The sequence below is a fragment of the Stenotrophomonas sp. KH_029 genome, from assembly GCF_057839765.1.
In genome coordinates this window covers 2,351,438-2,462,906 of sequence record NZ_CM174498.1, presented here as the reverse complement: position 1 = coordinate 2,462,906, position 111,469 = coordinate 2,351,438, and the positions used below count along the sequence as shown (strand labels likewise).

Annotated in this window: 101 protein-coding genes, 9 tRNA genes and 1 pseudogene (2 of these 111 cut by a window edge); 59 read left to right on the top strand and 52 right to left on the bottom strand. The window is 68.1% G+C overall.

The window, feature by feature from the left end; all coding sequences use genetic code 11:
* The 3 genes from AC3ITM_RS11150 to AC3ITM_RS11140 form a co-directional block, all read left to right on the top strand.
* Positions 1-656 carry the 3' portion of an SDR family NAD(P)-dependent oxidoreductase gene (locus tag AC3ITM_RS11150; RefSeq protein ID WP_489265007.1) on the top strand. It extends 208 nt beyond the left edge of the window, so only the last 656 of its 864 coding nucleotides appear in the window; its start codon lies beyond the left edge, outside the window; its stop codon occupies positions 654-656.
* A 418-nt stretch (positions 657-1,074) separates the two neighbouring features.
* Positions 1,075-3,267 carry a PAS domain S-box protein gene (locus AC3ITM_RS11145; RefSeq protein WP_489270090.1) on the top strand — a complete coding sequence of 731 codons (2,193 nt, stop codon included), beginning with the start codon at positions 1,075-1,077 and terminating at the stop codon, positions 3,265-3,267.
* Between the two features lie 288 nt (positions 3,268-3,555).
* The gene (locus AC3ITM_RS11140) at positions 3,556-5,418 is read left to right on the top strand and encodes a methyl-accepting chemotaxis protein (protein ID WP_489270089.1); all 1,863 of its coding nucleotides are present in this window, start codon (positions 3,556-3,558) and stop codon (positions 5,416-5,418) included.
* Positions 5,419-5,546: 128 nt separating this feature from the next.
* Here the strand turns inward: AC3ITM_RS11140 and AC3ITM_RS11135 are convergent, their stop codons facing one another.
* The 3 genes from AC3ITM_RS11135 to AC3ITM_RS11125 form a co-directional block, all read right to left on the bottom strand.
* Positions 5,547-6,047 carry a PaaI family thioesterase gene (locus AC3ITM_RS11135; RefSeq protein WP_489265005.1) on the bottom strand — a complete coding sequence of 167 codons (501 nt, stop codon included), beginning with the start codon at positions 6,045-6,047 and terminating at the stop codon, positions 5,547-5,549.
* Positions 6,048-6,096: 49 nt separating this feature from the next.
* Positions 6,097-6,537: a hypothetical protein gene (locus AC3ITM_RS11130; RefSeq protein ID WP_489265003.1), complete on the bottom strand. Its 441-nt coding sequence runs from the start codon at positions 6,535-6,537 to the stop codon at positions 6,097-6,099.
* Positions 6,538-6,780: 243 nt separating this feature from the next.
* Positions 6,781-6,867: transfer RNA gene (locus AC3ITM_RS11125), tRNA-Leu, on the bottom strand.
* A 126-nt stretch (positions 6,868-6,993) separates the two neighbouring features.
* On the opposite strand from AC3ITM_RS11125, the gene AC3ITM_RS11120 reads away from it, so the two are divergent.
* Positions 6,994-7,374, top strand: coding sequence for a response regulator (locus tag AC3ITM_RS11120; protein ID WP_489265002.1), 381 nt, complete (start codon positions 6,994-6,996; stop codon positions 7,372-7,374).
* Positions 7,375-7,464: 90 nt separating this feature from the next.
* Positions 7,465-7,881: a GNAT family N-acetyltransferase gene (locus AC3ITM_RS11115; RefSeq protein ID WP_489265000.1), complete on the top strand. Its 417-nt coding sequence runs from the start codon at positions 7,465-7,467 to the stop codon at positions 7,879-7,881.
* 116 nt (positions 7,882-7,997) lie between these two features.
* Here the strand turns inward: AC3ITM_RS11115 and AC3ITM_RS11110 are convergent.
* From AC3ITM_RS11110 to AC3ITM_RS11075, 8 genes are all read right to left on the bottom strand, one after another.
* Positions 7,998-8,073 (bottom strand) — tRNA-Glu (locus tag AC3ITM_RS11110).
* A 48-nt stretch (positions 8,074-8,121) separates the two neighbouring features.
* Positions 8,122-8,197, bottom strand: a tRNA-Ala gene (locus AC3ITM_RS11105).
* Between the two features lie 185 nt (positions 8,198-8,382).
* Positions 8,383-8,458: transfer RNA gene (locus tag AC3ITM_RS11100), tRNA-Glu, on the bottom strand.
* Positions 8,459-8,506: 48 nt separating this feature from the next.
* Positions 8,507-8,582, bottom strand: a tRNA-Ala gene (locus tag AC3ITM_RS11095).
* Between the two features lie 118 nt (positions 8,583-8,700).
* Positions 8,701-8,776 (bottom strand) — tRNA-Glu (locus AC3ITM_RS11090).
* Between the two features lie 51 nt (positions 8,777-8,827).
* A tRNA-Ala gene (locus AC3ITM_RS11085) sits at positions 8,828-8,903 on the bottom strand.
* Between the two features lie 133 nt (positions 8,904-9,036).
* A tRNA-Glu gene (locus AC3ITM_RS11080) sits at positions 9,037-9,112 on the bottom strand.
* 53 nt (positions 9,113-9,165) lie between these two features.
* Positions 9,166-9,241: transfer RNA gene (locus tag AC3ITM_RS11075), tRNA-Ala, on the bottom strand.
* A 353-nt stretch (positions 9,242-9,594) separates the two neighbouring features.
* On the opposite strand from AC3ITM_RS11075, the gene AC3ITM_RS11070 reads away from it, so the two are divergent.
* From AC3ITM_RS11070 to map, 10 genes are all read left to right on the top strand, one after another.
* Complete coding sequence (locus tag AC3ITM_RS11070; protein ID WP_489264998.1) at positions 9,595-10,665, top strand: GlxA family transcriptional regulator; 1,071 nt, start codon at positions 9,595-9,597, stop codon at positions 10,663-10,665.
* 221 nt (positions 10,666-10,886) lie between these two features.
* Positions 10,887-11,690: a TlpA family protein disulfide reductase gene (locus AC3ITM_RS11065; RefSeq protein ID WP_489264996.1), complete on the top strand. Its 804-nt coding sequence runs from the start codon at positions 10,887-10,889 to the stop codon at positions 11,688-11,690.
* 36 nt (positions 11,691-11,726) lie between these two features.
* Positions 11,727-12,533: a thiol:disulfide interchange protein DsbG gene (dsbG, locus tag AC3ITM_RS11060; protein ID WP_489264994.1), complete on the top strand. Its 807-nt coding sequence runs from the start codon at positions 11,727-11,729 to the stop codon at positions 12,531-12,533.
* A 468-nt stretch (positions 12,534-13,001) separates the two neighbouring features.
* Positions 13,002-14,453 carry a DcaP family trimeric outer membrane transporter gene (locus tag AC3ITM_RS11055; protein ID WP_489264993.1) on the top strand — a complete coding sequence of 484 codons (1,452 nt, stop codon included), beginning with the start codon at positions 13,002-13,004 and terminating at the stop codon, positions 14,451-14,453.
* 51 nt (positions 14,454-14,504) lie between these two features.
* Complete coding sequence (gene adiC / locus AC3ITM_RS11050; RefSeq protein WP_489264991.1) at positions 14,505-15,854, top strand: arginine/agmatine antiporter; 1,350 nt, start codon at positions 14,505-14,507, stop codon at positions 15,852-15,854.
* 21 nt (positions 15,855-15,875) lie between these two features.
* Positions 15,876-18,122, top strand: coding sequence for an Orn/Lys/Arg family decarboxylase (locus AC3ITM_RS11045; protein ID WP_489264990.1), 2,247 nt, complete (start codon positions 15,876-15,878; stop codon positions 18,120-18,122).
* Positions 18,123-18,149: 27 nt separating this feature from the next.
* On the top strand, positions 18,150-19,052 hold the full coding sequence (locus AC3ITM_RS11040; protein WP_489264989.1) for a cation diffusion facilitator family transporter: 903 nt from the start codon (positions 18,150-18,152) through the stop codon (positions 19,050-19,052).
* Positions 19,053-19,164: 112 nt separating this feature from the next.
* Positions 19,165-19,596 (top strand): RidA family protein, encoded by a 432-nt coding sequence (locus AC3ITM_RS11035; RefSeq protein WP_489264987.1) that lies wholly within the window; start codon positions 19,165-19,167, stop codon positions 19,594-19,596.
* Between the two features lie 77 nt (positions 19,597-19,673).
* Positions 19,674-19,886, top strand: coding sequence for a ParD-like family protein (locus AC3ITM_RS11030; RefSeq protein WP_489264985.1), 213 nt, complete (start codon positions 19,674-19,676; stop codon positions 19,884-19,886).
* Positions 19,883-20,650 (top strand): type I methionyl aminopeptidase, encoded by a 768-nt coding sequence (gene map, locus AC3ITM_RS11025; RefSeq protein ID WP_489264983.1) that lies wholly within the window; start codon positions 19,883-19,885, stop codon positions 20,648-20,650. The genes AC3ITM_RS11030 and map overlap by 4 nt, the downstream gene beginning before the upstream one ends.
* A 26-nt stretch (positions 20,651-20,676) precedes the next feature.
* Here map and AC3ITM_RS11020 read toward each other — a convergent pair whose 3' ends face one another.
* Positions 20,677-21,462, bottom strand: a complete 786-nt coding sequence (locus AC3ITM_RS11020) for a LytR/AlgR family response regulator transcription factor (RefSeq protein ID WP_489264981.1) — start codon at positions 21,460-21,462, stop codon at positions 20,677-20,679.
* Entirely contained in the window at positions 21,459-22,583 is a 1,125-nt protein-coding gene (locus tag AC3ITM_RS11015; RefSeq protein WP_489264979.1) for a sensor histidine kinase, read from the bottom strand. The genes AC3ITM_RS11020 and AC3ITM_RS11015 overlap by 4 nt, the downstream gene beginning before the upstream one ends.
* A 219-nt stretch (positions 22,584-22,802) precedes the next feature.
* Between AC3ITM_RS11015 and AC3ITM_RS11010 the strand changes: the two genes are divergently transcribed.
* Complete coding sequence (locus tag AC3ITM_RS11010; RefSeq protein WP_489264977.1) at positions 22,803-23,198, top strand: hypothetical protein; 396 nt, start codon at positions 22,803-22,805, stop codon at positions 23,196-23,198.
* A 35-nt stretch (positions 23,199-23,233) separates the two neighbouring features.
* On the opposite strand, the gene gstA is transcribed toward AC3ITM_RS11010, so the two are convergent.
* Positions 23,234-23,878 carry a glutathione transferase GstA gene (gene gstA, locus AC3ITM_RS11005; RefSeq protein ID WP_489264975.1) on the bottom strand — a complete coding sequence of 215 codons (645 nt, stop codon included), beginning with the start codon at positions 23,876-23,878 and terminating at the stop codon, positions 23,234-23,236.
* Between the two features lie 129 nt (positions 23,879-24,007).
* On the opposite strand from gstA, the gene AC3ITM_RS11000 reads away from it, so the two are divergent.
* The 3 genes from AC3ITM_RS11000 (at position 24,008) to AC3ITM_RS10990 (ending at position 25,557) form a co-directional block, all read left to right on the top strand.
* Positions 24,008-24,241, top strand: a complete 234-nt coding sequence (locus AC3ITM_RS11000) for a winged helix-turn-helix transcriptional regulator (protein ID WP_489264974.1) — start codon at positions 24,008-24,010, stop codon at positions 24,239-24,241.
* A 59-nt stretch (positions 24,242-24,300) separates the two neighbouring features.
* Positions 24,301-25,424, top strand: a protein-coding gene (locus tag AC3ITM_RS10995; RefSeq protein ID WP_489264972.1) for an IS3 family transposase whose coding sequence is annotated in 2 segments (ribosomal slippage) — positions 24,301-24,553 and positions 24,553-25,424 — 1,125 coding nt in all. Because the reading frame shifts where the segments join, the coding sequence is not laid out codon by codon here.
* Positions 25,348-25,557, top strand: coding sequence for a winged helix-turn-helix transcriptional regulator (locus AC3ITM_RS10990; RefSeq protein ID WP_489264970.1), 210 nt, complete (start codon positions 25,348-25,350; stop codon positions 25,555-25,557). Before AC3ITM_RS10995 ends, AC3ITM_RS10990 begins: the two co-directional genes overlap by 77 nt.
* A 33-nt stretch (positions 25,558-25,590) precedes the next feature.
* On the opposite strand, the gene AC3ITM_RS10985 is transcribed toward AC3ITM_RS10990, so the two are convergent.
* Positions 25,591-25,965: a hypothetical protein gene (locus tag AC3ITM_RS10985; protein ID WP_489264968.1), complete on the bottom strand. Its 375-nt coding sequence runs from the start codon at positions 25,963-25,965 to the stop codon at positions 25,591-25,593.
* Between the two features lie 27 nt (positions 25,966-25,992).
* Positions 25,993-26,919 (bottom strand): LysR family transcriptional regulator, encoded by a 927-nt coding sequence (locus AC3ITM_RS10980; RefSeq protein ID WP_489264966.1) that lies wholly within the window; start codon positions 26,917-26,919, stop codon positions 25,993-25,995.
* A gap of 127 nt (positions 26,920-27,046) precedes the next feature.
* Here AC3ITM_RS10980 and AC3ITM_RS10975 point away from each other — a divergent pair, with 127 nt between their 5' ends.
* The 3 genes from AC3ITM_RS10975 to AC3ITM_RS10965 all read left to right on the top strand — a co-directional run bounded on the left by AC3ITM_RS10975 (position 27,047) and on the right by AC3ITM_RS10965 (position 31,292).
* Positions 27,047-27,448, top strand: a complete 402-nt coding sequence (locus AC3ITM_RS10975) for a RidA family protein (RefSeq protein ID WP_228885476.1) — start codon at positions 27,047-27,049, stop codon at positions 27,446-27,448.
* Positions 27,449-27,695: 247 nt separating this feature from the next.
* Positions 27,696-29,876 (top strand): hypothetical protein, encoded by a 2,181-nt coding sequence (locus AC3ITM_RS10970; protein WP_489264964.1) that lies wholly within the window; start codon positions 27,696-27,698, stop codon positions 29,874-29,876.
* A 504-nt stretch (positions 29,877-30,380) separates the two neighbouring features.
* On the top strand, positions 30,381-31,292 hold the full coding sequence (locus AC3ITM_RS10965) for a LysR substrate-binding domain-containing protein (protein ID WP_489264962.1): 912 nt from the start codon (positions 30,381-30,383) through the stop codon (positions 31,290-31,292).
* A 137-nt stretch (positions 31,293-31,429) separates the two neighbouring features.
* Here AC3ITM_RS10965 and AC3ITM_RS10960 read toward each other — a convergent pair.
* The 7 genes and pseudogenes from AC3ITM_RS10960 to imuA form a co-directional block, all read right to left on the bottom strand.
* Positions 31,430-31,651 (bottom strand): annotated as a pseudogene (locus AC3ITM_RS10960) (hypothetical protein); the annotation flags it as partial.
* Between the two features lie 11 nt (positions 31,652-31,662).
* A complete protein-coding gene (locus AC3ITM_RS10955) occupies positions 31,663-32,076 on the bottom strand; it encodes a hypothetical protein (RefSeq protein WP_489264960.1) in 414 nt (137 codons plus the stop codon).
* 172 nt (positions 32,077-32,248) lie between these two features.
* Positions 32,249-33,028: a YggS family pyridoxal phosphate-dependent enzyme gene (locus tag AC3ITM_RS10950; RefSeq protein ID WP_489264958.1), complete on the bottom strand. Its 780-nt coding sequence runs from the start codon at positions 33,026-33,028 to the stop codon at positions 32,249-32,251.
* 93 nt (positions 33,029-33,121) lie between these two features.
* Positions 33,122-33,637, bottom strand: a complete 516-nt coding sequence (locus tag AC3ITM_RS10945) for a hypothetical protein (RefSeq protein ID WP_489264957.1) — start codon at positions 33,635-33,637, stop codon at positions 33,122-33,124.
* A gap of 585 nt (positions 33,638-34,222) precedes the next feature.
* On the bottom strand, positions 34,223-37,324 hold the full coding sequence (locus AC3ITM_RS10940; RefSeq protein ID WP_489264955.1) for an error-prone DNA polymerase: 3,102 nt from the start codon (positions 37,322-37,324) through the stop codon (positions 34,223-34,225).
* Complete coding sequence (locus AC3ITM_RS10935; protein WP_489264953.1) at positions 37,321-38,736, bottom strand: Y-family DNA polymerase; 1,416 nt, start codon at positions 38,734-38,736, stop codon at positions 37,321-37,323. Before AC3ITM_RS10935 ends, AC3ITM_RS10940 begins: the two co-directional genes overlap by 4 nt.
* A gap of 6 nt (positions 38,737-38,742) precedes the next feature.
* Positions 38,743-39,360 (bottom strand): translesion DNA synthesis-associated protein ImuA, encoded by a 618-nt coding sequence (imuA, locus tag AC3ITM_RS10930; RefSeq protein WP_489270088.1) that lies wholly within the window; start codon positions 39,358-39,360, stop codon positions 38,743-38,745.
* A 248-nt stretch (positions 39,361-39,608) separates the two neighbouring features.
* On the opposite strand from imuA, the gene AC3ITM_RS10925 reads away from it, so the two are divergent.
* Positions 39,609-40,499: a sterol desaturase family protein gene (locus tag AC3ITM_RS10925; RefSeq protein ID WP_489264952.1), complete on the top strand. Its 891-nt coding sequence runs from the start codon at positions 39,609-39,611 to the stop codon at positions 40,497-40,499.
* Here the strand turns inward: AC3ITM_RS10925 and AC3ITM_RS10920 are convergent.
* A complete protein-coding gene (locus AC3ITM_RS10920) occupies positions 40,418-41,173 on the bottom strand; it encodes a helix-turn-helix transcriptional regulator (protein WP_489264950.1) in 756 nt (251 codons plus the stop codon). The genes AC3ITM_RS10925 and AC3ITM_RS10920 overlap by 82 nt on opposite strands.
* Before the next feature lie 712 nt (positions 41,174-41,885).
* Entirely contained in the window at positions 41,886-43,055 is a 1,170-nt protein-coding gene (locus AC3ITM_RS10915; protein ID WP_489264949.1) for an MFS transporter, read from the bottom strand.
* A gap of 74 nt (positions 43,056-43,129) precedes the next feature.
* Between AC3ITM_RS10915 and AC3ITM_RS10910 the strand changes: the two genes are divergently transcribed.
* Together AC3ITM_RS10910 and AC3ITM_RS10905 are read left to right on the top strand one after the other, a co-directional pair.
* Positions 43,130-43,573 carry a winged helix-turn-helix transcriptional regulator gene (locus AC3ITM_RS10910; protein WP_489264947.1) on the top strand — a complete coding sequence of 148 codons (444 nt, stop codon included), beginning with the start codon at positions 43,130-43,132 and terminating at the stop codon, positions 43,571-43,573.
* 271 nt (positions 43,574-43,844) lie between these two features.
* A complete protein-coding gene (locus tag AC3ITM_RS10905) occupies positions 43,845-46,664 on the top strand; it encodes a beta-glucosidase (RefSeq protein ID WP_489264945.1) in 2,820 nt (939 codons plus the stop codon).
* A 118-nt stretch (positions 46,665-46,782) separates the two neighbouring features.
* On the opposite strand, the gene AC3ITM_RS10900 is transcribed toward AC3ITM_RS10905, so the two are convergent.
* The gene (locus AC3ITM_RS10900; protein WP_489264944.1) at positions 46,783-47,679 is read right to left on the bottom strand and encodes a LysR family transcriptional regulator; all 897 of its coding nucleotides are present in this window, start codon (positions 47,677-47,679) and stop codon (positions 46,783-46,785) included.
* 107 nt (positions 47,680-47,786) lie between these two features.
* Here AC3ITM_RS10900 and AC3ITM_RS10895 point away from each other — a divergent pair, with 107 nt between their 5' ends.
* From AC3ITM_RS10895 to lldD, 7 genes are all read left to right on the top strand, one after another.
* Positions 47,787-49,145 carry an MFS transporter gene (locus AC3ITM_RS10895; RefSeq protein ID WP_489264942.1) on the top strand — a complete coding sequence of 453 codons (1,359 nt, stop codon included), beginning with the start codon at positions 47,787-47,789 and terminating at the stop codon, positions 49,143-49,145.
* Positions 49,142-49,564, top strand: coding sequence for a DUF4440 domain-containing protein (locus tag AC3ITM_RS10890; RefSeq protein ID WP_489264940.1), 423 nt, complete (start codon positions 49,142-49,144; stop codon positions 49,562-49,564). The genes AC3ITM_RS10895 and AC3ITM_RS10890 overlap by 4 nt, the downstream gene beginning before the upstream one ends.
* 104 nt (positions 49,565-49,668) lie before the next feature.
* Positions 49,669-51,564: a CocE/NonD family hydrolase gene (locus AC3ITM_RS10885; RefSeq protein WP_489264938.1), complete on the top strand. Its 1,896-nt coding sequence runs from the start codon at positions 49,669-49,671 to the stop codon at positions 51,562-51,564.
* Positions 51,565-51,760: 196 nt separating this feature from the next.
* The gene (locus AC3ITM_RS10880) at positions 51,761-52,519 is read left to right on the top strand and encodes an SDR family NAD(P)-dependent oxidoreductase (protein WP_489264936.1); all 759 of its coding nucleotides are present in this window, start codon (positions 51,761-51,763) and stop codon (positions 52,517-52,519) included.
* A gap of 160 nt (positions 52,520-52,679) precedes the next feature.
* Entirely contained in the window at positions 52,680-53,138 is a 459-nt protein-coding gene (locus AC3ITM_RS10875; RefSeq protein WP_489270087.1) for an MgtC/SapB family protein, read from the top strand.
* A complete protein-coding gene (locus tag AC3ITM_RS10870) occupies positions 53,135-53,575 on the top strand; it encodes a VOC family protein (protein WP_489264934.1) in 441 nt (146 codons plus the stop codon). Before AC3ITM_RS10875 ends, AC3ITM_RS10870 begins: the two co-directional genes overlap by 4 nt.
* 122 nt (positions 53,576-53,697) lie before the next feature.
* Positions 53,698-54,855, top strand: coding sequence for an FMN-dependent L-lactate dehydrogenase LldD (gene lldD / locus AC3ITM_RS10865; RefSeq protein ID WP_489264933.1), 1,158 nt, complete (start codon positions 53,698-53,700; stop codon positions 54,853-54,855).
* A gap of 764 nt (positions 54,856-55,619) precedes the next feature.
* Here the strand turns inward: lldD and AC3ITM_RS10860 are convergent.
* A complete protein-coding gene (locus tag AC3ITM_RS10860; protein ID WP_489264932.1) occupies positions 55,620-55,937 on the bottom strand; it encodes a hypothetical protein in 318 nt (105 codons plus the stop codon).
* A 105-nt stretch (positions 55,938-56,042) separates the two neighbouring features.
* Here AC3ITM_RS10860 and AC3ITM_RS10855 point away from each other — a divergent pair, with 105 nt between their 5' ends.
* The 5 genes from AC3ITM_RS10855 to AC3ITM_RS10835 all read left to right on the top strand — a co-directional run bounded on the left by AC3ITM_RS10855 (position 56,043) and on the right by AC3ITM_RS10835 (position 59,955).
* Positions 56,043-56,537 carry a DUF1543 domain-containing protein gene (locus AC3ITM_RS10855; RefSeq protein WP_489264930.1) on the top strand — a complete coding sequence of 165 codons (495 nt, stop codon included), beginning with the start codon at positions 56,043-56,045 and terminating at the stop codon, positions 56,535-56,537.
* A gap of 118 nt (positions 56,538-56,655) precedes the next feature.
* On the top strand, positions 56,656-57,282 hold the full coding sequence (locus AC3ITM_RS10850; protein ID WP_489264929.1) for a decarboxylase: 627 nt from the start codon (positions 56,656-56,658) through the stop codon (positions 57,280-57,282).
* Between the two features lie 12 nt (positions 57,283-57,294).
* Positions 57,295-58,080, top strand: a complete 786-nt coding sequence (locus AC3ITM_RS10845; RefSeq protein WP_489264928.1) for a CDP-diacylglycerol diphosphatase — start codon at positions 57,295-57,297, stop codon at positions 58,078-58,080.
* Between the two features lie 67 nt (positions 58,081-58,147).
* Positions 58,148-59,038 carry a hypothetical protein gene (locus tag AC3ITM_RS10840; RefSeq protein ID WP_489264926.1) on the top strand — a complete coding sequence of 297 codons (891 nt, stop codon included), beginning with the start codon at positions 58,148-58,150 and terminating at the stop codon, positions 59,036-59,038.
* 143 nt (positions 59,039-59,181) lie between these two features.
* Positions 59,182-59,955 (top strand): SapC family protein, encoded by a 774-nt coding sequence (locus tag AC3ITM_RS10835; RefSeq protein WP_489264924.1) that lies wholly within the window; start codon positions 59,182-59,184, stop codon positions 59,953-59,955.
* Between the two features lie 110 nt (positions 59,956-60,065).
* On the opposite strand, the gene AC3ITM_RS10830 is transcribed toward AC3ITM_RS10835, so the two are convergent.
* From AC3ITM_RS10830 to AC3ITM_RS10820, 3 genes are all read right to left on the bottom strand, one after another.
* Entirely contained in the window at positions 60,066-61,067 is a 1,002-nt protein-coding gene (locus AC3ITM_RS10830; RefSeq protein ID WP_489264922.1) for an NADP-dependent oxidoreductase, read from the bottom strand.
* A gap of 112 nt (positions 61,068-61,179) precedes the next feature.
* Positions 61,180-62,016 (bottom strand): SDR family NAD(P)-dependent oxidoreductase, encoded by an 837-nt coding sequence (locus AC3ITM_RS10825; protein WP_489264921.1) that lies wholly within the window; start codon positions 62,014-62,016, stop codon positions 61,180-61,182.
* A 9-nt stretch (positions 62,017-62,025) separates the two neighbouring features.
* Complete coding sequence (locus AC3ITM_RS10820; protein ID WP_489270086.1) at positions 62,026-63,120, bottom strand: alkene reductase; 1,095 nt, start codon at positions 63,118-63,120, stop codon at positions 62,026-62,028.
* Positions 63,121-63,324: 204 nt separating this feature from the next.
* On the opposite strand from AC3ITM_RS10820, the gene AC3ITM_RS10815 reads away from it, so the two are divergent.
* Positions 63,325-63,909: a TetR/AcrR family transcriptional regulator gene (locus AC3ITM_RS10815; protein WP_489264919.1), complete on the top strand. Its 585-nt coding sequence runs from the start codon at positions 63,325-63,327 to the stop codon at positions 63,907-63,909.
* A 225-nt stretch (positions 63,910-64,134) separates the two neighbouring features.
* Here AC3ITM_RS10815 and AC3ITM_RS10810 read toward each other — a convergent pair whose 3' ends face one another.
* A complete protein-coding gene (locus AC3ITM_RS10810; protein WP_489264918.1) occupies positions 64,135-64,716 on the bottom strand; it encodes an NADPH-dependent FMN reductase in 582 nt (193 codons plus the stop codon).
* A gap of 251 nt (positions 64,717-64,967) precedes the next feature.
* On the opposite strand from AC3ITM_RS10810, the gene AC3ITM_RS10805 reads away from it, so the two are divergent.
* The 3 genes from AC3ITM_RS10805 (at position 64,968) to AC3ITM_RS10795 (ending at position 68,841) form a co-directional block, all read left to right on the top strand.
* Positions 64,968-67,697, top strand: coding sequence for a TonB-dependent receptor plug domain-containing protein (locus AC3ITM_RS10805; RefSeq protein ID WP_489264917.1), 2,730 nt, complete (start codon positions 64,968-64,970; stop codon positions 67,695-67,697).
* Positions 67,698-67,758: 61 nt separating this feature from the next.
* Positions 67,759-68,250, top strand: a complete 492-nt coding sequence (locus AC3ITM_RS10800) for a GNAT family N-acetyltransferase (RefSeq protein ID WP_489264915.1) — start codon at positions 67,759-67,761, stop codon at positions 68,248-68,250.
* Between the two features lie 129 nt (positions 68,251-68,379).
* A complete protein-coding gene (locus AC3ITM_RS10795; RefSeq protein ID WP_489264913.1) occupies positions 68,380-68,841 on the top strand; it encodes a hypothetical protein in 462 nt (153 codons plus the stop codon).
* 105 nt (positions 68,842-68,946) lie between these two features.
* Here AC3ITM_RS10795 and AC3ITM_RS10790 read toward each other — a convergent pair whose 3' ends face one another.
* The 14 genes from AC3ITM_RS10790 to AC3ITM_RS10725 form a co-directional block, all read right to left on the bottom strand.
* Positions 68,947-69,813 (bottom strand): pirin family protein, encoded by an 867-nt coding sequence (locus tag AC3ITM_RS10790; protein ID WP_489264912.1) that lies wholly within the window; start codon positions 69,811-69,813, stop codon positions 68,947-68,949.
* Positions 69,814-70,066: 253 nt separating this feature from the next.
* Positions 70,067-70,783: a DUF2968 domain-containing protein gene (locus AC3ITM_RS10785; protein ID WP_489270085.1), complete on the bottom strand. Its 717-nt coding sequence runs from the start codon at positions 70,781-70,783 to the stop codon at positions 70,067-70,069.
* 121 nt (positions 70,784-70,904) lie between these two features.
* The gene (locus AC3ITM_RS10780) at positions 70,905-73,007 is read right to left on the bottom strand and encodes a TadG family pilus assembly protein (protein WP_489264910.1); all 2,103 of its coding nucleotides are present in this window, start codon (positions 73,005-73,007) and stop codon (positions 70,905-70,907) included.
* 67 nt (positions 73,008-73,074) lie between these two features.
* Positions 73,075-73,518, bottom strand: a complete 444-nt coding sequence (locus tag AC3ITM_RS10775) for a DUF3613 domain-containing protein (RefSeq protein ID WP_489264908.1) — start codon at positions 73,516-73,518, stop codon at positions 73,075-73,077.
* Entirely contained in the window at positions 73,515-74,444 is a 930-nt protein-coding gene (locus AC3ITM_RS10770) for a tetratricopeptide repeat protein (protein ID WP_489264906.1), read from the bottom strand. The genes AC3ITM_RS10775 and AC3ITM_RS10770 overlap by 4 nt, the downstream gene beginning before the upstream one ends.
* A gap of 8 nt (positions 74,445-74,452) precedes the next feature.
* A complete protein-coding gene (locus tag AC3ITM_RS10765; RefSeq protein ID WP_489264905.1) occupies positions 74,453-75,400 on the bottom strand; it encodes a type II secretion system F family protein in 948 nt (315 codons plus the stop codon).
* On the bottom strand, positions 75,397-76,347 hold the full coding sequence (locus AC3ITM_RS10760) for a type II secretion system F family protein (protein ID WP_489264904.1): 951 nt from the start codon (positions 76,345-76,347) through the stop codon (positions 75,397-75,399). The genes AC3ITM_RS10765 and AC3ITM_RS10760 overlap by 4 nt, the downstream gene beginning before the upstream one ends.
* Before the next feature lie 2 nt (positions 76,348-76,349).
* Complete coding sequence (locus tag AC3ITM_RS10755) at positions 76,350-77,699, bottom strand: TadA family conjugal transfer-associated ATPase (RefSeq protein WP_489264903.1); 1,350 nt, start codon at positions 77,697-77,699, stop codon at positions 76,350-76,352.
* Positions 77,684-78,967, bottom strand: a complete 1,284-nt coding sequence (locus tag AC3ITM_RS10750; protein ID WP_489264901.1) for a CpaE/TadZ family protein — start codon at positions 78,965-78,967, stop codon at positions 77,684-77,686. Before AC3ITM_RS10750 ends, AC3ITM_RS10755 begins: the two co-directional genes overlap by 16 nt.
* A 25-nt stretch (positions 78,968-78,992) precedes the next feature.
* Positions 78,993-80,372 (bottom strand): type II and III secretion system protein family protein, encoded by a 1,380-nt coding sequence (locus AC3ITM_RS10745; protein WP_489264899.1) that lies wholly within the window; start codon positions 80,370-80,372, stop codon positions 78,993-78,995.
* A gap of 19 nt (positions 80,373-80,391) precedes the next feature.
* The gene (gene cpaB, locus AC3ITM_RS10740) at positions 80,392-81,414 is read right to left on the bottom strand and encodes a Flp pilus assembly protein CpaB (protein WP_489264897.1); all 1,023 of its coding nucleotides are present in this window, start codon (positions 81,412-81,414) and stop codon (positions 80,392-80,394) included.
* 32 nt (positions 81,415-81,446) lie between these two features.
* A complete protein-coding gene (locus AC3ITM_RS10735; RefSeq protein ID WP_489264895.1) occupies positions 81,447-81,938 on the bottom strand; it encodes a TadE/TadG family type IV pilus assembly protein in 492 nt (163 codons plus the stop codon).
* Positions 81,935-82,480: an A24 family peptidase gene (locus tag AC3ITM_RS10730; protein ID WP_489264894.1), complete on the bottom strand. Its 546-nt coding sequence runs from the start codon at positions 82,478-82,480 to the stop codon at positions 81,935-81,937. Before AC3ITM_RS10730 ends, AC3ITM_RS10735 begins: the two co-directional genes overlap by 4 nt.
* A 133-nt stretch (positions 82,481-82,613) precedes the next feature.
* The gene (locus AC3ITM_RS10725) at positions 82,614-82,793 is read right to left on the bottom strand and encodes a Flp family type IVb pilin (protein WP_228885520.1); all 180 of its coding nucleotides are present in this window, start codon (positions 82,791-82,793) and stop codon (positions 82,614-82,616) included.
* Positions 82,794-83,570: 777 nt separating this feature from the next.
* On the opposite strand from AC3ITM_RS10725, the gene AC3ITM_RS10720 reads away from it, so the two are divergent.
* The 3 genes from AC3ITM_RS10720 to AC3ITM_RS10710 all read left to right on the top strand — a co-directional run bounded on the left by AC3ITM_RS10720 (position 83,571) and on the right by AC3ITM_RS10710 (position 90,394).
* On the top strand, positions 83,571-84,557 hold the full coding sequence (locus AC3ITM_RS10720) for a helix-turn-helix domain-containing protein (RefSeq protein WP_489264892.1): 987 nt from the start codon (positions 83,571-83,573) through the stop codon (positions 84,555-84,557).
* 491 nt (positions 84,558-85,048) lie between these two features.
* Entirely contained in the window at positions 85,049-89,437 is a 4,389-nt protein-coding gene (locus AC3ITM_RS10715) for a YadA-like family protein (RefSeq protein WP_489264891.1), read from the top strand.
* A gap of 96 nt (positions 89,438-89,533) precedes the next feature.
* The gene (locus tag AC3ITM_RS10710) at positions 89,534-90,394 is read left to right on the top strand and encodes an OmpA family protein (protein ID WP_489264889.1); all 861 of its coding nucleotides are present in this window, start codon (positions 89,534-89,536) and stop codon (positions 90,392-90,394) included.
* A 234-nt stretch (positions 90,395-90,628) separates the two neighbouring features.
* Here AC3ITM_RS10710 and AC3ITM_RS10705 read toward each other — a convergent pair whose 3' ends face one another.
* Positions 90,629-91,024, bottom strand: coding sequence for an OsmC family protein (locus tag AC3ITM_RS10705; RefSeq protein ID WP_489264887.1), 396 nt, complete (start codon positions 91,022-91,024; stop codon positions 90,629-90,631).
* Between the two features lie 322 nt (positions 91,025-91,346).
* Here AC3ITM_RS10705 and AC3ITM_RS10700 point away from each other — a divergent pair, with 322 nt between their 5' ends.
* The 6 genes from AC3ITM_RS10700 to AC3ITM_RS10675 all read left to right on the top strand — a co-directional run bounded on the left by AC3ITM_RS10700 (position 91,347) and on the right by AC3ITM_RS10675 (position 98,025).
* Positions 91,347-94,016, top strand: a complete 2,670-nt coding sequence (locus tag AC3ITM_RS10700) for a TonB-dependent receptor plug domain-containing protein (protein ID WP_489264886.1) — start codon at positions 91,347-91,349, stop codon at positions 94,014-94,016.
* Positions 94,016-95,212, top strand: coding sequence for a pyridoxal phosphate-dependent aminotransferase (locus AC3ITM_RS10695; protein WP_489264884.1), 1,197 nt, complete (start codon positions 94,016-94,018; stop codon positions 95,210-95,212). The genes AC3ITM_RS10700 and AC3ITM_RS10695 overlap by 1 nt, the downstream gene beginning before the upstream one ends.
* 72 nt (positions 95,213-95,284) lie before the next feature.
* Positions 95,285-95,494 (top strand): hypothetical protein, encoded by a 210-nt coding sequence (locus AC3ITM_RS10690; protein WP_489264882.1) that lies wholly within the window; start codon positions 95,285-95,287, stop codon positions 95,492-95,494.
* Between the two features lie 147 nt (positions 95,495-95,641).
* Positions 95,642-96,178 carry a hypothetical protein gene (locus tag AC3ITM_RS10685; protein ID WP_489264880.1) on the top strand — a complete coding sequence of 179 codons (537 nt, stop codon included), beginning with the start codon at positions 95,642-95,644 and terminating at the stop codon, positions 96,176-96,178.
* 114 nt (positions 96,179-96,292) lie between these two features.
* Positions 96,293-96,709, top strand: coding sequence for a hypothetical protein (locus AC3ITM_RS10680; protein ID WP_489264879.1), 417 nt, complete (start codon positions 96,293-96,295; stop codon positions 96,707-96,709).
* The gene (locus tag AC3ITM_RS10675) at positions 96,706-98,025 is read left to right on the top strand and encodes a PQQ-dependent sugar dehydrogenase (protein ID WP_489264878.1); all 1,320 of its coding nucleotides are present in this window, start codon (positions 96,706-96,708) and stop codon (positions 98,023-98,025) included. Before AC3ITM_RS10680 ends, AC3ITM_RS10675 begins: the two co-directional genes overlap by 4 nt.
* A 39-nt stretch (positions 98,026-98,064) precedes the next feature.
* Here the strand turns inward: AC3ITM_RS10675 and AC3ITM_RS10670 are convergent, their stop codons facing one another.
* Positions 98,065-98,976, bottom strand: a complete 912-nt coding sequence (locus AC3ITM_RS10670) for a tyrosine-protein phosphatase (protein ID WP_489264876.1) — start codon at positions 98,974-98,976, stop codon at positions 98,065-98,067.
* A 15-nt stretch (positions 98,977-98,991) separates the two neighbouring features.
* Positions 98,992-101,268, bottom strand: coding sequence for a TonB-dependent receptor (locus AC3ITM_RS10665; protein ID WP_489264875.1), 2,277 nt, complete (start codon positions 101,266-101,268; stop codon positions 98,992-98,994).
* A 128-nt stretch (positions 101,269-101,396) separates the two neighbouring features.
* Between AC3ITM_RS10665 and AC3ITM_RS10660 the strand changes: the two genes are divergently transcribed.
* Positions 101,397-102,044 carry a TetR/AcrR family transcriptional regulator gene (locus tag AC3ITM_RS10660; protein ID WP_489264873.1) on the top strand — a complete coding sequence of 216 codons (648 nt, stop codon included), beginning with the start codon at positions 101,397-101,399 and terminating at the stop codon, positions 102,042-102,044.
* Positions 102,045-102,130: 86 nt separating this feature from the next.
* Here the strand turns inward: AC3ITM_RS10660 and AC3ITM_RS10655 are convergent, their stop codons facing one another.
* Together AC3ITM_RS10655 and AC3ITM_RS10650 are read right to left on the bottom strand one after the other, a co-directional pair.
* Positions 102,131-102,610, bottom strand: coding sequence for a lysozyme inhibitor LprI family protein (locus tag AC3ITM_RS10655; RefSeq protein WP_489264871.1), 480 nt, complete (start codon positions 102,608-102,610; stop codon positions 102,131-102,133).
* Positions 102,611-102,849: 239 nt separating this feature from the next.
* Positions 102,850-103,536 carry a type 1 glutamine amidotransferase domain-containing protein gene (locus AC3ITM_RS10650; RefSeq protein WP_489264869.1) on the bottom strand — a complete coding sequence of 229 codons (687 nt, stop codon included), beginning with the start codon at positions 103,534-103,536 and terminating at the stop codon, positions 102,850-102,852.
* Positions 103,537-103,662: 126 nt separating this feature from the next.
* Here AC3ITM_RS10650 and AC3ITM_RS10645 point away from each other — a divergent pair, with 126 nt between their 5' ends.
* Positions 103,663-103,932 (top strand): hypothetical protein, encoded by a 270-nt coding sequence (locus AC3ITM_RS10645; protein ID WP_489264867.1) that lies wholly within the window; start codon positions 103,663-103,665, stop codon positions 103,930-103,932.
* A gap of 19 nt (positions 103,933-103,951) precedes the next feature.
* On the opposite strand, the gene AC3ITM_RS10640 is transcribed toward AC3ITM_RS10645, so the two are convergent.
* On the bottom strand, positions 103,952-105,319 hold the full coding sequence (locus AC3ITM_RS10640) for an aminotransferase-like domain-containing protein (RefSeq protein ID WP_489264866.1): 1,368 nt from the start codon (positions 105,317-105,319) through the stop codon (positions 103,952-103,954).
* A 190-nt stretch (positions 105,320-105,509) separates the two neighbouring features.
* Between AC3ITM_RS10640 and cyoA the strand changes: the two genes are divergently transcribed.
* From cyoA to AC3ITM_RS10610, 6 genes are read left to right on the top strand one after another with little or no spacing between them, the layout of a single operon-like run.
* Positions 105,510-106,484 (top strand): ubiquinol oxidase subunit II, encoded by a 975-nt coding sequence (gene cyoA, locus AC3ITM_RS10635; protein WP_489264865.1) that lies wholly within the window; start codon positions 105,510-105,512, stop codon positions 106,482-106,484.
* Positions 106,485-106,486: 2 nt separating this feature from the next.
* A complete protein-coding gene (gene cyoB / locus AC3ITM_RS10630; RefSeq protein WP_489264863.1) occupies positions 106,487-108,466 on the top strand; it encodes a cytochrome o ubiquinol oxidase subunit I in 1,980 nt (659 codons plus the stop codon).
* A complete protein-coding gene (cyoC, locus tag AC3ITM_RS10625) occupies positions 108,463-109,101 on the top strand; it encodes a cytochrome o ubiquinol oxidase subunit III (RefSeq protein WP_489264861.1) in 639 nt (212 codons plus the stop codon). Before cyoB ends, cyoC begins: the two co-directional genes overlap by 4 nt.
* Complete coding sequence (gene cyoD, locus AC3ITM_RS10620; protein WP_489264859.1) at positions 109,098-109,439, top strand: cytochrome o ubiquinol oxidase subunit IV; 342 nt, start codon at positions 109,098-109,100, stop codon at positions 109,437-109,439. The genes cyoC and cyoD overlap by 4 nt, the downstream gene beginning before the upstream one ends.
* Positions 109,436-109,909, top strand: coding sequence for a copper chaperone PCu(A)C (locus tag AC3ITM_RS10615; RefSeq protein ID WP_489264857.1), 474 nt, complete (start codon positions 109,436-109,438; stop codon positions 109,907-109,909). Before cyoD ends, AC3ITM_RS10615 begins: the two co-directional genes overlap by 4 nt.
* The gene (locus AC3ITM_RS10610) at positions 109,906-110,472 is read left to right on the top strand and encodes an SCO family protein (RefSeq protein ID WP_489264855.1); all 567 of its coding nucleotides are present in this window, start codon (positions 109,906-109,908) and stop codon (positions 110,470-110,472) included. Before AC3ITM_RS10615 ends, AC3ITM_RS10610 begins: the two co-directional genes overlap by 4 nt.
* Before the next feature lie 38 nt (positions 110,473-110,510).
* On the opposite strand, the gene AC3ITM_RS10605 is transcribed toward AC3ITM_RS10610, so the two are convergent.
* A complete protein-coding gene (locus AC3ITM_RS10605) occupies positions 110,511-111,350 on the bottom strand; it encodes a class I SAM-dependent methyltransferase (RefSeq protein ID WP_489264854.1) in 840 nt (279 codons plus the stop codon).
* 78 nt (positions 111,351-111,428) lie between these two features.
* Between AC3ITM_RS10605 and AC3ITM_RS10600 the strand changes: the two genes are divergently transcribed.
* Positions 111,429-111,469: the 5' portion of a helix-turn-helix domain-containing protein gene (locus AC3ITM_RS10600; protein ID WP_228885544.1), read on the top strand. Its footprint extends 361 nt past the window's final position; 41 of the gene's 402 nt are visible here — the first part of the coding sequence; the start codon lies at positions 111,429-111,431; its stop codon lies beyond the right edge, outside the window.

Below are 111,469 nucleotides of genomic sequence, written 5' to 3'. Positions count from 1 at the left end.
TGGCAGCCGCAGCGGCGACGATCAAGGACGCGGTTCCGGGTATCGACGTCCTTGTCAACAACGCCGGCATGCATGCTTTCAGCCAACGCGTGACCGAAGACGGCTTCGCTGAAATGCTGTCGGTCAATTACCTGGCGCCCTGGCTGTTGACCCACGCGCTGGCACCGGTCCTGGCCAGATCAGCGGACGCACGTGTCGTGACGGTGGCCTCGGAGGCAGCCCGTCAGGCTGAGACCATCGATCCGGCCCTGGATCTGGTTGATACAGGCGCGTTCTCCCGACGCCGATCGATGCAGCTTTACGGAAAAACCAAGCTGATGAACATCATGTTCTCACTCGAGCTTGCGCGGCGATTCGAAGGCACCAACCTCACCTCGAACTGCCTCGACCCCGGTTTCAACGCAACCGGCCTGGGACGCGAACTGCCGTTTTCCACCGCACTGCTTCGATTGCTGACGCTGCTGGGCATAGGCGACCCGGCGCAGGGCGCCGATATCGTGGTGCGGGCGACCACCTCGGCTGAATTCACCGCAAAGACAGGAATGTACTTCTCCAGGCGTGGCCAACCCATTGACGACCTGGGTCAGGCGCACAGCCCACGGGCGTTGGAAGAACTGTGGCAGGCCACGGCCGCTGCACTTGCCCGGTTCCTTTAGCGTCAGGGGCTCGAGGTCCGGCTCCGACGAGCGTGCCGGGGCGTTGCCGGTCGGTGTCCCGATTGGGCCCAGTGGATCCTCGCTCCAGGCTATGTCCCGGCGAGCCTTGCGCGGTTGTGGACAAGTCGTGTCAAGGACGATGGAGTGCGGGCGCCCATGATCCCCCGCAGCGCCGCAACCCGCTGATTTTCCTGGATAAGGGGGCTATCAGCAGGGGGCTGCCCTAGGCGCGTGCCCGGCGGCACTTCTGGTTTGCCCCGGCTTTGATCACACTGCTCCTTCAGTGTCTCCAGGCAGGGCAGCGGCGGGGAGCCCAAATGACCATCGAGCAACCAGTACCGTGCCGCCCGAACGGGCAGGGCAGGGCGCCAGCGGGCGCGGCGCGCTGCCGCCTGGCCGCCTGGGCGTGGCCGCGCGCATGAGCGACGCCATCCACAACCGGTCTGTCGAAGCGGCATTGCAGGAAGCCGTCGCGCAGCGCCGCCGGCTGGAAATGATCATCGAAGGCACCGCGGCCGGCACCTGGGAATGGAACATCCAGCGCGGGCAGATGCGGGTCAATGAACGCTGGGCGCAGATCGTGGGCTATACCCGCGACGAGCTGGCCCCGATCACCCCGGAGACGTTTTTCCGGCTGGTCCATCCCGACGACCTGGCCGGCTCCAACGCGCGCCTGACCGACCACCTGGAAGGGCGCTCGGCGCATTACGACAGCCTGTGCCGGATGCGGCACAAGCGCGGCCACTGGATCTGGGTGCAGGACCGCGGCCGGGTCTACGAATGGGACGCGCAGGGGCGCCCGCTGTGGATGGCCGGCGCGCATTCCGATGTGAGCGACCTGCAGAACGCGCGCCAGGACGCGGCCGACATGCGCCAGCGCCTGCAGGCGGTGGTGGATGCCTCCGACGAAGTGGCGGTGATCGCCACCGATGTCGATGGTGTGATCAATCTGTTCAACAGCGGCGCGCAGAAGTTGCTGGGCTACAGCGCCGAGGAGGTGATCGGGCGGATCAATCCGGGCCTGTTCCATGACCCGGAGGAAATGCACGCCTACCTGCAGCCGCTGGCCGATGCGACCGGGCGCCTGCCGACGGTGTTCGAGGCATTGACCGCCCATGCCGCGCAGGGCACCTGGTCGCGCCAGTGGACCTACGTGCGCAAGGACGGTGGGCGCCGCCAGGTGCGCCTGTCGATCAGCCCGCTGGACAGTGCCGGCGGGCAGCGTTTTGGCTATGTCGGCATGGCGGTGGACATCACCCCGCTGCTGGAAATGCGCGAGCAGGCCTACCTGGCCGCGAACAAATTCGCCGGGGCGTTCTCCTCGGCGGCGCTGGGCATGGCGCTGGTGTCGCTGGAAGGGCGCTGGCTGGACGTCAACGACGCGCTGTGCGGCATCCTCGGCTATTCCCGCGCCGAACTGCTGGAGATCGACTTCCAGACCCTCACCCACGCCGATGACCTGGACACCGACCTGGCCCTGGTCGCCGACCTGCTGGCCGGCCGCCGCGACCATTACCACATGGACAAGCGCTACCGGGGCAAGTCCGGCAATACCGTCTGGGGGCGCTTGTCGGTATCGCTGGTGCGCGCCGAAAACGGCGCGCCGCTGCACTTCGTGTCGCAGATCCAGGACGTCACCGCGCAGCGCCAGAGTGGCCAGCAGCTGCGCGAATCGGAGCAGCGCACCCGGGTGACTCTGGATGCGGTGGCCGACATGGTGTTGACCCTGGACCTGCAGGGCGTGATCCAGTACGCCAATGCCGCCGCCACCCAAGCGCTGGCGGGCGAGGGCGCCGCGCCGCTGACCGGTGGGCAGGTCCAGGATGTGATCGAGCTGACCACCGAGTACGCGCCGCGCTCGCCGCTGGATATGGCGGTGTTGCTGGACCCGGACAGCAATGCGGTGGACCTGCACTCGGACCTGCTGTTGTCGATGGGCGCGCAGTTGCTGCCGGTGGACCTGACCCGGGCCTGGCTGCGTGGCGAGGACGGGCAGCACAGCGGTGCGGTATGGGTGATCCGTGACGCCACCCAGCAGCGCGCCCGCCAGCGCGAAGCCCGCCACCTGGCCGAGGTCGACCCGCTGACCGAGTTGAGCAACCGGCGTGGTTTCGAGGCGCATCTGCAGCAGGCGATCATCCGGGTGGCGCGGACCGGGCAGTCGGCCTCGCTGATGTTCATCGACCTGGACAACTTCAAGCCGATCAACGACAGCCACGGCCACCTGGCCGGCGATGCGATGCTGTGGGCGGTGGCCAACCTGCTGCGCCATGGCGTGCGCGATTCGGACATCGTCTCGCGCCTGGGCGGCGATGAGTTCGCCGTGATCCTGGCCGGCTGCTCGCTCAAGCGCGCGCGCCGGATTGCCACCGACCTGCTCGAATCGGTACGCACCCTGAGCATTCCCTGGGGCCTGCAGCGGCTGGGCGTGGGCGCCAGCATCGGCATCGCCGCGATCGGCGGCGGCATGAGCGTGGACGATGCGGTCGCCGCAGCCGATGCCCTGTGCTACCAGGCCAAGGGGCTGGGCAAGAACAACGTGCAGGTGGAAGTACTTGGTGTGGAAGGGCTGGAGCCGCCCGACGGCGGCGAGCCGGGCGAGGTCGCGTAGATCGGCCACCGCGGCCGGGCTGCAAGGAAAATACCCCTAAAGCGCTACAGCGCGCTGCCGATACCAGTTATGGAGCCCGCCATCAGTCCGGCTCCGCGCTGACCGGGTCGCACGCCGTGCGATGGCCCCGGGCCAGATGTCTTTGCAACATCGCGTCTGCATCAGGCAGTACCGCAGTTGTACAAGCCGCTCACGCGATGCCCATGTGCGTCGCGCACATCCCATGCCAGAGACACCGCGGGCAGGCTGCCCGATGCATTCCATCCATCAGGGAACGAGGATCAGATGATGCTTACTTCAGGCACGCACACGCATGTGCAGCAACAGTCTCCCCACGCCGCGCCCTGGTCGCCGTGGCGCGCCCTGGCCGCAGCGTTCGTCTCCCGCCGCCAGGCCCATGGCGCCGCCGGCATGGCTGCCCAGCGCCGGCAGGCCGAGCTGGAAGCCCAGGTCGCCGCGCTGCACCGGGTGCAGGCAGTGATCGAATTCGACCTGGACGGCACCATCGTGCAGGCCAACGACAACTTCCTGCAGGCGCTGGGCTATGGCCTGGATGAAATCCAGGGCCGGCACCATGCCATGTTCGTCGAACCGGCGCATGCGCAGAGCATGGAATACCGCGATTTCTGGGCCAAGCTGGGGCGGGGCGAGTACGATGCCGGCCAGTACAGGCGGCTCGGCAAGGGTGGGCGCGAGATCTGGATCCAGGCTTCCTACAACCCGGTGCTGGACAGCCAGGGGCGCCCGTACAAGGTGGTCAAGTTCGCCACCGACATCACCGCCCAGATGCTGCAGGCCGCCGACTTTTCCGGGCAGCTGGCCGCCATCAACACCTCGCAGGCGGTGATCGAGTTCGGCCTGGATGGGCGCATCCTGGCGGCCAACGACAACTTCCTGGCTGCGGTGGGCTATACGCTGGAGGAAGTGCGCGGCCAGCACCATGCCCTGTTCGTCGAACCGGAGTACCGCCAGAGCGCGGAATACCGGCAGTTCTGGGAAAAACTCGGGCGCGGCGAATATGACGCCGGCCAGTACCGGCGGTTGGGCAAGGGCGGGCGCGAGGTGTGGATCCAGGCCTCCTACAACCCGATCTTCGACATGAACGGCCGGCCCTTCAAGGTCGTCAAGTACGCTACCGATATCACCGCCCAGGTGCGCGACAACCAGGCGATGCAGCTGGCGGTGGCGCAGACCCGCGACGTGGTGGCCGCCGCCCAGGGTGGCGATCTGACCGGGCATATCGGCACGGCGGACAAGACCGGCCCGGTGGCCGAACTGTGCGAGGGGATCAATGCGCTGGTCGAGGCGATGGCCACCATCGTCGCCCAGATCAAGTCGGCCGCCGACACCATCGCGGTGGGCGCCAGCGAGATCGCCGAAGGCAATAGCGACCTGTCGGTGCGCACCGAACAGCAGGCCGCCTCGCTGGAGGAAACCGCCGTGTCGATGAAGGGGTTGACCGCCACCGTGCAGCGCACCGCCGCCAATGCGCAGCAGGCCAGCCAGCTGGCCAGTGGCGCGGTCGATGTGGCCGCGCAGGGCGGGCAGGTGGTGCACGAAGTGGTGTCGACCATGGCGCTGATCAACGCCTCCTCGCGGCGCATCGTCGACATCATCGGGGTGATCGACGGCATCGCCTTCCAGACCAATATCCTGGCCCTCAACGCGGCGGTGGAAGCGGCGCGTGCCGGCGATCACGGGCGTGGCTTTGCGGTGGTCGCCTCGGAGATCCGTTCGCTGTCGCAGCGCTCGGCCGGCGCGGCCAAAGAGATCAAGCAGCTGATCGACGACTCGGTGGAGAAGGTCGGCACCGGTACCGGCCAGGTCGAGAGCGCCGGCCGCACCATGGATGAGATCGTGGTCAACGTAAAGCGGGTCAGCGCGCTGGTCAGCGAGATCAGCAGCGTGGCCCAGCAGCAGAGCGAGAGCATTCTGCAGATCAACCAGGCCGTGGACCATATCGACCAGGGCACCCAGCAGAATGCGGCGCTGGTCGAGGAAGCCTCGGCGGCGGCGCGCAGCATGGAAGCGCAGGCCAGCCAGCTGCTGCAGACGGTGGCCGCGTTCCGGATCGATGCCGGGGCCGCTGCTTCCCGTCGTGCCGCCCATCCGCATGCCCCTGCCGGGCTGCCGGTACTGCGGCTGGTCTGAGCCGCAGGCCGAAGCTGCAGGCGTAGCCGGCCGGATCCCTCGATCCGGCCGGTTGAAGGGCGCAACGGCAGCCTGCGATCCGCGTTGCCCCGCAGCGCCGGTTGGTCGGGTCGGCGCGCGATGCCCGGCTAGGCCGGGCGAGCGGCGCGCAGTCGGCGGGCGACCATGTGCCGGGCCAGGCCGCGTGGAATGGCCAGGCCTTTCCAGCGCAGGTTGCCCACGCGGAAGGTGGCCGTGGCCCGGGCCAGTACCTTGCCCGATTCGTCGCTCAGCCAGCCGGAAGTGAAGGCGATGCTGCCCTTGCTGTGTTCGATCTGGCCGCAGCCCAGGATCCGCCCGGGAACGGCGGCGTTGACGAAGCTGGTCTTGGACTCGATGGTGACCGCGATGCGGTCCGGGGGAAGTCCGGCGTAGATCGCCGGGCCCATGCAATCGTCGAGCATGGCCGAGAGCAGGCCGCCCTGGATATTGCCCACCGGGTTGGTCAGGGCGTGGTTTGCATCGAAGGCGACATGGATTCTTCGCGCGGCCTCGTCATAGTCGAGGAATTTCCAGCCCAGCAGGGTGGCTGCAGGCGAGGTGGGAAGTTCGCCACTGACAACTTTCCAGAATATCGCGTCGCGGACCATGGTCTTGTTCCCGTAGCCGGAGGGTGGGGGGATGCCTCAACTGGCGTTGCTACTGCGCATGCAGGATGGAAACAACAGCGAATGCGAACCCGGCCAGGCCCAGTGCCACGACCACGGCACCGGCCACCACCGGCGTGGGTGCGCCGGTCCGCCTGCGGACGTGCCGTGCCACCGCGACCGGCGGCACCATCGCGGCCAGGCAGAACGCCTGGAACGCAAGCAGGTGGGGGAGCTGCAGGCTGGAGGAGAACAACAGGTACAGCAGCAGCAAGCCGGCACCGGCCAGGGCCAGCCAGGCCGCTCCGGTCACCCGGATCAATGCCATCAACAGTAGCTGGACGGGCGGGTCGATACCCTCCCAGTCACGGCCCACGGCGATGCGGTGATAGGGCATGAAGTCGGATCGTCTGAGATAGGCCGCCCCGAACACGGCGACCACCGCAAACGCCAACGCATAACAAGCCAAGGCCAGCCAAGCGAACGCAGTCATGGCAGATCCAGTCGTTGCAGCGGGAAGACGTGCTGTGGGTGGGGCTGCTTTACACCGCAGGGCCACGCGAGGCGATCGATCGCCCGTGGTTGATTCAGGCTAGGAGCCGCACCGTGAAGACATCGTCCGCATTGGCCCTGGGAAATGTGATGCACTTCCAGGAAGTAGCAGGGCAAAGCCGGTATCTGGCGGGCAGAAACGAAAACGCCCTGCATCGTTGCCGGTGCAGGGCGCTTGATTCCATGGTGCCGAAGGTGGGACTCGAACCCACACGCTTTTAAGGGCGGCGGATTTTGAGTCCGCTGCGTCTACCGATTCCGCCACTTCGGCTGGCTGGCCGCGTAGTGTATACAAGTTGGCGCGATCTGTGCAGACCTGAACGCTTCATCCGTGCAGATTTCCTCATCTGGCCGGAACGCTATAATCACCGTGCTGAACCATACAGGGAGCCGGGGGATGGACGTGTTGCGGGATCTGCGGGTGCTGGTGGTCGAAAACGACGAGATGAGCGCGGCCCTGCTGCAGATGCAGTTGGTGCAGTCCGGCGCTGTCGTTGTCGGCCTGGCCGCGTCGGTATCCGAATCGCTGCGTCTGCTGGGCGAAACCCAGCCGCAGGTGGCGTTGCTGGATTATCGCCTGGCCAACCACGAAACCAGTGAGCCGGTTGCCGCTGCGCTGGCCGCGCGCGGGATACCGTTCGTGCTGGCCACCGGCATGGCGCCGGACCATCTGCCTGCGGCATTCGGTTCGGGCGTGCTGTTGAGCAAGCCGTACCTGACCGCCGAGTTGAACGCCGCATTGGCCCGCGCGCTGGCCCGCGATTCGGTCGCCAGCTGAGCGCTGGCAGAGCGGTACCCGGCCGCATCGTCGCAGCCGATGAGAAGTCCCTGCGGCATGCTGGCACTCCCTTCAGTTCCGAGCCCTGTCATGTCCCTGCCTGCTGGCCTGCAGTGTTTTCCCCATCCGCCCGGCGTGGCCGAATACCGCGCGCTGCGGGTGTCGGCCGGATTGAGTCCGAAGTCGCTTGAAGCGGCTACCGTCGGCCTGCCGCACACGGTGTTCGGGGTCAGCATCCGCCAGGGCGAGCGCCTGTTGGCGATGGGCCGGATCGTTGGCGACCGCGGCTGTTTCCTGCAGGTGGTGGATATCGCGGTGGAGCCGGACTGGCAGGGCCGCGGCCTGGGCAAGGCGGTGATGCAGCAACTGGACGCCTGGCTGCAGGCGCATGCGGTGGGCGCCTATGTGAGCCTGATCGCCGATGGCCAGGCGCATCGGCTGTATGCGCAGTTCGGATTCGAGCAGACCGCGCCGAAGTCGGTGGGGATGGCCAAGGTGGTGGGGTAGGCGCCGACCGTTGGTCGGTGCTTGCGACGCCGGAAGAGGCGTACCGACCAACGGTTGGTACCTACCGGGCATGCAAACAAAAACCCCCGGCATTGCCGGGGGTTTTTGTTTGTAGCTGGCGTCCCCACGGGGATTCGAACCCCGGTCGCCACCGTGAAAGGGTGATGTCCTAGGCCTCTAGACGATGGGGACGCGTTGAACCTGATTTGTCTTCCATCGGACGGCCTGTGTCCGGAGAAGTGGTGGAGCCAGGCGGGATCGAACCGCCGACCTCCTGCATGCCATGCAGGCGCTCTCCCAGCTGAGCTATGGCCCCACGTTGATGCTGCGAGCCGCCTATCATAGCGGTGTTTATGCGGGATGGGAAGATTTTTCTTCATCCGGGCAAGGGTCCGGTGTCATCCGCCCGCATTCCCGTCCGCAAGCACCGACCAACGGTCGGCGCCTACCGGGGCATACAAACAAAAACCCCCGGCATTGCCGGGGGCTTTTGTCTGTAGCTGGCGTCCCCACGGGGATTCGAACCCCGGTCGCCACCGTGAAAGGGTGATGTCCTAGGCCTCTAGACGATGGGGACGCGTTGAACCTGATTTGTCTTCCATCGGACGGCCTGTGTCCGGAGAAGTGGTGGAGCCAGGCGGGATCGAACCGCCGACCTCCTGCATGCCATGCAGGCGCTCTCCCAGCTGAGCTATGGCCCCACGTTGTAGCGCAAGCCGCCTAGTATATCTGCCTGTTCACGTTTGTGGAAGACCACACCGAACCAGGCCGAAGGCGGTGACTTGAGACCCTGTCACCGGGCCTGTCGTCGTTGATGAGTGGCGTCCCCACGGGGATTCGAACCCCGGTCGCCACCGTGAAAGGGTGATGTCCTAGGCCTCTAGACGATGGGGACGCATGAAGTTCATCAATTTTTTCAGCAATCCCGACGGCCTAATGTCCGGATTGGTGGAGCCAGGCGGGATCGAACCGCCGACCTCCTGCATGCCATGCAGGCGCTCTCCCAGCTGAGCTATGGCCCCACGATGCTGGAGGCGGAATTCTACGCGGCCGTGAAGGATTCGCCAAGTCTTTTGTGTGACATCGCGACGAAAATCCGCTGGTTTTCCGCAAACAAAAAGCCCCGGCCGAGGCCAGGGCTGTTTGCGTTGCAATTGGCGTCCCCACGGGGATTCGAACCCCGGTCGCCACCGTGAAAGGGTGATGTCCTAGGCCTCTAGACGATGGGGACGCACGAAACTTCAAATGTTGTCACTGCACTTTCAATCGGCCTAATGATTGAAGTGGTGGAGCCAGGCGGGATCGAACCGCCGACCTCCTGCATGCCATGCAGGCGCTCTCCCAGCTGAGCTATGGCCCCACGTCGTGAGGAGCGGAATCATAGCGATGGCGTTTTGGATTGGCAAGCAAAAATTGCAGGTATTTCTGCATCCATCGCACGCGCTGCGCGTACGCGGTGTGGTTCACGCACCTGGCAGCTCCGGCCCATCGGAACGGCGCCCGGCTTGAAGAATGGCCGTGCCGGGTAGCCCTGATGTCCGGCCGGGCGTCAGGGTTGCTGAAGGCAACCCGTCCGATGTCGCTTGCGGGCCGACAAATACAACAAGTTTCATAGATACCGCCCACGCGCCTCCGTACGCTCGTTCCACTACACGGCAAACCCTGTCACCACGTGGTTCTGCCGGTTCCGGATGCAGTCTGAGGAGCTTGGCCATGGATCTACCCTTTACCCCTTTGTCGGCCGTCCAGAAGTCGGCCTCACCGACCCTGATGGAAGTAGCGGTGCTGGAGTATCCCGGCAGCCTGCGCGCTGCAGCGCCGGTGCTGTCCGAGCTGGCCCAGCGTTGCAACCGTACCGCCGCGGCCGGCAAACGCTCCGGCGCGCGCATGCTGGTGACCCGCTGGATCCTGTCCTCGCGTGGGCAGGGCATGCATCGGGTGGCCGGTGCCGAGCTGTTCGGCGACGCGCCGCCGGCGATCATCGTGGTGCCCGGCAATGAGCCGAGCTGGCCGCTGGGCCCGGCCGAAGAACGCATGCAGGCCTGGCTGCGCGACTGCCATGACAGCGGCAGCGTGCTGGCCGGCTGCGACGAAGGTGCCTTGCTGATGGCCGGCAGCGGCGTGCTGGCCGGGCGCACGGTGAGCCTGCCGGACCTGGTGCGTTGCCCGTCGCTGGCCTCAGTGGTGCCCAGCTGGATTCCAGGCGAGCGGGCGCTGGTCGATGACGGCGACCTGCTTACCGCCTCCGGCCCGGATGCCTGGAAGTACCTGAGCCTGCGCCTGCTGGCCCGGGTCTACGGGCAGAGCGTGATGAGCGCGGCGATCCAGCAACTGCAGCTGGTGATTCCGCGGACGGTGCAGGAAGACCTGGAACGCTTCAGCCCCAATTTCGCCCACGGCGACCGCTGCATCCTGAAAGCGCAGCGGTGGCTGCACACCATCGCCGCGCGCGGCGTGACCCTGCCGGACATCTGCGAGTCGGCCGGGCTGGAGCCGCGCACGCTGCAGCGGCGTTTCCTCAAGGCGACCGGGCTGCGCCCGATCGAGTACTGCCAGCGGCTGCGCATCGCCAAGGCACAGTTGCTGCTGCAGGCCGGCGGGCAGGTGGACGAAGTGTCGTGGACGGTGGGCTATTCCGACCAGAGCGCCTTCCGCCGCCTGTTCCTGCGCATCGTCGGGGCGACCCCGGCGCGTTACCGCCGGCAGATCTTCGCCCAGCGCCGCGAACGCGCACGGACCAGCACGGTCCGCGCCGAGGCCGAGGCGATGCGTTCGGCGGCTTGAGTCGGCCGCGTCTGCGCGGTTGCAATCGCTGAAACGGGTGCCTGCAAGGGCACCCGTTTTTGTTTGCGGCGTGTGCCCTGGCAAATGGGGGAACCTGCGTGCCGCTGTCGCATGTGCGACTGCGGCTTGCCCGATCGGTGGCCGGCTGGGACCATGCAGCGGGGCCGATGCAATACAGGCTGCGTGCGCGGCAAGCGGGCGCGTGCAGCGGAGAAGGATGGATGATCAGTAGTGTTGGCCCGGTACCGCTGGGTGTGGTGTGGGTGTTGCTGGGCTGGTTGGTGGCCACTGGCGTGGCGCGATGGCGGCAGCCGGCCGTGCAGGCCGGCGTGCCCAAGGCGGGCTCGCTGTTGCTGGACATGCTGTTGCTGGGCCTGCTCGGCGGGCGCCTGGGCTTTGTGAGCGCCCATTGGCGCGACTATGTCGACAGCCCCTGGGCGCTGCTGCAGCTGGGCGACGGCGGTTTCCTGCTGTGGACCGCGCTGCTGGCCGGCCTGGGCTGGGGCGCCTGGCGTCTTCATCGCTGGCCGAGCCTGCGGCGCCCGGTCTGGACCGGCGCGCTGGCCGGGCTGCTGTGCTGGGCGGGGCTGACCCTGGGGGCGGCCTATCTGCAACAGTCGCGCATCGCACTGCCCGCGCTCAGCCTGCAGACCCTGCAGGGGCAACCGGTGTTGCTGTCGGCGACCGACGGCAAGCCGGCCGTGGTCAATCTGTGGGCCAGCTGGTGTGGCCCCTGCCGGCGTGAGATGCCGATGTTCGCCCGCGCGCAGCAGCGTCACGCCGACGTGCGTTTCCTGTTCGTCAACCAGGGCGAAAGCGCCGAGGAGGTGCAGCAGTTCCTGAGCGCGCAGGGCCTAGCGTTGGAGCATGTGCTGCTCGATGCCGACAGCGCCACGTCCACCCGGCTGCAGGTCCACGCGTATCCGACTACCCTGTTCTTCGATTCGCAGGGGCGGCTGCAGGCCTTGCATCTGGGGGAACTCAGTGCGGCCGGCCTGCAGGCCCGCCTTGACCGGCTGCGCTGAGCGCGCGGCCTTACCCGTTTGCCGATAGGAGTTGCCATGTTGTTGAAATCCTCGTCCGTGCTGGCCACCGCGCTGCTGTTGGGCCTGGCCGGTTGCAGTCAGGCGCAGTCGCCCAAGGCGCCGGCGGCGGCCGCCGCCAAGGGAGGCGAACGCCCGGCCGTGCTCAAGGGCATCGAAAAGCAGGGCTTTGAAGTCATCGGCGAGTTCGACGCGCCCGGCGGGCTGCGTGGCTTTGCCGGCGTGGTCGGCGGCCAGCAGCCGGCCGCCGCTTACGTGACGCCCGATGGCGAGCACGTGCTTGTGGGCAGCCTGTTCAATGCGCAGGGCGAGGATGTGGGCGCAGCACCGCTGGAGAAGCTGGTGGCCAAGCCGATGTCCGAGCGGACCTGGGCCAGGCTCGATGCCAGCGCCTGGGTGCGCGACGGCCGCGCCGATGCCCCGCGCGTGGTCTATACCTTCAGCGATGCCAACTGCCCGTACTGCCATCGGTTCTGGGAAGCGGCCCGGCCATGGGTGGACAGCGGCAAGGTGCAGCTGCGCCACATCCTGGTCGGGGTGATCCGCGAGGACAGCCCGGCCAAGGCCGCCGCGATCCTGACCGCGCCCAATCCCAGCGCGGCACTGCTGGAAAACGAACACGCCTTCGACAAGGGCGGCATCAAGCCGGCGGCCAAGCTCAGCCCGGAGATCGCCAACAAGCTCAATGCCAACCAGGAGCTGATGATCGAAATGGGCTTCCAGGGCACGCCGGGCATCCTGTTCAAGGATGACAAGGGCGCCGTCCAGCGTCGTGCGGGCATGCCGCAGGGCCAGGACATGGACCTGGTGATGGGCCCGCGCTGATCGCCAGCGCCGGTTGAAACGCCGCGCGCCGGTGCAAGGCCGGCGCGTGGCGCGTGGGCGGATCTGCCACCGTCCGCCACGCGTGGCACAGTGCCCACGCGTTGCCGTTGATCTGGATCAAGGACGCCACCGCAGCGCGCACTAGCCTGTGCGCATGCTCTCGACACCCATTCCCTATCGCCGTAACGGCGCTGTGCCGCCGTCGCAACGGTTCGTGCACTTCTCGACGCACTCGCCGGCGCATTGCTGCTCAAGGCGTGGGCGTGCCTGTGCGATGGGGTGCGCCATCGTGGATGAGGAGGGAATCCCACGCGGGCATGCAGGCGGCAGGCGGGTAGCCGTTGATCCGGCACGCGCCACGGCGGCCGCTGCACGTCTGCAATGCAGTACCCGGTGGCCGCTCGCCGAGGCGCACGCAGGTGCGCCGACCGTGACCGGACGGGCCATCTGCGGTTCATGGAGGACGTGATGCGCCTGGCTGTGTTGACGTTTGCCTGTGCGATGGCCCTGCCGGCCGCGCCGGCCTGCGCACAGGATTCTGCCGACGCGTTGCGGCAGGAAATCGGCGCGCTGCGGCAGACCCTGGCGGCGATGGAAAAACGCCTGGATGCGCTCGAAACCGGCGCGCCCGTGCTGGCGCAGCAGGGCGCCGGCGCAACGCCGTTGAACCCACCGACGGCCACCACTGCAGCGGTCGGCCGTGCCCCTGCTGCACCACCTCTGGCCGAGCCTGCGCAGGTGCCGGGCATGGGCCTGGCGATCCTGCCGCAACGCGACTCGGTGTCCGACCCGTCGTCGGCGGCTTCGCGCCCGGACAGCGCTTCGGGCCCCACCGACCCGGAGCTGAAAGGCTTCCTGGCCATTCCCAATACCGACACGCTGATCCGCATCGGTGGCTACGCCAAGCTCGATGCGATCGCCGATATGCGCGCCGCCGGCGACCCTGAGCAGTTCATTCCGTCCTCGATGCCGGTCGGCAGCGCCCACCGCGATGCGTCCAATTTCAACATGCATGCCAAGCAGACCCGCTTCAGCTTCGAGGCGCGCCGGCCGACCACGCATGGCAATCTGCGCTTCTACCTGGAGAACGATTTCTTCGGCAGCAGCGACAGCTACCAGTTCCGTCTGCGCCATGCCTATGGCCAGCTCGGCAATACCTATGCCGGCTATGGCTATTCCAGCTTCATGGATGCCGACAGCCTGCCCGACACCCTGGATTTTGCCGGCCCCGGCGCGGCCGGGTACCTGCTGGTGGCCGGCATCCACCACAGTTTCGCGCTTGGCAAGGGCAATACCTTGACCCTCGCCGCCGAAGACCCGCAGACCCAGTTGCACGCACCGGCCGCCGGGGTCAGCGCGACGGAGCAGTTGCCCGATATCAGCCTGACCGCGCGCATGGAGCGCGACTGGGGCCACCTGCAGGCAGGCGCGGTGGCGCGCAGCCTGGGCTACGACGGCGCTGACGGCCGCGACCGGCGGCGGCTGGGCGGGGGCGTGCAGTTGAGCGGTTCGGCCGCGGTCGGCGAGCAGGACCTGCTGTTGTTCGGGGCGTTGGGCGGCAAGGGCATTGCCCGTTACACCGCCGACCTGACCGGCTCGGGCATGGATGCGGTGGTGGACGCCGATGGGCGGTTGCAGGCGTTGTCGCTGTATGGCGGTTTCGTCGGCTACACCCACTACTGGACGCCGCTGTGGCGCTCCAATCTGATCTACGGCCAGCTCGACGGTGAACGCAACGATGCGCTGGCCGGCGATGCGTTCCGGCGCAGCCGCTACGGCGTATTCAACCTGCTGTGGAGCCCGGCGCCGTCCTGGACGATGGGCATGGAGCTGCTCTACGGGCAGCTGCAACAGCAAGACGGACAACGCGGCGACACGATGCGGCTGCAGGGCAGCCTGCAATACAACTTCATCAAGTAACTCCCACCGCCCGGCGCGACCGGGTTCGAGCCTGGCAAAGGAGCAAGCGTCATGGCAAAAGCGAAGAAAATCGGGGTGGTCGGCGCCACCTTCCTGGTGGCCGGCAACATGATGGGGTCGGGCGTGTTCCTGCTGCCATCGAGCCTGGCCAAGATCGGCACCGCCTCGATCTGGGGCTGGCTGATCACCACCGCCGGCGCGCTGCTGCTGGCCTTCGTGTTCGCCAAGCTGGGCAAGCTGGCGCCCATGGCCGGTGGCCCCTACGCCTACGCGCGCGACTGGTTCGGCCCGTACATGGGCTTCCAGACCAATACCATCTACTGGTTCGCCAACTGGATCGGCAACGTGGCCATCCCGATCGCGGCGGTGGGCTATTTCAGTTACTTCTTCCCGATCCTGTCCGAACCGCTGCCGCGCTGCCTGGCGGTGCTGGCGCTGGTATGGGCGCTGAGTTTTGCCAACGTGATCGGGCCTTCGTTCGTCAGCAAGCTGCAGACGGTGACCACCAGCTTTGCGCTGGTGCCGATCCTGGGCATCGCGATCTTCGGCTGGTTCTTCTTCGACCCGACCCTCTTCAAGGGCGCTTACAACGTCTCCGGCGAATCCAACTTCGGTGCGATCTCCAGCGCCGCGGCACTGACCCTGTGGGCCTTCATCGGGGTGGAGTCGGCATCGGTGACCGCCGCGGTGGTGGAAAACCCGGAGAAGAACGTGGCCCGGGCCACCCTGGCCGGGGTGTTCCTGGCCGCCATCGCCTATATCGCCAGCTCCTCGGTGATCATGGGCATGGTGCCCAATGGCGACCTGCAGGTGTCCGATGCGCCGTTCGCACTGGCCGCGGCCAATGCGGTGGGCGGCTGGGGCGGGGCGCTGGTGAGCCTGTGCGCCTTCGTCGGTGCGGCCGGCTCGCTGGGCGGCTGGATCCTGCTGACCGCGCAGAGCGCCAAGGCCGCCTCGGATGACGGCCTGTTCCCCAGCATCTTCAGCAAGACCAACAAGGACGACGTGCCGGTCAAGGGCGTGCTGATCGTGGCGGTACTGATGACCCTGGCGGTGCTGGTCACCTCCACCTCCAAGACCGCCTCGGCGCAGTTCGATGTGATCACCTCGGCAGCGGTGGTGTTGACCCTGCTGCCCTACATCTATTCCTGCGTGGCCTGCTATTTCGTGGTGGAGCGTTCGCACACGCTGGTGCATACCGGTGCGTTCTGGCTGCTGACCAGCGTCACGGTGGTGTACTGCCTGTGGGCGATCTTCGGCTCGTCGGGCAGCATCGTCCAGTACGCCTTCCTGTTCGTCCTGTTCATCACGGTGTTCTACCCGTTCTTCAGCGAGGAGCGCCGCCGCCAGCGCGGCCAGCTGCCGGCGTTGGACGCGGCGGTGCGCACCACGCTTTCATGATCTTCCCCCAGGAGAATACCTGTGTATTTCAAGTCGCTTGATTACCCGATCATCGTCATCGACGATGATTACCAGTCCCCGCGCATCGGCGGCATCCTGATCCGCGCGCTGGTCGATGAGCTGCGCAAGAGCGATCAGCGCGTGCTGTGCGGCCTGACCCTGGCCGACGCCCAGGCCGGGGCACGTACCTACGTGGCCGCCTCGGCGGTACTGATCTCCATCGATGGCACCGAGGAGAACCCCGAGCAGTTCCAGCGCCTGCTCGGCTTCCTGCGCGAACAGACCGCCCGCCGCGCCAACCTGCCGGTGTTCCTGTACGGCGAACGCCGCACCATCGAAAAGGTGCCCAGCAAGCTGCTCAAGTTCGTGCACGGCTACATTTTCCTGTTCGAAGATACCAAGAGCTTCATCTCGCGCCAGGTGATGCGCGCGGCCGAAGACTACATGGCCAACCTGCTGCCGCCGTTCTTCAAGGCGCTGATCCACCACACCGCCGAGTCGAACTATTCCTGGCACACGCCCGGCCATGCCGGCGGCGTGGCCTTCACCAAGTCGCCGGTCGGCCGCGCGTTCCACCAGTTCTACGGCGAGAACACCCTGCGCAGCGACAGCGGCCCGATCAAGGAAGCCGAGGACGAGGCGGCGCGCAACTTCGGCGCCGACCACACCTTCTTCGTCACCAACGGTACCTCCACCGCCAACAAGATCGTCTGGCATGGCACCGTGGGCCGTGGCGATGTGGTGTTCGTGGACCGCAACTGCCACAAATCGCTGCTGCACTCGCTGATCATGACCGGCGGCGTCCCGGTGTACTTCACTCCCAGCCGCAACGCGCACGGGATCATCGGCCCGATCAGCCTGGACCAGTTCACCCCCGAGGCCCTGCAACAGGCGATCGCCGCCAATCCGCTGGCCAGCAAGGCCTACCAGGCCGGCTCCAAGCCGCGCATCGCGGTGGTGACCAATTCCACCTATGACGGGCTGTGCTACAACGCCGAGAAGATCGCCGAGGAAATCGGCAGCGCGGTCGACTTCCTGCATTTCGACGAGGCCTGGTATGCCTACGCCGCGTTCCATCCGTTCTACGAGAACCATTACGGCATGGCCAAGGGCAAGCCGCGCGAGCAGGACGCGATCATCTTCACCACCCACTCCACGCACAAGCTGTTGGCCGCGTTCTCGCAGGCCTCGATGATCCACGTGCGCAATGCCGCCAGCCGCGAACTCGATGCCGAGCGCTTCAACGAAGCGTTCATGATGCATACCACCACCAGCCCGCATTACGGGGTAATCGCCGCCTGCGACGTGGCCTCGAAGATGATGGAGGGGGCCGCCGGCGAGTCGCTGGTGCAGGAGATGCATGACGAGGCGATCGCCTTCCGCCGGGCCATGTTGCACGTGCGCGAAGACCTGGGCCGCGACGACTGGTGGTTCAGCGTGTGGCAGCCGGACAAGCTGGAGCGCTCGCTGGCCAAGGGCGATACGCCGGCGCCGAGGGTGGCCAAGCGAAGCGAATGGTACCTGCAGCCGGAGGCGCACTGGCATGGCTTCGATGGCCTGGTCGAGGACTACGTGCTGATCGACCCCATCAAGGTCACCCTGTTGACCCCGGGGCTGTCGATCGATGGCGACATGGGCGAGCGTGGCATCCCGGCGGCAGTGCTCAGCAAGTTCCTGTGGACGCGCGGCATCACCGTGGAGAAGACCAACCTGTACTCGGTGCTGTTCCTGTTCTCGATGGGTATCACCAAGGGCAAGTGGAGCACGCTGGTGACCGAGCTGATGGCCTTCAAGGAGCTCTACGACGCCAACGCACCGCTGAGCCGGGCGTTGCCGGGGCTGGCCGCAGAGTTCCCGGTGGCCTATGCCGGCTGGGGCCTGCGCGACCTATGCCAGGCGCTGCACGCCTTCAACCGCGAGTTCGCGGTGGCCCAGGTGATGCGCGCGATGTACGTGGACCTACCCGAACCGGTGATGACCCCGGCCGAGGCCTACGACCACCTGGTGCGTGGGCAGATCGAGCGGGTCGACATCGAGGCGATCAGCGGGCGTATCGCTGGCACCATGCTGGTGCCGTACCCGCCGGGCATCCCGACGATCATGCCGGGCGAGCGTTTCGGTGCCAGCGACGAGCCGATCATCCAGTCGCTGCGCATCGCCCGCGAGCAGAATGCGCGCTTCCCCGGTTTCGAATCGGACGTGCACGGGCTTATCATCGACCGCGACGGCGATGTGCCGACCTACAAGGTGGAGGTGCTGAAGGCCTGACGCCCGCGCGGCAGGCCCCGGCAGGCGATGGATACAGCGCGCGAGCAGCGGGTTCTGAAACTGTCGATCGCGGCGACGGTGGCGGTCAGCGCCACCGGCTTCGTCGGTGGGCTGCTGGTGGGATCGCAGGCGATCCTGTTCGATGGCGTATACAGCCTGGTCGACGTGGCCCTGACCCTGGTGGCGCTGTCGGTGCTGCGGTTGCTGGCGCGCGAGCACAGCCCGCGCTTCCAGTATGGCTACTGGCACCTGGAGCCGATGGTGGAAGCACTGGGCGGGGCGATCCTGTCGCTGGCCTGCATCTACGCGCTCGCCAATTCCATCATCGGGCTGACCACCGGGGGCCACGAGGTCAAGGCCGGGCCGGCGCTGGTGTGGGCGGCGGTACTGTGTGTGAGCAACCTGGGCATGGCCGCGTTCGTGCGCACCCGCGCGCGGTGCCTGCAATCTTCGTTGCTGTGGCTGGACGTGCGCGCGTGGCTGCTGAGCGGGCTGATGAGCCTGGCGGTGGTGCTGGCGTTTGCGATTGCGCTGTTGCTGCGCGGTGGCGGGCACGCGCACTGGATTCCCTACCTGGACCCGCTGGTGCTGGCCGCGATCAGCCTGGCGGTGCTGCCGGTGCCGTTGCGCAGCGCCTGGAAGGCCATGCGCGAGGTACTGCAGGTGGCGCCCGATGCGCTGGACGCGCGGGTGCAGGCGGTCATGACGGCGTTCGTGGCCGAGCATGGCTACCTGGATTTCACCAGCCACGTGGCCAAGATGGGGCGCATGCGTTTCGTGGAGATCCACATCCTGACCCATCCGGAAACGGTCATCGGCAATATCGGCAACGTGGACCGGCTGCGTGATGAGATCGCCGAACGCTTGGACGCGCGCGGCAGTGAGTTCTGGCTGACCATCGACTTCACCGCCGACCCGGCCTGGACGTGAGTGACGCCGGCGGTATGGCCATGGGCGCATCGCAGCGTTGCACCGCGCGGCGTTGACCTCAACCACGGTTGAGGCCGGACACTGCGCGCCCATTCCCCAACGATGCCTGCCCATGTTGACCGATGCCCCCGTTGCGCCCGCCGGCCTGTTCGGTTTCATCAATCCCTCCGGCCTCTACGACCCCAGTGCCAACGGCTATTCGCACGTGGCGGTGGTGCGCCTGCCGGCGCGGGTGATCCATATTGCCGGGCAGGGCGGGGAAACTGCCGATGGCGCGTTGTCGCCGCAGTTCGCGGTGCAGGTGGCGCAGGCGCTGGAAAACCTCAGCCTGGCACTGGCATCGGCCGGCGCCAGCCTGGCCGATGTGGCCAAGCTGACCGTGCTGGTGGTCGACCACGACCAGGACCGGCTGGGCATCCTGTCCGAGCAGGTCGGGCGGCGCTGGCCGCTGGGCCGCGCCCCGACCTGCACGCTGATCCCGGTGCCGCGGTTGGCGCTGGACGGGATGCTGTTCGAGATCGAGGCGACCGCCTATACCGCCTGAACGACGGCCGGGCAGGGGGTGGTGATGAATATATGCATCATATACGATGCGTATATTCCTGCTGCGAGAACCTGCCGATGGGCATCGTCAACATCGACGACGAACTGCACGACAACCTGCGCCGCGCCAGCGGCGTTTCCGGGCGTTCGATCAATGCCCAGGCCGGGTTCTGGATCAAGATCGGCATGCTGTGCGAGATGAACCCCGGGATGAGCTACCAGGAGATCGTCAGCCGCGAACTGCGCGCGGCTGGGGTCGCGCCGGGGGGCTTGCGGGTGGCCGAGGCATGATCAAGACCGCTGACGAACAGGCGCTGATGCGCGCCTCCGGCCGGCTGCTGGCGCAGGTGTTCCAGGCCCTGGACCAACTGCCGCTGCAAGGCATGAGTACGCTGCAGATCAACGACTGGGTCGAACGCTTCATCGTCGATGAGCTGCAAGCGCGCCCGGCCAGCAAGGGCCAGTATGGCTTCGCCTATGTGCTCAACAGCTCCATCGACAACGTGGTCTGCCATGGCGTGCCCGCCGCCGATGCGGTCCTGCGCAGCGGCAGCATCGTCAACCTGGATATCACCCTGGAGAAGGACGGCTTCATCGCCGATTCCAGCAAGACCTACCTGGTCGGTGAGGTGGACTACGCAGCCAAACGGCTGGTGCGGGTCACCCGCGAGGCGATGTGGAAAGGCATCGGCGTAGTGCGGCCGGGGGCGACGCTGGGCGATATCGGCTTTGCGATCCAGCAGCACGCCAAGGCGCATGGCTACAGCGTGGTACGGGAGTTCTGCGGCCATGGCATCGGCCGTGAGATGCACGAAGAGCCGCAGGTGCTGCATTACGGCCGGCGCGGCGATGGGCTGGAACTGGAAGAAGGCATGACCTTCACCATCGAGCCGATGATCAACCAGGGCCGTGCGGCGATCGACATGAGCGAGGATGGCTGGACGGTGACTACCCGCGACGGCAAGTTGTCGGCCCAGGCCGAGCATACGGTGCTGGTGACCGCCGACGGGGTGGAGGTGTTGACGCTGCGGGCCGAAGAGCGCGTGGCGCGCTGAGCAGGGCAGCCGGGCATGGCCCGGCGCTAGCCGGCGTCGCCGCCGCGCGTGGACACCAGCTTGAGGAACGCCTCGTTCTGGTAGCGGCTCATCCGCAGCTGCTGGCCGGTGTCCATGGTCACCACGTGGTGGCCGTTGAACCACGGATGGATGGCCTTGACCCGGCGCACGTTGACGATCGCCGAACGGTGCACGCGGGCGAAGTGGCGCGGGTCCAGCCGGGCGGCGAGGGTGGCCATGGTTTCGCGCAGCTCGTGCACGCGATCGACCAGGTGGATCTCCACGATGTTGCGCGCCGCCTTGATCCAGACGATGTCGTCCACCGCCACCAGCACCACGTGCTCGTCCACCCGCACCGGAATGCGCTGCAGGTAGTCCTCGCGCTGGCGCAGCGCATCCAGCGCCTGCAGGATCTGCGCCGAAGCCTGCGCGCCCACGCCGCTGGCCGCGGCCAGCCGCGCCTTGGCGCGCTGCAGGGTGGCGGCGAAGCGCTCGCGGCTGAACGGCTTGACCAGGTAGTCCACCGCGTTGGCTTCGAACGCCTTGACCGCATACTGCTCGTAAGCGGTGACGAATACCGTGGCCGGCATGCGCTCGGCGCCGATGGTGGCGACCACGTCCATGCCGTTGATCGCCGGCATCTGGATGTCCAGGAACACCAGGTCCGGGGATTGATTGCGGATCGCCGCCACGGCCGCTACGCCGTCGCCGCACTCGCCGACGATCTCGATATCCGCATCGTCGCGCAGCAGGCGCACGATCGCGTGGCGCGCGATCGGCTCGTCGTCCACCACCAGCGCGGTCAGGGTCATGCCGGCGACAACCCCGGGTTGAACTCGGGCGCATCCTCGGTGCTCTCCAGCTCGCGGAACGGCACGCGGATGCGGCACACCACGCCCTCGGGCCAGATCCTGTCCAGGCGCACCTCGGCGGCATCGCCGTAGAGTTCCTGCAGCCGCAGGCGCGTGTTGGACATGCCGATGCCGTGCCCGGCCGAGGCGCTGGGTTCGGCCGAGAGCGTGCTGTTGCGGTTGCGGACCTCGATGCACAGCGCATCGCCGTCGCGACGGGTTTCGATCTCGATGGTATCGCTGCCCACGCGCTGGCCGATGCCGTGGCGCAACGCGTTCTCCACCAGCGGCTGCAGGATCAGGCTGGGCACGGCGCAGTCCAGCGTATCGGGGGCGATGTAGGTGCGGGTCGCCAGGCGGTCCTTGAAGCGCACGCGCTGGATGCCCAGGTACAGCTCGATCAGGTCCAGCTCCTGGCGCAGGCTGATCTCCTGGCCGTCGTAGTCTTCCAGGAACGCGCGCAGCAGCTCGCTCAGGCGCAGCAGCATGTCTTCGGCCGACAGCTTGTCCTCGTCGAGCAGGGTAATGATGGCGTGCAGCGTGTTGAACAGGAAATGCGGCTGCAGCTGCGACTTCAGCGCCAGCAGCCGCGATTGCGCCAGCTCAGTGGCCAGCTGGCTGGCTTCCAGTTCGCGCCGGGCCTTTTCGGCGTGGAAATGCAGTGCCTGCTGGATCGCAAACAGCGTCCAGTAGGTCAGCAAGCCGATGGCGAAGTGCTGTTCCAGGAAATAGCCCAACTGTTCGGCAAAACCGCTGGGTTCGTACAGGGTGGAGACCAGCGCGCCCAGCACCATCGCTGCCAGCGTCACGCACAGGCTGGCCACCACCTGCGCGCCAAGGCCGTGGAAGCGCTGGCTGCCGCGCACCGGGAAGCGTTCGGCCAGGCGGAACACGGTGGGGGCCAGGGCGGCCCAGGTGTACCACTGGATCAGCGACCAGCGGACCAGATCCCAGAGTGGCCATTGGGTGCGGGGCATGCCGGCGTTGATTGCGTTCTGCATGGCGAACACCAGGGCCACCAGCGTCCACAGGGCGATATAGCGTGACAGGCGGATCTGGGTGCTGCCGAGGCGGATGTTCATGACCGAATCCTGGGCCAGGCATCGCTGGCGAGCCCCATCTTAGGCAGGCCCCGCGCGGGCGGGAAGCGCCATGACGGCCCATTACGATTGGCCCGGCCGTGGCGACGATTGGTCCCGGATCGGTTGGCAGGGCGAGGCGTTGGGCGCGTGATGCGGGCGTCGACCAGCGGCCCCCTGCGCGCGCGGTCGGTGTTCCCGCCGCCCACTGGAGTGCCACCCATGAACCTGATCCGACCCACTGCCGCTGCCTTGCTGTTGCTTGCCGCCACCGCCCATGCCGCAGAGCGGGGACGCTACCTGGAGCTGGTCAACCGCGCCCATGCCAGCGTCACCGCCGTGGCGGTGGCCGCGGCCGGCAGCGGCCGCTTCGATGACAAGCCGATCGACCCGATCGCGGGCGGCGGCGGCGCGACCACGCTGCGCGTGGACGATGCCGGTTGCCGCTACGACCTGCAGGTCGGCTTCCGCGACGGGCGCCGGGTGGTCTATTCCAACGTGGATGTGTGCCGTGGCGGCCGGCTGGTCATCAGCGCCATGCCCAGGGACGGGCGCTATGCGTTGCAGGCGGCGCAGCCGGTCCAGCAGGTTGCCGATGCACGCGCCAAGCCACGATGAGGTCGCCCGCGCCGGTTGATCTTGCCTGTCCGCTGTCAGGCTGCGGCGGCGGGCAGCAGGCCTTCGCGTTCGAGCGCAGTGCGAACCGCAGGCCGGATCCGGATGCGCTGGTACCAACGCTGCAGGTTGCCCAGCGCGTCCAGGTGGATATCGGCCTGGTAGTACGAGGCCAGCCATCCGGCCTGGCCCCAGCCGACCAGCGCGAACAGGTAGGCATCGGCCACGCTGAAGGACTGGCCCATCAGGTAGTCGCGGTCGGCCAGGTGCTGGTCGATCCAGGCCAGGCGCTGTTCCAGCTTCGGCCGCGCGGTGTCCACGTACTTGCCTGCAGCCACGGGATAGAGCAACGGGATGAAGCCCTTGTGGATCTCGGTGGCCAGCAGGTTCAACCATTCCTGCAGCCGGTAGTGCTCCAGCGTGCCGTGGGCCGGTGTGAGCCGCGCAGCTGGCGCCAGGTCGCCGAGGTACTGCAGGATCGCCGCGCCCTCGCGCAGCACGCTGCCGTCATCGAGCGCCAGCGCCGGGACATAGCCGAGCGGATTGACCTGCAGGTAGTCCTCGCCGTGTTCGGTGCGGTGGGTGCGGGGATCGACCCTGACCAGCGTGGCCTGGATGCCCAGTTCGTTGAGCACGATGTGCGGGGCGAGCGAGCAGGCGGCGGGAACGTAGTAGAGCTTCATCGCATATCCGGGGGAGGGGCCTCGGGTCGAGGCGGCCCGACGCATTCTAGGAGCGCGGTATAAAAACGGAAGAAGGCACTATCCTGTGGTGTAGGTACATAATTGTTACCTGCTCTGCGAGACCCTTCGATGAAAGACAACGTATCCGGCTGTTCGGTGGAAGAGGCGATGCGCCTGCTCGGCGGGCGCTGGCGATTGCTGATCGCCTCCTATCTGCTCGACGGCCCCCGGCGGTTCAACGATCTGCGCCGCGATATCCCGGCGATTTCCCAGCGCATGCTGACCCTGGACCTGCGGGCGCTGGAAGAAGCCGGGCTGGTCAGCCGCACGGTGTACCCGACGGTACTGACCTCCTCCCAGTAATTTAGACCAGCCAGAACTATAAAATTCGGCGACACTCAGGCCCAAGGAGGCCCGTCGCCATGAAGAAGTCGAAGTTCACTGAAGAGCAGATCGCGTTCGCCCTGAAACAAGCCGAGAGCGGCACGACGGTCGAAGAGATTTGCCGCAAAATGGGTATCAGCCAAGCTACGTTCTACGCTTGGCGCAAAAAGTTCGGCGGGTTAGGCGTGTCCGAACTACGCCGGCTACGTCAGCTTGAGGAAGAGAACCGCAAGCTCAAGCAATTGGTCGCCGATTTGAGTCTGGACAAAGTTATGCTGCAGGATGTGCTCTCAAAAAAGCTCTGAGGCCCACGCAGCGCAAGACGCTCGTGGGCCACTTGGTCGACCGTTATCGAGTTGGGGTTCGCCGGGCTTGCGAGGTCGTAAAGCAAAGCCGTTCGGCGTGGTATTACCAACCCCGTGAGAATGATGATGCGCCACTACTTCTGCGGATCGAAGAGATCGCTGCCACGCGGGTTCGCTACGGCTTCTGGAGAATATTCGTGCTGTTGCGCCGGGAAGGCTGGAAGGCCAACCACAAACGCGTCTACCGGCTTTACTGCCAAGCGGGCCTCAATCTGCGGCGTAAGCGTCCTCGCAGACGCAAGGCCGCAGCACACCGCCTGGAGCGCACGATGCTGACGGCTCCAAATCAGGTTTGGAGCATGGATTTCGTGGCCGATGCCCTATTCGACGGACGCCGCTTCCGGGCGCTGACCGTCGTGGACAACTTCACCAAGGAAAGTCTAGCCATCGAAGTGAATCAGCACCTCAAGGGCGAAGACGTGGTGGCCGTGATGGAACGCCTACGCCACCAGCGCGAGCTGCCGCAACGCATCCAGACAGACAACGGCAGCGAATTCGTCTCGATCGTGATGGATCGCTGGGCCTACGACAATGGGGTGACCATGGACTATTCCCGACCTGGCACACCGACCGACAACCCCTTCATCGAGTCGTTCAATGGCAGCTTCCGGGACGAGTGTCTCAACACGCACTGGTTCCTGTCGCTCGATGACGCCCGCCAGAAGATCGAAAGCTGGAGGGTCGATTACAATCATTTCCGGACGCACTCATCAATCGGCGATGTCCCACCAGCCGAGTTTGCCGCCCAATTCACGTCCCCACCCAACGCCGAATTTTCCACTTCTGCTCGGGCCTAACGCGGGGAGGAGGTCAGTACCGGTGAAGGTGGAGTACGCACTGACCGAGGACGGATGGCGGTTGCAGCCCGTGGTGGAGGTCATGAAGGTGTTCGGACTGTGGGTGAAGGCGCAGAGCCCGACCGTGGCATAGCACGGAGAGGGTATGGGTTGGGGAATCATCCTGCTATTCCACGGCCGCGCGGAACCCGATCACCTTGTCGAGGGTGAAGCCTGGCAGCATCGCGCGCAGTTCGGCCAGGATCTTCTGTTGCGATTCCTCGGCGCTCTGCACCGGCAGCCCCGCCGCGAGTGCGCGGCGATAGGTATCCAGGCCCGCGGCCTGCAGCGCTGGCTCACAGTGCGAGGCGGCCGCCACAGCGATCTCGGTGGCGCTGGCGCTGCTGCGATGGTGCTGCTGGGCGTAGCCAAAGTGGCAGTCCAGCAGGGCGGTCAGGAACGGATCCGGCGTGGCCGCCGCATCCGCATCGGGTGTCTGTGCCAGCGCCGGGACGGCAACGGCGGACAGGGCGAGCAGCGCAATGTGCAGGCAGTGATGCATGAGGTTTCCTGTGGCAATGGGGAGCGGTCAGCGGGCGGCAAGTCCATCGACCGGCGCTACCTGCGCCATCAGCGCGGCCACCCAATCGATGAACACCCGCAGCTTGGCGCTGACGTGGCGGTTTGGTGGAAAGGCGACATGCAGGGGCATCGGCGGCATCCGCCAGTCCGCGAACAGGCGGACCAGTTCGCCGCTGGCCAAGTGCGGCGCGGCCATGTAGTGGGGCAGCCATAGCACGCCCAGCCCCGCGACGCCGGCGGCCAGGTAGGCGTTGCCGTCATCGACCGCCAGCAGGTGGCGCCCGTTCACGGTGATCTGTTCCGCGCCACGCTGCATGGTGTAGGGCACCACCTTGCCGTTGCGCGACCGCAGGTAGCCGACGATGTGGTGCGGGCTGGCTTCCAGTTCGGCCGGATGGCGCGGCACGCCGATGGCATCAAGATAGGCCGGCGCGGCGAAGAGCCCGGCCTGCAGGTCGCCGATGCGGCGGGCGACCAGCGACTGGTCGGTGATCTGGCCGCCGCGGATCACGCAGTCCACGTTCTCGTCGATCAGGTCGATATCGCGGTCGCTGACCCCAAGGTCCAGCTGGATGTCCGGATACTGCGCCACGAAAGCGGGCAGGGCGGGGACCAGCACCAGCCGGGCCAGTGGCGCGGGCACATCCACCCGCAGCCGCCCGCGCGGCGCGGCAGCGGCGCTGGAAAGGCTGGTTTCGGCGTCATCCAGATCGGCCAGCAGGCGTTGCACGCGTTCGTAGTAGGCCGCGCCGTCGGCGGTGACGTTGACCCGGCGGGTGGTGCGGTTGAGCAGGCGCACCCGCAGTCGCGCTTCCAGCTGCTGCACCAGCTGGGTGACCGTGGTGCGGCTCATGTGCAGGGTGCGCGCGGCCTGGGTGAAGCTGCCGGTTTCCACGACTCTGGCAAAGGCCTGCATCGCGTCGAACCTGTCCATCGCTGCTCCGACCGGGAATTGTTTGGATTCTACAAACAGTGATGGCCACTGTGGGGCGTTTATCGCAGGCCGCGCTGCGCCTAACGTGAGGGCTTCAGTGACGGGCGCTGCGCCCTTGGAGAAAACGATGGCTATCCGTGACGTGGTCTTTCCGCCGGGCCGGCAGGCCCTGTACGAGCGTAACCGCTACTCGCCGGCGGTGCGCGCCAATGGTTTCCTGTTCGTGTCCGGACAGGTCGGCAGCCGCGAGGATGGTTCACCCGAACCGGAGCTGGAGGCGCAGGTACGGCGTGCGTTCGCCAACCTCAACGCGGTGCTGGGCGCGGCCGGCTGCACCTTCGACGACGTGGTGGATGTAACGGTGTTTCTGGTCGACCCGGAGCGGACTTTCGAACGGGTGTGGGCGGTGGTGCCCGAGTTCTGGGGGCATGCGCCGTATCCGGCCCTGACCGGTATCGGTGTGACCTGGCTGTATGGTTTCGATGTGGAGATCAAGGTGATCGTGAAACTTCCAGCGGACGCCCACTGATCGGCGCGCTGCCCGGCTGCGGGGACGCAGGATCGATTGCGGGGAATGGGGCGTAGCGTTGCGTCATGGCGGCCTTTCGAGGGGGCAAGCGCATGCAGCCTGGCGCCCACCGCGCGTACCGTCATCCTGGGCCGGGCCCTTGCGTGCCTCGGTGGGCATGTGTTTGGCACAACATTGCCGGCCTTCACGCCGGTGCGCGGGCTACTTGCCGATAGTGGATTGTCCTTCGGCTTCGTCGCACACCTTCATGCCCCTGATTCCCGAGCGCGTCCGGCGCTGGCCCCGGCCGTGGCGCCTGGCGTTGCTCACGTTGCTGGTGCTGTACGCGCTGTACCTGCTTGCCGGCAACGTGTTCCTCAATACGCCGTTGTTCGATGCGGTGACCAACCGCAAGCCGGAAAAGTTCAGCATGCAGACCGGGCCGGGGCTGACCCTGCTGCCCGGCCATGCGATCGTTTGGAACGTGCGCATGCGCGGCCAGGCCAACCACACCGTGTACATCTTCCGCGCCGACCGGGCCGGCGCCTGGATCGACCTGGTGGCGCTGTTCCGCCGCGAAGTGCGCATCCCGCGCATCGATGCCAGCGGGGTGGAGGCGGAGATCGAGCGGGTCGACAAGGCGATCCCGCCGCCGCCACGCGGCGATCGTGGCTGGACGCTGCGCTTCGATGCGATCCACAGCGACTCGATCCGCAGTGGCCGCTTCGGCAGGCTGCTGGTCGCCGGCCAGGGCCACGGCACGGTCGGGTTCCTCAAGCAGTTGAAGGGCGGCCCGTCGGAACTGTTCGATTCCACCGCCGGCTTCGAGCAGGCCACGGTCAGCTTGGACGGGATGAAGCTGCTCGATGACGCGCAGCTGGCTGCGCGCTTCCATTTCCCGCGCCACTACCGTGATCAAGCACCGGGCCTGGGCAAGTTCGACATCACCTGGGCGCAGCTGAAGATCGATGCGCGCAGCCAGGCCATCGCCATCGATACCGCCGGCCCGCACGTCAAGCTGGGCAGCGTGCCGTCCACCGCGCGGCTCAATGCCGACCTGGTGATGGACCGTGGCGTGCTGCAACCGGGCGGGCGGGTGGTGTGGCGGGTGCCGGTGCACGCCGGCGTGCACGCCCCCGACCGCGGCCTGCTGTCGCTGCAGCTGGACGTGGCGCAGGACATGCGCGTGCAGGCCCGCCTGCCGCGCGACCCGGAAACCGGCAGTGAACTGCATGCCGACCTGCGCGTGACGGGTACGAAGATTCCATTCGGTACACCGGCCGAGCTGCTGCCGCGGCTGACCGGGCAGGTGCGCGGCGCATGGCAGTTCCAGTCCTTGAACTGGATAGCGGACCTGTTCGTGCGCAAACCGTGGTTCCACCTCGATGGCGGTGGCCTGCTCAAGGGCGAACTGCAGATCGCCGATGGGCAGCTGGCGCCGGGCAGCAGGCTGGAGATTCCGCAGGTGGCGGCGGTAGCCGAGGTAGCCGGCGTGCGCATGTACGGTGATGCGCATGCGCTGGGCCGCATCGTCGATGGCGAACCGCCGCAGGTGCAACTGCAGGTGCAGATTCCGCGCTTCCGCGCCGCGCCGGCCGATGCGCCCGATGCGCTGCTGTTCGACGGCCGCGCGATGGCGCTGACCCTGCACGGCGACGCGCGCCTGCAACAGCTGCGCGATGGCGTGCGCGCACGGCTGAACTTCAGCGATGCGCAGGTGCCCGACCTGGCCGCCTACAACCGCTACCTGGCCAACGACAACGTGCGCCTGCTTGGCGGCAGCGGCCTGCTCAGCGGCGACGTAACGCTGGATGCATCCGGCCGGGTCGGCCAGGGCAGTGCGGACCTGCGTGGGCGCGGCGCCCGCGTGCAGGTGGCCGGCCTGGCCCTGCGTGGCGATGCCCGGCTCAAGGCCAGGGTGCGCCGTGCCGACTTCGACAGCCGCCAGTTCGACCTGGGCGGCACCACCTTGAGCCTGCGCAACATCCATGCCGGCGAACAGGCCGACGACGGCCGCTGGTGGGGCGAGGTGGCGGTGCGCAGCGGGCATATCGATGCGGCCGCACCGTTCCAGGTGGATGCGCGCGCGGACCTGCAGCTGCGCGACGCCGGCCCGCTGCTGGGCCTGTTCGCCCAGCGCAGCGAGTACCCGCGCTGGGTGCTGGGTCTGCTCGATTCGGGGCAGGTGCAGGCCAGCGGGCAGCTGCGCTGGCGCCGCCAACACCTGGTACTGGACGACCTGCAGGCGGAGAACGCACGGCTCTCGCTGCGCGCGCGGCTGGACCTGGGCCATGCACAACGGCGCGGCGACATGTACCTGCGCTGGGGCCTGCTGGGCGCGGGCATCGAACTGGACGGCGAGCAGCGTCGCTGGCACCTGGCCGGTGCGCGTGACTGGTACGCCGAACGGCCGCGCCTGTTGCCGTCGCAGAAGCAGGCGGCGCCCTAGGCGCGATGCGGCCGGGATTATCGGCTCGGACGGACATCCACGCATGGCGTGGATCTACCCCGGCGTGCGTGGATGGCGTCGCCCGTAGATCCACGCCATGCGTGGATGAAGCGATCCCGCCGAAGCCACCGCCCGTAGATCCACGCCATGCGTGGATGAAACGATCCCACCGCAGCCCTATCGCCGTGAATCCACGCCACACGCGGACGGCGCGACCCCACCGAAGCCGTCGCCCCGTAGATCCACGCCATGCGTGGATGACGCCACCCCGCCGACACCGTCACCCCGATTCCCACCCTGCCGGGACGGTGCGGTCCCATCCACGTCGTCGTCCCCCAGCCGCTGCGCCAGGTCGGTATCGGCGATGTGTCCGTGCAGGAACAATAAGCCGCTGTAGATGTTCATATCACCGCCTCCACTTGAGTGGCGTTGACGATAGGTGCAGCATGGACGACGGAAAAGCGACATTTCCGCAACCCAGCCTTGAACAGGATTCAAGACGCAATGTCCCGGATGCCCCTGCTGGCCCTGCAGAACTTCGTAGCCGCCGCGCGCCTGGGCAACCTGACCCGCGCCGCCGAAGCGGCGAACCTGACGGTCAGCGCGCTCAGCCACCAGATGCGCCAGCTGGAACAGCGCCTGGGCTATCCGCTGCTGCTGCGCCAGGCGCGTGGGGTGAAGCTCACCCCGGAAGGCCAGCGCCTGCTCGATCAGGTCGGGCCGCACCTGGACGCGATCGGGCAGGCGTTCCAGCCGTTCGCCGCACGCCACGACCGGGTGCTTACGGTGAGCGCGCTGCCGTCGATGGCCTCCAACTGGCTGGTGCCACGGCTGGGCCATTTCGTGGCGGCGCATCCGCAGATCGAGATCAACCTGGAATCCAGTGAACGGCTCACCGATTTCGAGCGCCAGCTGCAGGTCGATGCGGCGTTGCGGGTGGGCGCCGGGCAGTGGACCGGCCTGCATGCCGAGCCGCTGTTCGACGAGTGGCTGATGCCGATGGCCAGCCCGGCACTGGTGCAGAAGATGGGCGGGGTGGACGCACGCCCGTTGTCGCAGTGGCCGCTGCTGGGCGATCCCGATGGCGAGTGGCAACGCTGGTTCGCGCTGGTCGGCGATACCCCGCCCTCGCGCTACGTGGCCATGCTCAACGATTCCGAATCGCACCACCGCGCCGCGCTGGATGGGATCGGCGTGGCGCTGGGCCGGGTGACCCGGGCGCGGCTGCTGCTCGATTCCGGGCAGCTGATCGCATTGTCGCCGCAGCGGTTGAAGACACGCTGGTCGCACTGGCTGGTGTATCCGCCACGTTCGGCCAGCCACCAGGGGTTCCTGGCCTTCCGCGCGTGGCTGCATGCGCAGGCCAGCGAGCATGCGCAGCACATGGCGCGGTTGGGGCAGGCGGCCGAAGGCTGACCGGGGCCGGACGTGGATCGATGCCGGCTTGCCGGGTGGTCAGCCGCCAGCCGCGTTCGGCCGGCAATGGGACGAATGCGTGGCCGTCTGCGAAGGCGGCAGGCTGGAAGTCACAGCGCTACGCTGCAGGGACGCATTCATGGCACCGGCTCCGCAGCAGGTGTGGGCCAGTAGAAGCTGTCCGGGGTACTGCGCGCGCCAAAGATCGCCTGGCCCACCCGCACCACGGTGGCGCCTTCCTCGATGGCGATCTCGAAATCGCCGGACATGCCCATCGACAGCTCGTCCAGGCCGATCCCGGCGGAGAGGGTGGGGCGCAGCCGGCCGCGCAGCTCACGCAGGCGCACGGCGCGGCAGCGCCTGCGCTGCCTCAGAAGGCGGTGGGCATGACCGCCATTTCGCCGCTGGCGCCGAAGGCCAGCCGATATTTCAGTGGCTTGCCCAGCTCGGCGATGATCTCCGTTTCCCGTCGCATGCTTTCGGCGCCGACACGGCACAGCGCCTTGCCTTCGGGATTGGGACCGGTGCCGAGGATGTGCCTGCCGGGCGCGATATGGAAGACGATCTTTTCCGCGCTGGCGATGGTCGATACCCTCTTCCCATCCAGGTACACCGCGGTTAGACAGGCACTGCCCTTGGCGCCGGCGTCACGCGCAACGATCAACTCCACTTTGTCATCGGCAGCCTGCATGAGTTCCGGTGCGTAGATGCGCTCGGCCGGCGTCGCGCGCGCCGTGCTGGTGTTGATCGGGGTGGTCCCGCATGCGCTGACCGCGATGGCCATGCCGATGGCAAAGAAGGTTGTCTTCATCATTTCCCCTGGGACTGTACTGCGTGGTGGTTGGATGCATCGGCCAGGAACGGATGACCGCGGCCGATGCCACGAGGGATTCTATCGTTCCGGGGCGGCGCTGGCGGCGCTGGCGGCGTTGGCGAGCGGGTCGGCGTGCTCAGGGCTAGGGCTGCGCTGCCGGCGCGGGCGTGGGCCAGTAGAAGCTGTCCGGGGTACTGCGCGCGCCAAAGATCGCCTGGCCCACCCGCACCACGGTGGCGCCTTCCTCGATGGCGATCTCGAAATCGCCGGACATGCCCATCGACAGCTCGTCCAGGCCGATCCCGGCGGGCAGGGCGGGGCGCAGCCGGTCGCGCAGTTCGCGCAGGCGCACGAAGCACGGGCGTACCTGTTCGGGATCGGAAGAGAACAACGCCAGGGTCATCAGGCCGCGCACGCGCAGGTTGGGGAAGGCGGGCAGCTGCTGCATGAAATCGGCCACCTCGATCGGATCCAGGCCGTACTTGCTGGCCTCGCCGGAGGTGTTGACCTGCACGAACACGTCCAGCGTGCGCTGCTCCAGGGCCAGGCGCTGGTCCAGCGCCTGTGCCACGCGCAGGCTGTCCAGCGCCTGGAACTCGCTGGCAAAGCGCGCCACATAACGCGCCTTGTTGGTCTGCAGGTGGCCGATCACCGACCAGCGGATCGGCAGGTCGGCCATCGCTTCGGCCTTGGCCTGGGCTTCCTGCACCTTGTTTTCGCCCAGCTCGCGGCAGCCGGCCTGCCAGGCCAGGCGCAGGCGTGCTTCATCGACGGTCTTGCTGACCGGCAGCAGGCGCACGCTGGACCGGTCGCGGCCGGCCAATGCGCAGGCACGATCGATACGCTGGCCGACGACGGCCAGGTTGTGGCGGATCTGCTCGACGGTGCCGGCCTGGGGCCAGTCGGGAGGGGCGATGGGCATGCACGGTTCCGGTGGGGGACGACCAGGGCGCTTATGGTGGCATAGGCCTGCGCCGCACCTGCGGCATCCGGACGCGGGGCGTCCGTGGCCGGTTCAGGGCGCGCTGGGCGTACTGGGCGTGCTGGGCCGCAGGTAATGGGACTGGCCGTTGTCGCCCAGGAAGATCAGTTCGGGCTTGCCCTGCCAGGAGGTCAACATGGCGCCGGTGCTGTTCTGGTGCTTGATCACCAGGGTGGCGCCGCGGTCGGGATTGGCGGTGACCTTGAACACTTCGGTGGTGCCGCTGGCATCGTCCAGGGTCAAGGTGGCCTCATCGCCGACATCGGCGGTGCCGTAGCTGCCACGTTCGGAGCCGTCGGCGCCGAGCAGGATCATCCCCGACAACGGCGACGGGCGCGGCCCCTGCGAGACCCCCTGGCGGAGCGGGTCGGGCAGCGGGGCGCCGAGGATCATCCGGGCCTGGCCGTTGCCATCCTCGATCACCAGGCCGCGGGCGGTGATCACCCGGTCTTCGGCCTGGGTCTGGTGCAGGCGCAGCGCGGTCCAGCCGGACACCAGCAAGGCAAGGCTGGAAACGGCCAGGGTAGTGAGGGTGAGGGCGCGCGACATGGTGGCTCCGGATCCTTGGAAGGCAGCGACAATACCGGAAGTGTCAATTGCGACACTAGTCGGGAAAGTCTGTATTTGCTGCGAATGCGAATTGGGTCACAAGCAGCTTCGGCATGGGTCATGCGTTCGCCGCACCGATGCGCGTTACCGGCAGTCGTTTGGGAACCGACCCTACCAGCGGAGCGAAACGCCCGCTCGCCACGGGCCCTGGTAGGGTCGCATCCCGATCGACTGCCGATGGCCTGCGCAACGTTCGTTGGTGGCATGACCCCGGAACAAAGGCAGCTCCGGCACGGGTCATGCGTTCGCTGCAGTGATGTGCGTTACCGGCAGTCGTTTGGGAACCGACCCTACCAGCGGAGCGCCACGCCCGCTCGCCACGGGCCTTGGCTTCGCCGCGCCGATGCGCGTTATCGGCAGTCGTTTGGGAACCGACCCTACAGCGGAGCGCAACGCCCGCTCGCCACGGGCCTTGGTAGGGCCGCATCCCAATCGACTGCCGATAGCCTGTGCAACATTCATTGGTGGCATGGCCCCGGAACAAAGACAGCTCCGGCATGGGTCATGCGTTTACCTGCGCGCGGTTCAATGGAAATCGCGGCTGTGCGTGCGCACGCCCTCGATCAGCGCATCGATGTTGTGCATCTGCCGCACGATCAGGTGCTGTATGCCCTCCACCCGTTCCAGGCGGCCGTCGATCTGCATCAGCTGCGCTTCCACCAGTACGCGGTGCTGGCGGTCGGCGATCTTGCGCCAGACCACGGCGTTGACCATGCCGCATTCGTCTTCCAGGGTAAGAAAGGTGACCCCGCTGGCGGTCTGCGGGCGCTGGCGCATGCGCACCAGCCCGGCAAAGCGCACGCTGCGCCCGTGCGGCAGCGCGGCCAGTTCGTCCGAACGCTGGCAGCGGCGCTGGCGCAGCTGGGCGCGGATGAAGGCCACCATGTGCCGGCCCAGGGTGGTGCCGGTGCTGTTGTAGTCGGCCTGCATGTCCTCAAATGCCGTGGGCGGCGGCAAGGCCACGCTGGCTTCGACGGTGGCGCGGGCTGCGTTGAACAACGGCAACGGCTTTTCCACCCCCGATACCTCCCAGCGCGCGCGGTGGCGGTGCCCGCTCAGGCCCTTCAGGGCGCCTGCATCGGCGAGCAGGCCCTGATGGCGGCGGTCCAGCCGCGCGCGCTGGCTGAGATCGGCCACGCTGTCGAACGGCAGGCAGGCGCGCGCCTGCACCAGCGCTTTCGCTACCGCTTCGTTGAAGCCGTCGATCAGGCGCAGCCCCAGCCGGATGCCGAACGGCTGGCCCGCTGCCTGCGGGGGCAGCAGCGTGCAGTCCCAGTCGCTGTGGCGCACGTCCACCGGCAATACCGGCACGCCGTGGCGGCGCGCGTCCTGCAGAATCTGGTCGGGGCTGTAGAAGCCCAGCGGCTGGCTGTTGACCAGGCTGGCGGCGAACGCCGCGGGGTGGTGGCATTTGAGCCAGCAGCTGACATAGGTGATCAGCGCGAAGCTGGCGGCGTGGCTTTCCGGGAAGCCGTAGCTGCCGAAGCCCTTGATCTGTTCGAACAGGCGTTCGCCATACTCGCGGCTGTGGCCGTGCTGGGCCATGCCGGCCAGCAGCCGGTCGCGATGCGGCTCCAGCCCGCCATGGCGCTTCCAGGCGGCCATCGAGCGGCGCAGTGCATCGGCCTGGCCGGCGGTGAAACCGGCGGCGGCCACCGCCAGCTGCATCACCTGTTCCTGGAACAACGGCACGCCCAGGGTGCGCTTGAACACTTTCTCCAGCGCGGGCGGGTAGTCGATCTCTTCGATGCCTTCTTCCTTGATTTTCTTCCGCCGGTTCAGATACGGGTGCACCATGTCGCCCTGGATCGGGCCGGGGCGCACGATCGCCACTTCGATCACCAGGTCATAGAAACAGCGCGGCTGCATGCGCGGCAGCATCGCCATCTGCGCGCGCGATTCGATCTGGAACACGCCCAGGGTGTCGGCGCGGCAGATCATGTCGTAGGTGGGGTCATCACCTGGCGGAATCTTCGCCATGCTCATCGCCGGTTCGCCATGGGCCTCCAGCATCGCAAAGCATTTGCGCACCGCGGTGAGCATGCCCAACGCCAGGCAGTCGACCTTCATCAGCCCGGTGGCATCCAGGTCGTCCTTGTCCCACTGGATCACGGTGCGGCCGGCCATGGCCGCGTTTTCCACCGGCACCATTGTGGACAGGGGATGTTCGGAAATCACGAAACCGCCCGGGTGCTGGGAAAGATGCCGCGGGAAGTCGACCAGTTCGCCGGTCAGGGCCACCACCCGCCGCATCAGCGGCGTGTCCGGGTCGAAGCCGCGCTCGCGCAGCGCCTCCGGCAGCGGTTCGTGGTTGCTCCAGCGTTCCAGGCAGGCGGCCAGTTCGTTGACCTGGTCCGGCGGCAGGCCGAGCACGCGCGCCACATCGCGCACCGCGCTGCGGCCACGGTAGCTGATCGCCACGGCGGTCAATGCCGCACGCTCGCGGCCATAGCGGTTGAACACGTACTGCAGCACTTCCTCGCGGCGCTCGTGCTCGAAATCGATGTCGATGTCCGGTGGCTCGTCGCGCTCGGCGGAGATGAAACGTTCGAACAGCAGTTCCATGTCGCTGGGGTCGATCTCGGTCACGCCCAGCACGTAGCACACCGAGGAATTGGCCGCCGAGCCGCGGCCCTGGCACAGGATCTGCTGGCTGCGCGCGAAATGCACGATGTCGTGCACGGTGAGGAAGTAGGACTCGTACCGTTTGTGGTGGATCAGCTGCAGTTCGTGTTCGATCTGGGTACGCTGCCTGGCGGTCTCGCCGCTTGGCCAGCGCCATTGCATGCCTTCTTCTACCAGCGTGCGCAGCCAGCTGGCCGGGTCGTGCCCGGCCGGAACCAGTTCGCGCGGGTAGGTGTATTGCAGTTGCTTGAGGTCGAAGTGGCAGCGTGCGGCGATGCGCAGGGTTTCGGCCAGCAGCTCGGGCGGGTACAGCGCGGCCAGGGCCTGGCGGGTGCGCAGGTGGCGTTCGCCATTGGGGAAAAGCCGCCAGCCGGCCTCGGCGAGGGTGCAGTGGTGGCCGATCGCGGTGAGGGTGTCCTGCAGGGCGCGGCGGCGGCGCAGGTGCATGTGCACATCACCGCTGGCCACCAGCGCAATGCCGTGGTCGTGGCCGAAGCGCTGCAGCATGGCCAGCCGCTGCGCATCGTCGGCCTGGCGGTGCAGTTCCACCGCCAGCCACAGCCGCTGGGCAAAGCGCGCCTGCAGCCAGGCGGCATCGTCCGGGCTGGGCGCGCGGTCCAGCCACAGGCACAGCAGGCTGTCGGGCAGCGCGTCGAAATCCTCGCGCAGGCAGCGGTATTGACCCTTGGGCGCGCGCCGGCGGCAGGTGGTGATCAGCTGGCACAAGCCGGCGTAGGCGGCCAGGTCGGTGCACAGCAGCACCAGTTTGGGGCCGTCCTCCAGCTGGAATTCGGCACCGGTGATCAGCGCCAGCTCGTGCTTCCGGGCGGCCTGCCAGGCGCGCACGATGCCGGCCAGCGAACATTCGTCGGTGATCGCCAGCGCGGTATAACCCTGGCCTTTGGCGCGCGCGAACAGTTCCTCGGCGGTGGAGGCGCCGCGCTGGAAGCTGAAGGCCGACAGGCAATGCAGTTCGGCGTAGCCGGGCAGGGGCGTGCTCATGCGAACCAGCCGTGCAGCATGAACGGCCCGCCGCGCGCATCGGCGGCGGTGTAGGCCCAGCCGCGCTGGCCGTGCGCGGTTTCCACCACGTAGTAGTCGCGGCGGATATCGCCTTCATCCCACCAGCCCGATTCGATCCGTTCCGGCCCCGAGACGATGCGCAGGTAGGGATCGTGCAGCGCCTGCGGCTGCGGCAGCAGCCAGCCCGGGCGCAGCGGCAAGGGCGGCGGGGCGCCCTTGGCGGCGCTGCGGGCATCGCCGCTGGCGCGCTCGGGGCGGTGTTCGGCGCGCAGCCCCAGGCCCTGTACGGCGTCATCGCCGAGCCGCGCGCGCAGCCGTTCGCGCACCTGTTCCCATGGCAATGCCTGTTGCGGGCGCGGGTCGAACAGGTCGCGTGCGGCCGGCACGAACGGGGGCAGGTGGTCGGCCTGCAGGCGCAGGCCACGGCTGCCGGCCGGCAGCTGCAGGTGGTCGATGCGGTTGCGGGCCAGCTCGAACAGCATCGCCGCATCGCGCTCGGGGGCGAGCAGGCCGATGCACAGGCGGGTGTCGGGGTGCTGGTCGTGTTCGAACCACAGGTCAAAGCGCAGCACGCCGCCATCGCGCGAGCACAGGAACGCGGCCAGGTCGCCGGTCAGACGGCGCAGCGGGAACAGCAGGGCCTGGGTGGATTGGATCTCGTACTCGAACTCGATGCGCGCATCGAAACGGTCCGGGGGTTGGAAATAGCGCAGCGGCGGCGTGCTGATGCCGCGCAGCGCGTCCAGGTGGGCCAGTACCTGCGGCGCGAAGCGCCGGGCCAGGCTCTCGCGCGGCAATCCGAACGCCGCGCCCAGCGTGCGCAGGCCCGAGCGCGCCAGCACCGTGACCGCCTCGTCCGGCAGGCCGCTGCGTTCGATCGGCAGTTGCGCCAGGGCGGCCTCCAACTGGTCGGCGTCCACCCCCAGCCGCGCATGCACGCGGGTCAACGCCCAGGCCGCATGCGGATTGGGCGCGGCGACCAGGCGGTGACGGAAGCCCAGCGCGTGCAGGCCGTCGCACAGGCGTTTTTCGATTGCCGGCCAATCGCCGAACAGGGCGCGGCTGGCGCCGATCTCCAGCACCAGCGCATGCGGAAAGGCCAGGCTGACCTGCGAGCTGATGCTGTACAGCCAACTGGCCAAAAACTGCCGGGTGGCCTGCTCGGCGCGCGGGTCATGCTCGGCCGTGAGCAGGGTGCCGGTGAGCACCTGTGCGGCCGACAGCAGCATGCCGCGGCGCAGGCCGAGCCGTCGCGCGGCCGGGCTGACCGCATGCAGCACGCGGCGCTGCGCCGGCCCGCTGACCAGCACCAGCGGCGCGTCCGGGTCGGGCTGCTGGCGCAGTGCGGCGTCCAGGGCCAGTTGTGGCAGCAACAGGCAGGCCCAGTACATGGCCGCTCAATGCGCCCGGGCCAGCGGCAGGGCCTGCGCCGGGGCCAGCCCGCCGCGGCACTTGAGCACGCGCACCTGGCCGTCCTGCAGGTGCAGGCGCAGCGGTGCGGGGGAGGGGTTGCGGGCCTGGCGCGCGTCGCGGAAGGCAAAGCCCAGGCACTGGCCGGTTTCGGCGGCCACCTGCAGCCGGCGCAGGGCGCGGTCGTCGGCCTGTTGCGGCCAGCACAGCACCGCCGCGCAGGCGGCCGAGCGCAGGCATTGTTCGGCTGCCCACAGCGCATCGCGTGGGGTGGCCTGGACCACCTGCACCTGGCCCAGCGCCAGCCCGGCGCGGGCCCAGGCCGGGGCATGCGGCAGGTAGGGCGGGGCCACCAGCACCACGGTCTGCTGCTGTTGGCTCAGCCGTGCCAGTGCCGGCCAGACCAGCGCCAGCTCACCCTGGCCGGGCGCGGCCAGCAGCACCTCCGACAGCGCCGACGGCGGCCAGCCGCCGCCGGGCAGGCGCGCGTCCAGGGCCGGGTGGCCGGTAGGGTGCGGGGCTGCCTCGGGCGGCGCGCTGCGCGGTTGCCCGCGCCAGACCCTGCGGGTTTCCAGCAACTGGTCCAGGGCCAGCACCGCGCCCATCAGCGCAGCCCCCGGCAAGACGGGAACAGGCGGGAACGGGCGCGGGACAAGGGCATGGCAGGAGGCGTGGGCAGCACGGGCGTCAAGGGCCGGGAGCGACAATCCTACCTGCAATTAGTAAAAATGCTAACGACCTTGGCGAGGGTGTCGTGAACGTCGCCGGACAGATGAATGCTTCATGCGCGGTTTGTTCAAGCCTGCCACCCGTCCCTCCTACGAGGATGGCCGCTCTTCCAGGGAGCAAACCGATGAAACAAGGGTGGTTGAGGGTATATGCGCCGGGGTTCCTGCTGGGGTTCGTGGGACTGGCGGCGTGGTGGGTGGGCTATCGGCAGGGCGCGGCGGGATGGCTGCTGCCCTTGTTGGCCGCCGCCATCGCGGTGTCTTTCATGGCCGAGCGGTGGTGGCCGTACGACCCGGCGTTCAACCAGAACCGGGGCGATGCCGGTCGCGATGGCATGCATGCGCTGGTCAATGAAGGGCTGAACCTGCTGGCGATCGGGGTGATCCCGCTGGTAGCGGCGTGGATGCCATGGCAGCTGTGGCCGCAGCAGTGGGGGTTTGGCTGGCAACTGCTGCTGGCGATCATCGCCGCCGACCTGGGCATCACCCTGGTCCATTACGCCAGCCATCGCTGGGCCTGGCTGTGGCGGCTGCATGCGGTGCACCACAGCGTGACCCGCATGTACGGCTTCAATGGGCTGATGAAGCACCCGCTGCACCAGACCGCCGAGGCACTGGGCGGTGTGTTGCCGTTGCTGCTGCTGGGCATGCCCTATCCGGTGGCGGCGGTGCTGGCGTTCGCGATCGCGATCCAGTTGCTGCTGCAGCATTCCAACGTGGACATGCGCCCGGGCTGGCTGGGCAAGGTGATGGCATGGGCGCCGCTGCACCGCTTCCACCACATGCGCTACGGCAGCGCCGGCGACGTCAATTTCGGCTTGTTCCTGACCGTCTGGGACCATCTGCTCGGCACGGCATTCGATGCCCCCTACCGCATGCGGGTGGACGACCTGGGCATCGGCAGCCAGCCGGAGTATCCGCAGGACTACCTGGGTCAGCTGCGTGCGCCGTTCCAGGCGCTGCCGCATGACCCGCCGCCGCTGCCGCCGCCGGGATTGGCGCCGTCATCGCGGTAATGGTGCAGCTGTAGCCCCGCCAGGTGCCGCGCGTGCACGCCGAACATGCGCCGCAGGCTGCGCGAGAAATGTGCCAGGTCGGCGAAGCCGGCGGCATGCGCGCTGGTGGTCAGGGTGTGGCCGTCGATCACCTGCACCAGCGCCTCGCGCAGCCGGCGCCACAGCACCAGGCCACGCAGCGACACCGCCAGGTCCTGCTGGAAACGACGGTGCAACTGGCTCTCGGACAGGTGCGCGGCGTTGGCGATGGCGGCCACCGGCACGCGGTCGGGCAGCCGCGCGTCCAGTTCGGCCAAGGCCGCCTGCAGGCGCGGATCGCGCGGTGCGGTGGCGATCAGCGGCAGCAGGCGCGGCAGCAACGCAGGCGGGTCGCACGGCAGCGTCGCCAGCTGCGCCTGCACCTGCGACAGGTCGACATGGCTGGGTTCCAGCCACAGCGTGCAGCCCTGCGCGGGAACAGCCAGCACTGCATGCGACTGGAACGAGGGCAGCAGCAGGCGCTGGCCACGCTGGCGGCTGTGTTCGCCCTGGATCAGCCATTGGCCGTCGCTGGCCAGCAGCAGCTGGTGCGCATAGTGCGCATGCGCGCCGGTGGTGCCGGCATGGCCCTGCAGCAAGGCGAAATGACGGCCAAGCAGCAAGCTGCCGGCCCAGTGCGGGTTGAAGCGGTCCACGGTACATCCCTTGCCAGACGGGCACAGGGTAGCCCACGGTGCGGTATCGCGCTGATGCGTTAGTGGTCCTGCGGGTCTGGCCGGATAGGCCGTGGGCACTGCTGGGACGCAGGTCGTGCCGGCCGCTGGCCGGATGTCGTTGCTGTTGTTGCCGCTTCGCGGAGAAGTCCAACGCCAACAGCTTTCGTGCCCCTTCGGGGCGCGAGTTACCTTTCTTTGCTCGTGCAAAGAAACGTAACCCAAAGAAAGCACGCCCCATCCGCGATCCGTCGGGCTTTGCCCGCCGGTTCCCTGCGCTTCTCGCGTCATCGGGGGACGGCGCGGAACTCGCTGCGCTCGCGCCTCTAGACCAGCGGGCGCCGGTTGTTAGAGCGCGTCGCCACGCGCCCATGTCCCACCGCATTACCTCGTAGCATGCTTCATGCTTCGACCGCGCCTCTTCGCCCCCGATGCCGCTGCGATGCTCGGCTCGCTCCAAGGGGTGGTAGATCAAGATCACGGGCAACAGCAACAGCAACAGCAACAGCAACAGCAACAGCAACAGCAACAGCAACAGCAACGACGGCAGCCTACCAACGGTCGGGGCGTGTCCCGCCAACCCACCCGCGCCAACCCCGCCACCGCCGAGCCGGACGCAGGGCCAGCGACGCCGTTGAACTGAAGTTGCATGACTGCGCTGACAATCACACCAGGACGGGCGGGTGTTGCCGGGTCATTCCGGCCGGCGCACGCGGCTCCACACCACCAGCGCCAGCAACGAGACCAGGGCCCCGGCCGTGCAGACGCCGTTCCAGCCCCAGGCGGCATACAGCGCCGGGCCGGCCAGTGCGCCCAGCCCGCTGCCGGCGGCATAGAACAGCATGTAGGCGGCGATCACCTGCGCCTGTGCGTGTGGCGCGGCGGCCAAGATCAGGCTCTGGTTGGTGACGTGCAGGGCCTGCACGGCCAGGTCCAGCAACAGCACGCCCAGTACCAGCCAGCCCAGGTGCAGTGGCAGCGCGGCCAGCGGTGCCCAGCTCAGCAGCAACAGCAGCAATGCGGCGCAGGAAACGCGCTCGGCATGGCCGCGGTCGCTCCAGTGCCCGCTGCGCGCGGCGGCCAGTGCACCCAGCAGGCCGACCAGCGCGAATGCGCCGATCGCGGTGTGGCTGAGCGCATACGGAGGGGCGCTCAACGGCAACGCCATGCTGCTCCAGAACAGGCCGAACGCGGTGAACAGCAGCAGCCCCAGAACGCCGCGCCGGCGCAGCACCGGTTGCTGGCGCAGCAGCGTGGTCAAGCCCACCGGCGGCCTTGCTGCGGCCACCTCCAGCCGTGGCAGGCGCAGCCATAGCAGCGCGCCGCTGATCAGCATCAGGCCCGCCGACAGCAGGTAGACCGCGCGCCAGCCGCCGAGGTCGGCCACGCCGCCGGCCACCACCCGGGCCAGCAGCAGGCCGACCACTACCCCGGCCTGGGCGGCACCGACCACGCGGCCGCGTTCGTGCGGTGCGGCGGCCGCGGCGGCATAGGCGATCAGGCCCTGGGTCATCGCGGTGCCGAGCAGGCCCACCGCCAGCATGCCCAGCAGCAGCGCCAGGGCATTGCCGGCCAGGGCCACCCCGAGCAGGGCCAGCACCAGGGCGAGGTTCTGCACGGCCATCAGCCGGCGGCGCTCGACCCGGTCGCCCAGCGGCACCAGCCACAGCAGCGCGGCCACCGAGCCAAGCTGGGTGGCGGCGATCACCACGCCGATCCGGGCAGTGCCGATGCGCAGGTCGGCGGCCAGCGCATCCAGCAGCGGCTGTGCGTAGTAGACATTGGCCACGCTGAGCCCGGCGGCGCAGGCGAACAGCAGCAGCAACGGGGTGGCGGTGCGGGGCAGCGACGCAGCGGTTGACATGGGTAGTCTCAAAATAGAACCAGTTGATTCTGGGTTATTTGGTTCTAAAATGAAACCACTTTCGGAGGGCGGCCATGCACGACGATCCCAACCTGACCTGCCCGGTGGCGCGCGCGCTGGAGGTGGTCGGCGACCGCTGGTCGCTGCTGCTGGTGCGCGATGCGTTCGACGGGATACGCCGTTTCGGCGATTTCCAGCGAAGCCTGGGCATGTCGCGCAGCATGCTCAGCCAGCGCCTGCACGCCCTGCAGGCGGCCGGTGTGCTGGTGCAGCAGCCGGCCGCCGACGGCAGCCGTTACCACGACTATGTGCTGACCGCGCAGGGCCAGGCCCTGTTCGCGCTGGTCGTGGCGCTGCGCCAATGGGGCGAGGGGTTTCTGTTCGCCGAAGGTGAACCGCGTTCGCAGCTGCTGGCCCTGGCCGATGGCCGTCCGCTGGCGCCGCTGCTGCCGCGCAATGTCGATGGGCAGGTGCTGGAAGCGTCGGCAACCCACGTGGTCAGGCCAGGCGGATGCTGAGCGGTGGCCGCCCCATACGCCGGCGAATATGAACACGGTGTTGACAGGCATGAACAGGGTCGACGACTCTTGACCGGATGGGCGCCGTCCGCGGTGCCCGCCGGGCAGGGTGGCTGTATCGACAGGCGGAGGGGCCTGGTCGTAGCCGCGTTGCCCGGGTAGTCCCTGATACCGGCCTGCAAGGCGCCGGCATCCGCCATCTTGGCGCTGCACCCTTCCTGCGGCACGACTCCCTGGATTTTTTGCGCAAGCAAAGGTGTTTCGCCCGCTTATGAAAACGATTACAAAGCCACTGGCCCTGACCGCCGCCATCACCCTTTCGCTCGCTGCTTCGGCCTGGGCCGCTGCGCCCAAGGCGACCCAGGGCGGCGATGCCTTCACCGTGCTCAGCCTGGAACAGGCGCCCAACCACCTGGACATCCAGCAGGTCGCCGACCAGTTGCAGGCCATGAACGTGGACGCGCTGACCATCGGTAACGTGCATCGTGAAGCCGACACCAGCGGCACCAGTCGCGTGCCGGATCCGCTGGAAGCCCTGGCCGACCAGCTGGGCTACACCTACCGCTTCGTCAGCGCCGACCCGGCCTCGGCCGAGCGCCGTGGCAGCATCGTGATCTCGCGCCTGCCGGTGGAAGCCGAGTCGGGCATCGAAGCGCCGGGTATGAACTACCTGCGCCTGAATGACGGCCGCCACGTGGTGGCGCTGTACACGCATACCGCTGCTGCCGATGGCGCGCGCTTCAAGCAGCTCATCGAGGCCTCGCGCGTGGGCGCGCCGGCGGTGCTGCTGGGCGCGAACGATGCGGCTGTGGCCGGTTTCGACGCCAAGGGTGACGTGGCCCGTTCCAACGGCTTCCAGTCTGCAACCAGCACGCCGGTCACGCTGCACATCGATGCCGACAGCCCGGCCATCGCCGGCAAGCTGCTGACCCTGGGCTACGCTGCCCCGGCCGGCGGCGATACGCCGTGGATGGACACCACACTCAACGCCGATGCACGCGCCAGGCTGATCGTGGCGAAGATGACCGACGATGAGAAGTTCCAGATGCTGCACAGCTACTTCGGGCTGGGCAAGGACGGCGGCCCGCTGCCGGAAGGCGCGGTCGGCTCGGCCGGTTTCGTGCCCGGCGTGGCGCGGCTGGGCATTCCCTCGCAGCAGTCGGCCGACGCCGGCGTGGGCGTGACCAACCCCGGCGGCATCCGCAAGGGCGACCATGCCACCGCGATGCCGTCGGGCCCGTCCACCGCATCGAGCTGGAACCCCGAAGTGGCCTTTGCCGGTGGCGCCACCATGGGCCGCGAGGCCTGGCAGCAGCGGTTCAACATCCTGCTGGCCGGCAGCGTCAACCTGCAGCGCGACCCGCGCAATGGCCGCAACTTCGAATATGCCGGCGAAGACCCGCTGCTGGCCGGCCGCCTGGTCGGCGAGTCGATCCGTGGCGTACAGAGCCAGCACGTGGTCTCGACCATGAAGCACTTCGCGCTCAACGACATGGAAACCTCGCGCAACTTCCACAGCGCCGAAATCGGCGAGCAGGCGATGCGCGAATCGGACCTGCTGGCCTTCGAGATCGCCCTGGACATCGGCAAGCCCGGTTCGGTGATGTGCTCCTACAACCGCATCAACGGCACCTACGGCTGCGAACACGATTACCTGATGAACCAGGTGCTCAAGCAGGAATGGAAGTTCCCCGGTTTCGTGATGTCCGACTGGGGTGGCGTGCACAGCGGCTCCAAGGCGGCGCTGGCCGGCCTGGACCAGCAGTCGGCCGGTGAAGTGTTCGACAAGGCGGTGTACTTCGACCAGCCGCTGCGCCTGGCCGTGGCCGGTGGCGTGGTGCCGCGTTCGCGCCTGGACGACATGGTCGTGCGCATCCTGCGGGCGATGTTCGCCAACGGCAATTTCGATGTGCCGCCGCAGCACCAGCCGATCGATGATGCGGCCGGCTTCGCCGCCGCCCAGCGCACCGTGGAAGAGGGCAGCGTGCTGCTGCGCAACGCCGGCAATCTGTTGCCGCTGGGCCCGGAGGTCAAGCGCATCGTCATCATCGGTGGCCACGCCGACAAGGGCGTGATCGGCGGCGGTGGTTCGTCGATGGTGGGCTGGACCGCCAAGGGCACCAACGCGGTGCCGGGCGTGCTGCCGACCACCTGGCCGGGCCCGGTGATCTTCCACCCGTCCTCGCCGCTGGAGGCCCTGCGCGCCGAGCGCCCCGACGCCAGCATCGAGTACGTGGATGGCCGCAACGTGGCCGCCGCCGCGCGCGCTGCCGCCGCGGCCGACGTGGCGATCGTGTTTGCCACGCAGTGGTCGGCCGAATCGGTCGACCTGCCGCACATGAAGCTGCCTGACAACCAGGACGCGCTGATCGCCGGGGTGGCCAAGGCCAACCCGAAGACCGTGGTCGTGCTGGAAACCAACGGCCCGGTCGAGCTGCCCTGGTTGCAGCAGGTGCCGGCGGTGCTGCAGGCGTGGTACCCGGGCATCCGCGGCGGCGAAGGCATTGCCGCGCTGCTGACCGGCAAGGTCAATCCGTCCGGCCGCCTGCCGGTGACCTGGCCGGTGGATGCCAGCCAGCTGCCGCGCCCGGAAGTGAACGGCCTGGGCTTCAACCCCAAGCACAAGCCCGATGACACCATCGACTACACCATCGAAGGCGCCAACGTCGGCTACAAGTGGTTCGCCGCCAAGGGCCTGACCCCGCAGTTCGCGTTCGGCCATGGCCTGTCCTATACGCAGTTCAGTTATGAAAACCTGAGCGCCACCGCGATGGGCCAGCGCCTGGTCGCCACCGTGGACATCCGCAACACCGGCAAGGTGGCCGGTGCGGACGTGGCCCAGCTGTACCTGAAGATGCCCGAAGGCAGCGCCACCCCGATCCGCCTGATCGGGTTCCAGAAGGTCACGCTGCAGCCGGGCGAATCGCGCCGGATCCGCATCGAGGCCGAGCCGAAGACGCTGGCCAGCTTCGACACCGCCGACAAGCAGTGGAAGATCGCCGAGGGCCGCTACGAACTGCAGCTGTCGCGTTCGGCCAACGAGCCGGTGGAAACCATCGCGTTCGTGCTCGGTGATGAAGTAGTGCGTTGATCAACGCCAGGTACCGACCCACGGTCGGTACCTGCCGGTGCGGTGGCCGCCAGGGCGGCCACCCGTGCGAAACAGCGTCATCCCGGTAGGGCACGACCGTTGGTCGTGCCTGCCGTGCTCAACCGGGCAGATGCTGGCGCAGGTGCGCCAGCAGCAGCTGCACCCGGCGCGAGGGATGTGCGGTGTTGGGAAACACCGCATACACGCCCTGGCGCGGGAAGCGGTGCCCGCGCAGGATCGGCAGCAGCCGGCCTGCATCCAGGTCGGCATCGATCAACCATTGCGGCAATACTGCCGCACCGGCCCCGGCCAGTGCGAACGCGCGCAGCGTGGAGGCATTGTCGACGGTGGCCACCGCATCGGCGGGATTGCTGGCAAATACCTGGTCGCTGCCATCGGGGGCGATCACCGGCAGGTCCGCCAGGCGCGGGTAGCCCAACCGTGGCAGCGTGCGCACCCAGTGCGGGTCATCGCGCGCGGCGTCATTTGGCAAGCTGGACAACAACGACGGCGCGGCCACCGCGCACAGCGCATGCTCGTCGAGCAGGGTGGCGCGCAGCCGTGAATCGGCCATGCGGCCCAGCCGGATCGCCAGATCGAAACGTTCGGGAATCAGATCGGCATGCGCAGGCGAGGTGGACAGGTGCAGGCGCAGCTGCGGGTGCAGCGCACGGAAGCCTTCCAGCAGCGGCACCAGCCTGGCGGCCGCATATTCGGGCGTGCTGGTCAGGCGCAGCGTGCCGCGCAGTTGCCGCTGTTCGCTGCGCGCCTCTTCGATGGCCTGTTCGGCGGTGGCCAGCATCGCCACGCAATGCTGGTGGAAGCGTTCGCCGGCTTCGGTCAGGGCCAGGCTGCGGGTATTGCGCACCAACAGGGTCACGCCCAGTTCCTGTTCCAGCCGTTTCAGGTTGAAGCTGACTACTGCCTTGCTCTGGCCCAGCAGCGATGCGGCGGCGGTGAGGCTGCCGGCGTCGACCACCGCCTTGAAGGTCTGGAAACGGTCCAGGCTGACCATGGCATGCCGCCGCGTTGTCAAAAATGGTTTGACAGTCTTGCATGGGATGTTCGGTTTATCCAGGGTCTTCCAACGCGCATGCTGCCGCCTCGCCCCCGGAGCCGCGCATGACCTATCGACGCAAAATGGAATGGCTGTACCTGCTGGGGTTCTCGCTGGACCTGGTCAACATGTTCATCGGCACCGTGGCCTATCCGGCCCTGGCCGCCGACCTGCACGCCTCGGTGACCCAGCTGGCGTGGATCGGCAATGCCTACATGCTCGGCCTGACCGTGGTGATTCCACTGGCCCCCTGGCTGGCCGCGCGGCTGGGCGAGCGCCGGCTGCTGTGCCTGTCGCTGGCGGTATTCGCGCTGGGTGCGATCCTGGCCGGCAGCGCGCCGCGCATCGAGGCATTGATCGGCTGGCGGTTGCTGCAGGGGTTGGGCGGCGGCCTGCTGATCCCGGTCGGTCAGGCGATGGCCTACCGGCACTGCCCACCGGCCGAGCGTGGCCGGCTGACCGCGCGGATCATGGCGGTGGCGTTGCTGGTGCCGGCGTTGTCGCCGACCTTGGGCGGCATGCTGGTGGACTGGGGCTCGTGGCGACTGGTGCTGCTGGTGAGCGTGCCGCTGGCACTGCTGGCGCTGCTGCTGGCGGCGCTGTGGGTGCCGCGCGGTGCTGCCGTGGCCAGCGCACCGCTGGATCGGCGTGGCCTGCTGCTGGGTTCGCTCGGCCTGAGCCTGCTGCTGGTCGGCCTGAGCCTGGTCGCCGACGCCGCCCAGCGCATGCAGGGGGTCGCGGCGCTGGCCGCCGCCGCGTTGATCCTGCTCGCCTATGCGCGCAGTGCGGCGCGCACGCTGCACCCGGTGCTGCAATGGTCGCTGCTGCGGTATCCGTCGCTGCGCGTGGCCATGCTGGTGTACCTGCTGGTGCCCGGCACCTTTATCGGCACCCAACTGGTGGCCACGCTGCTGCTGAGCCGGCAGGGCTACCGGCCGGCTGCGATTGGCGGCTTCATGCTGCCATGGGCAATCGCCTCGGGGTGCGCCATCGCCACCACCCGGCACTGGCTGCCCCGGCTTGGGCCGCGGCGGCTGCTCAGTGCCGGCATGCTGTGCCAGGCGTTGGGCATTGCGCTGCTGCCGGGCGTGCAGGCAGGTCAGCCGATGTTGCCGGTGCTCGCCTTCGCGCTGATGGGACTGGGCGGCAGCCTGTGCAGCAGCAGCGCACAGACGCTGGCCTTCCAGGGCCTGCATGGCGCGGACCTGATGCCCGGCAGCGCGCTGTGGAACCTCAACCGTCAGCTCAGTTTCTGCCTGGCCGCCGCGGTGCTGGCCTGCGTGCTGGGCGCGCTGTCGGCCACGCTGCCCGAACGCGCCTTCACCCTCACGCTGCTGCTGGCCAGCGGCATGACCCTGCTGCCGTTGCTGCTGCTGTGGCGGCTGCCGGCCGCGTCCCTTTCCCTGCGAGTGACCTCCCCATGATCGAAACGAAAGAATCTTCCGCCACTGCTTTCGAGCAGGCCGCCCATGAAGAAGTGCGCGTGCTGCACGTGCTGATCGAAGACTGGTTCAACGCCCGCGTGCCGGCCACCGCGCTGGACGCGCTGCTGGCGCGCTTCGACGATGACTTCAGCATGGTCGGCATCACCGGGGTGCGGATGGACAAGGCCACCGTGGCCGGCTTCTTCGCGGCGACGCATGGCGGCCGCCGCGGCCTGCGCATCGAGGTCGATGACCTGGCCTGCACTGCGTTGCCGGGCGGTGCGTGTGCGGTGCGTTACCGTGAACACCAGACCGACGCGCAGGGCAATGCCACGCGGCGCGAAGCATTGGCGGTACTGGTGGCCGGCGACGGTGCGCTGCGCTGGCAGGCTTTGCATGAAACGTCGGTTGGCGGCTGAATGCGGCCGATGGCGGTGCCGACCAACTATCGGCACCTATCGGGCCGATCGGGGCAGGGGTAGGCTGCGGAAGTTGATTGCCGCCACCTGCCGGGAGAGAGCCCATGCGTGTCCGTGTCGTGCCTGTCGTGTTGTTGAGCCTCATGGTTGCCGCCAGCGTCGCGGCGCAGACCGCGCCGATGACCCCGGACATCCCCGCCAAGGGCTTTGTAACGCCCACTGCCGGCGACAACTACGACAAGCGCGTGGTGATGGTGCCGATGCGCGACGGTACAAAACTGTACACGGTGATCGTGGTGCCCAAGGGCGCGAAGAACGCCCCGATCCTGCTGACCCGCACGCCGTACGACGCGGCCAACCGGGCCAAGCGGATCGACTCGCCGAACATGCGCGACATCCTGCCGCAGGGCGATGAAGTGTTCGTCGATGGCGGGTATATCCGGGTATTCCAGGATATCCGCGGCAAGTACGGTTCCGAAGGCGATTACGTGATGACCCGGCCGCTGCGAGGCCCGCTCAACGGCAGCAAGGTCGACCACGCCACCGACGCGTGGGACACCATCGATTGGCTGGTCAAGCACGTGCCCGAAAGCAATGGCAAGGTCGGCATGCTGGGCTCCTCGTATGAAGGCTTCACCGTGGTGATGGCGCTGACCAACCCGCACCCGGCGTTGAAGGTGGCCGCCCCGCAGAGCCCGATGATCGATGGCTGGATGGGCGACGACTGGCTCAACTACGGGGCGTTCCGCCAGGTCAACTTCGGCTACTTCACCGGGCAGCTGGCCAAGCGCGGCAAGGGGCCGGCCATTCCCAGCGTGGGCTACGACGATTACACGACTTTCCTGCGCGCCGGCTCGGCCGGCGACTACGCCCGTGCCAACGGGCTGGACCAGCTGCCGTGGTGGCACAAGCTGATCGAACACCCGGCCTACGATGCGTTCTGGCAGGAACAGGCGCTGGACGCGCAGATGACCAAGACCCCGTTGAAGGTGCCGACCATGTGGCTGCAGGGCCTGTGGGACCAGGAAGACATGTGGGGCGCGGTGCACAGCTATGCGGCGATGGAGCCGCGCGATACCGGCAACACGCTCAACTACCTGGTGATGGGGCCGTGGCGGCACAGCCAGGTCAACTACGACGGCAGCAGCCTGGGCGCGCTGAAGTTCGACGGCGACACCGCGCTGCAGTTCCGCCGCGATGTGCTCAAGCCGTTCTTCGACCAGTACCTGGTCGATGGCGCGGCCAAGGCCGACACGCCGCCGGTGCTGATCTACAACACCGGCGAAAACCGCTGGGACCGCCTGCAGCAGTGGCCGCGTACGGCCGCGCAGACCAAACCGCTGTACCTGCGCGCCGGCGGCAAGCTGTCGTTCCAGGCGCCGCAGCCGGGCGAGGAGAACTTCGAGGCGTATGTGTCCGACCCGGCCAAGCCGGTGCCGTTCGTGCCGCGCCCGGTGCGCTTTGCCGACCGCGACATGTGGACCAGCTGGCTGGTCAAGGACCAGCGTTTCGTCGATGGTCGCCCGGACGTGCTGACCTTCGTCAGCGAACCGCTGACCGAACCACTGCGTATCGGCGGTGCCCCGCAGGTCAACCTGGCCGCAGCCACCAGTGGCAGCGACGCGGACTGGGTGGTGAAGCTGATCGACGTGTATCCGGAGCAGACCCCATCCACCCCGGAAATGGGCGGCTATGAACTGGCGGTATCGATGGCCATTTTCCGCGGCCGCTACCGCGAGAGCTTCAGCGACCCCAAGGCGATCGCCGCCAACCAGGTGCTGGACTACCGCTTCGGCCTGCCCACCGCCAACCATGTGTTCCAGCCCGGCCACCGGGTGATGGTGCAGGTGCAGTCCAGCCTGTTCCCGCTGTACGACCGCAACCCGCAGACCTTCGTGCCCAACATCTACCTGGCCAAGCCCGGCGATTACCGCAAGGCCACCCAGCAGGTCTGGCACGCGCCGCAGCAGGCCAGTTTCATTTCCCTGCCGGTGTACTGAGCCGAGGCAGTGGCATCACGTAGCGCCGGCCCCTGGCCGGCTGCAGCGCCCCCATCTGCAAACGACATGCCGCTGCAGCGATGGGAGGCATTGTTGCGGGCGCCGCTGTGCACGCGCTGCAACACCTTGCAGGCGTAGGCTGGGCGCAGATGCAGGCATGGCCTGTCGACGTGTTCCAAACCAGAGGTACAACGCAATGATGGATTATCAGCTCAACGGCAAGGTGGCGATCGTGACCGGCGGGGTGTCGGGGATCGGCCTGGCCACCGCCGAACTGCTGGCCGCCTCCGGCGCGGCGGTGGCGGTATGGGACTTGAAGGACGATGCAGTACAGAAGGCCGCGCAGGCGCTGCGCGACACCGGCATCGAGGCGATCGGCATCGCATTGGATGTCACCGACGAACATGCGGTCGAGGCGGCGGTGCAGCGCACCGTGCAGGAACTGGGCGGGCTGGATATCGCAGTCAACAATGCCGGTATCGGCGGGCCCTCGGCGAGCAGCGGCGACTACCCGGTGAGCGGTTGGAAGCGGGTGATCGATGTCAACCTGACCAGCGTGTTCCTGTGCCAGCGTGCGCAGATCCAGGCGATGCGTGGCAGCGGCAAGGGCGGCAGCATCATCAACATGGCCTCGATCCTGGGCCAGGTGGGGTTTGACAACTCGCCCGCTTACGCCGCTGCCAAGCACGGCGTGGTCGGATTGACCCAGACCGCCGCCTGGGAGCATGCCGCCGACCGCATCCGGGTCAATGCCGTGGGCCCGGGCTTCATCGCCACGCCGCTGCTGGACAAGATGGATCCGGTGGTACGCAAGGCGCTGGAAGCCAAGCACGCACTGGGCCGCCTGGGCCGGCCGCAGGAAGTGGCCGCGCTGGTGGCCTGGTTGGCTAGCGATGATGCCTCGTTCGCCACCGGCACCTACTACGCCATCGACGGCGGTTACCTGGCGCGATAGCCGGTAGGTCCGGGCCATGCCCGGACAAGCGTGGATCCGCGCAGGGGGGCGATCCACCACCGCCGCAGCGCCGTGCACGCCCGCCTCACGCCGGCATTCACGGCGCTGCCACGGCCGGCACGCAAGGCTGTGGCGAAGAAGGCGAGGTAAACCAATCATGATGGGACTGGAACAAGACCTGTCGATCCTGCTGCGCATCGCCGCGGCCATGGTGCTGGGCGGGGTGATCGGCATCGAGCGCGAGATCGGCAAGCATGCAGCCGGCCTGCGCACGCATATGCTGATCGCCGGCGCGGCGGCGTTGATCGTCGGGCTGGGCGACAGCATCGCCGAACATTTCCAGCAGGAACGCTACCGCGATCTGCTGCAGGTCGATCCGGTGCGCCTGATCGAAGCGGTGGTGGCCTGCGTCGGCTTCGTTGCGGCCGGCACCATCCTGCGCGGTACGCGCGATGACCAGGTCAGTGGCCTGACCACTGCCAGCTCCCTGATCATGTCCGCCGCGATCGGGATCGCAGTGGGCATCGGCGAGTACGTGATCGCCGTTGGCGTCAGCCTCCTGTGCCTGGTCGTGCTGGCAGTGTTCAGTCGTATCGCCAGAAAACTGGAGGCATCATGAACAACGCTCGCCCCTTCGAAATCCAGCGCATCGACCACGTGGTGCTGCGCGTGCAGGACCTGCCGCGTGCGCTGCGCTTCTACCGCGACGTGCTGGGTTGTACGGTGGCGCGCGAGCGGCCGTCGCTGGGCATGGTGCACCTGCAGGCCGGGGCATCGATGATCGACCTGGTCGACATCGCCGGGCCGCTGGGCGCGCCGGGCGGCCCGGCCGCCGGTGCGCGGGGCCGCAACCTGGAGCATTTGTGCCTGCGCGTGGAGCCGTTTGATGTGGAGCACCTGCGCGCGCACCTGCAGATGCATGGGGTGGCGTTGACCGGCAAGCCGGAGAGCAATTTCGGTGCCGAGGGCGAGGGGCTGTCGGTGTACCTGCACGATCCCGACGGCAACGGCGTGGAGCTCAAGGGGCCGGCCAGCGACTGCGGCTGCGTGGGATGACCCGATCGCCGGCAGGGCTTGGGCCGATCGTCGAATAGGCCGGGCCTGCGCAGGATGTTCCAATGGGCGGCAACCGGCCCGGCGCACCCGCCTGGCCGCTCCCTTCCGCCCACGGTCGAGCCATGATCATTTCCGCCCCCGCCGATTACCGCGCCGCCGCCCGGCGGCGGCTGCCGCCGTTCCTGTTCCACTACATCGATGGCGGCGCGTATGCCGAACACACCCTCAAGCGCAATGTCGCCGACCTGGCCGACATCGCGCTTCGCCAGCGCGTGCTGCGCGACGTGGCCGAGCTGCGCCTGGACACCGAGCTGTTCGGTGAACGCCTGGCGATGCCGGTGGCGTTGGCCCCGGTCGGCCTGACCGGCATGTATGCGCGGCGCGGCGAAGTGCAGGCGGCGCGGGCAGCGGCCAGCCGCGGCATTCCGTTCACCCTGTCCACCGTGTCGGTGTGCCCGATCGAGGAAGTGGCGACGGCCATCGAGCGCCCGATGTGGTTCCAGCTGTATGTGCTCAAGGACCGCGGGTTCATGCGCAATGCGCTGGAACGGGCCAAGGCGGCAGGGGTGAACACGCTGGTGTTCACCGTGGACATGCCCACGCCCGGCGCGCGCTACCGCGACGCGCATTCGGGCATGAGCGGGCCCCACGCGGCGCTGCGGCGCATGCTGCAGGCCGCCACCCACCCGCGCTGGGCGTGGGATGTGGGCCTGCGCGGGCGCCCGCACGACCTGGGCAATATTTCGGCCTACCGTGGCCACCGGACCGGCTTGGCCGATTACATCGGGTGGCTGGGCGCCAATTTCGATCCCTCCATTGGCTGGAAGGACCTGGAGTGGATCCGTGAGTTCTGGCCCGGGCCGATGCTGATCAAGGGCATCCTCGATGCAGAGGATGCACGCGATGCGGTGCGCTTCGGCGCCGACGGTATCGTGGTCTCCAACCACGGCGGGCGCCAGCTCGACGGGGTGTTGTCCACCGCACGGGCGTTGCCGGCGATCGCCGATGCGGTCAAGGGCGAGCTGAAGATCCTGGCCGACTCGGGCATCCGCAACGGGCTGGACGTGGTGCGGATGCTGGCGCTCGGCGCCGACAGCGTGCTGCTTGGCCGTGCCTTCGTGTACGCGTTGGCCGCGCAGGGGCAGGGTGGGGTGGCCAATCTGCTGGATCTGATCGCCAGTGAAATGCGGGTGGCGATGACGCTCACCGGCGCCAGGACTATCGCCGACATCAGCGGCGATGCGCTGGTCGATGCCGGTCGGGGTCTGGCGGTGCCGTAGCGTCGGCTCTGCGCGGCAGCGGTTGTTCCTGCCTGGGTAGTGCCGGCCGCTGGCCGGATGCTTCCGCTTCGCGACTAAGTTCAAAAGCGTTTCGTGCCCCTCCGGGGCGCGAGTCACTTTCTTGCTCGTGCAAGAAAGTAACCAAAGAACACGCCCCCGTCCGCTCGCCGTCGGGCTACGCCCGCCGGTGCCCTGCGCTTCTCGCGTCATCGGGGGACGGCGCGGAACTCGCTACGCTCAGACACCCGCGCCTCTTCGCCCCCGCTGCCGCTGCGATGCTCGGCTCGCTCCAAGGGGGAGGTAGATCAAGATCACGGGCAACAGCAACAGCAACAGCAACAGCAACAGCAACAGCAATCCGACCGCGGTCTGACGTTGCTCCAGGTCCTGGCAACCCCAGCACAGGTAGGTCCGACCCGTGGTCGGACACGCATCGTCTCGGCATCGCGCTGTCCGAGCGTGGCTCGGACCTACGCTTTTCCATGCGTGCCAGCCATGTGTGGAGGGTTGGCGTGGGTGGGTTGGCGGGACTGTCGAAAACATGGATGTTTTCGCCAAGCCCCCAAGGAGGGGTTTACGGCGTGTCCCGCCAACCCAGCCGCGCCAACCCAATCAGCGCATATGTCGGTCATTGCCTTTGATCTGAGGCCGTAGTTCTCAGCTAGCCTCTCGGAAATCTGCAGGTTTATGCACCAAAGCGCTGCCCGTGCGCCAACCGTATCGGCATAGCAGCCCAGCCATAGGCCGCTGCGCCGCACAGGCAATTACTCGCAACGCACGGCGGTAATCACATTGCCCTTGTCGATGAACACCCGCAGCCGGTCCTGGCGCAGGTCGCGGGTGGTGATGGTTTCCGGGCCGATCGGGTTGACCAGGCCGGCGCCGCTCTGCGCGGCCAGCTTGCGCATGTTGGCTTCATCGGCCGGCTGGCCGACTGCCCAGTCCAGGCCCTGGGCCTTGCACAGGCCCGGGCCGGCGACAGCGGGGCCCGGGCTGCTGACGCAGGCGCTCAGGGCCAGGCTGCCGGCGATGGCCAGGACGGGGAACAGACGGCGGGACGGTGCATTGCGGGAAAGGGACATCGGGACGCTCCTGCGGAATCAGGCACCGACCTTACCATCGCCGCCGGCAGGGCCGTGTGCGCGCCCGGCTACACTATGCGCTGCCCTTGCCGACCCGGAGCCGCCGTGCTGCACGTGTTCATGCTGGGCGGGCGCCACCCGCACGCCCGCATCGAAGTCCATGACGTGGCCTTCGCCAATGTCGAGCGCATCGAAGATGCCTACCCGCAGTTGCGCCGCGACTGGTTCGGCCAGGCCAAGGGGCTGCACCTGGATGGCTGGCTGGCGGTGGATGGGGTGGAGGACTGCAAGGTCGAGTTCGCCGATACCGCACCGGCGGCCGATGCGCCGCGCCTGTTCTTCGTCAACCTCGGCGGCTATGTGCCGCAGTCGCTGGGCGAGGTGCACGATTACCGGCTGCTGCTGGCCGCCGATGCGCAGCAGGCCAGGCTCAAGGCCCGGCAGTTGTGGGACGCGCAATGGGCGGCGCCGCATACCGACGCGCTGATCGAGGTCGATGACTGCATCGCCATCGACCAGGTCGGCGGCCGCCATGTGCAGTTGCACCGCGCCCCGCACCAGGGCATCGCCCTGGTCAGCGACTACATCGTGATCGGCTGACGGTTACAGGCGTGCGGGCAGCGCACGCACGGGATTGCCCCGCTGCAGGCGCGGGCGCATAGTGTCGCGGCCATGTGAAAGATGGCGTGGTATCACTCTTGAGACGGACGAATAGACGATGCACAACGCAAGGTTCAGCGCGCTGCTGGCGGTAACCCTGGGCGCATGCCTGCTGTCGGCAACGGCCGTCGCGGCCGATGCCCCGGTGTTTGGCGGCTGGCGCAAGCTGCATTCGGCCAATGGCGCCGAACCGATGCTGCAGGGCCTGCCGTTCGCGGCGCTGCCGCAGGCCGCGGCCAAGGGCGCGCGGTTTGCCATCTTCGACCGCGAAAGCCGGCGTGTGGTGTGCTGCCTGGTGGTGGACAGCGAGCGGTTGGATGCGATCAGCCTGGAAACCCGCTATCGGCTGCCCGGGGTGTGGATTGCCGACCTGCTCGGCAGCGAGGACTACAACGCGCGCCGCGGCCAGCCCCAGGTATATGCGATGAAACGCGACGGTGCGCTGGTCGACTACGCCTTCAGCGATACGCTGGGTGCCTACAGCGACCTGGGCGGGCTGCTGCTGCCGGCCAATGCCACGCTCGATGCCGCCGGGGCGATCGTGCTGGGCACCGACAGCTACCGGCTGCAGTTCCAGTCGTTGCCGCTGGCCGACGAGAACGGCGCACTGGACCGCTATACGCTGCAGCCGGCCGCTGCCGGCGCGGCGCCGGTGGTGGTGGAAGTGCCGTTCAGCACGTACTGAACCGGCATCCTCGTGCCCGATCTTCGCCTGTTACTGTGTTCCCTGCCGTTGCTGCTGGCCGCCTGCGCCACGTCGCCGGCCGCAAAGCGCCCGGTCAATCCCGATGCCCTGTGGGGGTTGATTCAGCGCGATTGCGTCGGCGCGGGCACCCCGCGCGGGGATTGCCTGGCAGTGGCCGCCGAACCGGGCCGCCGCGATGTGCTGTTGAAGGACGCGCACGGCCAGTTCCAGTTCCTGCTGTTGCCGCTGGACCGGGTCAGCGGCATCGAAAGCCCGGCCCTGCTGCGCGCCGATGCACCGAACTATTTTGCCGCCGCCTGGGAGGCGCGCTGGCGCACCGGTCGCGCGCTGGGGCGGCCGCTGCCGCGCGAGGTGGCCAGCCTGGCCCTGAACTCGCCGCAGGGGCGTTCGCAGCACCAGCTGCATATCCATGTGGACTGCCTGCGCGCCGATGTGCTGGCCCAGCTGCAGCGCATGGGCGGGATGATCGGCAGCCAGTGGCAGCCGCTGCCCGAACCGCTGCGTGGTCATCGCTACCAGGCCCGGCGCCTGCGCGGGGCGCAGCTGCAGGACAATCCGGTGCAACTGCTGGCGTCCGAACTGGCCGGGGCGGCCGATCTGCGCCACTGGTCGCTGGTGGTCAGTGGCAGCCGCCAACCCGATGGCACGCCGGGTTTCCTGCTGCTGGCCACGCGGGTGGATGCGGCCAGCGGCAACGACGCCAGTGGCGAAGAGCTGCAGGACCACGCGTGCGCCGTGGTGACCGGCGCGGGCGGGCCGCTGGACGGCGTGCGCTGAGCAGCGCCATCGCTGGGCTATCATGCCGCCTCTCGACAGGCGCCATGTGGCGCGCAGGATGCGATCCATGGCAAGGAAGCGTGACCCGATGTACCCCCGCCTGATCCTGGCCGCGTTGTGTGCATTGGGCGCCGACGCCGGCCTCGCCGCCGGGGCCACCGACCGTGCCGGCAACCGGCTGGAGGTGCTGATCGAGCAACCGGCGCCCAGGGCCCCGGATGCGGACGACCGCGACGCCTCGCCGCGCTACTGCACTGCCGACCACCAGTGGTGCGTGCGCACCCGCGCCGACGGCGAGGACGGCACCACCCAGCTGGAGGTGGAGCATCAGGTGGCGGGCGAAGCCGCGCCGCGCATGCGCTTCGTGCCGCTGACGGCCCTCGATGCATCCGGCAGCGCGCGGCCATGGCCGTTCATCGTGCGCATGGCGCCGGGGATCGGTGCGCCGCGGGTGCCGGCCGATCCGGCCCAGGCACAGCTGCAGAACGTGTTGGTGGGCGTGCTCGACGAGGCCACCACCGGCTACTCCGGCGGCGGCGCCAGCGCTTCGGAGGTGCGACTGGCGCGGATCTACCACCAGGACGACGGCGTCCAGGTGGACGCGGACGTCCTGGTCCTGCCGGCCGACGGCAGCGCGATGATCCGGGCGTGTTTCAGCGAGGCCGACAGGACGCAGCGGGCCGGCGCCTGCCATGACGAGTACAGCTTTTCCGCCGAGCTGACCCTGGACCCGGCCGGGCAGGGCATGCCGGTGCTGCGCTACCGCACCACCGCCACCCGCTACCCGGCGGGGGTCTCGCGGCGCGAGGATTCGCTGGCCAAACCGCCGCTGCGGCGCAAGGACCTGCGCACCGAGACCGTGGCCGCCTGCTCGTTCCTGCGCGTGCTGCACTTCGATGGCGCCCGCTACCAGCCGGATGCCCCGTTGCCGGATTGCGCGCACTACTCCGCGCTGTAACCGGTAGCACCAATTCAGGCCAGATGCATACGGTCCGTGATCCACGGTCGCACATTCGCCATGGAGCCACGTTATAGTGCCCAATCAATGCGGTGCCCGCTTTCGCGCCCGGGCTGTCTGGCGCTTCGTACCTGACCTAATCCATGACTGCTGAAACGACCTCTTCGCCGGCCGACCAGGCCCCGTCCTCCGGCCCGCTGTTCTACCGCGAACCGCTGCCGCTGCAATCGGACAAGCATGCCGCCTGGCGCCTGCTGCCCGGTTCGCTGGCCTTTGCCGCGCAGACCAACGCCATCCCGGCGGTGGCCGGTGAGTTCGGTATGGCCGCCCAGCACTTCCCGATCCTGTTCACCGGCAAGGATGCGGCGCCGATCGTGGCGGTGGGCCTGGCCCGCGACAACCTGTTCGTCCGCGACGGCGTGTGGGCCGAGGACACCTACGCCCCGGCCTACCTGCGCCGCTATCCGTTCGTGTTCATGCAGTCCGAGGCCGACGACAACTACCTGCTGGCCATCGATGCCCAGGCCGAGCACCTCAACCAGGGCGGCAGTGATGAAGGCGAGCCGCTGTTCGTCGACGGCAAGGCTACCGAGCTGGTCGACAACGCGATGCGTTTCTGCGCCGACTTCACCCGCGAACACGAAATGACCCGCCAGTTCAGCGCCGCGCTGGTCGAGCAGGACCTGCTGGTGGAACGCAGCATCGATGTGACCTTGAATACCGGCGAGAAGATGTCGGTCAACGGCTTCCATGTGGTCGATGTGGAAAAGCTGGCCAAGCTGCCCGACGCGGTGGTGCTGGCCTGGCACCGCAATGGCTACCTGGCGCTGGTGCACCATCATCTGAGTTCGCTGGCGCGCTTCAGCGCACTGGTCAAGCGCCAGAGCGAACTGACCACGGCCACGCCGGCGGCCTGATCGCGCAATCGCGCAGCCTGCAGCAACACCCCCTGTTCCGCCGGACGCATCGTCCGGCGGGACGGTTCTGTGGGGCAGCCTTGCCGAACCGCGGCAAGGGCCCGGGGGGGCTAGATCATCTGCACCACGACTTTGCCCTTGGCACGTCCGCCTGCCACGTAGGCCAGCGCGTCATGCGTGTCGGCGAACGGGAACACCCTGTCGATGACCGGGCGGATCGAACCGGCTTCCACCAGCGCGGTGATCTGGCGCAACTGCGCCCCGTCGGCGCGCATGAACACGAAGGTGTAGGTGACGCCCTTCCTTTTTGCCTTCTGCCGGATGCCGGAACTGAGCAGGCGCACTACCTGCCGGAGCGGCCAGGCCAATCCCCCTGCGGCGGCGAATGCCGGGGTGGGCGGCCCGGAGATGGAGATCAGGTGCCCGCCGGGCTTGAGAATCTGTAGCGATTTCTTCAGTTCATCGTTGCCAAGGCTGTGGAGCACCACATCGTAGTCGCCAAGCACGGTGGCAACGTCCTCCTTGGTGTAATCGACGACGACGTCCGCGCCCAGCGACTTCACCAGATCGACGTTGGCCGTGCTGGTGCTCGTCGCCACGAAGGCCCCCAGATGCTTGGCCAACTGGATGGCGACGGTGCCTACGCCACCGGAACCGGCCTGGATGAATACCTTCTGCCCCTTTTTCAGCTTCGCCGTTTCAACCAGCACCTGCCAGGCGGTCAGCGCCACCAGGGGCAGCGAGGCGGCTTCGCCCATGCCGAGATTCCTGGGCTTGGGTGCCAACGACGAGGCCTTGACGGCGATCAACTCGGCGAACGCGCCGATGCGGTCATCGTCCGGGCGCGCGTAGACTTCGTCGCCAGGATTGAAATTTCCGACACCGGCGCCCACCCGTACCACCGTACCGGCCAGGTCGTTACCCAGGATCAAGGGCAGGCGGTAGGGCAGGATGAGTTTGAACTCCCCCGTTCTGATCTTGAGGTCCAGCACGTTGACGCTCGCGGCGTGGATCCGGAGCAGGACGTCGTCGTCCCCCACCTGCGGCTCGGGCACCTCAGCGACGTGACCCGGCTGCTGCTTCCCGTACCGCTCGATGACGAATGCTTTCATGGGGATGCTTCCTCGCGATGGGTGGATGACGGTGGTTGGGGACGTCCACGGCGGACGGTCTTCATGCTGTGGCGCGCCCGTTGAGGAAGCCAGGCGCCGTGGCTGTGCCTTGTCAGGGCGCGGCCTGGTAGCGCCCGGCCACCTGTGCCTGCCGCAGGTCGGCAATAAGGCCGCGCCGGGCGTTGTCCAATGCCTCCCAGTTCGCCGCATCCTGCAGCGGCGGAATGGTGACCGGTTCGCGACGGTCGAAGCCGACCAGGGCCGCATCGACCAGGTCGTTGACGTCCATCAGATCGGAGAGGGTGTTGACGTCGATGCCCGCGCGGTCCCAGATTTCGGTGCGGGTACCGGCAGGCAGGACGGCCTGCACATAGACGCCCTGGGGGGTGAGCTCCAGGCTCAACCCCTGGGACAGGAACAGGACGAAGGCCTTGGTCGCGCCGTAGACGGACATTCCAAATTCCGGTGCCAGGCCGACAACCGAGCCGATGTTGACGATCGCGCCTTTGCCGGCCTGCGCCAGGCGCGGGGCAATGGCACTGGCCAGCCTGACCAGCGCGGTGGTGTTGAGGGTGACCAGGCGGGCGACATCCTCGGTGGATTGATCGATGAAGCGGCCGGACAGCGCGGCCCCGGCGTTGTTGATCAGGGTCTGGATGCTAGCGTCCTCGCGCAGACGCGCCTCGACGGTGGCCAGGTCGCCCGGTCGGGTCAGGTCGGCGGGGAGAATGTCGACATTGGCGCCGGTTTCCTGTTGAAGGCGGGCGGCGAGAATTTCCAGGCGCGTCTTGTCGCGGGCGACCAGGACAAGATCGTGGCCACGGCGAGCGAAACGCTCGGCATAGACGGCGCCGATGCCGGTGGAAGCGCCGGTGATGAGAACGGTGTGTCGAGTGGTCATGGGTTTCTTCTTGTTTGAATGGTGGGCCCGTGCCAGGGCATGCGGCATGGGCTGTGCTTAGCCGGCGTTGCCGCCATCCAGCGTCGGGTAGTCGATATAGCCGGCCGCGCCCCCGCCATAGAGCGTGGCGGGGTTCAGTGGGGCAAGGGCGGCGCCGGTCTTCAGTCGTTCGACCAGGTCGGGGTTGCTGATGAAGGGGCGACCGAAGGCGAACAGGTCGGCCTTGCCCTGGGCCAGGCGGGCGCTGGCCAGATCCAGGTCGTAGCCGTTGTTGGCCAGGTAGGCCTGCCTGAAACGGCTGCGCAACGCATCGAAGTCGAACGGCGCCACATCGCGCGGGCCGCCGGTGGCGCCTTCCACGACATGCAGGTAGACAATGCCCAGCGCGCTGAGCTGCCCGGCGATGTAGTCGTACTGCGGCTGTGGATCGCTGCAGGAAATGCCGTTGGCCGGCGAGACCGGGGAAATCCGTACACCGGTGCGCTCGGGGCCGATTTCTCCGGCCACCGCGGCGGTGACTTCCAGCAGGAGACGGGCGCGGTTCTCGATGGAGCCGCCATAGGCATCGGTGCGGGTATTGGCGCCGTCCTTGATGAACTGTTCCAGCAGGTAGCCGTTGGCGCCGTGCAGCTCCACCCCGTCGAACCCGGCGGCGATGGCATTGGCCGCGGCCTTGCGGAAGTCCTCGACGATGCCCGGAAGCTCATCCAGGGCAAGCGCACGCGGCGCGGAGACATCGGTGAAACCATTGTTGACGAAGGTCTTGGTCTCCGCGCGGATGGCCGAGGGCGCGACCGGGGCAGCGCCGCCAGGCTGCAGGTCGACGTGGGAGATGCGGCCGACGTGCCACAACTGCACGAAGATCCGCCCGCCCTTGGCGTGAACGGCGTCGGTCACCCTGCGCCAGCCGTCGATCTGCGGCTGCGTGTAGAGGCCGGGAGTGTCCTGGTAGCCCTGGGCCTGCGCCGAGATCTGGGTGGCTTCGGTGATCAACAGGCCGGCCGACGCGCGCTGGCTGTAATAGGTGGCGGCATGCTCGCCGGGTACCAGGCCGGCGCCGGCGCGATTGCGCGTCAGCGGGGCCATCACGATTCGGTTGGAAAGCTGGAGCGGGCCCAGGGCATAGGGCTCGAAAAGCGTCTGCTCGGTCATGGTCATCTACGGTTTCGTTGTACGGGGGGAAAGGGTGGTTCTCGGCGGCGATGGGCTGGCGTGCCGCCGTTCCCACGAGGAAGCGGGTGGGGAGGGTTTATTAATGATGTCGATCATAATCTTTAGTGTCAATGGCTTTGATGATGGTTGACATCAATGTATAGTGGCGGCGTTAAGGGTGGAACATCCAGCGAGGTCCAGCACATGAAGGTGACAAAGGCGCAGGCACAGGCGAATCGGGCGCACATCGTCGAGACGGCCTCGCATCTGTTTCGTGAGCGCGGTTACGACGGGGTGGGGATCGCCGACCTGATGGCGGCCGCCGGGTTCACCCATGGCGGCTTCTACAAGCATTTCCGCTCCAAGGCCGAGCTGATGGCCGAAGCGGCCAGCTGCGGCTTCCAACAGGGCACCGCCAGGGTCGACGGCCTTCACGCGCAGGCCTTTGTCAGCCACTACCTTTCCCGGAAGCACCGGGATAATCGTGCCGAAGGCTGCACCATGGCCGCGCTCAGCGGCGATGCGGCGCGCCAGCCGGCGTCCACCAGGGCGGCTTTTGCGGCTGGCCTGGAAAGCATGCTGGGTGGCCTGGCAAACGGATCGAGCCCGCCGCAGGACGGCAACGACGATGCCGACGCACGCGCCCGGCGCATCGGGATGATCGCCCAGGTAGTCGGCGCCCTGGTGCTGTCGCGCGCATGTCCTGACGACGCACCGCTGGCCGACGAAATCCTCGATGTTTGCCGCACCGCCGTTATGGCCGGGCTGCCCCCGCTGGTTGAAGCATAGAGGGAACATCCTCCGATTCGCCGCCACACGCTGTCGCGTCTGGAACGGAGGACCCTGCCCTCTACCGCTTGATGTTAGTGCAGGGGCTGATGTCCGGGATGACGATGTCTGCCATTGATGGGCTCTTGGTGCCCGAGAAAGTTGGGCCGCCCCTTCTGGAAGCGACCTTGGGAACGCAGGTGGAAGGGCTGGAGTGGACCCTTGGACTGCAAGCTCGAGTGAGGGCTATTCTCTGGACCGGGGCAGGGCGGCCGACGAGGCTTGCACACAGAGATCTGCCACGCCGCTGCAATAGACGGAAAAGTCCCTGAGGAATGCCTCGGCTCTGGTGCGGTTGGCGCTGGATTCCAGGATCTGGGCGATGCGTTCTGGCGCTTCTTTCATGACCGGAACACGCAAGAAGAGATCATTGTTGAAAGAGGAACTGATCGTGGACAACACCGTTCTCAGTGCCCCGAGCATGTCATCTCCACGGTGGGAGGCATGGACCAACGCAATCGGCTTTCCGACGATCTGATCACCTGATACGAGCCAGTCGATGGCGTTCTTCAAACCGCCCGGTATGCCGCGGACGTACTCTGGGCTGGATATGAGCACGCCATCGCTCTTGGAGATGTGCTCTGTGAATCGCTTGACGCTCTCTGGTTTCCTTGAGCCTTCCAGGTCGGGCGAAAAGACCGGCAGTTCGCCAATCTGGGTATACACGTCCATCGCTACATCTGATGGTGCGATGGACTTAAGGGCCATGAGCAACGCTGTATTGGTTGAGCCGCTGCGGGCGCTACCGGAGATGGCAAAAATCTTCATCGCGGCAGGCTACCACGGGCTTCCCATCGCGGAACCAACATTGCTCCCTCTGCACCGTTGCCATCGCGTCGGCGGGCCACCGACGCCGGCGCCGCTGCAGGCCCGGGCGGGCAGGGCTTAGGCACAAAGCCACTATGGATATCGCGGTCGGTCATTTCCGCCGCAGGTGCCCATTCAGCAGACTGGCCTGCCTCCCCGGCATGGCCAACGCGCGCCAGCGGCCGGGTGACTCCTCCCACTCTGGAACCTGCATGTCCCTGCCTCGTCGCCCGCTGCGCCTGCGGCCCCTGGTTGTGTCCCTGTTGCCGCTGCTTGCCATCAGCCCCTTGACCAGCGCCGCCGAAGGCGCTGCACCGACCGAACTGGAGGCGGTGAAGATCACCGGTTCGCGCATTCCGCGCGCCAGCGTGGAAGGCCCGTCGCCGGTCACCGTGATCACCCAGCAGCAGATCCAGGCGCAGGGATACCGCAGCGCGTTCGAAGCGCTCAGTGCGCTGACCGAGAACACCGGCAGCGTGCAGGGCGAAGATTTCGGCAATACCTTCACCCCGGCCGCCAACACCATCAACCTGCGCGGCCTTGGCCCCAACCGCACCCTGGTGCTGGTCAACGGGCGCCGCCAGTCGGACTATCCGCTGGCCTACGAAGGCTCGGTCAACGTGGTCAACCTGGCCAACATCCCCAGCGCGTTGATCGACCGCATCGAAGTGCTCACCGGTGGCGCCTCGGCGGTGTACGGCTCGGACGCGATCGCCGGGGTGGTCAACATCATCCTGAAGCAGTCCTACGAGGGCGTGGGCATCAACCTCAAGGCCGGCACTACCGAGCAGGGCGGCGGCGACAACCAGCGCCTGCAGGTGGTGGGCGGCAGTTCGAATGAACGCTGGGACGCGATCTTCGGGCTGGAAATAGCCAATCGCAAGGCGATCTACGGTTCGCAGCGCGACTTCATGGACTCGCTCAGTGACGACCCGCGCGGGGTGGCCCCGCTGGCTACCGCAGTCGCCTATCGGCGCAACGCCACCACCGGCCGCAACATCGACCCGGGTGCGGCCGGCTGCGATGCCGCCAGCGGGTTGTACGGCGGCAGCGTCTTCCTCGCGCAGAACCCGCGCCAGGGCGCCTACTGCGGCAGCAACGAGGCTTCTGCCACGTTCTGGACGGTGCAGACCGAAAAACGCAACATCGATGCCTACAGCGCGCTGACCTGGCACCTCAACGACACCCAGGAACTGTTCGCCGACGTGGCCATCGGCACCGCGCGGATCTACAACAACACCCGTGCGCCGACCTGGACCTCCTCGCGCAATTACTTCTACAACCAGAACAGCGGGCAGCTGGAAAGCTGGTACCGGCGCTTCGCCCCGGAGGAGATCGGCGGCGTGCAGCGCAATGCCAACCGCTTCCTGGAATCGTCGTGGTCGTTCAACGTCGGCGCGCGTGGCAGCCTGGGCGGTTCGGACTGGGACTACGAGGCCGCCTACAGCCGCTCGCGCTACGAAAACCGCACCCGCCGCCCGGTGCTGCTGGCCGGCATCAACCCGTACCTGCTCGGGCCGCAGCTGGGCACCCGCAATGGCGTGGAGGTCTACGCCCCGGACCCGGCGCGGCTGTACCAGCCGTTGACCGCGCAGGAGTACGCCGGCCTGTCCGACAGCCAGGAAAGCCGCAACGCGGCCTGGCTGCAGTCGGCTAGCGTCACCGTCAACGGGCGCCTGTTCGACCTGCCTGGCGGCAGCGCCGGGCTGGCGGCGGTGCTCGAGGCGGGCAGCCAGGGGTACCGCAACCGCCCCGACCCCCGGCTGGGCAGCGGCGAGTTCTGGAACACCAGTGCCGGCATCGGTTCCGGTGGCGAGCGCGACCGCTATGCGGCCGGGGTGGAACTGCAGTTGCCGTTGCTGCAGCGGCTGACCGCCACCGTGGCCGCGCGCTACGACCAGTACCGCGCCGCCGGCGACCATATCGGCAAGGCCACCTGGAGCGGCGGGCTGGAGTTCCGGCCGGTGGACAGCCTGCTGCTGCGCGCCAGTGCCGCCACCAGTTTTCGTGCGCCGGACATGAACTATGTGTTCGCCAGTGAAACCCGCGGCTACAACCCCGGCATGACCGACTACTGGCGCTGCCGCAGTGCGGGGCAGGCCTACGACGACTGCGACTACAGCGGCCTGTCGATCGATTACACCAGCGGCGCCAACCCGCAGCTGCAGCCGGAAACCGCCAAGTCCTACGGCGCCGGCCTGGTCTGGTCGCCGTCGCCGAACCTGGATGTCAGCGCGGACTACTACGACATCCGCATCGAGCAGGAAGTGACCAACCTGGATTCGTCGCGGATCCTGCGTGATGAAGCCGATTGCCGGCTGGGCCAGACCGTCGGCGGTGAAACGCGCGACATCGGCTCGGCGCAATGCCAGGACGCGTTGTCGCGGGTGATCCGCAACCCGGCCGATGCCGCGGTGCAGCCCAACCAGGTGGTGCGGGTGCTGATCAACCCGATCAACGCCGCGTCCGAGTCGGTGCGTGGCGTGGACCTGAAGGCCAATGCGCGCTGGGATGCCGGGCGCTACGGGCGCTTCTCCGGGCGCCTGGCGTACTCGCTGGTGATCGCGCACGAGTACCGCCAGTTCGCCGAGGACCAAGCCGAAGACCAGCGCAATTCGCTGGATTCGTTCCAGTGGCGCAGCAAGGTCAACGGCAGCGTTACCTGGGCGGTGAACGACTGGACCGCCACCTTGTACGGCATCCGTTACGGTTCGCTGCCCAAAAGCGATGGCAGTGGCCGCATCGCCCCCTACATGACCTACAACGCCAGCCTGTACCGCAAGCTGGGCGACAACGTGAGCCTGGGCCTGATCGTCAACAACCTGCGCGACAGCCACCCGCCGGCCGACAGGAACGGCGGTGGCTGGCCGTTCTACCCGGTCGGCAACTACGACCCGTATGGCCGCCAGCTGTGGCTGGAGTTCGATTACCGGTTCCTGTGACCGACGCACCCCATCAATGGCATGCTCTGCGCAGTCTGTATGCCACCCCGGGAATTGCGCCATGTCCATCGTCTACCGAAATGCCGTACCCACCGATGCCGCCGACTGCCTCGACCTGCGCGGACGCACCCGCGAAAACGCCTTCTCCGCTGCCGAGTTGGCCGCGTTGGGCATCACCGTGGAGAGCTGGCAGGCCGGCATTGCCGATGGCACGCTGCCGGGGCATGTAGCCACGGCGGACGGGCGCGTAATCGGCTATTGCTTTGGCGATCGCGACAGCGGCGAAATCGTCGTGCTGGCGCTGCTTCCCGACTGGGAAGGAAAGGGCATCGGCGCACGGCTGCTGGCGCGCATGGTCGAAGATTTCCGCGGCTGGGGCTTCCAGCGCCTGTTCCTGGGCTGCGCCGCCGATCCGGCGGTGCGTTCGCACGGCTTCTACCGGTATCTGGGCTGGCGGCCCACCGGGGAGATCGATGCCCTGGGTGATGAAGTGCTGGAATACCACCTGCCGCAGGCAGTGACGGCGCCGGGGGCGGGCGTCGTGCAAGGATAGCCCGCGTACTTTCGTAGGGCGTGCGCTGATCGGCGTTGAACCGTGCGATGCATCGTAGTTGCCGCGGGCGCGGCGCGCGATGCTGGGGCAAGGTCACGGAGCCCCGCCATGTCTGCCCGCCGTTGGTTGTTGCTGTTGCTGCTGCATGCGTTGCTGCCGCCCGTTGTCGCCGAGGCCCAGGCGCCGGTGCAGCGTATCCACAAATGCCGCGTGGATGGGGTGGCCAGCTACCAGTCGCTGCCGTGTGCGCAAAACCGCACCGAGCAGATCTGGGAGGTGGACGTGCTGCCGCCCGGGCGCCAGCATGCGGCGCGGATCGAGGCGATCCGGCGTGAACTGAAGGCGCGCGAGCGCGAGCGCGAGCGCGTCCGTGCTGCGAAACACCCGCCGCACCGCAACGGGCATCGCCCCCATCGTCGAACGAACAGGCCCAGGGCGTCCCCGGGCGCGATCATTTCGTGGCACGCGCAACCGGCACGGTGCGATGCCGCGCGCCGGCAGCGGGAGGCGGCCTACCGCAAGGCCGGGCTGCAACGCAGCTTCGCCTTGAGCCGGCGCATGGACGACCGGGTGCATGCCGCCTGCCGCTGAGGCGCGTTGCCTCACCCGATGCGGTCGCAGGAGAACTGGATACCGGCGGTACCAGCGGTTTCAATGAAGAGGTTCATGAAGGCCGGCACCGTTCTGACCACAGGTTCAGTGCGCGATGCGGCCGAACTGACCGCTGTTGAAGTCGTGCATGGCCTGGGTGATTTCGGCCTGGCTGTTCATCACGAACGGCCCGTGGCCGACGATCGGCTCGTCGATCGGCGCACCGGCCAGCAACAGCACGGTGGCATCGGTATCGGCATCGAGCTGCACATCGCTGCCCTGCCGGTCCAGCATCACCAGCTGCGCTTCGCGCGCTTCCTGCTGGCCATTGACCCGCACCACGCCCTTGAGCACCACCACCGCCAGGGTGTGGCCATCTGCCACCTCGAAACGGCTGCCATGGCCCTGGCGCAGGCGCACGTCCCACACATCCAGCGTGGTGAAGGTGCGTGCCGGCCCGGAGTGGCCGCGGTAGGCGCCGGCGATCACCCGCACATGGCCGGCATCGCCGGGCAGGGCCACCGACGGAATATCCTGGTCGAGCAGGGTCTGGTAACCCGGCGCGGTCATCTTGTCCTTGGCCGGCAGGTTGACCCACAGCTGCACCATGTCCAGGGTGCCGCCGCTGCGGCTGAAGGCCGGGGCGTGGTACTCCTCGTGCAGGATGCCGGCGCCGGGGGTCATCCACTGCACGTCGCCCGGGCCGATGCGGCCACCGGCGCCGGTGGAATCGCGGTGTTCCAGCTCGCCTTCATAGACGATGGTCACCGTTTCAAAGCCACGGTGCGGGTGCTGGCCGACCCCACGGCGCTGTTCGCTCGGGGTGAAGGCGTAGGGGCCGGCATAGTCGAGCAGCAGGAACGGGCTCAGGTGCTGGCCGTGGGTGTTGTAGGAGAACATCGAGCGGGCCGGGAAACCATCGCCGACCCAATGCGGACGCGGGGCGCTGTAGACGCCAAGGACCTTCTTCATTGCCAACTCCATCCCGGGGTTGCCGGGGCTGTCTTCTGTTGGCAATCACGATAGTCGTGCAACACCGGGGCCGGTAGTCGGCAGTGTTTGGCCTCAGCGTCCTACCGGGTGAACGATGACCGGGCGCCGGGCTGCTCAGGACGCCGCACCGGCATGGCGGCGGTCGGTGGCGCGCGTCGGACGGGTAGGTCCGACCATGGTCGGACAACGCGGTGCCGGAAAGGCAGGTCCGACCCATGGTCGGACCCGTCCTCTAGCGGGGCGGCATGCCCGGTTCGCCGGTCGGCGTTGCTGCCGGGTCGGCGCTGGTCTCCGGGGCCGGCAGCGACAACGCAGGGTTGCCCTGCTGTGCCTGCAGCGCCTGGATGCGCTGGTTCAACGCATCCAGCTGGCTGTGCGTGCTGCGCAGATCGGTGCTGAGCGTGACCGCCTGCTGCTTGGCCTGCTGGATCGAACTGCTGACCTGCAGCGACTGCTGGCGTTGCAGTTCGGCTTCCTGCTGCAGGCTGCGCAGGCGCTGCTCGTTGAACGCCACCAGGTTTTCGGTGTAACGCTTGCCCGCTTCCAGGCGGGTGGTGTCGATGTACACCTGGGCCAGTTCTTCGGTCTGCTGCACGAAGGTGCGGTACACCTTCTCGGCGTTGTCGACCGAATCGGTCTTGATCACCCGCCAGAAGTCCTTCTCGTGGAACAGCGCGGCGTAATACTGCAGCGTGCTGCTGTTGAACAGCAGGCTGGCGCCGTAGCTGCCGTTGTAGGTGGTGCGCAGCTCGGTCAACTGCTGCGAATCCATCAACTGGCGCAGTTCGTCCACGGTATTGCGGACCACCGGCGCACTGCGCTCTGCCGGCGCTGCATCGGCCTTGGCCGCGCGCGCGGCCAGGGCCTGCGGCGCGATGGCCAGCGACAGCAGCAGGCTGCCGGCAAGCGCGCACCGGCGGGCGGAAACAACCGCTTTTCTCTCTCGCATCATCAGGCCGTCCAAGAATGGCTCAATCGGTGAAAGTTCGTCTGTGTACTTCCCAGTCCCCGCAGCAGTCTAGCACGCAGCCTGCGCGGTCCTTCATCCCCGGCGGCGGGCCGCCGGGCACTCAATACACCAGCTGCGCGGGGTTGCATTGCACCGCCTGCAGGTGCACGTCGGTACGCCCCAGTTCCAGGCCCAGCACCTGCGCCAGGGTCTGCGTGAGCAGGGTGCCCACGCCGTTGAGCAGTGGCTTGAGCAGGCCCTCCAGCACCGGGCGCAGCAGGGTGCACAGCAGCCCGCTGCAGGCCACCGTGTTGGTGCCCGCGTCGACCACGCTGCCGCTGCCCTGGTAGCTGTCGAGCATGCCGGCCTGGGCGGTCTGCAGGTAGCTGGCCAGGTTGCCCTTCATGCAGGTGTTGTACGAGGCCAGCAGCGCGCTGCAGCGGTTGATCACCAACCCGCCGAGCAGCGAGCCGACCAGCCCGTCGATGGCGCCCAGGCCGTCGCCGGTGACCGTCACCCGGTACGCGTCCCAGGCCATGCCGTCCTTGTAGCAGGTGGCCAGCCACAGCAGCCCGCACGCATAGGGCATGCCGTTCTTGACTTCCCAGTCGCCGAATTTCTGGATGCCCAGCGGGGTCGAGCCGTTGCGCAGCAGGTTGATCACCGCATCCACGTCGTAGCTGCCATTGCTCTTGCGCGTGGCCTGCAGGAACTGCTCGGCCAGTTGGTTGGCGGTGGCAGCCTTGTCCATGCCCTTGGGCGCCGGGTTGAGCATGCCGCCGAGCACACGCAGCAGTTCACCGACCAGGTCCGACACCGCCGTGCCGATCTGCGCGCCGTTGATCCAGGTCGAGCGGGTTTCCCCCGGCGACAGCGTCACCGCTTCGCTGTGGGTGAGGGCGTTGAGCTTGATCTGGTTGTTGATCAGCGGAGTGCCGAGCAGGGTCAGCAACTGCTCGTTCTGCAGCGCGCTTTCGCAGACATTGGCGGTGGAGAACCTGGCGCCGGGATCGACCTTGCCGACACAGGCGCGCAGCACCGAGGATTCCACCTGGATGGTGGCGGTGGCCGGTTGCGCGGCGCATTGCAGGGCGGTCAGCGTGCCCATCGCATTGGTGACATCGGCATAGATCGGCAGGTGCAGGCGGATGCCGAGCAGCCCCAGCACCTTGCCCAGGCCGAGCAGCAGGTTGTTGCTGTCGATGTCCAGGCTGACCCGCACCTGGGCGTTGTAGGCGCGTGCACCGATGCCGCCGATGGCGATCGAGGGCGGTTGGATGATCGCCGCCTGGGCCTGGACCAGGCCGAGCACGTTGAGGTTGTTGACCGCCACGCCCTTGCCGCCGTTGGCGATGCCGATGCTGGTGGTGATCAGGTCCAGTGCGCTGACCTGCGCCTGCAGGGCGGCCGAGGCCGGGCCGTCGGGCGCCACGATGCTGCCGAACAGGCCGCTGCTGTTCGCATTGCTGCCCAGCTGGATGTTGAGCTGGCTGATGTCCAGCTTGGCCGCCAGCGCATTCTGCAGGGCCCGCAGGTCCGCATGGGCCACCCCGCTCTGGGCCAGCACGCTGGCGGTGGCGTCGAGCAGTTGGCCGAGCGAAACCTTGTGCGCGGCCAGCAGGGCATTGAAATCGCCGACGCTGATGTTGGCATCGACCGGAATGCCCAGCGCCTGGAGCAGGCCGCCGGGGGTGATCCTGGCCTGGGCCAGGCCGTCGTAGCCGAGCAGAGTGGTCTGGTCCAGGTCCACCCCGACCAGCCGCAGCACGCTGCCCAGCGGGGTGTTGCCGTTGACCCGCAGCAGCTGCGAACCGACGCTGAACACCGCCAGCGGCGCGGCGCGGGTGGCCACGGCCTGTGCGCTGACCGCCGGCAATGCCGAGGCCTGCCCGAACAGCGGCAGCACCGGGCGGCTGGCCACTACCTTGACCGCATTGACCGTGGTGCTGGCCAGGAAATGGTCGGCACTGGCGTGGCCGGGATTCCAATGGCCGCACTGGATGGTCAATGCGCCGGCAAAGCGGTTGGCCTGCTGCGCGTTGCTGCGCGCGGCGCTGTTGTCGGCGCGGTCGGCGCTGCACAGATCCAGCCGTTGCGCGCCGGCCAGCGCGGACAGATCGGCGATCTTCTGCACATCGCGCTTGGCCCAGTACAGGTAGCCGACCTCGACCAGCCCGAGCATGGCCACCAGGCTGAGCATGACCAGCATCATCGTCACCGACATGCCGCCGCGTTGGCGCCTGCGCGCCGACGCAGCCGGACGTCGGGTCGATCGCGATCGGTTCATGGGATCACTCTCTGCTGCTGGCCCCGGCACCGTCCTTGCGCACGGTGTTCTTGAGGTACTCGGGAATGGGGTGTTCAAAACTCTTCAGGTAGCGCGCGTAGCTCAACGTGGCCTGGTCGCCGAGGATCGGCAGGCGGGGTCCGGCTTGTTCGCCGCCGGCCTGCAGGCGCAGCGCGGCGCGGGTGGCGTCGCCGATCTGGCTGCGCGGCCGCTCGCGCGTTGCCTGCTGTGGTGGCGGCAATGGATAGGCCGCCGCCGGCGGTGCCGGGGTGGCCAGGTCCACGCCCGGTGGTGCAGCGGGGCGGTCGACCGGTGCAGCCGGCGCGGCCGGGTCGGCCAGCATCTGCCCGGTCAGCGGGCGCTGCTGGGCCGGCGCGGCGGTGCACGCCAGCAGGCAGCCCAGGGCCAGCACGGAACGCAGGACGGCAGGCGCGGTGATGACGGTCATGGCGTGCTCTCGTTGGCATGGTCGGGACCACCGAAGCGTTCCAGCATCGACGGGGCAATACGCGCATCGCCACGCACCGGCCGCGGGCCTTCGGCGGCGACCGGTGGACGTGCAGGCGCGGCGATCTGCAGCGGCGCCTCCACGGCAGGCGTTGCCGGTGCTGCAGGCGTAGGCGGTGCGGGTGCAGCGGGTACGGTCGCCGGCAGCGGCGCGGCGGTGGCCACCGGTGCGGGGGCCGGCGTTGGCTGCCGCAGCTGGGTGGCCAGGCGTTGCACTTCCTGGCGGGCCGCGTCGGGCAGCCCGGCACTGCGCATGATCTGCTCGGCCATGCCGGTGTCGTTGCGCAGCAGCGCCCATACCGCCAGGTTGGCATTGGCCTTGACGTTGCCCGGGGCCAGTTCGGCGGCCATGGCCAGCGGTTCGCGCGCCTGCGCCAGTTGACCGGCGCGCAGCCGTGCAAAGCCGAGGTCGCCCAGGTAATCGGTGTTCAAGGGCTGCAACTGCACCGCGCGTGCCAGCGCCTGTTCGGCCTGTGCGGCATCGCCGGCGCGGGCGGCCAGCAGGCCCAGCCCGTGCCAGGCCGCTGCTGCCTGCGGGCCGCTGGTCAGGCTGGCATAGAGCGCCCGGGCGGCCTGCAGCTGGCCGGTTTCGCGCAGGCCATCGGCCTGCAGCAGGCGCAATGCCGGGGCATCGCCGTACCGCTGGCGGTAGGCATCCACATGCGCCAGCGAAGCGTAGTACGCGCCCTGGCGCTGCATCTGCGCGATCAGCTCCAGGTACATGCGCTTGTCGTCCTGGGCTGGCCTTTCATCCGGGGCCAGGTGCATCGGGTCGGGCCGGTAGGCGGTCAGCCCGCTGCTGCAGGCCGCGCTCAGCGCAACGGTGAGCAGCAACAGGCAGCAGCGCAGCGGGGAGCGGGTGGGCATCGGAGTCATCACATGGTGGCCAGGGCATGGGCCAGGGCGATGATCGCCGGGCCGGACAACACCAGCATCAACGCTGGCAACAGGGTCAGCATCATCACCACGGTCATCTTCACCGAGAGCTTGCCGACCTTTTCCTTGAGGGTGGAACGACGCTGTTCGCGCAGGCGCGCGCTGAACTGGCGCAGCGGTTCCTGCACCGCGCCACCGTGCTGATGGACCTGCAGCATCAGCTGCACCAGGCTGCGCAGGTCTTCATCGTCGAACGATTCGCCGAGCCGGCGCAGCGACTGCTGGCGGGTACGCCCGTGCATGTAGGCGATGTTGGCCTGGTGGATTTCCCGGCCGAGCACCGGGATGGCGGTGCGCAGTTTGTCGCCCAGCGTCTGCAGGCTCTGGTCCATGCTGAAGCCCACGCCCTGCAGCAGGCGCAGCAGGTCGATCAACAGCGGCAGCTCGTTGCTGACCCGGCGGCGCAGGCGCTTGGCCCAGGCGCGCAGCGCGAACTTGGGCAGCAGCACGCCGAAGGCCAGGGCGGCCAGCAGGGTCAGCGCCCGGCTCACTCCGCTGCCGCTGTACAGGCTCCAGGCCAGCAGCAGGCACGGCGCGGCCAGCAACAGGCGCAAGGCCAGGAAGGTGGCGGTGCCGGTGCGCGTATTCCAGCCGGCCTGGTCCAGCAGCAGGCGGTCTTCGGGGGCCAGCAGCGCCGCCTCCAGGCGGCCGCCGTTGCAGCGTTCGCCGAGCGCGGCCAGCCAGGACAGGCCACGTTGCACCGGTTCGGCGCCGGGCGCGGCCGATGCGTCGCTGGGCGTGCCGGGCTGGCGGCTGCGCAGCGCGCCCTGCAGGGTGGCTTCGGTGCGCTGCTGGTGGCCGCTGAGCAGCAACCAGGCCAGGCCGAGCAGGGCGATGCCCAGGGCCAGCAGCAGCAAGGCGGCGGTCCACAGCAGGCTGGCGCTCATAGCGAGCGCGCCAGCCGGTACAGCGCGAACGCACCGATCAGTTCCAGCGCCAGCGCGATGCCCAGCAACTTGTGGCCCAGCGGGGCATGCAGCACCGGCTCGAAGAACTCCGGGCTGGAGATGGCCATCAACAGCGCGCACAGCGGCGGCAGCAGGCCCAGCACCCAGGCCGACATGCGGGTTTCGGCGGTGGTGGCCACCAGTTCCTGCTGGGCCTGGTCCAGGTCGCGCATGAAATCGCTCATGCGCTGCAGGATCTGGTCCGAGCGGCCGCCGATGCGGATGCTCACTCCCAGCACCACCGCCAGCACCTCCAGCGCCTCCAGCCGGTAGGGCTGGGCCGACTGGCTCAGCGCGCGGTCCAGGTCCAGCCCGCTGCGGGTGCCCGACAAGGTGTCATCGAGCAGGCGGCGCAACGGCATCGGCACCTGCTGGGCGGCGGTCTGGAAGGACATCTGCAGGCTGTTGCCCAGCCCGGTCAGGCGCACCAGGTTGTCGAGGAAGTCCGGCAGCTGGCGCAACAACCGTTGCCGCAGGCCGTTGATCCGACGCGACACCCACAGCCCCAGCACCAGGGCGTACAGCAGCAGGGTGATCGGCCACATCCAGGCGGTGCCGATGCGCATGGCCGACACCCATGCCAGCAGCAGCCCGCCCAGCAACCACAGCACCGGCAGGCGCCAGCCCGGGCGCAGGCCGGCGCGCTGCAGCAACGCGTCCCAGCGCAGTGCGCCGTTGTGGGGCGGATTGCCCGGCACGGCTGCGGCCGCGGCCGCGCGTGCCGGCGCACCGGCCAGCGCCGGCGGTGCCGGGGTGGCGGCCAGGCGGTGCTCGGTGTGCTGCAGCGAGCTGCGCTGGCGCGCGCGGCGGCCCGCACCGGCCCACAGCTCCACGGCGATGGCCACCAGCACCAGCCCCGCACTGCACAGCAGCAGCACCGTGATCATGCTCAGTAACCTCCTTCCAGGGCTTCGCGCAGCTGGCGCCGGAACGGCTCGAGCTTGTGCGAATGCGGATGGAAGCCCAGCCCGACCCAATGGTCGCGTTCCTTGCCGTCGGCATCGAGCTGGATTTCGTGGCAGAACATTTCCTGGGTGCTGATCAGGTTGTCGCCGACCCCGGTGATTTCGGTGATCGAGACCAGCACGCGGCGGCCACTGCCCAGCCGCGAAATCTGCACGATGAAGTCGATGGCGCTGGCGATCTGCCGGCGCAGGCTGTCTTCGCTGCCCTGGAAGCCGGCAAAGCCGGCCAGCATCTCGATCCGGTACAGGCAGTCGCGCGGCGAGTTGGCGTGGATGGTGGCCATCGAACCGTCGTGGCCGGTGTTCATCGCCTGCAGCATTTCCAGCACTTCGGCGCCACGCACTTCGCCGACCACGATGCGGTCCGGGCGCATGCGCAGGCTGTTGCGCACCAGGTCGCGGATGCTGACCGCGCCGTTGCCGTCGGCGCCGCCGATGCGGCTTTCCAGGCGCACCACGTGCGGATGGTTGAGCGAGAGCTCGGCGGTGTCTTCCACCGTGATCACCCGCTCGTCGGGCGGGATGTAGCTGGCCAGCGCGTTGAGCAGGGAGGTCTTGCCCGAGCTGGTGCCGCCGGAGACCAGGATGTTGCAGCGGCCCAGCACCATCGCATGCAGCAGCGCCTGCATGGCCTGGTCGAAGGTACCCATGCGCAGCAGTTCGTCGGGGGTGAACGGGTCCTTGCGGAACTTGCGGATGGACACCATCGGGCCATCCACCGCCAGCGGGGAGATGATCGCGTTGAGGCGGCCGCCGTTGGGCAGCCGCGCATCCACCATCGGGTTGGACTCGTCCAGGCGCCGGCCCAGCGGGGCCAGGATGCGGCGCAGGATGCGCAGCAGGTGGCTGTCGTCGCTGAAACGCTGCGGGGCGCGCAGCAGCCGGCCGCCCTGGGAGACGTGGATGTCCTTGTAGCCGTTGATCAGGATGTCTTCGATGGTGGGATCGTGCAGCAGGTCTTCGAGCGGGCCGAAACCGGTCAGCTCCTTGACCAGTGCCGCGGCGACCACCTCCATTTCCGCTTCGTTGATCGGAATGCGCCATTCCTGCACGAAGCTGGCGGTCTGGGTATGCACGTAGCGCACCACCGTGTCCGGGGCCCAGGCATCGATGTCGATGCGTTCGTCTTCGATGCTGTTGAGCAGGTGCTCGTGCGCGGCGACCAGTACCTTCTGGTACTCCTCGGACTGGGCGAACGGCGGGTGCGCGGGCTCGGCCGCATCGGCGTCGGCGCGTGCCGGCGGGGGAGCGAACGGGGTCACTTTGTCTTCCATTGCAGACCACTCAGGCGGAGGACGAGTTTTTCCCGCCAGCCGCGCGGCAGGGCCCCGGCCACCGCCGGGTCCAGTCGCGCCAGCAGCGGGGTCAGGGCACGCAGGTACGGGTCACGCGGGGCATCGTGCAGCAGCAGATGCCCGTGGTTGGCGCTGGCGCGCAGGCGGTTGCAGTCGGGCAGGGTGGCCAGCAGCGGCAGCGCGAACCGCTGCGCGATCTGCGCCGGGGCCAGCCCGCCGGCTTCATCGTGGCGGTTGACGACCAGTTGCAGGCGGCCATCGCGGGCGCCGAGCGTGTCCAGTTGCTTGAGCATCAGATCCAGCGACACCAGGGTGCCGATGGCCTGGTCGGCGACCAGCCAGATGTCGTCGGCGCTGTTGAGCAGCGAGCGGGGGATCTGCCGCAGCGGCGCCCCGCCCAGGTCGCACAGCACGGTATCGAACACCCCGCGCAGGCGCTGCACCAGGACAGCCGGGTCGGCGATCGGGCCGGCCTCGCTGCCGGCCGGTTGGCCGAGCAGGGCCAGCCCGCCGGGATGGCGGGTCATCGCGGTGCGGGCCAGGGTGGCATCGATGCGGTTGGCGTTGCGCAGCGCATCGTCATAATGGAATTGACTGTCCAGGTTCAGATACAGCGCGACATCGCCAGCCGGCTGGCCCAGGTCGAGCAGCAGCAGGCTGTTGCTGTGCTGGGTGGGCTCGCTCTCCAGCGCGGTGGCTGCAGCCGGATGGCCGAGCTGCTGGGCCAGTACGCCGACATGGGCGGCCAGGGTGCTGCTGCCGACCCCGGCACGCGCACCCAGCACCAGCACCAGCCGCGCCTTGTGCGGCACCTCGGCCGGCACGGCGCGCACGCCGGCCGTACCGGCGGCGCGGCGCAGTACGGCGTCGATGTCGGCGGTGTTCGATTCCAGGTCAAGGATGTCGCGCAGGCCGGCGCGCACCGCCGCCACGATGCCGTCGACCTGGTCGCTGGCGGTGGAACCCACCGCCACCAGTGGCAGCTCGGGCAGGCTGCGCTGCAGCTGCCGGCCCAGTTCGGCCGATGCGGCGGCCTGTTCGCGGCGGTAGTCGAGCAGCACGATGCAGGCCCCGGCGCGGCGATGGGCATCCAAGGCGGTTGGCGATGCGCTGTCTTCCCAGTGCAGCGGCGTGCCCACCGGCAGCTTGGCGGCCAGTGCCGCCAGCAGGCCGCGATCGGGAGCAAGCAACACCAGGGTCATCGGCGGTGCCATCGGTTGCAGCAGCTGGAGGGGGGCGGCGGACATGGGCGGCAGGTTCCTGGCATCGGGCTCAGCGCGAGAAGCCGGGCAACTGGTCGGAGCTGGCCGGGCTCAACAGCCACGCGCCCCACACCGGCTGGTTCGGCCTGGCCTCGCGTTCGCCGGGCAGGGCCACCTCGGTGCCCTTGGCCAGCGGCTGTACCAGCCGCGGGGTGACGATGATCACCAGTTCCTTTTCCTCGCGTTTGTAGCTCAGGCTGCGGAAGAACGCGCCGATGATCGGCAGGTCGCCGAGCAGCGGTATCTTGTCCACGCTGGAGCTGACCGTGTTGCTGACCAGCCCGCCGATCACGAAGGTTTCGCCGTCGCCCAGTTCCACCGTGGTGTCGGCGCGGCGGGTGGTGATCGAGGGCACCTGCACGCCGTTGTAGGTGATGCCGGCAGCGTAGTTGAGGTCGCTGGCTTCCGGGGCGACCTTCAGCGCGATGCGGTTGGGGCCCAGCACGGTGGGGGTGACGGTCAGGCCGATGCCGAACGGCTTGAAGGTCACCGTGGTGGTGCCCAGCCCCTGCGGTTCCAGGATCGGCAGCTCGCCACCGGCCAGGAAGCTGGCGCTTTGCCCGGACAGCGCCACCAGGGTCGGTTCGGCCAGCACGCGGGCCATGCCGTTGCTCTGCAACAGGTCGATGTTGGCGTCCCAGCCATGGGTCAGCGATTTGAACACCAGCCCGAAGGCGGAGGACAGCGGGTTGGTGACCACGATACCGTCGGGCACGGTGCCGGTGCCCGAGTCGGTGGCCGGCAACACGCCCGGCAGTGACGCACCCGGACGGGTGATGCCGTAGTAGAAGCCGTTGCTGCCGCTGAAATTCTTGTTGGCAAAACTCATGCCGATCTGGCGCAGTACCGACTTGTTGAATTCCACCACCTTGACCTCGACCTGGACCACGCCGCCGCTGCCGATGGTGGACACATCGGCCAGCTGGCCGTCCTCGCCCACCGCCAGGGCGGCGGCCTTGCGGCTCTGCTGGTGGTCGAGCAGGCTGGGCGCGCTGCCCTGCAGCAGGCCTTGCTGGCCCTGCAGGGTCAGCTGCAGGTCCGGGTTGTCCGGCAGGGCACCCTGCAGCGCGCTGCGCACCTGCACCTGCAGGCGCTGCGGTTCGGCCTGCCCGCGCCGCCACAGCAGCAGGGTGGTGGTGCCGTTGGACTTGCCCACCAGCAGCGCCTGGCGTTGCCCGCGCAGCATCACCAGGTCGGCCACGCCCGGGTCGGCGATGGCCACCCGTTCCAGGTCGGCCGGCAGCGTCCACGGCCGCTGTTCGCGGGTCTGCAGGACCACATCGGCATTGGCCAGGCCCTGCACCGGGCAGGCGCCGAGCACGAGCAGCAGTGCCAGGCAGGGCAGCCAACGTGGGGCGGGGCGGTGCGCTAGGGCAGGGCGTGGCGTCATGTAGGGTCTCGGCATGGGCTCAGGGCGAGCCGCTGGGGGAGGAGGCGTCGCCGCGGATGATTTCGATACCGCGATCCAGCCGCGGCGCTGCACGTGGCGTGCTGGTCGGGTGGACGGTGGGCGCGCGCCGCGCCGCGCCGCGTCCGGCCAGGCCGTCGCTGTCGATGCCGGCATAGGCGGCGTTCTCCGGCGATTGCAGTGCCAGCCGCTGTTCCGGGCTGAGCTCGCCGCGCGCGCTGAGCACCGCCCCGGGTTGGGCGAACAGCGCCAGGTCCGGCCCGCCGACATCGGCCGGGTTGCGCAGGGCCAGGAACAGCTTGCCCTGCTGGGCGCCCAGCAGCAGCCGGTTGGCCTGCGCCACCGGTACCGCCAGCACCGCGCTGCGGATCGGGGTGTTGCCATTGTTGTTGCCGTTGCTGGTGCCACTGCTGGAGGCGCCGCTGATGTCCTGCGCGCGGCTGTCGTTGCCGGGGCTGGCGGTGGCCACACTGGCCTGTCCAGGCGCGCTGTCGGCGGCGCCGTAACTGAGCACGCGCAGCCGCGACAGCAGCAGGCGCGTCTGGGCCTGGCCGTCGCTGTGCAGCCCGGCCGGTGCCTGCAGGTTGAGGAATACATCCACATAGTCGCCGGGCAGGATGCGGTTGCCGGCGGCGACCAGTTCGTCCACCGGCAGTGCCAGCGCACGCTCGCCCGGATTCAGGCGCAACGCGTAGCCCTGCGCCATCAGGCTGCTGTCCAGCGCGGTGCCGGCGGCGATGTCGCGCACCGGCACCGCACCGGTGGCCGCGGCGATGCTGCCGTAGCCGCTGGTCGGCGCCTGCGGCGCGCCGCCGATGCGCAGGTCGGACGCGTCGATCGGGCGCCCGGCCGGCAGCGCGTTGGCCGCCTCCACCACCGGCCAGCTGCGCGGTTGCCCGGCCACCTGCGGCGACAGGGCGACCACCTCGGGCGCGGCGCGCCGGCTGACCACGATGGCGATCACTGCCAGCAGCAGGGCCAGGGCGATCAGGGCCACGGCGGCGATGCGGGTCAGCTTGAGCATGCGGTGCCTCCGGCGGAAAAGGGTGCGGGCATTCAGGGCGTGCCCAGGTCGAGCTGGGCCACGGCGGTGCTGCGGATCGGTTCGCTCACCACCCAGCCGTACAGGCGGCCGGTGCCGGGCAGGAACGGTTTGCTGCCGTAGTCGTAGCTGACCGAGACCTGCATGCATTGCGCGCTGGCCAGCCCGGCACAGGGCGCCGGGGCGGACACCACGATCGGCGGTGCGCCGGCGTTGCTGCAGTCCGGGGTCTGCCCGGCGTAGTTGAGCAGCCACTGCATCGACCGGCGTGCGGCCAGGCAGGCCGCGGCGCGGCGGTCGCTGTTGCTGGCATAGCGCAGCGAGGCGCGCGCGCCCTCGGCCGAGGCCATCGACAGGGTCTGCTGCACGGCCATGATCATCACCCCGGTATAGGTGAGCATCAGCAGCGGCACCAGTCCGAGGATCAGCATCAAGGCGAATTCGAGGGTGACCACGCCGCGTTGCCGGCGCCGGCATGCACGCACAGGGCGGACGGTCGGGCTCATGGCGTGTCTCCATAGTGCGCGTGCAGCACCACCAGCACCGTGGCCAGGGCCATATAGGCCGCGTACGGGATGCCAACCCGGCCCTGGCGTGCGCCGTGCAGCTGGCGCGCGCCGGGATGGGCGCGCCACTGTTGCTGGACGCGTTCGCTCAACCATTGCGCGCGCAGCGGCAATGCCGCGCGCAGGTGCGGCGCCAGCAGCAGGCACAGGGCATGGCCGCCGGCCAGCAGGCTGCTGATCAACCAGATCGGCAACAATGCCGACGCACCCAGCAGCAGGCCCAGCACCGCGAAATACTTCACGTCGCCGGCGCCCATCCAGCGCAGCAGGTAGAACGGCAGCAGCGCGGCCAGGCCCAGTGCCATGCCGGCCAGATGACTCCCGGGAAAAGCACGCTCACCCAACGCCCAGGCCGCCGACAACCCGGCCAGGGCGGCCACCGCGGTGCACAGCAGCCACCGGTTGGACACGCGCCGCGCATACAGGTCGCTGATGGCGACCTGCACGCTCAACAGCATGGCCAGTAGTGGCAGCAAGGACATGCGGGCTCCTCCATGGAAGGGGCACCGTCACCACGTGGGCGCTGGGCAAAGCATCGCTATTGCCGCAGGCCGCCAGGCCTGCGGGAACACCGCATCGTTGTACCCGCGCCGGCGTGCCGGCCGGTGGATGGGACTAGGTGGTGGCGCTGGTGGCCACAGCCTTGAGCTTGTCGAACAGCGTGCCGAACATGTCTTCCAGCGCGGGCTTGGCCACCACGATCAGCACCCCGGCGATGACCGCGGCAAGCAGGCCATATTCGAGTGCGGTGACCCCATCTTCTTCGGCAACGAACTTGCGGATTGAAGCGTTCATGACGGACTTCTCCTTGTTCCAGGTCAATCGATCAACTACCTGCGGGAGGACGGCCCGATCCGGTTCCACCGGGGCCTTCCAACGACCCGGGCTCCTGCCCAGGGCGCGGCCGGACTACAGCCGCTGGTCCGGCCGGTCGCTACCGGGCTGGACGTTGCGCGGACAGAAGGTGGCGGGCAGGGTCGGTGTGCGCGGGCCGGGCGCCGGCGCAGCTGCGCTCGGTGCACGGAGCGGCGTGGAATCGTCGAGCCTTGTCATTGCATCCCCCTGTTGAACCAACCCGGCTCCGCCATGGAGTTGCCGGGGTGTGCGATTGCCAAAATAGTCGGGCAATCCAAGTAAACCTAATGCACCAAATCGGCATGCCGGCCTGGAACTTTACCTTCGGCGCCGGCGCCGCGTTTTTCGTGCAGGTTTGACGTCCATTTAATGTTTATAAAGTGAAGGTGGCGTGTTTATTGCGTGATGACCTTGTGATGTCGGTTTTTTGGCGCGCTTTGCCCGGGTTTCAAGGGGTTTGCCGGTAGTTTAGGAAGTGTTGCGGCATATGCGGCTTGGCGTATTTACCTCTGTCCAGTTCAGGCATACTGGCAAAAAATGCGCATCGAATATCCGGCACTGCCGCCGATGCGCCGCAGGAGATAAGGAACATTCTTCCCGTCGTGGCACTGGCGGTGCGCGCACGGGTTTACCGCGGTTGGCATGCATGAAGCAGCAGGGCGGGTGCGGTGCGATCACGACCGCGCCGGCAGCCGGGCCAAAGGGGGCGTCACTATCATGGTTGATGGTGCAGTGGATGGCAGTGCCGGCAGCGTGCTCAGGTCCCTCGACCTGGCCACGCTCAGCGGGGTGCTGCGCGTGTGTGATGTGGAGATGGTGCTGCTTGACGGCAATGGCCCGCGCGCGGCATTGCATTCGCAGGTGCACGATGAGGCGCTGTTCTGCACGGCCGAGTTCGGCTTCCACTTCCGTGGGCGTTTCCTGCTGCCGCAGGACTGGTGCCTGCTAGGTTTCATCCACGCCACCGACGCGGCGCGCAGCTGGTGCCACGGTATTCCGCTGAGCGCCGGCATGGCCTTGACCGTGCTGCCTGAAGGCATCAGCGAATTCACCCTGAGTGCCGGCACCCGGCTGAGTCTGCTGCTGGCGCCGATGCAGCGCGTGCAGCGCAAACTGACCGACTTGAGCCTGCGCAATACCTTGCCGTCCGGGCAGGCCCTGTCGTTGTTCAGCCCCGACGGCGGGCTGGGCCCGGCGCCCCTGCAGCAGCGGTATGCGCAGCTGCACCAGCAGTTGGACCAGGGCAGCGGGTTGGCCGGCGACGCGGTGGCGTCGCTGCTGCACGAGCACGTACAGGCGCTGCTGGCGGCCGGCAATGAAGACCGGCCCGGCAACAGCCGCGCGCGTCGTACCCATTACCTGATCGCCCAGCGTGCCGAGAATTTCATGCGGCTCAATCTGCGCCGTTATATCTACATGCACGAAATCTGCGATGCGGCCGGGGTCAGCGAGCGCGCCTTGCGCTATGCGTTCGAGGATCTGTTCGGCACCTCGCCGAACCGCTATCTGTCGATGCTGCGCCTGTGCGCGGCCTGCCGTGGCCTGTCGATGGCCGATTCCAGCCGCAAGTCGGTCAAGGCCGTTGCGTTGAGCTGCGGGCTGTGGGACCTGTCCCGTTTTGCCGACAATTACCGCCGTGTCTTCGGCGAGCTGCCACGCGACACGCTGATGCGCGCCCCGGCCCAGATCGGCAGCCCGACCTGAGCTAGATGGCTCTGGCGATCGCTGCCATGCCAAGGATCGGTTCTCTTCGTTGCGGCATCGCGATGTCCGAGCCGTGCCCGGACTTACCGCCTTTTCCTACGCGCACCAGCAACGTGTGAAGGGTTGGCACGGGTGGGTTGGCGGGACTGTCGAAAACATGGATGTTTTCGCCAAGCCCCCACGGATGGGTTCACGGCGTGTCCCGCCAACCCGCCCGTGCCAGCCCAGCGCAGGCACGGATTCGCTGCTTTTGATCTGCGGCCGGCCCTCAAGCAGAACTGCTGAAGGACAAGAAACGCCGCCCCATGCACGTTTCCGGCAATCTGCCGGAATTGCGCATGCCGCTGCCGGTTATCCCCGTTGTCTTGCCGGAACGCACGCAAGCGCTGCCGGAATGAAGTGCCCCGCAGGTGACGTGGCCGCTGTAATGACCTCCAAGTGCCAACAGGCATGGATGTCGCAGCCCACAACGTCACACGGGGGAATACCTGATGAACCGCATCTTCCGACTGGTCTGGAGCCACCGGCTCAACGCGCTGGTGGTGGTCTCCGAAATTTCCACTTCCCGCGGCAGCCTCGCCGCAGGCCCGACGGTGGTGCATCTGCGCGTGCCGCTGTCGGCGTTGTCGCTGGGCCTGTCGATGGTGCTGTGCGCCGGCACGGCCTGGGCAGGTGAAAACCAGACCCTGACCGACCTGGAGGCACTGACCGCCAAGTACGCGCCGCTGCCGGTCAAGGTCGACGCCGAAGTCGCCCTGGCGGCAGTGGCGCGCAGCCGCGACAGCGCCCCGGCGCTGAGTGCGCAGGCTAATATCGATCTCAACCTGGGCCTGGGCGGCGTGAAGGCCGCAGCGCCCCGGCAGCTGGCGGTGCCGGGCACGGCCACGGTCGGCCTGCAGGTACAGGTCGGTGCAGGCAAGCCGCTGGCGCTCAACGCCGGCGTGAGTGCCGTCGCCACGCCGCAGGCCGCGCTGGGCGCAACCCTGGACGCGAAAGCCAAAGCCGGCCCGACGGTGGCGCTGGAGGCCAAGGCCGATGTCGGCGTCGATGGCGCACTGGCCAAGCTCGATGCCACCGCCGAGGCCGATGTCAGCGTCGCGCTGGGCAGCGGCGAGACCGTTACCGACGGCGTCGACGACGCGGTCACCGCGACCCTGGCCAGCGGCGTGGCCGGCGGAGTCAAGGTCGATGCGCTGGGCCATCTGGTCGATGCGGCCGACCGCAACCCCAAGCTGGTCGACGCCGGTGCGGCGGTGATGCAGACCAGCTCGCTGGGCATCGCGCCCAGCGCCAGCGGCGGCCTGCTGGGCGGGGTCGGCGACCTGCTCAGCGGGGTCGGCAGCACGGTAGGCAATCTCGTGGGCGGGCTGTTCCCGGCGCCGACCGTACAGCCGACCGCGATTCCGCCGGGCAGCCCCAAGGCACCTGCACCGGCCGACCCCAACGCCGGCCTGATCATCGGCACCGGCGGCCTGGTCGGTTCGCTGTCCACCCTGGTCGGGCCGACCGCGCAGGGCCTGCTTGGCGGCGACGGCTATGTGCGCAACGGCAACCTGGCGGTGAGCAGTGCCAACGTCATGCAGACCTATTCGGTAACCAACGTGCTGGGCATTCCGCTGGTCAACCTGACCCCGGTCGGCACCCTGCTCAACGGGCTCGACGGGGCCACCACCGGGGGCAGCTCGCACCTGACCCTGATCGGCGGGGTGACCTCGGACAGCTACATCTACAACATCAACAACGGCGACCCCAACGGCCTGCTCGGGCTGGTGCTGCCCGACCAGGCGCCAGGCTGGTCGAACACGTGCGTGGACCTGCTGGTGGCCAGCGTCGACTGCTGGGCGGTCAATGCCGCGCAGGACTACCAGGTGCTGGTCGGCGACGGCGCCTATGCCAACGGCTCCAAGGAAGTGGTGATCGGCGCCAATGCGCGCCATGAGTTGCCGCTGCAGGACGCCAACCTGGCCTTCCCCGGCGCAGGTCTGAACGACCCCACCGACCCCACCGGCGTGCCCACGGCCGACTATGCCGCGCGCATGGGCCATTCGGTGGTGGTCGGCGACAGCGCCCGCGGCACCGCCAACGGCCAGGTGCTGCTGGGTGCCGAAGCGACCTCGGACAAGGCCAACAGCGTGGCGGTGGGCTACCGCACGGTGGCCAACCGCGGCGCGCAGGCCAGCTACAGCGCCTTCGGCCTGAACACCACCCAGGTGTCGGCCGGTGAAGTGTCGGTGGGCTTTGTCGGCGGCGAACGCCAGCTCACCAACGTGGCCGCCGGCAGCGCGGCCACCGATGCGGTCAATGTCGCCCAGCTGCAGGGGGCGATCGGCCAGATCGACGCGCTGGACGGTTTTGCGGTGACCTACGACGACGACGGCGCCGGCGGTGCCAACTACCGCCGCATCACCCTGGGCGCCGGTACCGGCACCAGCACCATCGCCAACCTGGCCAACGGCGCGATCGGCGCCGGCAGCACCGAGGCGGTCAACGGCGCGCAGCTGTTCTCCACCAACCAGGCCATCACCGAGTACTTCGGCGGGCTGACCGCGTTCGACCCGGCCACCGGGGCCTGGACCGCGCCGAGCTTTGCGATCAGCACCATCTCCACCGACGGGGCAATCGCCGCGGGCGTGTACGACAACGCCACCGATGCGTTCTCGGCGGTGGACGGTTCGCTGGTCAACCTCAATACGCAGATCAGCGACATCCGCAACGGCGTGGGCAGCCGCTACCTGAAGATCAACTCCACCGGCGTCGATGCGGCGGCCGCTGGCGTGGACAGCATCGCCGTCGGTACCGGGGCCAGTGCCACCGCCGACAACGCGATCGCGGTCGGCGCCGGGGCGGTGGCCGATCGTGCCGGCACGGTGTCGGTGGGCGCGGTGGGCAGCGAACGCCAGGTGGTCAATGTGGCCGCCGGTACGCTGGCCACCGATGCGGTCAACCTGGGCCAGCTGCAGGCTTCGGCCGACGGCGCGCTGCGCTACGATGAAAACCCCGACGGCAGCGTCAACTACGCCAGCGCCACGCTGGGCAACGGCGCCGGCCCCACCACGCTGCGCAACCTGGCCGCCGGCAGCGTTACCGCACTGAGCACCGAAGCGATCAACGGCGCCCAGCTGTTCAATGCCAGCCAGGCCGTGGCCACCCACCTGGGCGGTGGCGCCACCGTGGATGCCAACGGCCTGGTGACCGCGCCCACCTACACCATCAACGCGGTCTCCAGCACCGGCCAGGTCACCCCGGGCAGCTACACCGATGTCGGCACCGCCTTCGACGCGGTCAGCCAGTCGCTGGCCAACGTGGCCGACCAGACCGATACGGTGGACAGGCTGGCGGTGAAGTACGACGTGGACGGCAGCGGCAACGCCACCAACCAGATCAGCCTGGCCGGCGACGGCAGCGGCACGGCGGTGGGGATCGGCAACCTGGCCGACGGCAGTGTGCTGGCCGGCAGCCGCGATGCGGTCACCGGCAACCAGCTGTTCCAGACCAACAATGCCCTGGTCGGCTACTTCGGTGGCACCACCAGCTTCGACCCGGCCACCAACCTCTGGACCGCGCCGACCTTCAGCATCTCCTCGGTCGGCACCGACGGCAGCGTGCTCAGCAACACCTACGGCAACGTCACCGCAGCCTTCGCCGCGGTGGATTCCTCGCTGACCAACCTCAATACCCGCATCGACCAGATCCAGCCGGGCGCGGGCAGCCCGTTCGTGCAGGTCAATTCGGCCAAGGCCGCGGCCAGCGCCACCGGTGCCAACAGCATCGCGATCGGCCCGGTGGCCTCGGCCAGCGGCAGCGGCAGCACCGCGATCGGCGATGGGGCCACCGCCAGTGCCGACAACAGCGTGGCGCTGGGCAGCGGTTCGGTCGCCAGCGTGGGCGCGCAGGCCGGCTACACCGGTGCCTTCGGCGCGGCCGGGGCCAGCAATTCGGCTGGCGAAGTGTCGGTGGGCAGCACCGGTGGCGAGCGCAAGGTCACCCACGTGGCCGATGGTTCGGACCGCTACGACGCGGTCAACGTCGGCCAGCTGCAGAACGGGGTCAGCTACGCCATCGATCAGTCCAAGGCCTACACCGACACCCAGATCAACAACATCAACAACGGCACTTCGGGGATGTTCCAGGTCAACAACAGCAACAATCTGGCCGCACCGGCGGCTACCGGGGCCAACTCGGCGGCCGGCGGGGTCGGGTCGAGCGCAGCCGGCGCCAACAGCACCGCGCTGGGCAACGGCGCCAGCGCCCAGGGCAACAATACGGTGGCGCTGGGCGCCGGCTCGGTGGCCAGCCGCGACAACACGGTGTCGGTCGGCAGCGCCGGGGCAGAGCGCCAGATCACCAACGTCGGCGATGGCAGCGCGGCCACCGATGCGGTCAACGTGCGCCAGCTGCAGGCCTCGCAGCAGGGAACCATCCGCTACGACAACAACGTCAACGGCACCACCAACCTCAGCAGCGTCACCCTGGGCAGTCCCGGCACCGGCCCTACCAGGGTCCGTAATGTCGCCGCAGGCACCGCAGGCACCGATGCGGTCAACGTGGACCAGCTGCGTGCCGGCATGAACCAGACCCTGGACTGGTCCAAGGCCTATACCGACGAACGCTTCGATTCGTTCGACCGCAACCTGCGTCGTACCGACGACCGCGCCTCGGCCGGGGTGGCCGCGGCGATGGCGGTGGCCGGGCTGCCGCAGCCTTACGAGGCCGGGCGCAGCATGGCCGCCATCGCGGCCGGCAGCTACAACGGCGAGTCGGGGGTGGCGGTGGGCATCTCCGGGGTATCCGACGGCGGCCGCTGGATCTACAAGGTGGCCGGCACCACCAACAGCCGCGGCGAAGGCGGGGTTTCGGTCGGCGCCGGGATCCAGTGGTAGGCCGCTTTCGTTGAGCTTGCTCTGTTGACCGTTCCCGCTGCCGGCACTGCCTGGCAGCGGGGATTCCAGCGCGTATCCGCGCCCAAGGGGGAATCCATGTACGCATCCATCCATACCGACCACACACCACTGCTGCGCTCGCTGTCGCTGGGCCTGGCGGTGCTGCTGATCAGTGCCTGCGCCAGTGGCGGCAAGCACAAGGACAACGCGCCTGCCGGCGCGGGCGAGGGCACCGACACCACCGCGGTCCATTTTCCCGATCCCGCCCGCGCCACGTTGAAGGAAGGGCTGTTCGTCAACGTCGACAACCTGCGCCTGTTCGCCCGCGGCATGAGCAAGCGCCAGCTGTATACCGTACTGGGCACGCCGCATTTCAGTGAAGGCATGTGGGGCGTGCGCGAGTGGAACTACCTGTTCAATTTCCGCAGCAGCCCGGGCGGGGACTACTTCACCTGCCAGTTCCAGGTGCAGTTCGATGGCAAGGGCATCGCCCAGGCCGGTTACTGGAAGCCACAGGCATGCGCGGCAGTGCTGCAGCCGCCGGCGCCACCGGCGCCACCAGCGCCGCCGGCACCGATGCCGAGCGAGCCGCTGCGGTTGTCGGCCGATGCCTTGTTCGCCTTCGACAGCGCCACCTTGACCGAGGATGGGCGGCGCAGCGTGGCCGGGTTGCTGCAGCAGGTACGCGCTGCCAGCCAGGTGCAGACCATCCAGGTGCGTGGCTATACCGACCGCATCGGCAGCGACGACTACAACCTGGCGCTGTCGCAACGCCGCGCGCAGGCGGTACGCGATGCGCTGGTGCGCGGCGGCGTGCCGCCGACGGCGATCATGGCCGAAGGCCGTGGCAAGGCCGATCCGCTGGTGCAATGCGAGCAGGCCGGGCGCCAGGCGCTGATCGCCTGCCTGGCACCGAACCGCCGCGTTGAAATCGCCGGCGTGGCGCAGCCGCGCTGAGGCCGGCTGCTACCGCCCACGCGCCGCGTTTCCCCTCCGCTGTGACCTTGGCCGATGCGGCTCTCCCCGCATCGGCCAAGGCGATGTTTTGACCTGGTTCGTCGGTCACGCGTGATGTCTCCCCCGTCATCGCATTGGGGCGGCGGGCCAGGTCATCTTGTTTGCGTACGATCACCGCTCGTGGCACCAACGCCCGGTCTTTGCCGGCCTGGCGGGTAGTGCCGGGCCAGCGGCTCACGCCTGGCCGCGTTCGCTGGTGATGGTGGCGCCCTCGCGCATGACCAGGGTTACCGGGGTCTTTTCCACCACTTCCAGCAGGCGCTGCCACTGCGCATCGGTGAGCGCGCCGCTGGCGTGCAGCACCCGGTGCACCACCAGCTTGCCGGCCGCATCGCGGGTCGAACTCAGTTCGGCACGGAACTGGCCCAGTTCCCAGCCTTTCTTTTCCGCGTACATGCGCAGGGTGATCGCGGTACAGGCCGACAGCGAGGCCAGGTACAGATCGAATGGAGCCAGCCCGGCGCCTTGCCCGCCCAGCGTGGCCGGCTCATCGGCGATCACCGCATGCGCACCGCTGCGGATCTGGTGGCGGTAGTTGGGGCCGTCGGAAACGATCTGGACCTGTGCCATGGGGCGGTGCCTGCGCAGTGTGGGAGGTGGCCAGCATCGCATGCCATGCCCATCGGCTGCGGCATTGCCGGGTCGATGTGCGCATTACCGCCGCCGCAGGCCCGGGTGGGGCAGGGCGGCAAGCACATCGTTGGCTATCAGCTCATGCACGGCGCTTCTTGCCGCCGCCGCGCAGGTGCAGGCGGCATGAATGAAATCAGTGCCTTATCAATGTAGCTGGTGGCGTCGTCGCATTGCCACAGCTGCCATCGCCTGGCGATGGATTGACGCGCCGAACACGCACGGCAGGATACGGGCGGCCATCACTTCCGCAGGATCCCGCATGACCCGTCGTGCTTCTGTGCTACCCCGCCGCCTGTCGGCCGCCATTTCGCTGGGCCTGCTGGCCGGCCTGCCCGGCATCGGCGCCGCGCAGGCGCCTGCACCGGCGGTAACCCAGCTCGACCAGGTCAGCGTGCTGGGCAGCCGCACCCAGCCGCGCACCGTGCTGGAGTCGCCGGTACCGATCGACGTGCTCGGTGCCGACGACATCCGCAGCAGCGGCTATACCGACATCAGCCAGATCCTGCAGGCGTTGCTGCCGTCGTTCAACTTCCCGCACCCGACCACCCCCGACGGCAACACCCATATCCGCTCGGCCGCCCTGCGCGGGTTGTCGCCGGACCAGACCCTGGTGCTGGTCAACGGCAAGCGCCGCCATGCCAGTGCCTGGGTCAATACCGGCGGCACCGTCGGCAAGGGCGCGGTGTCCACCGACCTCAACGCGATCCCGGTCAGTGCGATCGCGCGGATCGAGGTGCTGCGCGATGGGGCGTCGGCGCAGTACGGCTCCGACGCGATCGCCGGGGTGATCAATATCGTGTTGCGCGAGGACGACGGCACCGAGGTCCGGGCCAGCCATGGCAGCACCCGTGACGGCGGCGGCGATACCAGCACCATCGCGCTGGATACCGGTTTTGCGTTTCCCAGCGGCGGTGGCCTGCACCTGACCTGGGACTACCGCAAGCGCGAGGCCGCCGACCGCGGCCTGGCCGATACCCGCCAGCAGTACTTCGGGATCGGCCGCAACGGCGCACCGGTGGCCCTGGCCGGCGGCTATGGCAGCGGCACCGGGCTGGCGCCGATCGGCGGTGCAGCGGCCGGTGCGGTGGCCGACCCGCGCGAGGCCGGCATCGACCGCGACGCGCTGTGGCGCTTTGCCGATTCGGCCGACACCGAGGACAAGACCGTGTTCGGCAACCTGCGCAAGCCACTGGCCTGGGCCGAGGGCCTGGAGGCCTATGCGTTCGGTGGCTACGGGGTCAGTGAAGGCAGTTCCACCGCGTCGCTGCGCCGGGCCGGGCAGGCCGAGAACGTGCGCGCGATCTACCCGGACGGTTTCCTGCCCTGGGTGGACACGCGCAGCAGCAATGCGTCGTTCGGTGCCGGCCTCAAGGGCCTGGCCGGCGACTGGCAGTGGGACCTGAGCAGCGTATATGGGCGCAACAAGCTGGTGTACCGCACCCGCAATACGCTCAACGCCACCCTGGGCGCGGACAGCCCCACCGCGTTCTACAACGGCGCGTTGCAGGCCTCGCAATGGACCACCAACCTGGATGCCAACAACAGCCTGGAGATCGGCTGGCACGCGCCGTTGCGGCTGGCCCTGGGCGCCGAGTTCCGCCGCGACACCTACGGCATCGATGCCGGTGAACTGGCATCGTATGTCTGGGGCCCGTACCGGGTCCTGGATGGGCCTGCGGCCGGCAGCGTGCCGACCATTGGTTCGCAGGGTTTTGCCGGCATCCAGCCGGTGGACGCCGGCAACCACCATCGCTACAACGTATCGGCCTACGCCGAGGCGGAGACAGAACTGAGCGATCGCCTGCTGGTCACGCTGGCCGGGCGTTGGGAGGACTACAGCGATTTTGGCGGTACCACCAACGGCAAGCTGGCACTGCGCTACCAGCTCGATGGCGGTGTTGCACTGCGCGCCTCGATCAGCACCGGCTTCCACGCCCCGGCACTGGCCCAGCAGTACTTCAGTTCGACCAGCAGCCGCACCCTCAACAACGCGGTCAGCGGCCTGCCCGAATATGTGCTGGTGCGCACCGCGCCGGTTGACTCGGTGGAGGCGCGCGCGCTGGGGGCACGGGCACTGGAGCCGGAGCAGGCCACCAATCTTACCGCCGGCCTGACCTGGGGCATCGGTGGCCTGAGTGCATCGCTGGATGTCTACCGCATCGATATCGACGATCGCATCTTCCTGTCCAGCAACTTCGTCGATGCCGCTGGTTCCAACGCGATCCGCAACTACCTGGCCGCGCTCGGCTCGCCCGGAGTGACCAGCGTGCGCTACTTCAGCAACGCCGCCGACACCCGCACCACCGGCATCGACGCGTCGGCACGTTACCGCTGGGAACTGGCCGATTACGGCCGGCTCACCGCCACGCTGGGCTACAACCGCAACAAGACTGAACTGACCCGGGTTGCCTCCACCCCGGCCGAACTGAGCGCGCTGGGCGTGCGCACGCCGCTGTTCGACATCACCGAACGCACCCGTGTGGAGAGCGGTCAGCCGCGCGACAACCTGACCGTGGCACTGGCCTGGGACATCGGCCGCTGGGGGATCAACCTGGGCACGCATCGCTACGGGCGGATCGAAGCGGTGGCCGCCACCAACCAGAGCGCGGCCAACGTGGCGTTGTTCGCACAGGGCTCGACCCGCTTTCGCACCCTGCCCACCGAGGCCGGCGGCGCCGGCAACCTGGATGTGATCCAGCGGTTGGAGGCAAGCTGGGTGACCGACCTGGACATCTCCTTCCGCGCCAGCGACGCGCTGATCGTGGTAATCGGCGCCAACAACCTGTTCAACACCTATCCCACCCGCAACATCGCCACCACCACCCAGGTGTCCGGCGCCGATACCTTCGGCGTGTTTCCGTACAGCGAACTGTCTCCGTACGGCTGGAGCGGTACCTATTACTATGCCCGCCTGGAGACCCGTTTTTGATGGATACCACTCTGATGGGCACCCCACCGATGGCCACGTCGCCCGATGCACCCGCGACCGATCCCGGCCGCCGCCGCTGGCTGCGCGCCGGCATGACCGGTGCGGCCAGCGTGGCGCTGCTGCCCGCCTTGGGCCTGGCGCGTTCCGCGCCGGCAACCGTGGCGCCGGTGACCACCGACGTGCTGCGGCTGGACCTCAACGAAAGCAGCTATGGGCCCTCGCCAACGGTGGCACCGGCAGTGCAGCGGGCCCTGGCCGACGCGCCGCGCTACGTGACGGCCAGCCAACTGCAGGCGCTGCAGCAGCAGATCGCCGTGCTCGAAGGCGTTGCAGCCGAGCAGGTGATCGTCGGCGAGGTGCTCGAAGCACTCGGCCAGCACCTGGCCCTGACGCAGGGGGCCGGCGGTTTCGTCTATTCGGTCCCCGGCTATGGCGCCCTGGTCGACGCGGCCAGGCCGTTTGGTGGCCGCGCGGTGGAAGTGCCGCTCAACGCGGCGCTGGAAAATGACCTGCCGGCGTTGCTGGCCGCGATCGGTGCCGATACCCGCGCGCTGTTCGTGGTCAACCCGCACAATCCGTCGGGCACGCTCAGCCCCGGCGCGGACTTCGATCGTTTCGTCAGCGCCGCCCAGGCGCGCACCCTGGTGATCGTCGATGAAGCCTACCTGGACTACCGCGACGATGCCGCCGCGTTGAGCGCGGTGCGGCTGCTGCGGCAGGGCCAGAACGTGGTGGTGTTCCGCACCCTGGGCAAGATCCACGCGCTGGCCGGGCTGCAGGTCGGCTACGCGCTGGTGCCGGCGGCGCTGGCCACCGCGTTGCGCCAGCGCGGAGTGGGCGGGGCGCATGCGCAGAACCAGCTGTCGCTGGCCGCGGCCGGCGCGGCATTGGCCGACACTGCCCATACCACGCAGGTACGGGCGCGCGTGGCCGTCGAGCGCCAGCGGTGGCAGGCGCTGCTGGCCGGGCTGAAGCTGCGCTCGACCGCGGCGGCCGGAAATTTCGTGTTCTTCGACAGCGGCCATCCGCACGCGCAGGTGGCCGCCGGATTGCTGGCGCGGGGCGTACGCATCGCACGCGTGTTTGCACCCTATGACCGCTGGGTGCGCATCAGTATCGGCACGCCGGAGGAAAACCGCCGCGCACAGCGGGCGTTGCGCGAAGTGCTGCAGGCGTTGGGTGGCGCGCGCGGCTGATATCGGCGCGCCGATGACCCGGTCGGCCATAGGCCGAGGTAGAGTAGCTTTCCCTTTCAACGAATCCACGCCGTGACGCCCAGGTTCTGGCTGCTGCAAACGCTGGGTTGGTCGCTGTTTGTGCTGATCGCCTATCTGGCCCGCCCCGGCGAAGCGGCGGTGCCCGACGTGCTGGCGCTGCTGGGCGTGATTGCACTCAGTGCGGGCGGAATGGCCGCCAGCCAGGCGTTGCGCTGGCTGCAGGCCGGCCATGGCGAACTGCGCTGTCGCCGGCCGGGATGAGCGGCGGCAGGCGGCCAGATGCGTTTGGGGCAGAGCAGGCGGCTCGGGTATGCTTGACCGTGCAGCGCGGGGAAGGCGCGGCCATACCGCCTTGGCGTCAGCACGCGCGCCGCGCGCCACGTAGCACCACCTACCGACGGATGACCGATGGCCATCGCCCTGATTGCGTTGCTGTTTCTGGAGTTGATTGTCCAGTTCGCCTGGACGCCGGCCTACTATGGCTGGGGCATCGCGCTGTTCAAGCGGCGCATCGCCACCCCGGCGGCGGCACCGGTGCGGCTGTCGCCGGGCAGCCTGGAACGCGACATGGCCGTGGACACCCGGCTGCCGCTGGTCTTCCACGCCATGCCCGACGGCCGCATCGCGTTTCGTGAGAGCTTCGCGGTGCGTTTCTATCCGGTGATGCGCGGCCGGATCGAGGTCGATGCCCGGCGCCGCGAAGTGCGGGTGCTGGGGCTGTGCAACTGGAACACGCTGGCCATCACCCTGACCATGCCGTTCATGATTGCGCTGCGCCCCAGTGCGGCGCCGATGCTGTTGATGCTGGTGATGTTCCTGGTCTGCTTCCTGGTCCAGCGCAAGCGGTTCCTGGGCGTGGTGGAGGCGGTGCGCGCGCAGCTGGGCGATGACAGCGCCGGGTTGGCCGCACTGGAAGAACGCGTGCGCCTGCAGCGGGCGCGTTGAGACGGCGTTCCACTGGTTCATGTGACCGGTGGCGGGCGTCGGCATCACGGGGTGCATCACATCCCGGTGGCAGGATGGGGCGGGTCGATCCCCCCTTTCTCGAGGAGCCATGCCATGGAATCGTCCGTTGTTTCGCCCCGGCCCCGGGCCATCCATCCGTTCCACGCGGCGGTGCTCGGCGGCGTGCTGCCGCTGTTCCTGGGCGCCCTGCTGGCCGACTACGCCTACTGGAGCAGTTACGAAATCCAGTGGAGCAACTTCGCCGCCTGGCTGCTGGTCGGGGCGATGGTGGTGACCAGCGTCGCGCTGCTGTTGGCCATCGTCGGGCGGCTGCGCGGCAGTGCCGGCACCGTCTACCTGGTCGCGCTGATCGCGACCTGGGTGGTGGGTTTTGTCAACGCGCTGCACCACGCCCGCGACGCGTGGGCGATCATGCCCGGTGCGCTGCTGCTGTCGGCGCTGGTCAGCGTGCTGGCCCTGGTGGCCACCTGGATCGGTTTTTCCAGCCTGCGCGCCGGAGGTGCACGATGAAACGCCAAACGATCACGCTGTTGTCCGTCTCGGTGCTGGCCGCGGCCCTGGCCGCCTGCAGCCCGGCCGCGCCGCCGCTCAACCAGTACGGTGCCGACCCCCAGCTGCCCACGCCGAACCGCGGGGTGATGCCGGACATGACCATCGCCAAGCCGACCGCCTGGGGCGATCGGGTGCCCAGTGTGCCCAAGGGCTACCGGATCGCGGCGATCGCTACCGGGCTGGCCATTCCACGCCAGACCCTGGTGCTGCCCAACGGCGACATCCTGGTGGCCGAAGGGCGTGGCGGCAGCGCGCCCAACCTCAAGCCCAAGGATGTGATCGCCGGCCGGATCAAGTCCAAGGGCAACACCGCCGTCAAGGGCGGCAACCGCCTGACCCTGTTGCGCGACGCCGACGGCGATGGCGTGTATGAGCTCAAGACGGTGTTTGCCGACGGCCTCAACGCCCCCTATGGCCTGGCCCTGATCGGCAATGCGCTGTATGTGGCCAACCAGGATGCGCTGGTCCGCTTCGACTACCACGATGGGCAGACCCGGGCCAGCGGCGCGCCGGTCAAGCTCACCGACCTGCCGGCGGCGATCAACCACCACTGGACCAAGTCGCTGGCCGCCAGCGCCGACGGGCGTTACCTGTATGTCGGCATCGGTTCCAACAGCAACATCACCGAGCGCGGCATGGCCGTGGAAATCGACCGCGCCCAGGTCTGGCAGATCGACGCGGCCAGCGGCGCGCACAAGGTATTCGCCACCGGCCTGCGCAATCCCACCGCACTGGTGATCCAGCCCGGCACCGGTGCGCTGTGGGCGGTGGTCAACGAGCGCGATGAGATCGGCCCGAACCTGGTGCCGGACTATCTGACCTCGGTGCGTGAGGGCGCCTTCTACGGCTGGCCGTACAGTTACTGGGGCAAGCACGTGGATACGCGGGTGATGCCGCAGAACCCGGCCAAGGTGGCCAGCGCGATCGCCCCGGACTACGCGCTGGGCTCGCACGTGGCTGCGCTGGGTGTGGCGTTTTCATCGCCGGCGATGGGCGCGGCGTTCGCCGACGGGGTGTTCGTCGGCGAGCATGGCAGCTGGAACCGCAATCCGCCGGTGGGCTACAAGGTGGTGTTCGTTCCGTTCCGCGACGGCCGCCCGGCCGGGGACCCGGTCGATGTGGTGACCGGTTTCCATGGCGAGGATGGCCTCACCCGCGGCCGCCCGGTCGGGGTCACGCTGGACCCTCGTGGCGGGTTGATCGTGGCCGATGATCTGGCCAATACCATTTGGCGGGTGACCCCGGTGGCAGCGACCGCACCCCCCGCCCGGTGACGGGGCGGCAGGCCGGCACCCGGTGCCGGCCTGCGCTACTCAACCGGCCTGACCCAACCGCTGCTTCAACTGCGCGATCTCCGCCTCGCTGATCCCGATCGCCTTCAGATAGCCCTCGGCGCCGCCATACTGCTGGTGCAGCGCGGCCAGGAAGGTCTGCATGTTCTCCGGCGCGGTGCCGGCCATGCCGGCCAGCTTCCTGCCGATCTCCGGGTTCTGCTTGATCAACGCCATGATCTGCGCGTTCATCGCGCTGTCCTTGGGCTGGCCCTGCAGGTAGTGGGCGGAAATGGCGTAGTTGTGCACGATCTCGGCCTGCGATACACCGGCCAGGTCCAGCAGCAGGCCGGCGATGACGCCGGTGCGGTCCTTGCCAGCGGTGCAGTGGAACAGCACCGTGCCGTCGCGCTCGGCGGCAATGCGCTGGAACACCTGCTTGAATTGCGGCTGGCTGTGGCCCAGCCATTGCACGTAGGCCGCGCCCAGCGTGTCGGGGAAGCTGGCCATCATCTTGGGCAGGTCCATCTTCTCGGTGCCCATCAGCGAAATGCGCTGGTAGGCAAAGCGCGCGTCGTCGGCCAGCAGGTCCGGCGACTGCGCCTGCTCATCGGCGGTGCGCAGGTCGATGTCCAGGGTGACCCCGGCCACGGCCAGGGCATCGCGGTCGGCGGCGGTCAGCTGCCCCAGGTCGGCGGTGCGCACGAAGGCATTGGCCGGGATCGGCCCGTGCGCGCCCTGCAGGCCGGCGAAGCTGCGCACGTTCCATGCGCCCTGCAGCGGCAGCACGCGCTGTGCGTCGGCGGCCAGCGGCTGTACGTTGGCAGTCGCGGTGGAATGGGCCGGTTCGGCCGTGACCGCCTGGCCATTATCGGCCAGGGCGCTGCCGGCCAGCAGCGGCAGGCTCAGTGCCAGGGAAAGCGCGAACGCGAGCGGGGTGTGTCGGATAGGCATCGGAATCTCCAGGGGTCAGAAGTGGACGCTCAGGTCCAGGCCATAGGTGCGCGGATCGTTGAAGATGCCGGTCTGGCCCAGTGCGGCGCTGTTGAGCTTGTAGAACAGGTGTTGTTCGTCCAGCAGGTTGCGCGCCCACAACGACACGGCCATGGTGGTGCCGGTCGCGTTCAGCGGCACGTCGATCAGTGCCACCCGGGCATTGACCACCAACGAGCTGTCGGTGAGCATCTGGTCGTACTCGCTGGTGTAGAACCCATCGGACCAGTTGCCGTCCAGATGGAATTTCAGCGCCGAGAAATTGGCGAACGGCACCAGGTAATCCAGCGACAGGCTGCCGGCGTTCTTCGGCGCCAGCAGCGGCTTGACGGTGACTTCCACGCCGGCGCCGAACGGGTCGACCGCGGTCTGCGCATCGATCCGGGTGTAGGCGTAGTTCAGCCCCACGGTCAGGTTATCCACCGGCATCACGCTGAACTCCAGCTCGGCACCGCGCGAACTGCCCTTGTTGAGGGCATTGGTGGTGACCATGGTGGTGCGGGTGACACCGCTGTTGGGGTCGAACGGCAGCGAGAAGTCGATCTGCTTGTGCTCGATGGTCGCATCGAACAGCGCCAGGTTGAGCCGTGCGCGGTTGTCCCAGAACTGCGACTTGAAGCCCAGCTCGAACGCGGTCACTTCCTCCGGCGCAAACGCGGTGTAGGTGGTGGAGCGCGAGTTGGCGCCGCCGGCCTTGAAGCCGGTGCTGTACTTGACGTAGACCATCGCCGCCTCGGTCAGGTCGTAGGCGATGTTGAACATGGGGTCGAAGCGGCCCCAGGCATCGTCGAAGGCCAGCGTGGTGGGCGCGCCGTTGACGATGGACAGGCTGCCTTTCTTTTCATCGCGGGTGTAGCGGCCGCCGGCGGTCAGGTGCAGCCGTTCGATCGACGCCGGCGTCCAGGTGGCCTGGCCGAACAGGCCCAGGCTGTCGGTCCAGGCCTTGCTGGCGCGGTCGATGCGCACGTTGGCCAGGTTCAGCGGGTTGGTGGCCGGGTTCAGCCCATAGCTGTTGCCGCCCGGGCCCCACTGCAGCATGTTCGGGGTCTGCGCGTTGTCGCCGGCGGTTTCGTGATAATAGAACGCGCCGGCCAGGAACTGCACCTGCGCGGTGTTGCCGACCAGCTGGAATTCCTGGCTGTACTGGTGCTGGTAGACCTGGGCCAGGCTGTAGCGGCCGAAGGCGCTGTTGGGACCGGTATAGGCCGAGATCGCATCGACCAGGCCCATGTCGAACTGGCCCTGGGTCAGTTCGCGGTAAGAACTGATCGATTTCAGTTCCAGGTTGTCGTTGAGCGTCCAGCCCAGGTTGAGCAGGTGGCCGCTGGTACGGCCGATATTGTCTTCCTGCGGGCCGCCCAGGATCGATGCATCGCGCCGGTCCTGGCTGGCGCCGGTCTTCTGCAACGGGCTCAATGCCGGGCCTGGTACCAGCACCTGGGTGTGGTAGGGCGTGCTCGCATCGTAGGAACGGTCGAAGGCGTACAGCGCCGAGAACGTATCGCTGGGCTGCCACAATGCGCTCACCCGCGCGCCACGCTTGTCGTAGCGGTTGAAATCGCGCTCGCCGCGCATCGGGTTGTCGGTGGTGCCACCGCGCGTGGCCTGCACCGCATCGATCTTGACGCTGACATCGGCAACCTTGGGCAGGTCCAGGTGCAGGCCGCTGTTGTAACCGCTGTAGTTGGACACCCCGGCGCTGACACTGCCGCCGAATTCGCCGGTGGGCGCCTTGGTGACGATGCTGATCGCACCGCCCTCGGTGTTGCGGCCGAACAGGGTGCCCTGCGGGCCCTTCAGCACCTCGATGCGCTCCACGTCGTACAGCATGCTGCCCAGGCCCTGTGCGCGGCCCATGAACACGCCATCCACGTATACGCCCACGCCGGCATCGCGCGCGGGCTGGTTGGCATCGCCGGAGGCGCCGATGCCGCGGATGCCGATGTTCAGCGCCGAGCTGCGGGTGGCGAACGGGGTGACCCGCAGCGACGGAATCGAGCCGTCGGACAGGCTGCCCAGCGAGATCGCGCTGCGGTCCTTCAATGCTTCGGCGTCCACCACCGAGACCGAGATCGGGGTGTCCTGCAGGTTGGTGGCGCGCTTCTGCGCGGTGACCACCACCTGGTCCAGCGCGACTACGTCGCGGGCGGCGCTGTCGGCGGTATCGGCCGCCTCGTTGGCGGCGGCAAGGCCGGGCAGGGCGGTGGCGATGGCAAGGGCGAGCAGATGGCGGTGCAGCAGGGCGTAGCGCATCGGAGTCGTTCACGGCAAGGAGGGGGCCGGCGCAGTCTGGGTGCGTGAAATGACAGGTGAATGACCGTTCATTCATGGGTACGCATGGCGTACCATCTCCCCACACTGGATGCCCGATACGACATGCAATGACGCCCAACCCTTCCTCTGTATTCCCGGTCGATGATGCCGCTGCCGCCCGGGCCGAGGCCCAGCGCCAACGCATCCTGGATGCCGCGCAGCGCTGCTTCATCACCCGCGGGTTCCACGCCGGCTCGATCAGCGAGATCGCGGCCGAGGCGGAAATCAGCCAGGGATTGATGTACCGCTATTTCGAGAACAAGCGGGCACTGATCCTGGCGCTGATCGAACGCCAGCTGGCCCATGACCAGGCCTCGATCGACCACATGCCGGCATCGTCGGACCTGGTCGAAGGCCTGCTGCGCTGCTACCAGCAATGGGCGCGCGGCGAGACCCTGGATACCCATGGCAACGCCATCGCCAACGTCGCGCTGTATGCGGAAATCACCGCCGAAGCCCAGCGCGACCCGGTGGTGGCGCAGGTGTTGCGCCGGCATGACCGGCAGACCAGTGGCGCGATCACCGCATGGCTGCGCCAGCACGACGCCGCCCGCGGACGCGTCGCCGACGAGGCCGACCTGGCACGGCGCACGCTGTTGATGCGCCTGCTGGTGGAAGGCCTGGCAATGCGCGCGGTGCGCGATCCCGATCTGGCTGCCGATACCGTGCGCCACCTGTTGGCGTCCATCATCGCCACGGTGCTGGCCGAACAGTAACGCGGCCCTGCCCAGGGCAGGCAGCACCGGGTCCTACCCGGCCGCCTCGATCGGTCGGTTGCACGGCCGGCCGGTGTGCCGGCCGCCTAGCGCTGGGACATGGGGTAGGAGCCGGCACACACATCGCCTTCCTCGGCACCGGCAATCCATTGGTTGAGCTGCTTCACGCGGTCGCGGGTGAGCTGTTCGTACTCGGCGTTCTGGCACATCGGCAGCACGCTGCCATAGTCGGTCGGGCTGGGGTAGCGCGCGGCCAGCTGCGCATCGCGGAATGCCACCCAGGCGCGCTGCGCCGCCTTGAATTTGGCGATGAAGGCCGTGTCCGACGCATTGGCCGCCAGCACCTTGGCATACACGCGATTGAGTTCGGCGTCGGCGCTGCGGGCGCTGTTGCTGGCGCATTGGTTGAGCCCGGCCTGCGACTGCTCGGGACTGTCGCAGGCCATGCCATCGGAGGTGCGCGGCGTTGCCGCCGCCTTGCCAGGCGGGGTGGCGGCCACCGCCGATGCGCTGGCCATCATCAGCAGGCAGGCGGACAGGACGAGGGGGAGCGGCAGGGCGCGCATGCGGTCTTCTCCAGCGGGCGGTCAGGAAGGCGAACGCGCGGCGCTGGCGTGCCAGCGCCGCGTATCGGGCACCTGCGGATTAGCGCCGCAGCCGCATCATGGGGGTGTGAAACCCTGGCGCTCACGGCGCGAAGGGTGATCTTGGACGATGAGAAGTTGGTCTACGTATTGGTGCGGCTGGAGAGGTATGCCTCCCCAGCTTACCCACCACCAGCTTCAACTTCACATTGGCCGTCGCGTTACGCCTTGGCGGCAAGCCGCTGCAGCAGGACCTTGGCGGCCTCTTCCGACGAGGCCGGGTTCTGGCCGGTGATCAACAAGCCGTCGCGGACTACGTACGAACTCCAGTCCGGGCCCTTGGAGTAGTCGCCGCCCAGCGCCTTGAGCGTGTCCTCGACCAGGAACGGCACCACCGCGGTCAGGCCGACGGCTTCTTCCTCGCTGTTGGTGAAACCGGTGACCTGCTTGCCGGCGACCAGCGGCTTGCCGTCGGCGGTCCTGACGTGGCGCAGCACGCCCGGCGCATGGCAGACCAGCGCGACCGGCTTGCCGGCGGCAATGAAGGCCTCGATCAGCGCGATGGAATGGGCGTCTTCGGCCAGGTCCCACAACGGGCCATGCCCACCGGGGTAGAGCACGGTATCGAAATCGGCCGGCGACACACTGTCCAGGCGGACGGTGTTGGCCAGCTGTGCGGTGGCATCGGCGTCGGCTTCAAAGCGATGGGTGGCGTCGGTCCTGAAGTCCGGCTCGTTGCTCTTGGGATCCAGCGGCGGCTGCCCACCCTTGGGCGAGGCCAGCACGATCCGGGCGCCGGCATCCTTGAAGGCGTAGTAGGGCGCGGCCAGTTCTTCGAGCCAGAAGCCGGTCTTGCGGCCGGTGCTGCCGAGTTGGTCGTGCGAGGTCAGGACAATGAGGACGTTCATGAGGCTGGGGCTCCTGCGAGCGTTTGATTAGACCGCCCGCCCGGTGAGGGGGCCGAGAAAACGCACGTCATCGGGTGCGTGCTGGTATATTCCCCGCCCCCACGCATCGCCAAGTCCAGCCCCGCCATGAGCACGACCCGGAAACACTACAAACACCCCGCCGAATCGGAGATCGGCCCGGGCACGTTGTACATCGAGGCACAGGGCGATGTGATCGTCCGGCAGGTGGAAAGCTACCGTAGCGTGCTGGTCTGGGCCGACAAGTCCGGGCAGGCCGACGATCGCTTCCCACTGTCCGACCAGCCCTTGTCCTGGCTGGACCTGGATGCCGATGACAGCATCACCGCCGGTGAATTCGACGCCGTCTGGAAACGCGCCAAGGCCGTGTCCGGTTGAGGGTGCCGACGGCCTGGACTCAGACCGTCCAGCCCGTGCTTTGCGCCGCCGCCACATGCATCAGCTGGTCCAGCTGGCGCAGCGCCCGGTGCAGTTCCTGGCGGTTCGCCGCCGCCCCCAGTGAGATCCGCACCGCATCGTTGATCGCCACCCCGTCCGGGGTGAATGCCGAGGACGGCGCGATGCCCAGTCCCTGCAATCGCGCCGCATGGGTCAGGCTGGCGTCGGTCCAGTGGGCGGGCAAACGGCACCAGGCATGCACGCCGGCGCAGTGCTGCAGGAAGCGCGGCGACAGCGCGGACTGGGCCAGGTAGCGGCGCTCGGCCGCTTCTTCCTGCACCAGCGCGAGCAGGGTCTGCGCCGAGCCGTCCAGGATCAGTTGGGTCACCAGCGCGTTCATCAGTGGCGGCGCCATCAGGTTGACCGCGCGCAGTGCATCCAGCACGGCCTGGCGCGACACGCCGTCGGGCAGATGTACAAAGCCGGTGTGCAGGCCGGGACTGAGGCACTTGGACAAGGTGGAGATGTAGCAGGTGTGCCGCGGCGCGAGCAGCGCGAGCGGGGCTGGGGCGTGCTCGACCAGCAGCCAGTAGGGGTCGTCTTCGATCAGGCGCAGGTCGTGCGTGCGCAGCACCTCGGCCAACTGCTCGCGGCGGGCCTGCGGCAGGGTCCGCGCGGACGGATTCTGGGCGGTCGGGTTGAGGTAGACCACGCGTGCACCGCCGGCGCGTGCGTGCCGGCGCAGCGCATCCGGGCGCATGCCGTGTTCGTCGCACTCCACTACCTGCAGCCGCCGTTGTAGCACCCGCGCGGCATGCAGCAGGCCGGGGTAGACCAGCGGCTCGCACAATATCGTGTCGCCGGCGTCGGTCAGGGCCAGGATCAGGGCCGACAGCGCGGCCTGCGCGCCTTCGGTGACCACCAGTGCTTCGGCGGCCACCTTGCCGAGGATCGGCTTGAGCCACTGCTGGGCCGCCAGGTGATCGGCGCGGCTGCCGCCGCCGACGTGGTAGGTCATCAGGTTGCCCGCGTCGCTGCGGGTCAGCACCGAGGACAGGCCGCGCCGCAGCATGTCCGCGACCTGGCCACCGCCAGGACTGGGCGGCAGGTTCATGCTCAGGTCGACCAGTTGGGTCAGTTCCACCTTGGGCGGGGCAACGAACGAGCCCAGTGGCCCGCGCGCATCGATCAGGCCGCGCTTGCGTGCTTCGGTGAAGGCGCGGGTGATAGTGGTCAGGTCCACGCCAAGTTCAGTGGCCAGGGCGCGCTGCGCGGGCAGGCGCTGGCCGGGACGCAGCGCGCTGGACCACACCGCGCGCTCCAGCGCCTGCACGATGCGCAGGTAGACCGGCCCGTGGCCGTCGGCGATGAGGCTGCTCCATTCCATGCGCGCATGGTACGCGCGCTGCCGGGCAGGCCTGCGACAGTGTGTCGCATCATGTATGGATCATGTCGTTGCCTAACGTACGCCACTGCGGCGGGCACCCCCCATGCATATCGGTCATGCAGAGGGGTGTCCGCCACTTTTCATGATCCGGGCCGCCCGGCCCGGCACTGCGTTGGAAGGGCCGTCCCGCATGATCCCCGTTACACAACCTGCTCGCTGCGCCACGCCGGCCGGTCGAGCCCGCGCCGGACGCTGGTTCGGCCTGGCAGCGCTGCTGCCCCTGCTTGCCGGGTGTACCTCCCTGGAGCTGTTCAACCCCATGGGCAGCATCGCCGAACAGGAGATGCAGCTGATCCTGGTCTGCACCGGCCTGATGCTGCTGGTGGTGATCCCGGTGATCATCCTCACGCTGTACTTCGCGTGGCGCTATCGCGCCTCCAACACCCAGGCCACCTACGCGCCGGACTGGTCGCACTCCACCGCGATCGAAGTGGTGATCTGGACCATTCCGTGCCTGATCATCGTGGTGCTGGCGGTGCTGATCTGGAACAGCACCCATGCGCTTGACCCGTACCGGCCGATCGCCTCGGACAAGGCGCCGTTGCGCGTGGAAGTGGTGGCCTTGAACTGGAAGTGGTTGTTCATCTACCCCGACCACAACGTGGCCACGGTCAACGAACTGGTGATGCCGGTCGATACGCCGGTGGCCTTCAAGCTCACCTCCGAGTCGATGATGAATGCTTTCTTCGTGCCGCAGCTGGGCAGCATGGTCTACACCATGGCCGGCATGCAGACCCGGCTGCACCTGATCGGCCACACCCCGGGCACCTACGCCGGGATGTCGTCGGCCTACAGCGGCTCGGGCTTTTCGGACATGAAGTTCCCCGCGCGTGTGGTCACCGAAGCCGATTTCAGCGCCTGGCTGGCGCAGGCCCGCAGCAGCGGCGCGCACCTGGATGCCGCCCGCCTGGCCGAACTGGAAGTGCCCACCCATGGCGCGCCGCTGCAGCGTTTCAGTGGCGTGGACACCGGCCTGTTCGATCGCATTGTGGGCCGTTACCACGGCATGGGCGATGACGAAATCTGCCTGCCGGGCGAGCAGCCCGGGGCCACCTCAAAGACGTCGAGCCTGGCCGCGTCTGCCAGCCGTACCGCGGAGAACTGATTGTGCTTGGAAAGTTGAACCTCGAGGCGATTCCCTACCACGACCCGATCATCATGGCCGCGCTGGGCGGCTCGCTGCTGCTGGGGCTGGCGATCATCGCGGCCATCACCTATTACAAAAAGTGGGGCTACCTGTGGACCGAGTGGGTCACCTCGGTGGACCACAAGAAGATCGGCGTGATGTACATCCTGCTGGCCCTGGTCATGCTGGTGCGCGGCTTTGCCGATGCGTTGATGATGCGCGCCCAGCAGGCGATCGCGGCCAACGATGCAGCCGGCTACCTGCCGCCGGAGCACTACGACCAGATCTTCACCGCCCATGGCGTGATCATGATCTTCTTCGTGGCCACGCCGCTGATCGTGGGCCTGATGAACATCGTGGTGCCGCTGCAGATCGGTGCGCGCGACGTGGCCTTCCCGTTCGTCAACTCGCTCAGTTTCTGGCTGTCGGCGGTGGGCGCGGCGCTGGTGATGCTGTCGATGTTCGTCGGCGATTTCGCCGCCACCGGCTGGGTGGCCTATCCGCCGCTGTCGGGGATCGAGTACAGCCCGACGGTCGGGGTGGACTATTACATCTGGTCGCTGCAGGTGTCGGGCATCGGCACCACGCTGACCGGGCTGAACTTCATCGTCACCATCCTCAAGATGCGTGCCCCGGGCATGGACCTGATGAAGATGCCGGTGTTCACCTGGACGGCGCTGATCACCAACATCCTGATCGTGGCGATCTTCCCGGTCCTCACCGCGACCCTGCTGCTGCTGACGATGGACCGCTACCTGGGCATGCATTTCTTCACCAATGATGCCGGTGGCAACGCGATGATGTACGTCAACCTGATCTGGATATGGGGCCATCCGGAAGTGTACGTGCTGATCCTGCCGTGCTTCGGCGCGTTCTCGGAGATCATCGCCACCTTCTCGGGCAAGCCATTGTTCGGCTACCGTTCGATGGTGTATGCGACCTGTTCGATCGGGGTGCTGTCGTTCTTCGTCTGGCTGCACCACTTCTTCACCATGGGCTCGGGCGCCAACGTCAATGCCTTCTTCGGCATCATGACCTCGATCATCTCCATTCCCACCGGGGTGAAGCTGTTCAACTGGCTGTTCACCATGTACCGCGGCCGCATCCGCTACCACTCTTCCACCTTGTGGACGATCGGCTTCATGGTCACCTTCGCCCTGGGCGGCATGACCGGGGTGATGCTGGCCATTCCCGGCGCGGACTTCGTGCTGCACAACAGCCTGTTCCTGATCGCGCACTTCCATAACGTGATCATCGGCGGAGTGGTGTTCGGCTGCCTGGCCGGCATCAGCTTCTGGTTCCCCAAGGCGTTCGGTTTCACTCTCAACGAGCGCTGGGGCAAGATCTCGTTCTGGTGCTGGCTGGTCGGTTTCTACCTGGCGTTCATGCCGTTGTACGTGCTCGGTTTCAAGGGCATGACCCGGCGCATGAACCACTACGCGGTCGACGGCTACCAGCCGTGGCTGATCGTGGCTGCCATCGGTGCGCTGGTGATCGCCGCCGGCATCGCGGCGATGTTCATCCAGTTCTATGTCAGCGTGCGCGACCGCAAGGCCAACCTGGACCTGACCGGCGACCCGTGGAACGCGCGCAGCCTGGAATGGGCCACCGCCTCGCCGCCGCCGTTCTACAACTTCGCCACGCTGCCCACCATCACCTCGCTGGAGCAGCATTGGGACGACAAGCAGCACGGCCGCGCCGGGCAGCGACCGGTCCGTTACCAGGACATCCATATGCCGCGCAATACCGCCGCCGGGGTGGTGATCTCGGTGTTCAGCCTGGTGCTGTGCTTTGCCCTGGTCTGGCATATGTGGGTGCTGGCCGGCATCGGCCTGGTCGGGGTGATCGCCACCTTCGTGCTGCGTTCCTATGACCGCGACGTGGACTATTACGTGCCTGCCGCCGAGGTGGAGCGCATCGAACTAGCGCATTACGCGCAGCTGCAAGGAGCCAAGGCATGAGCGGCGATACTCTGGTGGCCGGCCCGGCGCATGGGCAGCTGGAGGCCGGTCACCACGACCACGGCCATGAGCACCACGACGACGGCAACAAGACCGTGGTCGGGTTCTGGATGTACCTGATGGGCGACTGCCTGATCTTCGCGGTGCTGTTTGCCACCTTCGGGGTGCTGCTCAACGGCACCGCCGATGGCCCCAGCGGCAAGGATCTGTTCAAGCTGGGCTTTGTGCTGTCCGAAACGGTGGTGCTGTTGCTGAGCAGCTTCACCTTTGGTGTGGCGATGCTGGGCATGCAGGCCGGCAAGCGCAACCAGGTGGTGGCCTGGCTGGTACTGACCGGCATGCTCGGCGCGGTGTTCATCGGCATGGAGCTGTATGAGTTCGCCGAACTGATCCACGAAGGTGCCACCCCGGACGTGAGCGCCTATCTCTCGGCGTACTTCACCCTGGTGGCCACCCACGGCCTGCACGTCAGCTTCGGCCTGCTGTGGCTGGCGATCATGGTCCACCAGGTGCTGAAGTTCGGCCTGGACGGCATCGTGCGCCGCCGCCTGGCCTGCCTGAGCCTGTTCTGGCATTTCCTCGACCTGGTCTGGATCTGCGTGTTCACCTTCGTCTATCTGCGGGAGTTCGTATGAGCGCCGGTACTGCTGAAACCGACCACGGCGGCGGCCACGCCACCCTCAAGGGCTATGTCATCGGCCTGCTGCTGTGCCTGCTGCTGACCGGCGCCTCGTTCGGCGTGGTGATGGGCGAGCTGGTGCCGCAACCGCTGCGCCTGACCGCCATCGTGGTGCTGTGCGTGGTGCAGCTGGTGGCCCAGCTGGTGCTGTTCCTGCATATCGGCGCCGGCCGCAGCCAGCGCGAGAACACCGGCATCTTCCTGTGCACAGCGTTCCTGATCGCGATCGTGGTGGCAGGTTCCCTGTGGGTGATGCACAACGCCACCCAGAACATGATGCCGCTGCAGTTGTGAGCCGGTACCTGCGCCTATCGCTGCCCGGCATCGTGCTGGCCGTTGCCGTCCTGCTGTGTGCCACCGCCCCGGTAGCGGCGGCCGGCACCGTGATCGCCAGCCAGGCCTGGATCCGGCTGCCACCGGCCGCCGCCGGCGTGGCCGCCGGTTATGTCCAGCTGTACAACGGCGGCCGTGCCGACCGCCTGCTGGCGGCGCGTGCTGCCGGGTTCGGCCAGGTGCAGATCCATGCCATGCGCATGGACGGGGAAGTCATGCGCATGCAGGCCTTGCCCGATGGCCTGGCGCTGCCGGCCGGGCAGGTCACCACGCTGCAGCCCGGCGGCCTGCACCTGATGCTGATCGCGCCCGAACGCCCGCTGCGGGCCGGCCAGCAGGTGGCGGTCACGCTGCAGTTCGCCACTGCCGGCGAGCAGACCGTGGTGTTCGTGGTGGCCCAAGGCAGCGGCGGGCACGGAGCAGGGCGATGAGCGTGCGTGCGCTCGCAGTGGGGCTGGGCCTGGCGCTGCTGGCGGCCTGCAGCAACGAGCCGGCGCCGATCATGGGCCGCGCCGCGCTGCAGTCGGTGGCCCTGCACAGCAGCGACGGCCGTGAACTGTCGATCGGCAGCCTGCGCGGTCGGCCCACGCTGTTGTTCTTCGGTTTCACCCATTGCCCGGAAGTGTGCCCGCTGAGCCTGCTCAAGGCGGTGCAGCTCAAGCAGCGGCTGGGCCCGCTGGCCGATTCGCTGCAGGTGGCATTTGTCACCGTCGACCCGCGTCGCGACACCCCGGCGCATCTGCGCCAGTACCTGGCCGCGTTCGACCCGGCGTTCATCGGCCTGGCCGGCGACGAGGCCGGTACGCGTGCCGTGGCCGAAAGCCTGGGCGTGAGCTATCGCCAGGTCGGCGAGGGCGAGACGGCCACCTTCGAGCACACCGCCTCGTGGTTCCTGCTCGGTGCCGACGGCACGCTGCAGGAAGTGCTGGGCTATGCGCTCAGCGATGCGCAGATGGAAGCGCGGTTGCGGGCGCGGCTGGCACCGAATCGTTGATCCGGCACCGGCGATGAGTACCGCAGCACCGCCTGGCGCTACCCCGCACTGGCCCGCACCTCCCAGCACGCCGCCGTAAATCGCACGCTGTCGCCTTCCACGAACGGGGCGAATGCCTGTTCGACTGCTGCCAGTACCCGGGCGCGGGTGGCAGCGTCGCTATCGGCGCTGCGCAGTGCGCTGCCCACCGGACCCAGCAGCGAGATATAGGTGCGCAGGTCCCTGCGCGGGATCTGGCAGGGAACGTCGATGGCGGTGAGCTGCAGCTCGGTCCAGCCGCTGTCGGTAAGGATGGCGCGTACGCGTACGCGGTCGGGGTCGGCGAAGGCGAATTGGCCGGGGGCGTCCGGGTCGCGTGCCGGCAGCGTCAGCAACGGCGCTGCGGCGCGCTCGGCGGTGGTCATGAAGGCATTCTCGGCCGCGCTTCGCCAAGTCAGTGCGTGCAGGTTGCCGCCGTGGCGGGTGGCGTGGCGCAGCCGGGTGAAGGCCTGCACCGGGTCGTCGAAGAACATCACCCCGAAGCGCGAGACGATGCGGTCGACGCTGGCCGGGGCGAAGGCATGCCGCTGCGCGTCGGCAACCACGAAGTCTACGTCCAGGCCGGCGTCGCGGGCGCGCTGCCGCGCCCGTTCGATCATCGTCGCAGCGATGTCCACGCCGGTGCAGTGGCCGCCGCTGCCCAGGCGGGCGGCGATGGCCAGGCTGACCGCGCCGGTGCCGCAGCCGATGTCCAGCAGCTGCTGTACTGCGCCGGCGGGCAGGGCCTGGGCGAGCAACCTGGCGAACGGGGCGAACATGCCGTCGAGCAGGCTCTGGGCCTGGACCCAGGCCTGGCCGGCCGGGCCATTCCACAGGGCGTGTTGTGCGTTGTCGGTCATCGAAGGCTCGGTCTGGGCTTGCCAGCAGGGGTGGGGAGCCCGCACTCTGCCACTTCAAGTGCACTTTAGGTCAAGCCGATGCGCGAACTGGATATCGCCGAGGTCGTGCGCCGCTCCGG

Bases quoted from the DNA above. Each gene is read 5' to 3' on its own strand.
- AC3ITM_RS11145 (WP_489270090.1), top strand. From the start codon at position 1,075: ATGAGCGACGCCATCCACAACCGGTCTGTCGAAGCGGCATTGCAGGAA.
- AC3ITM_RS11140 (WP_489270089.1), top strand. From the start codon at position 3,556: ATGCTTACTTCAGGCACGCACACGCATGTGCAGCAACAGTCTCCCCAC.
- AC3ITM_RS11135 (WP_489265005.1), bottom strand. From the start codon at position 6,047: ATGGTCCGCGACGCGATATTCTGGAAAGTTGTCAGTGGCGAACTTCCC.
- AC3ITM_RS11130 (WP_489265003.1), bottom strand. From the start codon at position 6,537: ATGACTGCGTTCGCTTGGCTGGCCTTGGCTTGTTATGCGTTGGCGTTT.
- AC3ITM_RS11120 (WP_489265002.1), top strand. From the start codon at position 6,994: ATGGACGTGTTGCGGGATCTGCGGGTGCTGGTGGTCGAAAACGACGAG.
- AC3ITM_RS11115 (WP_489265000.1), top strand. From the start codon at position 7,465: ATGTCCCTGCCTGCTGGCCTGCAGTGTTTTCCCCATCCGCCCGGCGTG.
- AC3ITM_RS11070 (WP_489264998.1), top strand. From the start codon at position 9,595: ATGGATCTACCCTTTACCCCTTTGTCGGCCGTCCAGAAGTCGGCCTCA.
- AC3ITM_RS11065 (WP_489264996.1), top strand. From the start codon at position 10,887: ATGATCAGTAGTGTTGGCCCGGTACCGCTGGGTGTGGTGTGGGTGTTG.
- dsbG (WP_489264994.1), top strand. From the start codon at position 11,727: ATGTTGTTGAAATCCTCGTCCGTGCTGGCCACCGCGCTGCTGTTGGGC.
- AC3ITM_RS11055 (WP_489264993.1), top strand. From the start codon at position 13,002: ATGCGCCTGGCTGTGTTGACGTTTGCCTGTGCGATGGCCCTGCCGGCC.
- adiC (WP_489264991.1), top strand. From the start codon at position 14,505: ATGGCAAAAGCGAAGAAAATCGGGGTGGTCGGCGCCACCTTCCTGGTG.
- AC3ITM_RS11040 (WP_489264989.1), top strand. From the start codon at position 18,150: ATGGATACAGCGCGCGAGCAGCGGGTTCTGAAACTGTCGATCGCGGCG.
- AC3ITM_RS11035 (WP_489264987.1), top strand. From the start codon at position 19,165: ATGTTGACCGATGCCCCCGTTGCGCCCGCCGGCCTGTTCGGTTTCATC.
- AC3ITM_RS11030 (WP_489264985.1), top strand. From the start codon at position 19,674: ATGGGCATCGTCAACATCGACGACGAACTGCACGACAACCTGCGCCGC.
- map (WP_489264983.1), top strand. From the start codon at position 19,883: ATGATCAAGACCGCTGACGAACAGGCGCTGATGCGCGCCTCCGGCCGG.
- AC3ITM_RS11020 (WP_489264981.1), bottom strand. From the start codon at position 21,462: ATGACCCTGACCGCGCTGGTGGTGGACGACGAGCCGATCGCGCGCCAC.
- AC3ITM_RS11015 (WP_489264979.1), bottom strand. From the start codon at position 22,583: ATGAACATCCGCCTCGGCAGCACCCAGATCCGCCTGTCACGCTATATC.
- AC3ITM_RS11010 (WP_489264977.1), top strand. From the start codon at position 22,803: ATGAACCTGATCCGACCCACTGCCGCTGCCTTGCTGTTGCTTGCCGCC.
- gstA (WP_489264975.1), bottom strand. From the start codon at position 23,878: ATGAAGCTCTACTACGTTCCCGCCGCCTGCTCGCTCGCCCCGCACATC.
- AC3ITM_RS11000 (WP_489264974.1), top strand. From the start codon at position 24,008: ATGAAAGACAACGTATCCGGCTGTTCGGTGGAAGAGGCGATGCGCCTG.
- AC3ITM_RS10990 (WP_489264970.1), top strand. From the start codon at position 25,348: ATGTCCCACCAGCCGAGTTTGCCGCCCAATTCACGTCCCCACCCAACG.
- AC3ITM_RS10985 (WP_489264968.1), bottom strand. From the start codon at position 25,965: ATGCATCACTGCCTGCACATTGCGCTGCTCGCCCTGTCCGCCGTTGCC.
- AC3ITM_RS10980 (WP_489264966.1), bottom strand. From the start codon at position 26,919: ATGGACAGGTTCGACGCGATGCAGGCCTTTGCCAGAGTCGTGGAAACC.
- AC3ITM_RS10975 (WP_228885476.1), top strand. From the start codon at position 27,047: ATGGCTATCCGTGACGTGGTCTTTCCGCCGGGCCGGCAGGCCCTGTAC.
- AC3ITM_RS10970 (WP_489264964.1), top strand. From the start codon at position 27,696: ATGCCCCTGATTCCCGAGCGCGTCCGGCGCTGGCCCCGGCCGTGGCGC.
- AC3ITM_RS10965 (WP_489264962.1), top strand. From the start codon at position 30,381: ATGTCCCGGATGCCCCTGCTGGCCCTGCAGAACTTCGTAGCCGCCGCG.
- AC3ITM_RS10955 (WP_489264960.1), bottom strand. From the start codon at position 32,076: ATGGCCATCGCGGTCAGCGCATGCGGGACCACCCCGATCAACACCAGC.
- AC3ITM_RS10950 (WP_489264958.1), bottom strand. From the start codon at position 33,028: ATGCCCATCGCCCCTCCCGACTGGCCCCAGGCCGGCACCGTCGAGCAG.
- AC3ITM_RS10945 (WP_489264957.1), bottom strand. From the start codon at position 33,637: ATGTCGCGCGCCCTCACCCTCACTACCCTGGCCGTTTCCAGCCTTGCC.
- AC3ITM_RS10940 (WP_489264955.1), bottom strand. From the start codon at position 37,324: ATGAGCACGCCCCTGCCCGGCTACGCCGAACTGCATTGCCTGTCGGCC.
- AC3ITM_RS10935 (WP_489264953.1), bottom strand. From the start codon at position 38,736: ATGTACTGGGCCTGCCTGTTGCTGCCACAACTGGCCCTGGACGCCGCA.
- imuA (WP_489270088.1), bottom strand. From the start codon at position 39,360: ATGGGCGCGGTGCTGGCCCTGGACCAGTTGCTGGAAACCCGCAGGGTC.
- AC3ITM_RS10925 (WP_489264952.1), top strand. From the start codon at position 39,609: ATGAAACAAGGGTGGTTGAGGGTATATGCGCCGGGGTTCCTGCTGGGG.
- AC3ITM_RS10915 (WP_489264949.1), bottom strand. From the start codon at position 43,055: ATGTCAACCGCTGCGTCGCTGCCCCGCACCGCCACCCCGTTGCTGCTG.
- AC3ITM_RS10910 (WP_489264947.1), top strand. From the start codon at position 43,130: ATGCACGACGATCCCAACCTGACCTGCCCGGTGGCGCGCGCGCTGGAG.
- AC3ITM_RS10905 (WP_489264945.1), top strand. From the start codon at position 43,845: ATGAAAACGATTACAAAGCCACTGGCCCTGACCGCCGCCATCACCCTT.
- AC3ITM_RS10900 (WP_489264944.1), bottom strand. From the start codon at position 47,679: ATGGTCAGCCTGGACCGTTTCCAGACCTTCAAGGCGGTGGTCGACGCC.
- AC3ITM_RS10895 (WP_489264942.1), top strand. From the start codon at position 47,787: ATGACCTATCGACGCAAAATGGAATGGCTGTACCTGCTGGGGTTCTCG.
- AC3ITM_RS10890 (WP_489264940.1), top strand. From the start codon at position 49,142: ATGATCGAAACGAAAGAATCTTCCGCCACTGCTTTCGAGCAGGCCGCC.
- AC3ITM_RS10885 (WP_489264938.1), top strand. From the start codon at position 49,669: ATGCGTGTCCGTGTCGTGCCTGTCGTGTTGTTGAGCCTCATGGTTGCC.
- AC3ITM_RS10880 (WP_489264936.1), top strand. From the start codon at position 51,761: ATGATGGATTATCAGCTCAACGGCAAGGTGGCGATCGTGACCGGCGGG.
- AC3ITM_RS10875 (WP_489270087.1), top strand. From the start codon at position 52,680: ATGGGACTGGAACAAGACCTGTCGATCCTGCTGCGCATCGCCGCGGCC.
- AC3ITM_RS10870 (WP_489264934.1), top strand. From the start codon at position 53,135: ATGAACAACGCTCGCCCCTTCGAAATCCAGCGCATCGACCACGTGGTG.
- lldD (WP_489264933.1), top strand. From the start codon at position 53,698: ATGATCATTTCCGCCCCCGCCGATTACCGCGCCGCCGCCCGGCGGCGG.
- AC3ITM_RS10860 (WP_489264932.1), bottom strand. From the start codon at position 55,937: ATGTCCCTTTCCCGCAATGCACCGTCCCGCCGTCTGTTCCCCGTCCTG.
- AC3ITM_RS10850 (WP_489264929.1), top strand. From the start codon at position 56,656: ATGCACAACGCAAGGTTCAGCGCGCTGCTGGCGGTAACCCTGGGCGCA.
- AC3ITM_RS10840 (WP_489264926.1), top strand. From the start codon at position 58,148: ATGGCAAGGAAGCGTGACCCGATGTACCCCCGCCTGATCCTGGCCGCG.
- AC3ITM_RS10835 (WP_489264924.1), top strand. From the start codon at position 59,182: ATGACTGCTGAAACGACCTCTTCGCCGGCCGACCAGGCCCCGTCCTCC.
- AC3ITM_RS10830 (WP_489264922.1), bottom strand. From the start codon at position 61,067: ATGAAAGCATTCGTCATCGAGCGGTACGGGAAGCAGCAGCCGGGTCAC.
- AC3ITM_RS10825 (WP_489264921.1), bottom strand. From the start codon at position 62,016: ATGCCGCATGCCCTGGCACGGGCCCACCATTCAAACAAGAAGAAACCC.
- AC3ITM_RS10820 (WP_489270086.1), bottom strand. From the start codon at position 63,120: ATGACCGAGCAGACGCTTTTCGAGCCCTATGCCCTGGGCCCGCTCCAG.
- AC3ITM_RS10815 (WP_489264919.1), top strand. From the start codon at position 63,325: ATGAAGGTGACAAAGGCGCAGGCACAGGCGAATCGGGCGCACATCGTC.
- AC3ITM_RS10810 (WP_489264918.1), bottom strand. From the start codon at position 64,716: ATGAAGATTTTTGCCATCTCCGGTAGCGCCCGCAGCGGCTCAACCAAT.
- AC3ITM_RS10805 (WP_489264917.1), top strand. From the start codon at position 64,968: ATGTCCCTGCCTCGTCGCCCGCTGCGCCTGCGGCCCCTGGTTGTGTCC.
- AC3ITM_RS10800 (WP_489264915.1), top strand. From the start codon at position 67,759: ATGTCCATCGTCTACCGAAATGCCGTACCCACCGATGCCGCCGACTGC.
- AC3ITM_RS10790 (WP_489264912.1), bottom strand. From the start codon at position 69,813: ATGAAGAAGGTCCTTGGCGTCTACAGCGCCCCGCGTCCGCATTGGGTC.
- AC3ITM_RS10785 (WP_489270085.1), bottom strand. From the start codon at position 70,783: ATGCGAGAGAGAAAAGCGGTTGTTTCCGCCCGCCGGTGCGCGCTTGCC.
- AC3ITM_RS10780 (WP_489264910.1), bottom strand. From the start codon at position 73,007: ATGTCGGTGACGATGATGCTGGTCATGCTCAGCCTGGTGGCCATGCTC.
- AC3ITM_RS10775 (WP_489264908.1), bottom strand. From the start codon at position 73,518: ATGACCGTCATCACCGCGCCTGCCGTCCTGCGTTCCGTGCTGGCCCTG.
- AC3ITM_RS10770 (WP_489264906.1), bottom strand. From the start codon at position 74,444: ATGCCCACCCGCTCCCCGCTGCGCTGCTGCCTGTTGCTGCTCACCGTT.
- AC3ITM_RS10765 (WP_489264905.1), bottom strand. From the start codon at position 75,400: ATGAGCGCCAGCCTGCTGTGGACCGCCGCCTTGCTGCTGCTGGCCCTG.
- AC3ITM_RS10760 (WP_489264904.1), bottom strand. From the start codon at position 76,347: ATGATCACGGTGCTGCTGCTGTGCAGTGCGGGGCTGGTGCTGGTGGCC.
- AC3ITM_RS10755 (WP_489264903.1), bottom strand. From the start codon at position 77,699: ATGGAAGACAAAGTGACCCCGTTCGCTCCCCCGCCGGCACGCGCCGAC.
- AC3ITM_RS10750 (WP_489264901.1), bottom strand. From the start codon at position 78,967: ATGTCCGCCGCCCCCCTCCAGCTGCTGCAACCGATGGCACCGCCGATG.
- AC3ITM_RS10745 (WP_489264899.1), bottom strand. From the start codon at position 80,372: ATGACGCCACGCCCTGCCCTAGCGCACCGCCCCGCCCCACGTTGGCTG.
- cpaB (WP_489264897.1), bottom strand. From the start codon at position 81,414: ATGCTCAAGCTGACCCGCATCGCCGCCGTGGCCCTGATCGCCCTGGCC.
- AC3ITM_RS10735 (WP_489264895.1), bottom strand. From the start codon at position 81,938: ATGAGCCCGACCGTCCGCCCTGTGCGTGCATGCCGGCGCCGGCAACGC.
- AC3ITM_RS10730 (WP_489264894.1), bottom strand. From the start codon at position 82,480: ATGTCCTTGCTGCCACTACTGGCCATGCTGTTGAGCGTGCAGGTCGCC.
- AC3ITM_RS10725 (WP_228885520.1), bottom strand. From the start codon at position 82,793: ATGAACGCTTCAATCCGCAAGTTCGTTGCCGAAGAAGATGGGGTCACC.
- AC3ITM_RS10720 (WP_489264892.1), top strand. From the start codon at position 83,571: ATGGTTGATGGTGCAGTGGATGGCAGTGCCGGCAGCGTGCTCAGGTCC.
- AC3ITM_RS10715 (WP_489264891.1), top strand. From the start codon at position 85,049: ATGAACCGCATCTTCCGACTGGTCTGGAGCCACCGGCTCAACGCGCTG.
- AC3ITM_RS10710 (WP_489264889.1), top strand. From the start codon at position 89,534: ATGTACGCATCCATCCATACCGACCACACACCACTGCTGCGCTCGCTG.
- AC3ITM_RS10705 (WP_489264887.1), bottom strand. From the start codon at position 91,024: ATGGCACAGGTCCAGATCGTTTCCGACGGCCCCAACTACCGCCACCAG.
- AC3ITM_RS10700 (WP_489264886.1), top strand. From the start codon at position 91,347: ATGACCCGTCGTGCTTCTGTGCTACCCCGCCGCCTGTCGGCCGCCATT.
- AC3ITM_RS10695 (WP_489264884.1), top strand. From the start codon at position 94,016: ATGGATACCACTCTGATGGGCACCCCACCGATGGCCACGTCGCCCGAT.
- AC3ITM_RS10685 (WP_489264880.1), top strand. From the start codon at position 95,642: ATGGCCATCGCCCTGATTGCGTTGCTGTTTCTGGAGTTGATTGTCCAG.
- AC3ITM_RS10680 (WP_489264879.1), top strand. From the start codon at position 96,293: ATGGAATCGTCCGTTGTTTCGCCCCGGCCCCGGGCCATCCATCCGTTC.
- AC3ITM_RS10675 (WP_489264878.1), top strand. From the start codon at position 96,706: ATGAAACGCCAAACGATCACGCTGTTGTCCGTCTCGGTGCTGGCCGCG.
- AC3ITM_RS10670 (WP_489264876.1), bottom strand. From the start codon at position 98,976: ATGCCTATCCGACACACCCCGCTCGCGTTCGCGCTTTCCCTGGCACTG.
- AC3ITM_RS10665 (WP_489264875.1), bottom strand. From the start codon at position 101,268: ATGCGCTACGCCCTGCTGCACCGCCATCTGCTCGCCCTTGCCATCGCC.
- AC3ITM_RS10660 (WP_489264873.1), top strand. From the start codon at position 101,397: ATGACGCCCAACCCTTCCTCTGTATTCCCGGTCGATGATGCCGCTGCC.
- AC3ITM_RS10655 (WP_489264871.1), bottom strand. From the start codon at position 102,610: ATGCGCGCCCTGCCGCTCCCCCTCGTCCTGTCCGCCTGCCTGCTGATG.
- AC3ITM_RS10650 (WP_489264869.1), bottom strand. From the start codon at position 103,536: ATGAACGTCCTCATTGTCCTGACCTCGCACGACCAACTCGGCAGCACC.
- AC3ITM_RS10645 (WP_489264867.1), top strand. From the start codon at position 103,663: ATGAGCACGACCCGGAAACACTACAAACACCCCGCCGAATCGGAGATC.
- AC3ITM_RS10640 (WP_489264866.1), bottom strand. From the start codon at position 105,319: ATGGAATGGAGCAGCCTCATCGCCGACGGCCACGGGCCGGTCTACCTG.
- cyoA (WP_489264865.1), top strand. From the start codon at position 105,510: ATGATCCCCGTTACACAACCTGCTCGCTGCGCCACGCCGGCCGGTCGA.
- cyoC (WP_489264861.1), top strand. From the start codon at position 108,463: ATGAGCGGCGATACTCTGGTGGCCGGCCCGGCGCATGGGCAGCTGGAG.
- cyoD (WP_489264859.1), top strand. From the start codon at position 109,098: ATGAGCGCCGGTACTGCTGAAACCGACCACGGCGGCGGCCACGCCACC.
- AC3ITM_RS10610 (WP_489264855.1), top strand. From the start codon at position 109,906: ATGAGCGTGCGTGCGCTCGCAGTGGGGCTGGGCCTGGCGCTGCTGGCG.
- AC3ITM_RS10605 (WP_489264854.1), bottom strand. From the start codon at position 111,350: ATGACCGACAACGCACAACACGCCCTGTGGAATGGCCCGGCCGGCCAG.